The sequence below is a fragment of the Desulfitobacterium dehalogenans ATCC 51507 genome, from assembly GCF_000243155.2.
GTDB classification, from domain to species: Bacteria; Bacillota; Desulfitobacteriia; order Desulfitobacteriales; family Desulfitobacteriaceae; genus Desulfitobacterium; species Desulfitobacterium dehalogenans.
In genome coordinates this window covers 980,417-1,095,759 of sequence record NC_018017.1, presented here as the reverse complement: position 1 = coordinate 1,095,759, position 115,343 = coordinate 980,417, and the positions used below count along the sequence as shown (strand labels likewise).

At 44.8% G+C, this 115,343-nt stretch carries 124 protein-coding genes, 1 tRNA gene and 2 riboswitches (2 of these 127 running past the window's edge); of the genes, 22 read left to right on the top strand and 103 right to left on the bottom strand.

What is annotated here, in order from left to right; all coding sequences use genetic code 11:
* The 8 genes from DESDE_RS05270 to DESDE_RS05230 form a co-directional block, all read right to left on the bottom strand.
* Nucleotides 1-106 carry the 5' portion of a phage scaffolding protein gene (locus DESDE_RS05270; protein WP_014793005.1) on the bottom strand. It extends 533 nt beyond the left edge of the window, so the window shows 106 of its 639 coding nt (coding positions 1-106); its start codon is at nt 104-106; its stop codon lies beyond the left edge, outside the window.
* A gap of 449 nt (nt 107-555) precedes the next feature.
* On the bottom strand, nt 556-843 hold the full coding sequence (locus DESDE_RS05265) for a hypothetical protein (protein WP_014793004.1): 288 nt from the start codon (nt 841-843) through the stop codon (nt 556-558).
* Between the two features lie 2 nt (nt 844-845).
* A complete protein-coding gene (locus DESDE_RS05260) occupies nt 846-2,387 on the bottom strand; it encodes a minor capsid protein (protein ID WP_014793003.1) in 1,542 nt (513 codons plus the stop codon).
* Nucleotides 2,384-3,088 (bottom strand): AP2 domain-containing protein, encoded by a 705-nt coding sequence (locus DESDE_RS05250; RefSeq protein ID WP_014793002.1) that lies wholly within the window; start codon nt 3,086-3,088, stop codon nt 2,384-2,386. Before DESDE_RS05250 ends, DESDE_RS05260 begins: the two co-directional genes overlap by 4 nt.
* Nucleotides 3,072-4,556 (bottom strand): phage portal protein, encoded by a 1,485-nt coding sequence (locus tag DESDE_RS05245; RefSeq protein WP_014793001.1) that lies wholly within the window; start codon nt 4,554-4,556, stop codon nt 3,072-3,074. Before DESDE_RS05245 ends, DESDE_RS05250 begins: the two co-directional genes overlap by 17 nt.
* 17 nt (nt 4,557-4,573) lie before the next feature.
* A complete protein-coding gene (locus DESDE_RS05240) occupies nt 4,574-5,857 on the bottom strand; it encodes a PBSX family phage terminase large subunit (protein ID WP_014793000.1) in 1,284 nt (427 codons plus the stop codon).
* Entirely contained in the window at nt 5,841-6,767 is a 927-nt protein-coding gene (locus tag DESDE_RS05235) for a terminase small subunit (protein ID WP_014792999.1), read from the bottom strand. Before DESDE_RS05235 ends, DESDE_RS05240 begins: the two co-directional genes overlap by 17 nt.
* A gap of 72 nt (nt 6,768-6,839) precedes the next feature.
* Entirely contained in the window at nt 6,840-7,094 is a 255-nt protein-coding gene (locus tag DESDE_RS05230) for a hypothetical protein (protein ID WP_014792998.1), read from the bottom strand.
* A gap of 489 nt (nt 7,095-7,583) precedes the next feature.
* Between DESDE_RS05230 and DESDE_RS21995 the strand changes: the two genes are divergently transcribed.
* Nucleotides 7,584-7,745, top strand: a complete 162-nt coding sequence (locus DESDE_RS21995; RefSeq protein ID WP_014792995.1) for a hypothetical protein — start codon at nt 7,584-7,586, stop codon at nt 7,743-7,745.
* A gap of 374 nt (nt 7,746-8,119) precedes the next feature.
* On the opposite strand, the gene DESDE_RS05220 is transcribed toward DESDE_RS21995, so the two are convergent.
* The 24 genes from DESDE_RS05220 to DESDE_RS05105 all read right to left on the bottom strand — a co-directional run bounded on the left by DESDE_RS05220 (nt 8,120) and on the right by DESDE_RS05105 (nt 26,293).
* On the bottom strand, nt 8,120-8,548 hold the full coding sequence (locus tag DESDE_RS05220) for a transcriptional regulator (RefSeq protein ID WP_014792994.1): 429 nt from the start codon (nt 8,546-8,548) through the stop codon (nt 8,120-8,122).
* 240 nt (nt 8,549-8,788) lie between these two features.
* Nucleotides 8,789-9,388: a nucleoside triphosphate pyrophosphohydrolase family protein gene (locus DESDE_RS22230; protein WP_014792993.1), complete on the bottom strand. Its 600-nt coding sequence runs from the start codon at nt 9,386-9,388 to the stop codon at nt 8,789-8,791.
* Complete coding sequence (locus DESDE_RS05205; RefSeq protein WP_014792992.1) at nt 9,385-9,813, bottom strand: hypothetical protein; 429 nt, start codon at nt 9,811-9,813, stop codon at nt 9,385-9,387. Before DESDE_RS05205 ends, DESDE_RS22230 begins: the two co-directional genes overlap by 4 nt.
* Nucleotides 9,814-9,829: 16 nt before the next feature.
* Nucleotides 9,830-10,114, bottom strand: coding sequence for a hypothetical protein (locus DESDE_RS05200; RefSeq protein ID WP_014792991.1), 285 nt, complete (start codon nt 10,112-10,114; stop codon nt 9,830-9,832).
* Between the two features lie 6 nt (nt 10,115-10,120).
* Complete coding sequence (locus DESDE_RS05195; RefSeq protein WP_014792990.1) at nt 10,121-10,639, bottom strand: RuvC family protein; 519 nt, start codon at nt 10,637-10,639, stop codon at nt 10,121-10,123.
* A 1-nt stretch (nt 10,640) separates the two neighbouring features.
* A complete protein-coding gene (locus DESDE_RS05190) occupies nt 10,641-11,810 on the bottom strand; it encodes a hypothetical protein (protein ID WP_014792989.1) in 1,170 nt (389 codons plus the stop codon).
* Nucleotides 11,811-11,813: 3 nt separating this feature from the next.
* Nucleotides 11,814-12,311, bottom strand: coding sequence for a hypothetical protein (locus DESDE_RS05185; RefSeq protein WP_174270140.1), 498 nt, complete (start codon nt 12,309-12,311; stop codon nt 11,814-11,816).
* 58 nt (nt 12,312-12,369) lie between these two features.
* The gene (locus tag DESDE_RS05180; protein ID WP_148269905.1) at nt 12,370-12,648 is read right to left on the bottom strand and encodes a hypothetical protein; all 279 of its coding nucleotides are present in this window, start codon (nt 12,646-12,648) and stop codon (nt 12,370-12,372) included.
* 32 nt (nt 12,649-12,680) lie between these two features.
* The gene (locus DESDE_RS05175) at nt 12,681-15,659 is read right to left on the bottom strand and encodes a CHC2 zinc finger domain-containing protein (protein WP_014792987.1); all 2,979 of its coding nucleotides are present in this window, start codon (nt 15,657-15,659) and stop codon (nt 12,681-12,683) included.
* A gap of 66 nt (nt 15,660-15,725) precedes the next feature.
* A complete protein-coding gene (gene recD2 / locus DESDE_RS05170; protein WP_014792986.1) occupies nt 15,726-17,969 on the bottom strand; it encodes an SF1B family DNA helicase RecD2 in 2,244 nt (747 codons plus the stop codon).
* Nucleotides 17,942-18,385 carry a 3D domain-containing protein gene (locus tag DESDE_RS20765; protein ID WP_148269904.1) on the bottom strand — a complete coding sequence of 148 codons (444 nt, stop codon included), beginning with the start codon at nt 18,383-18,385 and terminating at the stop codon, nt 17,942-17,944. The genes recD2 and DESDE_RS20765 overlap by 28 nt, the downstream gene beginning before the upstream one ends.
* Nucleotides 18,386-18,483: 98 nt before the next feature.
* Nucleotides 18,484-19,536 (bottom strand): metallophosphoesterase, encoded by a 1,053-nt coding sequence (locus DESDE_RS05160; RefSeq protein WP_148269903.1) that lies wholly within the window; start codon nt 19,534-19,536, stop codon nt 18,484-18,486.
* Between the two features lie 2 nt (nt 19,537-19,538).
* Nucleotides 19,539-20,201 carry a P-loop NTPase family protein gene (locus tag DESDE_RS05155; RefSeq protein ID WP_014792983.1) on the bottom strand — a complete coding sequence of 221 codons (663 nt, stop codon included), beginning with the start codon at nt 20,199-20,201 and terminating at the stop codon, nt 19,539-19,541.
* 2 nt (nt 20,202-20,203) lie between these two features.
* Nucleotides 20,204-20,485 carry a hypothetical protein gene (locus DESDE_RS05150; protein WP_014792982.1) on the bottom strand — a complete coding sequence of 94 codons (282 nt, stop codon included), beginning with the start codon at nt 20,483-20,485 and terminating at the stop codon, nt 20,204-20,206.
* Between the two features lie 2 nt (nt 20,486-20,487).
* Nucleotides 20,488-21,942, bottom strand: a complete 1,455-nt coding sequence (locus DESDE_RS20760; RefSeq protein WP_014792981.1) for an AAA family ATPase — start codon at nt 21,940-21,942, stop codon at nt 20,488-20,490.
* On the bottom strand, nt 21,923-22,675 hold the full coding sequence (locus tag DESDE_RS05140; protein WP_014792980.1) for a hypothetical protein: 753 nt from the start codon (nt 22,673-22,675) through the stop codon (nt 21,923-21,925). The genes DESDE_RS20760 and DESDE_RS05140 overlap by 20 nt, the downstream gene beginning before the upstream one ends.
* Nucleotides 22,676-22,697: 22 nt before the next feature.
* A complete protein-coding gene (locus tag DESDE_RS05135; protein ID WP_014792979.1) occupies nt 22,698-22,991 on the bottom strand; it encodes a hypothetical protein in 294 nt (97 codons plus the stop codon).
* A 13-nt stretch (nt 22,992-23,004) separates the two neighbouring features.
* Nucleotides 23,005-23,283 (bottom strand): hypothetical protein, encoded by a 279-nt coding sequence (locus tag DESDE_RS05130; RefSeq protein ID WP_041917214.1) that lies wholly within the window; start codon nt 23,281-23,283, stop codon nt 23,005-23,007.
* A gap of 6 nt (nt 23,284-23,289) precedes the next feature.
* Nucleotides 23,290-23,811, bottom strand: coding sequence for a hypothetical protein (locus DESDE_RS05125; protein WP_014792977.1), 522 nt, complete (start codon nt 23,809-23,811; stop codon nt 23,290-23,292).
* A gap of 130 nt (nt 23,812-23,941) precedes the next feature.
* Entirely contained in the window at nt 23,942-24,661 is a 720-nt protein-coding gene (locus DESDE_RS05120; protein WP_014792976.1) for a hypothetical protein, read from the bottom strand.
* Between the two features lie 20 nt (nt 24,662-24,681).
* Nucleotides 24,682-25,047: a hypothetical protein gene (locus DESDE_RS05115; protein WP_014792975.1), complete on the bottom strand. Its 366-nt coding sequence runs from the start codon at nt 25,045-25,047 to the stop codon at nt 24,682-24,684.
* Nucleotides 25,048-25,143: 96 nt separating this feature from the next.
* Nucleotides 25,144-25,521, bottom strand: coding sequence for a hypothetical protein (locus tag DESDE_RS05110; RefSeq protein ID WP_014792974.1), 378 nt, complete (start codon nt 25,519-25,521; stop codon nt 25,144-25,146).
* Nucleotides 25,478-25,714, bottom strand: a complete 237-nt coding sequence (locus tag DESDE_RS22965; RefSeq protein WP_083838533.1) for a DUF6906 family protein — start codon at nt 25,712-25,714, stop codon at nt 25,478-25,480. Before DESDE_RS22965 ends, DESDE_RS05110 begins: the two co-directional genes overlap by 44 nt.
* A gap of 93 nt (nt 25,715-25,807) precedes the next feature.
* On the bottom strand, nt 25,808-26,293 hold the full coding sequence (locus DESDE_RS05105) for a hypothetical protein (RefSeq protein WP_014792973.1): 486 nt from the start codon (nt 26,291-26,293) through the stop codon (nt 25,808-25,810).
* 84 nt (nt 26,294-26,377) lie between these two features.
* Here DESDE_RS05105 and DESDE_RS05100 point away from each other — a divergent pair, with 84 nt between their 5' ends.
* Entirely contained in the window at nt 26,378-26,647 is a 270-nt protein-coding gene (locus DESDE_RS05100) for a hypothetical protein (protein ID WP_014792972.1), read from the top strand.
* Nucleotide 26,648: 1 nt separating this feature from the next.
* Here DESDE_RS05100 and DESDE_RS21785 read toward each other — a convergent pair whose 3' ends face one another.
* From DESDE_RS21785 to DESDE_RS05090, 4 genes are read right to left on the bottom strand one after another with little or no spacing between them, the layout of a single operon-like run.
* Nucleotides 26,649-26,801: a hypothetical protein gene (locus tag DESDE_RS21785; protein ID WP_014792971.1), complete on the bottom strand. Its 153-nt coding sequence runs from the start codon at nt 26,799-26,801 to the stop codon at nt 26,649-26,651.
* A 22-nt stretch (nt 26,802-26,823) separates the two neighbouring features.
* Nucleotides 26,824-26,982, bottom strand: coding sequence for a hypothetical protein (locus tag DESDE_RS21990; protein ID WP_014792970.1), 159 nt, complete (start codon nt 26,980-26,982; stop codon nt 26,824-26,826).
* Entirely contained in the window at nt 26,975-27,379 is a 405-nt protein-coding gene (locus DESDE_RS05095; RefSeq protein WP_014792969.1) for a hypothetical protein, read from the bottom strand. Before DESDE_RS05095 ends, DESDE_RS21990 begins: the two co-directional genes overlap by 8 nt.
* Nucleotides 27,376-27,612 carry a hypothetical protein gene (locus DESDE_RS05090; RefSeq protein WP_014792968.1) on the bottom strand — a complete coding sequence of 79 codons (237 nt, stop codon included), beginning with the start codon at nt 27,610-27,612 and terminating at the stop codon, nt 27,376-27,378. Before DESDE_RS05090 ends, DESDE_RS05095 begins: the two co-directional genes overlap by 4 nt.
* An 85-nt stretch (nt 27,613-27,697) precedes the next feature.
* Here DESDE_RS05090 and DESDE_RS05085 point away from each other — a divergent pair, with 85 nt between their 5' ends.
* A complete protein-coding gene (locus DESDE_RS05085; protein WP_014792967.1) occupies nt 27,698-28,300 on the top strand; it encodes a hypothetical protein in 603 nt (200 codons plus the stop codon).
* Between the two features lie 53 nt (nt 28,301-28,353).
* Here DESDE_RS05085 and DESDE_RS05080 read toward each other — a convergent pair whose 3' ends face one another.
* Nucleotides 28,354-28,569, bottom strand: coding sequence for a helix-turn-helix transcriptional regulator (locus DESDE_RS05080; RefSeq protein ID WP_014792966.1), 216 nt, complete (start codon nt 28,567-28,569; stop codon nt 28,354-28,356).
* Between the two features lie 170 nt (nt 28,570-28,739).
* On the opposite strand from DESDE_RS05080, the gene DESDE_RS05075 reads away from it, so the two are divergent.
* From DESDE_RS05075 to DESDE_RS05065, 3 genes are read left to right on the top strand one after another with little or no spacing between them, the layout of a single operon-like run.
* Nucleotides 28,740-29,147, top strand: coding sequence for a helix-turn-helix transcriptional regulator (locus DESDE_RS05075; protein WP_014792965.1), 408 nt, complete (start codon nt 28,740-28,742; stop codon nt 29,145-29,147).
* 21 nt (nt 29,148-29,168) lie between these two features.
* Nucleotides 29,169-29,636, top strand: coding sequence for an ImmA/IrrE family metallo-endopeptidase (locus tag DESDE_RS05070; RefSeq protein ID WP_014792964.1), 468 nt, complete (start codon nt 29,169-29,171; stop codon nt 29,634-29,636).
* Between the two features lie 31 nt (nt 29,637-29,667).
* A complete protein-coding gene (locus DESDE_RS05065) occupies nt 29,668-30,786 on the top strand; it encodes a tyrosine-type recombinase/integrase (protein ID WP_014792963.1) in 1,119 nt (372 codons plus the stop codon).
* Nucleotides 30,787-31,104: 318 nt separating this feature from the next.
* Here DESDE_RS05065 and cysK read toward each other — a convergent pair whose 3' ends face one another.
* On the bottom strand, nt 31,105-32,040 hold the full coding sequence (gene cysK, locus DESDE_RS05060; protein WP_014792962.1) for a cysteine synthase A: 936 nt from the start codon (nt 32,038-32,040) through the stop codon (nt 31,105-31,107).
* 170 nt (nt 32,041-32,210) lie between these two features.
* Nucleotides 32,211-33,122, bottom strand: a complete 912-nt coding sequence (locus DESDE_RS05055) for a LysR family transcriptional regulator (protein ID WP_014792960.1) — start codon at nt 33,120-33,122, stop codon at nt 32,211-32,213.
* 130 nt (nt 33,123-33,252) lie between these two features.
* On the opposite strand from DESDE_RS05055, the gene DESDE_RS05050 reads away from it, so the two are divergent.
* On the top strand, nt 33,253-34,290 hold the full coding sequence (locus DESDE_RS05050; RefSeq protein ID WP_014792959.1) for a YeiH family protein: 1,038 nt from the start codon (nt 33,253-33,255) through the stop codon (nt 34,288-34,290).
* 146 nt (nt 34,291-34,436) lie between these two features.
* Here DESDE_RS05050 and DESDE_RS05045 read toward each other — a convergent pair whose 3' ends face one another.
* The 7 genes from DESDE_RS05045 to DESDE_RS05015 form a co-directional block, all read right to left on the bottom strand.
* The gene (locus DESDE_RS05045; RefSeq protein ID WP_014792958.1) at nt 34,437-35,726 is read right to left on the bottom strand and encodes a homocysteine synthase; all 1,290 of its coding nucleotides are present in this window, start codon (nt 35,724-35,726) and stop codon (nt 34,437-34,439) included.
* Nucleotides 35,727-35,971: 245 nt separating this feature from the next.
* Nucleotides 35,972-36,415 (bottom strand): RrF2 family transcriptional regulator, encoded by a 444-nt coding sequence (locus DESDE_RS05040; protein WP_014792957.1) that lies wholly within the window; start codon nt 36,413-36,415, stop codon nt 35,972-35,974.
* A gap of 85 nt (nt 36,416-36,500) precedes the next feature.
* A complete protein-coding gene (locus DESDE_RS05035; RefSeq protein WP_014792956.1) occupies nt 36,501-38,111 on the bottom strand; it encodes a PstS family phosphate ABC transporter substrate-binding protein in 1,611 nt (536 codons plus the stop codon).
* 1 nt (nt 38,112) lies between these two features.
* The gene (locus tag DESDE_RS05030) at nt 38,113-38,508 is read right to left on the bottom strand and encodes a DUF2500 domain-containing protein (protein WP_014792955.1); all 396 of its coding nucleotides are present in this window, start codon (nt 38,506-38,508) and stop codon (nt 38,113-38,115) included.
* Between the two features lie 167 nt (nt 38,509-38,675).
* A complete protein-coding gene (locus DESDE_RS05025) occupies nt 38,676-39,341 on the bottom strand; it encodes a P-II family nitrogen regulator (RefSeq protein ID WP_014792954.1) in 666 nt (221 codons plus the stop codon).
* Nucleotides 39,331-40,824 carry a DUF1538 domain-containing protein gene (locus DESDE_RS05020; RefSeq protein ID WP_014792953.1) on the bottom strand — a complete coding sequence of 498 codons (1,494 nt, stop codon included), beginning with the start codon at nt 40,822-40,824 and terminating at the stop codon, nt 39,331-39,333. Before DESDE_RS05020 ends, DESDE_RS05025 begins: the two co-directional genes overlap by 11 nt.
* Nucleotides 40,825-40,842: 18 nt before the next feature.
* A complete protein-coding gene (locus DESDE_RS05015) occupies nt 40,843-41,190 on the bottom strand; it encodes a helix-turn-helix domain-containing protein (RefSeq protein ID WP_014792952.1) in 348 nt (115 codons plus the stop codon).
* A 305-nt stretch (nt 41,191-41,495) separates the two neighbouring features.
* Between DESDE_RS05015 and DESDE_RS20995 the strand changes: the two genes are divergently transcribed.
* Both DESDE_RS20995 and DESDE_RS05005 read left to right on the top strand, forming a co-directional pair.
* Nucleotides 41,496-41,795 carry a zinc-ribbon domain containing protein gene (locus tag DESDE_RS20995; protein WP_014792951.1) on the top strand — a complete coding sequence of 100 codons (300 nt, stop codon included), beginning with the start codon at nt 41,496-41,498 and terminating at the stop codon, nt 41,793-41,795.
* Nucleotides 41,796-42,096: 301 nt separating this feature from the next.
* On the top strand, nt 42,097-42,546 hold the full coding sequence (locus DESDE_RS05005; RefSeq protein ID WP_014792950.1) for a MarR family winged helix-turn-helix transcriptional regulator: 450 nt from the start codon (nt 42,097-42,099) through the stop codon (nt 42,544-42,546).
* A gap of 97 nt (nt 42,547-42,643) precedes the next feature.
* Here DESDE_RS05005 and DESDE_RS05000 read toward each other — a convergent pair whose 3' ends face one another.
* From DESDE_RS05000 to DESDE_RS04955, 10 genes are all read right to left on the bottom strand, one after another.
* Nucleotides 42,644-43,561: a uroporphyrinogen decarboxylase family protein gene (locus tag DESDE_RS05000; protein WP_014792949.1), complete on the bottom strand. Its 918-nt coding sequence runs from the start codon at nt 43,559-43,561 to the stop codon at nt 42,644-42,646.
* 28 nt (nt 43,562-43,589) lie between these two features.
* Nucleotides 43,590-44,996 carry a M23 family metallopeptidase gene (locus DESDE_RS04995; protein WP_014792948.1) on the bottom strand — a complete coding sequence of 469 codons (1,407 nt, stop codon included), beginning with the start codon at nt 44,994-44,996 and terminating at the stop codon, nt 43,590-43,592.
* Nucleotides 44,997-45,099: 103 nt separating this feature from the next.
* The gene (locus DESDE_RS04990; RefSeq protein ID WP_014792947.1) at nt 45,100-45,312 is read right to left on the bottom strand and encodes a DUF3006 domain-containing protein; all 213 of its coding nucleotides are present in this window, start codon (nt 45,310-45,312) and stop codon (nt 45,100-45,102) included.
* Nucleotides 45,313-45,379: 67 nt separating this feature from the next.
* Nucleotides 45,380-46,303, bottom strand: a complete 924-nt coding sequence (locus DESDE_RS04985) for a ComEC/Rec2 family competence protein (RefSeq protein ID WP_014792946.1) — start codon at nt 46,301-46,303, stop codon at nt 45,380-45,382.
* A 60-nt stretch (nt 46,304-46,363) separates the two neighbouring features.
* Nucleotides 46,364-47,905 carry a phosphoenolpyruvate carboxykinase (ATP) gene (gene pckA / locus DESDE_RS04980; protein ID WP_014792945.1) on the bottom strand — a complete coding sequence of 514 codons (1,542 nt, stop codon included), beginning with the start codon at nt 47,903-47,905 and terminating at the stop codon, nt 46,364-46,366.
* 949 nt (nt 47,906-48,854) lie between these two features.
* Nucleotides 48,855-51,206, bottom strand: a complete 2,352-nt coding sequence (locus tag DESDE_RS04975) for a hydratase (RefSeq protein WP_014792944.1) — start codon at nt 51,204-51,206, stop codon at nt 48,855-48,857.
* Between the two features lie 102 nt (nt 51,207-51,308).
* On the bottom strand, nt 51,309-51,929 hold the full coding sequence (locus tag DESDE_RS04970) for a fumarylacetoacetate hydrolase family protein (protein WP_014792943.1): 621 nt from the start codon (nt 51,927-51,929) through the stop codon (nt 51,309-51,311).
* Between the two features lie 193 nt (nt 51,930-52,122).
* On the bottom strand, nt 52,123-52,458 hold the full coding sequence (locus tag DESDE_RS04965) for a cupin domain-containing protein (RefSeq protein ID WP_014792942.1): 336 nt from the start codon (nt 52,456-52,458) through the stop codon (nt 52,123-52,125).
* Between the two features lie 114 nt (nt 52,459-52,572).
* Entirely contained in the window at nt 52,573-53,934 is a 1,362-nt protein-coding gene (locus DESDE_RS04960) for a PFL family protein (protein WP_041917340.1), read from the bottom strand.
* 17 nt (nt 53,935-53,951) lie between these two features.
* Nucleotides 53,952-54,254, bottom strand: coding sequence for an ACT domain-containing protein (locus tag DESDE_RS04955; protein ID WP_014792940.1), 303 nt, complete (start codon nt 54,252-54,254; stop codon nt 53,952-53,954).
* Between the two features lie 141 nt (nt 54,255-54,395).
* Nucleotides 54,396-54,486, bottom strand: a riboswitch (glycine riboswitch).
* Nucleotides 54,487-54,684: 198 nt separating this feature from the next.
* Between DESDE_RS04955 and DESDE_RS21570 the strand changes: the two genes are divergently transcribed.
* A complete protein-coding gene (locus DESDE_RS21570) occupies nt 54,685-54,969 on the top strand; it encodes a flavodoxin family protein (RefSeq protein WP_014792939.1) in 285 nt (94 codons plus the stop codon).
* A 188-nt stretch (nt 54,970-55,157) separates the two neighbouring features.
* On the opposite strand, the gene DESDE_RS04945 is transcribed toward DESDE_RS21570, so the two are convergent.
* The 13 genes from DESDE_RS04945 to sigV all read right to left on the bottom strand — a co-directional run bounded on the left by DESDE_RS04945 (nt 55,158) and on the right by sigV (nt 67,184).
* A complete protein-coding gene (locus DESDE_RS04945; RefSeq protein ID WP_014792938.1) occupies nt 55,158-55,796 on the bottom strand; it encodes a hypothetical protein in 639 nt (212 codons plus the stop codon).
* 268 nt (nt 55,797-56,064) lie between these two features.
* A complete protein-coding gene (locus DESDE_RS22960) occupies nt 56,065-56,568 on the bottom strand; it encodes a methyl-accepting chemotaxis protein (RefSeq protein WP_242831396.1) in 504 nt (167 codons plus the stop codon).
* Between the two features lie 863 nt (nt 56,569-57,431).
* Entirely contained in the window at nt 57,432-57,674 is a 243-nt protein-coding gene (locus tag DESDE_RS22400; protein WP_242831339.1) for a hypothetical protein, read from the bottom strand.
* A gap of 342 nt (nt 57,675-58,016) precedes the next feature.
* Nucleotides 58,017-58,679 (bottom strand): permease prefix domain 1-containing protein, encoded by a 663-nt coding sequence (locus tag DESDE_RS04930; protein ID WP_014792935.1) that lies wholly within the window; start codon nt 58,677-58,679, stop codon nt 58,017-58,019.
* A gap of 224 nt (nt 58,680-58,903) precedes the next feature.
* Complete coding sequence (gene selD, locus DESDE_RS04925; RefSeq protein ID WP_083838580.1) at nt 58,904-59,917, bottom strand: selenide, water dikinase SelD; 1,014 nt, start codon at nt 59,915-59,917, stop codon at nt 58,904-58,906.
* 78 nt (nt 59,918-59,995) lie between these two features.
* The gene (locus DESDE_RS04920) at nt 59,996-60,916 is read right to left on the bottom strand and encodes a selenium metabolism-associated LysR family transcriptional regulator (protein WP_014792933.1); all 921 of its coding nucleotides are present in this window, start codon (nt 60,914-60,916) and stop codon (nt 59,996-59,998) included.
* 68 nt (nt 60,917-60,984) lie between these two features.
* Nucleotides 60,985-62,241 (bottom strand): MFS transporter, encoded by a 1,257-nt coding sequence (locus tag DESDE_RS04915; RefSeq protein WP_014792932.1) that lies wholly within the window; start codon nt 62,239-62,241, stop codon nt 60,985-60,987.
* Nucleotides 62,242-62,429: 188 nt separating this feature from the next.
* Nucleotides 62,430-63,524: a DUF2275 domain-containing protein gene (locus DESDE_RS04910; RefSeq protein ID WP_014792931.1), complete on the bottom strand. Its 1,095-nt coding sequence runs from the start codon at nt 63,522-63,524 to the stop codon at nt 62,430-62,432.
* The gene (locus DESDE_RS04905; RefSeq protein ID WP_014792930.1) at nt 63,521-64,021 is read right to left on the bottom strand and encodes an RNA polymerase sigma factor; all 501 of its coding nucleotides are present in this window, start codon (nt 64,019-64,021) and stop codon (nt 63,521-63,523) included. Before DESDE_RS04905 ends, DESDE_RS04910 begins: the two co-directional genes overlap by 4 nt.
* 209 nt (nt 64,022-64,230) lie before the next feature.
* Entirely contained in the window at nt 64,231-64,896 is a 666-nt protein-coding gene (locus DESDE_RS04900) for a heme exporter protein CcmB (RefSeq protein WP_014792929.1), read from the bottom strand.
* Nucleotides 64,893-65,585, bottom strand: a complete 693-nt coding sequence (locus tag DESDE_RS04895; RefSeq protein ID WP_014792928.1) for an ABC transporter ATP-binding protein — start codon at nt 65,583-65,585, stop codon at nt 64,893-64,895. Before DESDE_RS04895 ends, DESDE_RS04900 begins: the two co-directional genes overlap by 4 nt.
* A 176-nt stretch (nt 65,586-65,761) precedes the next feature.
* Nucleotides 65,762-66,670, bottom strand: a complete 909-nt coding sequence (gene rsiV / locus DESDE_RS04890) for an anti-sigma-V factor RsiV (protein WP_014792927.1) — start codon at nt 66,668-66,670, stop codon at nt 65,762-65,764.
* Nucleotides 66,663-67,184, bottom strand: a complete 522-nt coding sequence (sigV, locus tag DESDE_RS04885; RefSeq protein WP_014792926.1) for an RNA polymerase sigma factor SigV — start codon at nt 67,182-67,184, stop codon at nt 66,663-66,665. Before sigV ends, rsiV begins: the two co-directional genes overlap by 8 nt.
* 247 nt (nt 67,185-67,431) lie before the next feature.
* Between sigV and DESDE_RS04880 the strand changes: the two genes are divergently transcribed.
* The 3 genes from DESDE_RS04880 to DESDE_RS04870 all read left to right on the top strand — a co-directional run bounded on the left by DESDE_RS04880 (nt 67,432) and on the right by DESDE_RS04870 (nt 71,187).
* Nucleotides 67,432-68,715: an IS110 family RNA-guided transposase gene (locus DESDE_RS04880; protein ID WP_014792925.1), complete on the top strand. Its 1,284-nt coding sequence runs from the start codon at nt 67,432-67,434 to the stop codon at nt 68,713-68,715.
* A 427-nt stretch (nt 68,716-69,142) separates the two neighbouring features.
* Nucleotides 69,143-69,652 (top strand): RNA polymerase sigma factor, encoded by a 510-nt coding sequence (locus DESDE_RS04875; RefSeq protein WP_014792924.1) that lies wholly within the window; start codon nt 69,143-69,145, stop codon nt 69,650-69,652.
* Complete coding sequence (locus tag DESDE_RS04870; protein ID WP_014792923.1) at nt 69,652-71,187, top strand: LolA family protein; 1,536 nt, start codon at nt 69,652-69,654, stop codon at nt 71,185-71,187. Before DESDE_RS04875 ends, DESDE_RS04870 begins: the two co-directional genes overlap by 1 nt.
* A gap of 93 nt (nt 71,188-71,280) precedes the next feature.
* On the opposite strand, the gene nagZ is transcribed toward DESDE_RS04870, so the two are convergent.
* The 5 genes from nagZ to abc-f all read right to left on the bottom strand — a co-directional run bounded on the left by nagZ (nt 71,281) and on the right by abc-f (nt 75,831).
* Nucleotides 71,281-72,552, bottom strand: coding sequence for a beta-N-acetylhexosaminidase (gene nagZ, locus DESDE_RS04865; RefSeq protein WP_014792922.1), 1,272 nt, complete (start codon nt 72,550-72,552; stop codon nt 71,281-71,283).
* 185 nt (nt 72,553-72,737) lie between these two features.
* Nucleotides 72,738-73,088 carry a GIY-YIG nuclease family protein gene (locus DESDE_RS04860; RefSeq protein WP_174270160.1) on the bottom strand — a complete coding sequence of 117 codons (351 nt, stop codon included), beginning with the start codon at nt 73,086-73,088 and terminating at the stop codon, nt 72,738-72,740.
* A 3-nt stretch (nt 73,089-73,091) separates the two neighbouring features.
* Complete coding sequence (locus DESDE_RS04855; RefSeq protein WP_014792920.1) at nt 73,092-73,571, bottom strand: DUF6530 family protein; 480 nt, start codon at nt 73,569-73,571, stop codon at nt 73,092-73,094.
* 170 nt (nt 73,572-73,741) lie between these two features.
* On the bottom strand, nt 73,742-74,017 hold the full coding sequence (locus DESDE_RS04850; protein ID WP_014792919.1) for a DUF2089 domain-containing protein: 276 nt from the start codon (nt 74,015-74,017) through the stop codon (nt 73,742-73,744).
* A 161-nt stretch (nt 74,018-74,178) separates the two neighbouring features.
* Nucleotides 74,179-75,831, bottom strand: coding sequence for a ribosomal protection-like ABC-F family protein (gene abc-f, locus DESDE_RS04845; protein WP_083838532.1), 1,653 nt, complete (start codon nt 75,829-75,831; stop codon nt 74,179-74,181).
* A 425-nt stretch (nt 75,832-76,256) separates the two neighbouring features.
* Between abc-f and DESDE_RS04840 the strand changes: the two genes are divergently transcribed.
* The gene (locus tag DESDE_RS04840; protein WP_014792917.1) at nt 76,257-76,931 is read left to right on the top strand and encodes a coiled-coil domain-containing protein; all 675 of its coding nucleotides are present in this window, start codon (nt 76,257-76,259) and stop codon (nt 76,929-76,931) included.
* Between the two features lie 43 nt (nt 76,932-76,974).
* Here DESDE_RS04840 and DESDE_RS04835 read toward each other — a convergent pair whose 3' ends face one another.
* The 7 genes from DESDE_RS04835 to pdxS all read right to left on the bottom strand — a co-directional run bounded on the left by DESDE_RS04835 (nt 76,975) and on the right by pdxS (nt 83,289).
* Nucleotides 76,975-77,739: a MerR family transcriptional regulator gene (locus DESDE_RS04835; protein WP_014792916.1), complete on the bottom strand. Its 765-nt coding sequence runs from the start codon at nt 77,737-77,739 to the stop codon at nt 76,975-76,977.
* A 97-nt stretch (nt 77,740-77,836) separates the two neighbouring features.
* Complete coding sequence (locus tag DESDE_RS04830) at nt 77,837-78,487, bottom strand: HAD family hydrolase (protein WP_014792915.1); 651 nt, start codon at nt 78,485-78,487, stop codon at nt 77,837-77,839.
* Between the two features lie 25 nt (nt 78,488-78,512).
* On the bottom strand, nt 78,513-79,544 hold the full coding sequence (locus DESDE_RS04825; protein ID WP_014792914.1) for a threonine aldolase family protein: 1,032 nt from the start codon (nt 79,542-79,544) through the stop codon (nt 78,513-78,515).
* A 67-nt stretch (nt 79,545-79,611) separates the two neighbouring features.
* Nucleotides 79,612-80,280 (bottom strand): SOS response-associated peptidase, encoded by a 669-nt coding sequence (locus DESDE_RS04820; RefSeq protein WP_014792913.1) that lies wholly within the window; start codon nt 80,278-80,280, stop codon nt 79,612-79,614.
* A 75-nt stretch (nt 80,281-80,355) separates the two neighbouring features.
* Complete coding sequence (gene ilvA / locus DESDE_RS04815) at nt 80,356-81,570, bottom strand: threonine ammonia-lyase (protein WP_014792912.1); 1,215 nt, start codon at nt 81,568-81,570, stop codon at nt 80,356-80,358.
* A 242-nt stretch (nt 81,571-81,812) separates the two neighbouring features.
* Nucleotides 81,813-82,412 carry a pyridoxal 5'-phosphate synthase glutaminase subunit PdxT gene (pdxT, locus tag DESDE_RS04810; protein ID WP_014792911.1) on the bottom strand — a complete coding sequence of 200 codons (600 nt, stop codon included), beginning with the start codon at nt 82,410-82,412 and terminating at the stop codon, nt 81,813-81,815.
* Nucleotide 82,413: 1 nt separating this feature from the next.
* On the bottom strand, nt 82,414-83,289 hold the full coding sequence (pdxS, locus tag DESDE_RS04805; protein WP_014792910.1) for a pyridoxal 5'-phosphate synthase lyase subunit PdxS: 876 nt from the start codon (nt 83,287-83,289) through the stop codon (nt 82,414-82,416).
* Between the two features lie 114 nt (nt 83,290-83,403).
* Here pdxS and pdxR point away from each other — a divergent pair, with 114 nt between their 5' ends.
* From pdxR to DESDE_RS04790, 3 genes are all read left to right on the top strand, one after another.
* Nucleotides 83,404-84,828 (top strand): MocR-like pyridoxine biosynthesis transcription factor PdxR, encoded by a 1,425-nt coding sequence (pdxR, locus tag DESDE_RS04800; protein WP_014792909.1) that lies wholly within the window; start codon nt 83,404-83,406, stop codon nt 84,826-84,828.
* 187 nt (nt 84,829-85,015) lie between these two features.
* Nucleotides 85,016-86,260 (top strand): KamA family radical SAM protein, encoded by a 1,245-nt coding sequence (locus DESDE_RS04795; protein ID WP_014792908.1) that lies wholly within the window; start codon nt 85,016-85,018, stop codon nt 86,258-86,260.
* Nucleotides 86,253-90,401 (top strand): YheC/YheD family endospore coat-associated protein, encoded by a 4,149-nt coding sequence (locus DESDE_RS04790; protein WP_014792907.1) that lies wholly within the window; start codon nt 86,253-86,255, stop codon nt 90,399-90,401. The genes DESDE_RS04795 and DESDE_RS04790 overlap by 8 nt, the downstream gene beginning before the upstream one ends.
* Nucleotides 90,402-90,634: 233 nt before the next feature.
* On the opposite strand, the gene speE is transcribed toward DESDE_RS04790, so the two are convergent.
* From speE to DESDE_RS04765, 5 genes are all read right to left on the bottom strand, one after another.
* Nucleotides 90,635-91,501, bottom strand: coding sequence for a polyamine aminopropyltransferase (gene speE / locus DESDE_RS04785; protein ID WP_014792906.1), 867 nt, complete (start codon nt 91,499-91,501; stop codon nt 90,635-90,637).
* A 93-nt stretch (nt 91,502-91,594) separates the two neighbouring features.
* Nucleotides 91,595-91,909, bottom strand: a complete 315-nt coding sequence (locus DESDE_RS04780) for a DMT family transporter (protein WP_014792905.1) — start codon at nt 91,907-91,909, stop codon at nt 91,595-91,597.
* Complete coding sequence (locus tag DESDE_RS04775; RefSeq protein WP_014792904.1) at nt 91,909-92,250, bottom strand: DMT family transporter; 342 nt, start codon at nt 92,248-92,250, stop codon at nt 91,909-91,911. The genes DESDE_RS04780 and DESDE_RS04775 overlap by 1 nt, the downstream gene beginning before the upstream one ends.
* A gap of 64 nt (nt 92,251-92,314) precedes the next feature.
* Nucleotides 92,315-92,412, bottom strand: a riboswitch (guanidine-I (ykkC/yxkD leader).
* A 36-nt stretch (nt 92,413-92,448) separates the two neighbouring features.
* A tRNA-Lys gene (locus tag DESDE_RS04770) sits at nt 92,449-92,524 on the bottom strand.
* 94 nt (nt 92,525-92,618) lie between these two features.
* Nucleotides 92,619-92,909 (bottom strand): hypothetical protein, encoded by a 291-nt coding sequence (locus DESDE_RS04765; protein ID WP_014792903.1) that lies wholly within the window; start codon nt 92,907-92,909, stop codon nt 92,619-92,621.
* Nucleotides 92,910-93,100: 191 nt separating this feature from the next.
* Between DESDE_RS04765 and DESDE_RS04760 the strand changes: the two genes are divergently transcribed.
* Together DESDE_RS04760 and DESDE_RS04755 are read left to right on the top strand one after the other, a co-directional pair.
* Nucleotides 93,101-93,298, top strand: a complete 198-nt coding sequence (locus DESDE_RS04760; protein WP_014792902.1) for a DUF1858 domain-containing protein — start codon at nt 93,101-93,103, stop codon at nt 93,296-93,298.
* A gap of 247 nt (nt 93,299-93,545) precedes the next feature.
* On the top strand, nt 93,546-94,721 hold the full coding sequence (locus DESDE_RS04755; protein ID WP_014792901.1) for a S1C family serine protease: 1,176 nt from the start codon (nt 93,546-93,548) through the stop codon (nt 94,719-94,721).
* Between the two features lie 54 nt (nt 94,722-94,775).
* Here DESDE_RS04755 and DESDE_RS04750 read toward each other — a convergent pair whose 3' ends face one another.
* The 13 genes from DESDE_RS04750 to DESDE_RS04690 form a co-directional block, all read right to left on the bottom strand.
* On the bottom strand, nt 94,776-95,114 hold the full coding sequence (locus tag DESDE_RS04750) for a P-II family nitrogen regulator (RefSeq protein WP_014792900.1): 339 nt from the start codon (nt 95,112-95,114) through the stop codon (nt 94,776-94,778).
* Between the two features lie 80 nt (nt 95,115-95,194).
* A complete protein-coding gene (locus DESDE_RS04745) occupies nt 95,195-96,520 on the bottom strand; it encodes an ammonium transporter (RefSeq protein ID WP_014792899.1) in 1,326 nt (441 codons plus the stop codon).
* Between the two features lie 314 nt (nt 96,521-96,834).
* A complete protein-coding gene (locus tag DESDE_RS04740) occupies nt 96,835-97,482 on the bottom strand; it encodes an amino acid ABC transporter permease (protein WP_014792898.1) in 648 nt (215 codons plus the stop codon).
* Nucleotides 97,482-98,153: an amino acid ABC transporter permease gene (locus tag DESDE_RS04735; RefSeq protein ID WP_019849658.1), complete on the bottom strand. Its 672-nt coding sequence runs from the start codon at nt 98,151-98,153 to the stop codon at nt 97,482-97,484. Before DESDE_RS04735 ends, DESDE_RS04740 begins: the two co-directional genes overlap by 1 nt.
* 2 nt (nt 98,154-98,155) lie before the next feature.
* The gene (locus DESDE_RS04730) at nt 98,156-98,965 is read right to left on the bottom strand and encodes a transporter substrate-binding domain-containing protein (RefSeq protein ID WP_014792896.1); all 810 of its coding nucleotides are present in this window, start codon (nt 98,963-98,965) and stop codon (nt 98,156-98,158) included.
* Nucleotides 98,966-99,005: 40 nt separating this feature from the next.
* A complete protein-coding gene (locus DESDE_RS04725) occupies nt 99,006-99,731 on the bottom strand; it encodes an amino acid ABC transporter ATP-binding protein (RefSeq protein ID WP_014792895.1) in 726 nt (241 codons plus the stop codon).
* Between the two features lie 351 nt (nt 99,732-100,082).
* Nucleotides 100,083-100,295 carry a hypothetical protein gene (locus tag DESDE_RS04720; protein ID WP_014792894.1) on the bottom strand — a complete coding sequence of 71 codons (213 nt, stop codon included), beginning with the start codon at nt 100,293-100,295 and terminating at the stop codon, nt 100,083-100,085.
* Nucleotides 100,271-100,546 (bottom strand): hypothetical protein, encoded by a 276-nt coding sequence (locus tag DESDE_RS04715; protein WP_014792893.1) that lies wholly within the window; start codon nt 100,544-100,546, stop codon nt 100,271-100,273. The genes DESDE_RS04720 and DESDE_RS04715 overlap by 25 nt, the downstream gene beginning before the upstream one ends.
* Nucleotides 100,547-100,549: 3 nt before the next feature.
* Entirely contained in the window at nt 100,550-100,828 is a 279-nt protein-coding gene (locus DESDE_RS04710; RefSeq protein ID WP_014792892.1) for a hypothetical protein, read from the bottom strand.
* A gap of 277 nt (nt 100,829-101,105) precedes the next feature.
* Nucleotides 101,106-102,254 carry an aminotransferase class V-fold PLP-dependent enzyme gene (locus tag DESDE_RS04705; protein WP_014792891.1) on the bottom strand — a complete coding sequence of 383 codons (1,149 nt, stop codon included), beginning with the start codon at nt 102,252-102,254 and terminating at the stop codon, nt 101,106-101,108.
* A gap of 181 nt (nt 102,255-102,435) precedes the next feature.
* Nucleotides 102,436-104,166: a CotH kinase family protein gene (locus DESDE_RS04700; RefSeq protein WP_014792890.1), complete on the bottom strand. Its 1,731-nt coding sequence runs from the start codon at nt 104,164-104,166 to the stop codon at nt 102,436-102,438.
* Between the two features lie 34 nt (nt 104,167-104,200).
* Complete coding sequence (locus DESDE_RS04695; RefSeq protein ID WP_014792889.1) at nt 104,201-104,896, bottom strand: DUF4956 domain-containing protein; 696 nt, start codon at nt 104,894-104,896, stop codon at nt 104,201-104,203.
* Between the two features lie 73 nt (nt 104,897-104,969).
* Nucleotides 104,970-105,647 carry a polyphosphate polymerase domain-containing protein gene (locus DESDE_RS04690; RefSeq protein WP_014792888.1) on the bottom strand — a complete coding sequence of 226 codons (678 nt, stop codon included), beginning with the start codon at nt 105,645-105,647 and terminating at the stop codon, nt 104,970-104,972.
* Between the two features lie 226 nt (nt 105,648-105,873).
* Between DESDE_RS04690 and DESDE_RS04685 the strand changes: the two genes are divergently transcribed.
* Nucleotides 105,874-107,043 (top strand): DegT/DnrJ/EryC1/StrS family aminotransferase, encoded by a 1,170-nt coding sequence (locus tag DESDE_RS04685; RefSeq protein WP_014792887.1) that lies wholly within the window; start codon nt 105,874-105,876, stop codon nt 107,041-107,043.
* 50 nt (nt 107,044-107,093) lie between these two features.
* Here DESDE_RS04685 and sfsA read toward each other — a convergent pair whose 3' ends face one another.
* Nucleotides 107,094-107,786 (bottom strand): DNA/RNA nuclease SfsA, encoded by a 693-nt coding sequence (gene sfsA, locus DESDE_RS04680; protein ID WP_014792886.1) that lies wholly within the window; start codon nt 107,784-107,786, stop codon nt 107,094-107,096.
* Nucleotides 107,787-107,936: 150 nt separating this feature from the next.
* Here sfsA and DESDE_RS04675 point away from each other — a divergent pair, with 150 nt between their 5' ends.
* Nucleotides 107,937-108,476 carry a helix-turn-helix domain-containing protein gene (locus tag DESDE_RS04675; protein WP_014792885.1) on the top strand — a complete coding sequence of 180 codons (540 nt, stop codon included), beginning with the start codon at nt 107,937-107,939 and terminating at the stop codon, nt 108,474-108,476.
* Between the two features lie 14 nt (nt 108,477-108,490).
* A complete protein-coding gene (locus DESDE_RS04670) occupies nt 108,491-109,036 on the top strand; it encodes a helix-turn-helix domain-containing protein (RefSeq protein ID WP_014792884.1) in 546 nt (181 codons plus the stop codon).
* 120 nt (nt 109,037-109,156) lie between these two features.
* On the opposite strand, the gene fdhD is transcribed toward DESDE_RS04670, so the two are convergent.
* From fdhD to DESDE_RS04655, 3 genes are all read right to left on the bottom strand, one after another.
* On the bottom strand, nt 109,157-109,957 hold the full coding sequence (fdhD, locus tag DESDE_RS04665) for a formate dehydrogenase accessory sulfurtransferase FdhD (RefSeq protein ID WP_014792883.1): 801 nt from the start codon (nt 109,955-109,957) through the stop codon (nt 109,157-109,159).
* Nucleotides 109,958-110,102: 145 nt separating this feature from the next.
* Nucleotides 110,103-111,026, bottom strand: a complete 924-nt coding sequence (amrB, locus tag DESDE_RS04660) for an AmmeMemoRadiSam system protein B (RefSeq protein WP_014792882.1) — start codon at nt 111,024-111,026, stop codon at nt 110,103-110,105.
* Between the two features lie 50 nt (nt 111,027-111,076).
* Nucleotides 111,077-115,343: the 3' portion of an Ig-like domain-containing alpha-2-macroglobulin family protein gene (locus DESDE_RS04655; RefSeq protein ID WP_014792881.1), read on the bottom strand. Its footprint extends 638 nt past the window's final position; the window shows 4,267 of its 4,905 coding nt (coding positions 639-4,905); the start codon falls outside the window, past its right edge — the gene reads right to left on this strand; the stop codon is at nt 111,077-111,079.

The following is a 115,343-nucleotide window of genomic DNA, read 5'->3' as shown; positions in this document are numbered from 1 at the left end:
GCACTGCATACTTGGGAAACTCCGTGTTCATCGCGGTCATAAGTGCCTCAGTATCCAGTTTCCCGTCTTTTGTATGAGCCTCAATAAGTTTTTTTAACCATTCCATTATCTAAAACCTCCAATAGCTTTTTATACTGGTCGCTCCCAGTTAGGAGTTACGTTCAGTTATGCCCCAAACCCTTAAAGAGGGCAAGCGAACAGTTTAACGCCATATTTAGGGCATAAGAAAAAGCACCCTTACGAGTGCTTTACATACATGATTCTGTTTTTCTCTTTGCAATAAGGACATTCCGTGTCAATCATCAAAGTATTTTCTTCTGTGTAAACATAATCTACGACATTATCCAGGACTTTTTGTTCGGACTGGCCAGAATGATATATCCTCATTCTTCCTTGGCCTTCCGCATAAGGAGCAACTGCCTCTTTTCGGAAGATGCGCCAATCATACGGTTTCCCACAAGCAAAACATTTGTGTTCGGCTGCTAAGTCAATGGCGATTCACCACACTTTCTTGGATAGACAAAAGCACTCTAGCCTTTTTGCTTGAGTGCTTACTTAGAGCAATCTTATAGCCTGATCATAAACCTCTTTAACCTTTTCTCGCACTTCCTCTTCGCTCAAATAATATCCAGGCATGGCTTTTCGCTCCGCCTCATTTGGTTCGAAGTTGGCGCATGTCTCCGGCATTTCCTCATTCAGAAGATCAGATAGCGGCTTATTCTCCTTTTCTAGTTCAGGAGTTACATATGCAAGCCGCGCAGGGAATTCAAATGAGAATTCTTCCGGGGCAACTTTTCTATCCAGGAAATCTTTCATCATGCCAGCCAGTTCATCGGATAACAATTCTATACCTCCTTCCAATTTGCTTTTGCTTTACTTCTCGTAACAATGGATAGAATCTCATTAGTGTCGTTTGCCTGAATAATGGCAATGCCATTTTCAAACCGAACAAGATGCCCGTCTTCTTGAATAAAGTTAGGCGGTTTTTTCATCATACCCATAATATCTTCTCTGGTAAATTGAACCTTTCCCTTGCTCTGTTTTTGTCCTACCGTCCGATTCAAGGCGTGGATTCTAAGTTCATGCCCATCTTGTCTGAAATATCGATAGGTGCCTTTAAGTTTAACCTTATACTCATCAGAATATGGTCCGTTCTTAATCTTTTCAAAGGTATCAAACTGCCTATTCATAGCAGCCCATTTCTCAGTTTCAGTATACTTCAATTCCTGGAAGTCATCAAAGGTTTTCGGCGCATCTTTGCCCAAAAGTTCCTTATAGCGTGTGTACTGTTTCTGGTCTGATCGCAGATTGACCTCCTGCTTTTTCATAAGCTCTGCCTGTTCTTTGCCGTACTTCTCCACAACATGCTTATCGTACCATTCTGGATAAGCCATATCCCCCGGCACGTTGTAGGTCTTTTTAGTCTTCGGGTCCCTGGCTATTCTCTCCCCAACGTCTTCCTCGTCATCAAAATAAGGAACTGTCGTGGTCCGGCAATGAACATGAAATGGAGGGGCATTGATGCCGACTTCTTGCTCAGACACCTTAAACACTTTGCCGTCCATCGCCTGGCATATATCACTCGTTCGGCTATCGAGTGTGGCCAAAATCTCAAATTTGCTTACAACACCGCTTTCTTCATAACTCTTGAAAGTTGCCTGTTCCACGAAGAAGGCTGTTTCTGTCTGGATAAGCCGGTATGCATTAGAGTAGGACACATCCATGCGCTTAACCAAGTCTTGGGTGGTTTTATCAAGGCTATCACCACGGATGAAAGACTGCGACAACTTCGTATATATTTCTTGCTTCAGCCTCGTTCGGTCATCCCAAACCCGCTGTGACCAATTGCGCCCGTCCAACTTTGTGCCAAGGATGGTTTCTAATCCTCGCTCATCCACCTTGGCGAAGCTTACTCCGATGCCTGTGCCTTTTTGAAGCTCGAACAGTGTCCGGTAGTAGGTATCTGTGTAAGCATCATCCAGAAGAGTTCTAACACCCTGCTGCTTGCTTCCAGCCAACATTTCGACCTGATGATTGATTTGCATTTGCAGAGCCTCCAGACGGCTCACACGCGTGCGAAAATAGGCATTATCAAGCTGTTGTGTCCATTTGCCATCGGCGTTATTTTTTGCCCTCTCGGTGAACTCCTCTAATGTCCAGTGAAATTCTTTTAACTCTTTAGAATTAAGCAACCTACGGGCCTCTGCCATGTCCACGATGCCGTTGTTATCGGCAAATCGTTGATAAAAGACTTCCATATCTTTTTGGATGGAGAGGATTGCTCGGTTATACTCTTTGCGGAGGGCTGCCGAATACTCATCGGCCTTATCGAATTGCCGCTTGGCGATCTGTGTGGACCGCTTGCCCCAATACTCTGCCGTCTTCATCCAGTATCACTCATTTCACCTAAGCAAATAACAAGGCTTTCTGTGGACTCATTATTAAAATGGTACTGCTTTTCCGCATCCCTTCTAACCTTAGTCGCTTCATCTAAGCCTTCAAAGAATCCTAGGCCAAATCGAACCCCTTTAATTGATATAAACGCCTCATATTTTCCAAGGTTCTTATCCCATCGCACACCCCTCACACCCGTTTTGTTATCTTTCCTGATCCTTTGGTTGATGTTTTGCGTTAATCGAGTGGCCCACCTACAATTGGACGGCTCATAACCTTTATCATTATCTATTCTGTCGATACTTAATTCATCTGAATATCCATTAGCTATTGCCCATTTATAAAAGCTCATGAAGTCATTACGCCACTCATTACAGAGCTCTATTCCCCTTGCTCCATAGTCCTTATAAGATTTGTTCCTTGGGTTATAGCATCGCTTCTTCATGTCTCGCCAAATAGAGTTTAATCTGTCATCAGTGTGCCCATGGATGTAGTTTTTTGCAGCCACATACTCTTTTCTGAGACAGCCACAGCTATTTGTTCTTCCACTGCCCAGATCTCCTGCTGCAATAATTTTTCTATTACCGCAATCGCATTCACAGAGCCACATTGTTTTTGTTCCCCTGTTTTCAGCTCTTTCGATTGCTGTCAACCTTCCAAATTTTTGCCCAGATAAATTAATAAATCTCCCCATCGCCGCCCTCCGTGCCTCTACCACCCAAACCTAAATAATCTTGCCCAGTGTCTTCTTTATCCTTTTTAATGCGCTCCAGTTCCTCCCGGATATCGATCACATATGGATGGTTGGAAACCAGTGTCTCATCGGAAATAATCCCGACGCTATTCTTGATGTCTGTAATGACATCCGATTCAGAAATGATGATGTCCCTATTAAAGATGAAATCCACCGATTCTTCCGAATAATCAGCTCCGGTGGTATTAGTGATATGCACGTCGATAAACCAGCGTAATTGTTCTAGACTGGCTTGAAATTCCGTTTCAATAATATTCGCGTCCATATCTAAATCAGCGTACATAAATTTAAGCGCAACCCCGGAAGGACTATTGCCAATCTTATCAGGCTCAAACAGTACTCCGCGACCAAACTCAAAAATATCTTTACGGTTATTCTCCATATGGGTTTTATAAGCTTCGGTATCGATCACCAGGTTGATTGTGTCAACGTCTCCATCATCACCGACGAATACCACCCGATACGTGGCTATGTTCTTTCTAAATTCGTCGCCTTTAGTCCCTTCGAAGTTTTTAACTTTATAAATGCTGTTTGGCAGATCCTCCAGGTTGTTGGCATTCTCACTCTTCCTGGCGTCATAGTCATCGATCAGTGATTTGATAAACTCCAGCAGCCCTTGCTCTTCTTCGTTGTACTTAAAGGCGATGAAAGGGACGTGTTCCCAGTTGACGCCGGTTTCTGTTGCAGCTTCACCCTCTCCGGGATTGATAACTTTAAAGTGGGATTCTTCGTCACCCGCTTCAACATCTGGCACCAGCCCATATTGCCCACCGGCTTGTAAGACATACCGCTTTACCCCGTTGGTATCCCACCACTCAACTTTGGTCACGGTTACTCGGCGAGTGCCCTCGTAGGTTTCCACCTCATATGTCCTGATTACCGCCTGGAGGTCTGTGTGAGCTGCATCTCTCCATAAAGGAATAATTTGCTCAGATGGTATCCGCATAAAGCATAATTGCCCAGCGTCATTGTAATAGACATGCAACCAAGCGATACCCTTTTTAACGGCTTCTTTCCCTATACTTTGAAACATACGGAGATTGCCTTTTCCAAAGTAGGATGACAAGAGCTTCTGGTACTCTGCCTTATTCGTCTGTATGCTCATGGGCTTGGACAGCAGATAGCCGACCTTCTGGTCTACTAGCTTCCTGAAAAAGCCGTTAACCAATCGATTGTCGGCCAGATTGCCGATAGGCTCCTTGGCTCCGCTTTCCCCAATGACCGTTCGCACTTTGGACAGAATGTCGGTCTTATTCCGGTAGTAGTCCTCTGCCTTAAGCATAGCCTGCCGGCATTTAGACGTTTTCCACTCGCTAATTTCCAGGGAGATAATCTGCTCAAGGCTCATCGCGGTCTTGGATCCTGCTTTGATAATGGTTGCTATGCGTTCGTTCTCTGTGATAGGCATTGTTTCACCTCTTTTCTCTAGTCAAAATAAACCCCTGACCTGCTGAACAATATCGTATTAACAAAATACCTGTCCGCATCCATACAGTGGTCATTCTGCTTAACCGGCTTATCTTCTCCACGGTCAGCCGCCTTTTCGTCCCAGATGTAGGAGAAGAACTCCCGGAATGTGTTGATGCAGCAGTCGTTATATAAAATCAGCCCATCACTAAGGGCTGTGGCCATATTCCTGATACCTTCCAGCACATCATTCTTGGCCTTTTTAACGCGAAACTTACCATGCTTCTTAATCGTGGCAATAAAAGAAGCAGCGCTCGGGTCGATGATCACTGCTTTGATTTTGATATCTCCTATAAACTTCTCAAGCTCCTGATAGAACTCTTCGTCAGTCTTCTGCCTCTCCTGGTCACGGCCTGAGTAATAATACTCTTTGATCTTGTACCATTTACCAGAGCTTTTTCCCCATAGTCCGAAGGTTGTTGGGTTCTGGGTGCCATAGTCACCTGAGACATAAAACTCAGTGTACTTACGATCCGCGACAGGAACCTTATGTCGCACCTCATCAAACATGTCATAGATTACGCCTTCGGCCATGACCCAAAGGCCAAGGATATAACGCTTAAAGAATACTCCGGAATACATCCTCCGGTATCTTTCTTTCACCGTTTCCGACAGACTCAAATTGTCGTCCATAGTGAAATGCAGATAGATTAAATTCTTTTCACGCTTCTTGTCAATCCATTCAGTCTTAAACCAGTGATAAGGCCCTTGCGGGTTGCAGTTGAACCAAAACTTTGAGCCTTCAACTGAGCAACGTCCGGTGCCTTGCTTAACAAAGGATTCTGGCATCAAGGCTACCTCGTCAAACAAGATGCCGGCCAGCGTAATCCCTTGGATCAGGTCCTGGCTTCGCTCGTCCTTGCCCCCGAAAATGTAGAAATGATTGACTTTGTCTCTCCAGTAAACAATAAGCAGGTTATCCGATCGCTTATCCTCGACCTGATAACCCCTGCACCGCAACATTATTTTGAGCCAGAAGACAACGTTTCTCCTAAATGAACCAATGGTTTTACCGCACATCCCGAAGTTCTGATCATCGAACCGATGCATAGCCCACATGATGAAAGACATAGCCATACTGATGGTTTTCCCGGAACGAATAGCCCCGTCTGCTATGATTCCGTCTTTATCTTTAACCGGGGAATCATCACACCACCAGGTCAGTATCTTTTTCTGCTTTAAGCTAAAGGGGTGGAACTTAAATACTGCCTGCTTGACTTTCTTCTTAATCTTCCCCAGCATCGCTCCACACCTCCCCGGCAACGGCGTTCAATGCATCAATAAATCCGTCATCGGCAGGTTCATCCTGTTCAAGGTCCCCGGCTTTACGTTGTTCGAGTCTGAATTTCTCTTCTTCCAGCTTGAGCTTCTCTTCCTCCATCCGACGCTTATGATTATCTGGGAGAAGGTCGAGGTATTTTTCCAGCTTCTCCAGGGCTTTCATTTTGTCATGGAGCTTAATTGATGTGCCGTTTCTACCCATCTTTACTTCCGAGATAAGGGAGCTATCGAGTTCTGCGCTTTCATTGAGGTCAATATAGTTGACGATTTCAGTTATGGGTTTTTTGTTCTTGCCTTTTCCCTCATACAACGGTCCGAATGGTCCCATAACCGGAACTTCACGCTGACCGAAGGTGACGTATTCTCCGATGTCAGCAAAGGCGATCTTCAGGTATTCGAGAAGGACTCTCTGCGAGGTAATGCCTAGATTATCGGTTACGATTGCCGTCTGACGCTGTATCTCAGCCTGAATTTCAGGTTTCCTAAGGTTTTCCCACCCTATGGCATGAGCGCTCTTCTTGCTATACCCAACTGCCATTGCCGCCCGGGTCGCGTTGAAGTCGGTCAAATATTCAGCAACAAAAAGAACCTGCTTTTCAGTCAGGTTCGAAAGTTCAGTATTACTTTTTGCTTCTATGCTGTTGGCATTCTTATTCCCAGATTCGTCTTGCTTACGCTTTGTAGTACTACGTTCAGTCTTTGAAGTACTACAACCAATTCTTTCTTTCCACTTATCGCGAAGCTTCCATACGCTGATGGTCTTTTCCGGAATATCTAAAAGCTTGGCGATTTCCCGATTCGCTATATCTCCTTGATGCTGCTGATAAATCTCAAAGGCTTTGTCTCTGTCTGGGCTGCGCTCTCTCGCCACATCACCTCACCTGCCGTCGTTTGTTTTGTTGTATAAGAAAAAGAGCCCGGAGGCTCTGCGCTTATATTATAATCAAATCACTTCCCATTGTGATTCTATTAAATCTATTCCAAGAGCAGTAACTTTGCAACTAAATTGTGCCCCGGCAGATTGTTTAATTGTAATAAGACCTTTCTCAGCAAGGTATTCGTAAGCAAGCTGTTTTTCTATTTCCTTTGCTAAATCTCGTTTATCTAACTGTTTTTGTGTCCCATTGCTCTTAAAATGATGGTTATAAAGCTCTTTGAGCAATTTTAATCTAAATGTTTTTCTTTCTTCAATATTCATTTATACTCCTCCTTCTTTTTTGTTTTCTTCTACAAAAAGGAAGGATATTCCTTGGATTTTTTTTCGTCAAATACCGACGATATCAGACATCAAACCACACTCCCCTATTCTCCCGCATCATCTTCTCAGCCCACCCATGCTCCCTCTGCTCCTCATATAACAGCTCCGCCTCATCCCTACACTTTTTGCCAGCCCATCGGTGGCAGTTGATACAATTCACCTTTGCCGCCTCATCTATTGGCTTATATAACCTACATCTGCACAACTGTTTCACCGCCTTGCATATTACCATATTGTGGCAATTCCTACTGACTAATCATAAACTGTAGTATCTTTGGATAAAGGAGGAATTCAAATGTTTTTTGGTGGAGCTGAAAGCGGAACTGGACGCTTAGGGGCAGGAATTGCAATCGTAGTTGTAATCATTCTTCTGCTCATTGCTATGGGTATCGTATTCTAAGCCAAATAAAAAAATATGGAGGTAATATCATGTACGGAATGGGTTACGGCGGATTTGGCGGATTTGGCGGAGCATGTTGCCCTCAACCTGTCGCTCCAGTTTGCGGCGGCGGATTCGGCAGGGGATTCGTTGGCGCAGGAATTATCGCTATTGCAATCTTGATTCTTATTGCTTTAGGCGTAATTTTCTAAATCTATAACAACAAAAGGCCAGGCGAATTGCCCTGGCCTTTTGTTGTTATAGGCGGCTAGTATATATTTAACCTAGCCGCTTTAAATAAAAGAGGGAACTGTAATACGTTTAGGTTTCTGGTTGCTAAGCGGACCTGATATAATCTATGCATTTCACGAGGACAAAGTGACATTTCCCATGAAGAAAGGCAATAGAAAAGGGCCCCGCGTCTAGCAGAACGCTGAGCCCCAAAGAGGAGGAGAAATATAAACGGACCCGGCATCGAGTTCCCATCTCTATGGGCACCTGCCGTGCAGTCCGCTTCTCAAATATTTCACACTATCATGTTATCACGGATATAGGGTCTAATACTGCCAAAATACTGCCACTTTATTTATAGTACCCTCATCCTCAAAGCAAACCGCCTGATTAGATCTCTTTTATGCCGATAATATGTTCTTTCGGTGAAACGAAGTTCACGTATAATCCCAAAATCAGTATAGTAACCCTTGAAGTACTTCATTTCAATTAACTGCTTATCCTGCTCTGACAATTCCTCTAAAACATCTTCGATACACATGATGACATCTTTAGCCCTGGCCACCCTACTCTCATTAGCCATGATTTTCACCACTTCGCTATGCACTGAATCACTGGTCAGGTTTTCCGGAAACCTCCCCGTAGGGTCCTTAGCTAATCCTGACTTAGCTCCCGTGTACAATAGCTCTTTATCGTAATCTGCAACAATCTTTTTGTAAGTCGGATAATTCCTAAGTTCTGCTTCGACATATTGGTATATATGCTTTTCAATTCTTTCTTCCATTGATGTCACTCCTTCTCAGTCCCTGCCCACTCCCAGCATTCCTTTCACCAGGCCGCGGGAAAACATACTTTTTTACGCTTTCCAACTTTCCGCAACAGGAACATAAACCTGCTGGAGCCATTTCTTGTCCTTCCTTAAACTCATAAACCTCAAGGTAGTGGGGAAAATGTCGCTCATGGCATTTTTCACACAGGGTTCTTATTTTTCGTTTATTGCTTATCCACATCTGCCTGAATCACCTCACCCCCAATGACCATGCCGCTTCATGATAGCCACTACTTCCGGGGCATAGGGTTCATCTGTATTGATCACGAGGTAATTGTTGTCTACCTTGCGCTTATCATGAATTCTACCCAATGCAAGTCTTGCAGTTATGCAGTCTAACACCATTTGATCATTTTTGGTTAGATATTCTTTGACATCATCGCATTTCAACACAATGAACTTATTGGCCATGCCGACCAGGAAACCCTCGGCAGGAAAATCTGTTTTCTCCATTTTCCCTGCCGCCAAATACCCCTTGTCCCTTAGCTTATTCTCATGAGCTTGCTCCCAAAGTAACGGATTATAGCCAATTTTTTCACACAGAGTAAAAATCATCGTCACTGCACTTTGGGCCACATCAAAGGCCTCGTCTATCATCCTGGACTCCAGGGTCTCCCATGCCTCAAGCTCCGGCTGCAGATTCATCTTTTCCCCGCTGCTTCCCTGGCCTTTGCCGATGAGCTGCAGCAGTTCACCCAGCTCCTCAATCAATTTCATGGTGCAAGATTCCACTGTAGGGGTAAGGCCGTTTAATTTATGGAATTGGAGAGTGTTTTTCTCTATAGATGTTGTCATAGGGCAATCTCCTCTCTCTTGTTTATCACTTTCACTCGATGCCCGGTTCCCACAGGATAGACATAAAGATAATCAGTTTTACAAATCGCCTTGACCAGTGTATTTCTATTTACCCAGTCGATAACAGCTTGCCGACTTAAAGCCATTTCACGATAAAAGGATGAAAAAGGAACATCTTCTTGCTCTCCAAATCGTTCGATAATTTCGGCCTTGTTTACCATCAACATCAAGGCACAATTAAGGACCATGCCTGATTCACGTTCTCTTTCTAATGCTTGAGAAATATGATTTTGCTGTTGATTATTTTTCTTAACCTCTTCCGTTAATAACTCCATCTTTTCCGCAATCTGCTGCAGAAAATAAACCTTAGCTCTGGTTTCTGTCCAATCTTCATTCTCCTTTGGTACGACATTAAGCTTGATCAAGGTGTTACACCTCCCTTTAATCCATCTCTGTAATTTTCACTTCGAGAAGACCTCCTAAGAACCTAAACCCTTCTTCAGAAAGGTAATAAAGCTGTGGGTTTTCTCCACTACCATTCTTAAAAGACTGTTTTCTTGCTAATCCCTTTGAAACTAAATCGTCCCAGCCTCTATTATCGTCGGAAGCTATATAGCGATTTCGATAGGCTTTATATTTTCCTCGTTTAACTCTTTGGATAGCGAATCCGATACAGTGTTTCATATCATCTATTTGCGTTGCAGTTACATTTAAAACGTCATTCATCACCACTCATACCCCCCTCAACTTCTCGATCACACCCTCCCGGAGCTTCGTCCGGTTCAGCCCATCCCAATGGTCATCCAAAGCCCGGCCAACCTGGACCAACCAAAAGGCATCACATTCATCATTGCAGACAAATTCGAGTCCGAATTCTTTGTACGCTTGGAGAATCATGGCGGGTTTATCGCAGTTCCCTTTTCCTGTAGCAAATTTTTTTAAAGTGGAAGGATTAACGAGAAAAAACTTACCCCATAAATTCATCCTGTAAATTGTGCTTTTAATTACCCCAACCAGCTCTGCTCGTTCAATCGTATAACTACCTTTAGAACCGGCTGGAAGCTCTTCCATAATGATCTTTATTGGGAAACCAGAAAGATAATTGACTACCTCATCATGAATATCAACTATTCGCTCAAACCCTGTTTTTTTACTTTTATAATTACTGGAACTGATATATGGCGAAATTCCCCCCGCCACACAGAAACCCGGCGATGTCAATGAAGCATCTATCCCAAGATAATAACTCACCCTAAATCACTTCTTTCTTTCTCTTTTCTCCATACAGCGCCATCCATTTCCGCTGATGTTGCTTTTTCCTAGCGACCTTGCATAGGTCACATATATCCTGCTTATTTCGCTTATAAAACTCAGCCCCACAACGCCGGCAATATTGGGGTTTTATTCTGATAAAGCTTTCGCAAAAATCACATGTAGACTTTCCAGCCAAACAGCGATCATCCCAGTTTTCGCAAAGTCCCCTCTGCCAGTACTCACTGCCCTCGTAATGTTTGCAGATCTGCTCCCTAAGAATGACTGCAATTTTAGTCAATCCGGACTTAACCTGCGCTCTTTCCTCTGAAGTCAGGCAATTATGAAGGGTGATCTTCCTGTCCGGCCTGTTATCCCCCCATTTTCCTTTGCCGATGATTGAAGCCACCTTATCCAGATTTTCGGAAAGATACATGGTGTAAACCTTGCCCCTGATGGCCTTTGCTGATTTTCCAAGTCGATCAGACATATCCTCATAGCTCAATCTTTGCTTGATCATTTCACCCAGCTGGATGTACTCATCTTCAGTCCATTTGATCTGATTGTCAGCCTTTATAGGCCGTTCTTTTAGAGCAAGATCATTGATTCGGCGTTGGATAGCTCCTTCAGAACGCTGAAGCTTTGTGGATAATTCTTTGTAGTTATACTTAAATTGCTTCAGGAGGTCATGGAGATGCTTATCCTCACCCTTGGTCCAGGGCGTAGTTTTTATTTTGACACAGGACTGAAAATCTGTTCTCCGCTGTGTCAGTACCCACGGAGGCTCTTCACCTAAAATGCCGATTTCAACTTTTGACCAATTGATCATAGATCGGTTCTTTTCGGCCCATTTCCAAAAGTCTTTAAGATAGACTACTTTAAACTTGTTTTTAAGGACTTTTTTATATTTGATAGGAAAGCCCCTGTTTTTAACCCAGGATGTCATAAGGTATCCAGATCCACCAGTAATCCCAAGTGCCTTTAGCAGCTGATTAAATGTCACGTATTCGCCGCTATCCAGAAACGCGCCCAAGCCCAATCTATCTTTCTTGATTTTTATGGCCTCAATGCTCCTGTTTAAGCGGGCAGCGATTGTTTCAACAGATACAGCTCCCCAGTTATCCTGAAGGTAATCCAGTTCTTCCTTGGTCCAATTTCTCTGCTTTCCCATAGCTCACCTAAACAGCCTCCCTTGTTCTTCTTTTATTGGCGCCGGCATCGCGCCCGTCCTATTATCTTGCTCCGTCCCCTGCCTTACCTGTTCAAACAACCCATCGGGCAGCTGTTCTTCCGTGACCTTGCCGGCACGGGTCAACTTCAAAATCGATACAAGCTTATCCCTCATCGGGTCAAGATACTTTTGCTTAATCTCATCCCATTCTTGCTCTGCCCATTCCCCCGGTAGTAGCCGGAAGCTATTTTTGGTTAACGTCAATCCACCGCCGCCGCACCTTATTCCATGCAAGATATAATAAAGCGGCTTCGTGAAATGCCAGGCATTCCATAGGATATCTTCCCAGTACTGGTGATCGACGGACATATCTTTTCTAGGGTCTATGGAACCATAGATCCTTTTTGCCTCTTCAAAGTCATCTTCCGGGGAAGTGAATGAAATCGAAGCTATCTTGGATGACTGTCCTTCGGATTCAATCATTTCCATATATTTACTCACACAGCACTTCCCCTTTCTAGGTGGACAGGGTGGACAGCAGGTGGACAGGTGGTAATTTTTAGGTGTCCACCTCACAAACCCTTGCGGCGTAACGCTTCGGCGATGGTAGTGGACAGGTGGACAGCAGTTTGGCGATTTTTAGTAATATCAATTTTTCCACACCCATAAACTTTGTCACGGTACTCAAGGCCAAATTTGCTGAGAGTTGGGTTTTAGCTGTCCACCTGTCCACCTCTGCCCTGAAATCCTTGGTATCACAGGGTTTGAGTAGTGGACACCTAATTTTTTCCTGCTGTCCACCCCCTGTCCACCCTGTCCACATTGCAACACCTTTCACAACTCTATACTCTTTTTTGGACTGACCCAAGCTTAATATTCTTCATCCCCTGAGTCATGGTTGTGCCCCAGTTCATCTAACGAGTCCGCGATTTCCTGAATAATTTCATTGGCCTGAGACAAGTCAATAACAGCAGCTCGTCTTCGGACTTTGCCGATAAAGCATCGGTAAGAGCTATCCAAGCAGTAGGGTTCTTCTCGGAGGTACTTCATGATCGACTGCAAGTCAAAAGGCTCTCGGCCTGTCCGCTTGCGATAGTAGACACTCCATTCGCTGTAAACCCCCTGCAGCCATACATAAAGCTTGTTGTCCTCCACTTTCATATGCTTTAGCCCTACCTCATGGGAACTAATCATGGTATTGGTATCCAACCAAAACTGATTGAGCATATGGTCTTCTTCACCGGTACGTTTTATTTCCTGACAGCTCTGCTCAACCCACTTAATAAACCCCGCATCCTCCATGACCACTGAATCAAAAGCAGCTGCGCAAATGGCCCAGTTCTCGGCAGTCCTGTCGGTAATTCCCCTGGAAACCAGGGTGCTCTTTAAATCAGCAATGTTGGCCATGATTCTATCCTTGTATAAGTCATAATCTCTGATGAGGCTAAATGTAAGGTAACTGAAATATTCACTTGATCGGTTAATCGATTCATAGAACTCCCGTTGTCGCTTATAGGAACTAATCTGCAGGGGAATGCATCGTGTAAACAGGCCATTGTCTTTGGGTAGCTCTTCCCCGGATATGGAGATTACGGAGTGGACAGAAAATCCCTTGCTTTGAAACGCTGTGGCTGTCCCTTTTCCGGACACTTGCCGGTTGTATGCTGAACGGAACAACCCATCCTTTTCTATAACGCCTGACTCATTACGGTACTCATCAAACCAAACTCCTAAGCTGCTCCAATAGGACAGAGCACGTGCAATGAAGTTGGCAGTCGTTGTTTTCCCGACGCTGATTCCTTCGGTCTCGATACCAAAGAAGCCCATTATCCAGCGCATAAATGTCGTCTTCCCTGACTCCCTCTTACCGTGAGGGAAGAGTATCGGCATACACTTATACTTAGCAAAAATGTCCCGGCTAAATATCGTGGCTATCACCCAGCCTATTGCAATGTACGCCTCGTACCCGCCGACAGAGTGTTTCATGCGCTCAGCCACATCACAAATATTGATTTCCTTTTCGCAAAGATGAGGGATTGCATTTTCAGACACGCGGGAATCAGACGCAACGCTAAAGCTCTGGGGCTTAAAACCTTTACCCTCTACCCAAATGATTCCGTCATTGTCCGGTCGATAAATCTTCCCATCCTTGATGGCCATGTTGCCAAAGAGCCATACCTTATGGGCATCAATCCAACCAATTTGCTCCGGCATATAGATCAGCTCACCATCATTATTGAGAAACTCATACTCCCAGATGTTAGTGAGGTCCGTACCGTTGCCCTTGAAGATATAATTTCCCTTACTTAACACGAATTTCTTAAAAGCGTCTGCTGCAGCCATGGCACTGGATTCAATCGGAAAGACATCCGACACTTCACCATAGGTATTCACTAACTGAACATTCCGGATCACACTATCCTGGGTAAAGAAGTTCGACTTGATATTGATAACAAAGTTGCTAATTTCCTTGTCATACTCTTGCCCATTGACCCCTGGAACGGTGACCATATATTTGTTGAACTCCCTTTTTACATTTTTCTTGGAAAAGTGTTTAGCAATCTTCCTTTTGATAACACGCTGGCCGTCTTCGTCCATGGTGGCAAGGAACTCCTTATATCCCTTCGCCTCCTTAATGACTTTCCTGATTTCCGCAGCCGTCCGGCCCTGGGCTAAAGCTCCGTCGAAATCAATCTTTCCGTCTATGCGCCACTCAGCTGGCAACCAGCCCACAGTGGTTTTAAACCCGGCTTGATGAAGCTTATAGGCCATGATGTAGGACCAGTATTGCGTGTCATAGCGCTTATTTAGCTGCTCTTTGAAATTAGGAAGTGATGGGTCCCCTTTCTCTTCGGAGTCATAGATAACGCAAACTTCCTTAACATCAAACTCCTGCAGGAGAAAAACCAAGCGGTCTAAATTCTTGTCACCGAAGGAGCTCGTTCCCGGACCACCAATGCCCGCGATCTCCCAGGCCGTAAGTGCAGCCGCCTTAAATTCGCCCTCGGTAAGGACAATCTTTTTGGGATGGTGTCTCAATAGGTACCTGCTGTAGGGCTGAGCTGGGATATTAGAAAACCCTAGCTTATGTGGCCTGAGGTGATACACATGACCCTCTTCATCAAGATAAGGAATCAGAATCCTGTCCTCAAGAAGTTGCTTCTCCGGAAGCAATGTTCCGTTCACGTTGCGAAGTATACCCACTTCAAGGAGCCTGTCCCCTGAATACTCCCCCTGGAGCTTCCCGACAATCTCCCTGAGATAACCACCGCCACTTCGGAACTTAAACTCCTCAATCATTTCATCCGTGAATCCACGCTTCTTCTTAAGACTCTCTCTGTCCGCAGGGGTGAGAGAGGCCAGCTCAATGAGCCGTTCATAAGGGTGTTTCTGCTCAACCTCATCGGGAGCCGCTTCCTTATGTGGATATTGCTCATTTATCTCTGATGGTCCGTCTATGTCTGGACGTCCATCCTCTGTGCTGCCAGCTGGGCTAATTCCCTGCCCGGCAGCCTCTTCACTCTGACCGGATTGAGCGCCGGACACGCCACTTCTACGCTTTTTCCTGGGTGGAAGGTCATCCTCCACGCCCAGATAGCGTTTAATGGCCTTAACGGCTTCTCTATTGCTTACATTGTTTTTTTGCGCATAAAAGGTGATTTGGTTTCCGCTTTTATGACATCCGAAACATTGCCACAGTCCTTTTTCTAAGTTCAAGTTAAACTTAGCCTCGCCACAAAAAGGACAGATTCCTTCGGCTCTACGACCGGTATTCTTTTTGGCTACAAAGCCGTGTTCCTTAAAAAATGCTGCATTATCCAGCCGACTAATGATGTTTTCTAAGCTCAAGCTATCACCGCCTTGTTTGTGGGGGCAGGGCCGGAGAGGAGGTAAACCGGCCCTGCTATATCGAAATTAAGCTGATTGGCTGGCGCCTGCATAGGCTATGATCCTATCCCGTAAGAGCGTGTGCCGTTCTTTTTTCTCGGCATTGTCCAGGCACCGCTTCACGGCACTCTCCTGGCACACCAGCACCAAGCGCTGCTTAGCCCGGGTAAAGCCAGTGTAAAATAGATTTTTCTGCAGCATGATGTAGTGACTCCGCATAATAATCATGATCACGAGAGGGAACTCTGACCCCTGGCTTTTGTGGATTGTGCTTGCATAGGCCAGGGTTAGGTCGTTGATGTTGTCCTCGCTAAACGTAACCATTTCCCCTTCAAAGTCGACAGCAATACTACTGGAATCAATTCCCTGAATCACCCCGATATCTCCGTTAAACACTCCCAGCTTGTAGTTATTGCGGATCACCATGATCTTGTCACCAAGACGGAAGAATTTATCTTTACCAGTCTTCTTTTCCGGCTTCAATACGTCGGGTGGATTCACAATTTCCCGAATCACTTCATTCAGGTTATCTACCCCAACAAGCCCCTTTTTCATGGGGGCCAGCACTTGAAAATCCATGATCCCCAACCCCTGGGCCAGAGCCGCCCTTACTTCGGCCTTGATTCTTGTGACAGCCTTTTCCGGCTCATCTTCAAGGATAGTCTTCCAATCCTTTTCATCCTGGTAAAGGCGGCATTCTCCGAACTCAACCACCCGGGATGCCTCAAGGGCAATGCGGCTACCGGAGGCTTGCCGGTAGTTGAACTTTAGCCGGGTTGTGATGACCTGACGGGATTCAATAATGTCCTCCAGTACTTTTCCCGGCCCGACGCTGGGGAGCTGATCCACGTCACCAACGATGACCATCAACATGTCACTTGGTACTGCCTCAAAGAGGCACTTAGCTAGGTGTAAGTCACTCATGGAGTATTCATCCACAATCAACAGACCGGCAGGAAGTTGGTTATCCGCATCGTGCTCAAACCCATTGATCATAGGGTTGAATTTGAGCAGTCGGTGGATGGTAGAGGCATCGCATCCGGTGGCCTCCGTCATCCTCTTCGCCGCCCGGCCCGTCGGTGCCGCTAGCATAATCAGGTTGCTTCTGGCTATTTTCCGATAAGCCTCAATGATGCCTTTAATGACAGTCGTCTTCCCGGTTCCCGGGCCACCTGTCACTACTGACAATGATTTATAAAAGCTCTTCTTGATGGCCTCTTTCTGCTCCGGGGCATAGATAACGCCGAATTCTGCCTGCATGGCTTCAGTGACTTCCTCCAGCTTTTGCTCGGTATCCGTGGACAAATATTTCCCGTCCATCTGAGCCAGCCGGACAATATCTCGGGCCAGCTGCTTTTCCTCGGCCAACATGGAGGCTACATAAATAGCGTCTCCTTCCCGGCAAACCAGCCCCCGCTGCTCAAGCTCAGCGTAAGCATCTTTGATGTTGCTCACTCCCACCATGGACTGTTTACCCAGCAACCCATCCAGGGCAACGATGGTATCCTTTGGGGTCAGATAGACATGGCCATCATTGCCGGCTTCCCGGAGAGCGTACATATAGGCCGATTCTACCCGATATGGCGAATCCGGAGCGATGCTCAACCCCATCCCGATCCTGTCGGCTACCTTGAAGCCGATGCCGTACACCTCATCAGCCAACACATAGGGATTTTCTTTAACGATAGACACACTGGCCTGGCCGTAGGTGTTGAAAATTCTTGTTGCCGTGCCAATGCCGACACCTTCTTTGCATATGAGGGCTGCCAGCTCCGCAAGCCTGGTGTTTTTAAGCAATCCTTCCTGAATCTCTTCCCGCTGCTGGGGAGAAAGAAAGTGGAACTGATCCAGTAAAGCCGGGGCCTCAATGATTCGGTTAAGGGCATCGTCCCCTAGCCTATCGACAATCCGTTTCGCCTTTGCAAACCCTACCCCATAAGCCAGGGTGGCCAGATAGGTGGCTGCCCCGGTCTTTTCCTTGGGCAGAACCACATCGGCCTTACAGAATGCGAACTGCCGCCCGTACTGCGGATGCTCTTTCCACTCGCCGGCGAATTCGTATTCATCCCCTACCCTGACCGCCGCCAGATTGCCGACGGCACTGCAGGAGACCATACCCGTTTCCACCATGTCTTTAGGCTCTATAGAGATTACGGAGTAACCGTTTTGAGGATTATGAAACCGCACAGATATGATTTTTCCGGCCAGAGTAGCGACAGGCTTAACCGTCTCTTTTCCTTTTTTCATTCGCGCTGCTGTTGCCGTGGCCATACTGCAATCACATCCTTTCTGCCAAATTGTATTGCTTCATCAAACGTCCACATTGGAATATCCAGTTTATAATTTTTGATGGCTCCTCCGGTATCTGTGGCTATACGCCAACCCATTCCCTTTATGAAAATCTTGCTTCCCAGCGGGACGATTCTTGAGTCAACGGAAATTCCGGTATCGATATATTCCAGCGTCGACGCGCCTGAACTCATTACAGTCCCGTCACCCCAGGAGTTCATCCCGTTTCTATCGTCCAGCGGAGAATAGGCTGTTGCTTCAAAGACTCCCATCTGCCAGGTATCCAGAAAGCTATTGACTGAATTTGTGATGTCTCTCTGTTTTTCTGTCAAATTGCTCTGATCGCTCTTGAGCATCTGGATTTCAGTCTGCAGCATTGATATTCGCTGCTTCAGCATGATGAAGCTTAAAGAGTTCAAGAGTATGGCGCAAGTTATGAACACTGAGGCTACTGTTTTCCAAAAACTTACCCTTTTCCAAAAGGGCCTCTTTCTCGTCACCCTGCACCCCTCCCAAGCTTCTCCCTGGCCTCGCCGATTCGTAGCAGAGCTTCCAGCTTCACTCCAGAAGGGACATTCTCTAATGTTGCGATTTTCTCAATGATCTCTCGGACCTCTAAAAACTTCTCTTCCCCCTCCTGCTGGAGACTATCGAAGAAGCTCTCCAACCAGTTTTCATGCTCCTTCTTCTCAACGATAGCTTCTCTGTCCAAAACCTCTTCTGCCGGCCGGGCAGACTGCAGGGGGATCAGCTCGGCATGGAAGTCTGTTTTGCTGTTGACCGTGAGCAGGGCAACCTGGACAGTACGGCTCATTTCGGCTTGGCTTGCCGATAATCGGCAGAGTGCTCCGGGGTTAATGAAGAGCTTGCCATCCTTGCGCCGGATGATGCCAAAGCCGTCATGATAGTGGCCGGAGATGATGATGTCTGCATTAGTCTCTACATCGTCAATCAAGGTGTGCCTCATTGGGAATGACGGCGCAGCCGCTAGGAGCATGGAGTGGACAACATGGATACGTGGATGATCTTCGGAAGATAAGGCATGGATGCGTGGATAACTTTCAGGAAAAGATGACTGAGTTACCATATATTGATCGGCTCCATCTGGCGTGTCGGTCTGATAATCGAATCCGCATCCAGTAACCGATGACTCAAACATATCGGTAGGTAGCAGCATCAGTCTGCTCGCATCTAATCTCTCAAGATCATGGATGTACTCAAGTTCTGTCAGCAAACCAAAGGGTGTCCGGGAAATAGCTCCCTTGTTTCCTGCCGGCAGATCGTGATTCCCCGAAATGACCAATACATCTATAGCAAACTTTGCTTTGCAATCATCCAAGAAGCTGGCAAGCTTGATAATGGTTGGCAAGCTAACATTAGATGAGTCAAAAATATCTCCGGGAATAATGATTGCTTTCGCTCTACGCTCTTGGGCTATCAGAAAAACCTCATACAGCTTAACCAGCAGCGCATCACGATAATTGTCTTTCCTACTCCGGGGATTCTCTGACCGGAAATGCAAATCGCCTGTTACGATAAATTTGTCCACCACTACACCTCACCCCCGATCCTCTCTGCCCGGCTGACACCCTTTTCCTGCGTCACATACCAAGCCACATCCGCCGCATCGGCCAACACCCCGTGATGAGTTACCATAATGATTTGCCGTCCGGTTTTCTCAGCATACCGCTTCAAAAACGCCGCCACATTGGGCAAAAACTCTCGAGAGATCATCTTTCCTGGTTCGTCCAAGATAACCGGTCCCTCATGCTTTGGCCTGGCCAATTCCAACAACGACAGCCTCAGGGCCAGGGACACAACGTCCGTCACCCCACCACCCCGGGCCGCCTCAGGATTGGCGGCGACAGTGTAATCCTGATAGGAAGAGATGACTTGCCACTCGGCAGTGGCGCTTCCCCCACTTTGGCCTAATTCAATGGCAAAGCTAATGCCGGGATCCTCGAAAATACTCCTGAGGGCGGCGGTCACCGTCTCCTCAATCTTTTGCTTCAGCTGCTCCCGGGCATATTGGCTGGAGTGGGAGAGCAGGAGTTGCACCTGCTCCCACGTGGCGATATTCTGGGTAACCTTGGACAGCTCGGCTTCTTTTTGGGTTTTCTGCTGGAGGAGTAGGTCACGCTTGCCTTTGGCTTGGTCCAGGGTGGCCTTGTGGCGGTTTGCCCTGGCTTCGGCCTCAAGAATACTTATGGTCATAATCACACCACCTGCTCAAGAACCTGCTCCGTCGTGAGTCCTTCCATTTCAGCCAGGATTTTTTCCGCCTGAGCCAGATTGACCTCAATATTCTTCTCCAATTCTTCGATTACAGCCGGAAGCTGCTCCGGCTCATACCCCAAGGCCTTAATTTTGTCCGTCACGGCCTGGAGCTGCTTTTCAGCGGTCTCCAGATTGGCTTCGGCTCGGGTACGCTCATTCTTCTTCTGCTCCAATTTGGTTTTCAGGCTGGAAATTCTATGTTCAACATTGTCTATGGACATGATTAAATGACCTCCTTCAATTTCTCGATATGAATATCTCCCCCGCAGGTTGGGCACTTGCCTAAATCACTCATGAGCTGGATGTATTCAGTCTCCAGGGACTCTGTGTCTTTTTGGGCAAGATTGGCCTGTTCGGCATAGTTCAGACTCACCCTCGAAAGCGAACCGATATTCGTAAGTTCCGACCGCAACGACTTGACTTTCTCCACCTTCTCGGGAAGAGCCGCGGCTAATTCCCAAGCCTCCTCCACCCGCGCCGTGCTTTGGACCTTGCGACGCAGGGACAAGGCTCCCTGGTAGGCGTGTTCATAGTTTATTAAAAAGCAGTCCAGCTTATCTACATTGAATGCCTCTGTCTCGGCAGCCAGAAGGTGTGGCATGACCGATTCATAGTTTTGGTCAAGAACCTTTAAACGAGATTGGGTTCCTGTTTTGAGTCCGACTGCATACAGATATTCTGCTTTAGCGGCGTTGAGCTTAGTGCCAAGCGTCAATCCTTCCTGGGTTGCGTCCACAACCGCTATGGCCGAATCAAGGTTAACCAGCTGGTGAAGTATTATATTGGCATCAGAAATCTTGGACCAAGCTTCGATATACGATTGGTTCATGAGACTTAGGCTCCCGTGTTCCGCAGAGTCACGTTCTATACGGCGCACATAAGCCAATCCCTCAGCGACGGGTCGTAGCCGACTAATCTCAGCCTTTACGCTCCGAACCTCCCCTGCTAACCTCATGAACTGCTCATGCAGTTCTTTCAGCTTCGCTATTCCCTCCTGGTCTCGCTTTACGTCTTCGATAATGCTATCCAGTTCGATCAAATGCGCTTCCCTTACCGGAATCCAAGCGTATCCGTCCAAGGCCTTCTCGGTTGATTCGATATAGCTCTCCAGGCCTTCCCGTTCCCTCTTAGCCCGGAATAGGTCTGTACCTACTTCTTTCCCGGCGTGATCCATCTCTTCCGTGCCGGCCAGTTTGCCCAGCACCTTTGCACGGGCCGGGGCCGGGGTGCTGTCGTTCCCCAAAAAGGGCCCGGCTAGCTGGTCGGAGAGGTTTAAAAGATATGTTTGGTCACCGATACGCAGTTCACGGATACCTGTTGCCTGCTGTACTTCCAGGGGAACGCCGGTCCCAAAGCCTTCATAAGTTTGATCACCGATTTGGTATCGGTTGATTCCGCCCCGGGACCGGGTCCTGGTTATTGCCGTTCCATTGTCATAAGTCCCTTGAACTGAGCATTCATTTTTCCCCACCGTGATGAAACCATCACCCCGGGGAGAGTTATACAGGAGCCATTTAAGTGCCCGGATAATGGCGGACTTGCCGCTGTCCGACGGTCCTGTGATGACCGTCAGGCAGCCTTGTCCGGCAAACTCAATATGGGTATTTCCGTGGGATTGGAAGTTCGTGAGCTTTAGGGCCTTTAACGACCGGTCCGGCTTAATATGGCTCTGGATCATCGCCCGTACCCTCCACTGCATCCTGCATGTAGTCCTCGTCATCAATGGCAATGTTTTTCCAGCTGTCTACAAACTTCTGCCGAAGCTTATTAACATCTAAGATCTGTTTTGGCGGCACATCATCCCCATTTTTGAGAACAGCAAGTGCAAACTTGTAACCATTATTAGTGGTTGGAACTAGCGAGAATTTTACTTGCCTAGCAATGTCCGAAATCCGATTAGTAAGCCTGGCACTAAAGAAGTTATCAATAGCACCGATGCTTGTTGGCGGGAAGGAGATCTGAATTGGCAGCGCATTATCGGGGGTCAGAAGAAACATCCGGCGCATCTCCTTACATGCCTTGCCTCTGCCCTCTTTCCCTGATCCCCAGGCGTTTTGGGGGCATTCAGCGCAGCGGCGAGAATTACCGTTCTCATCAGTGCCCATGATTCCATCGAAACTTGAGCAAAGCGGAGTTGTATTGCCTTCTTCCCAGAGTCCCCGGGTTTTCTGCTTAAAAAGCACAATGGCTTTCAATTCATCTATGGAGTTTCCAAACGGGTCGACGAACACTTGGGCATCCTTATTGATTTTGTATCGCTGAGGACGGAAGTTAATTCCGTCGCGGCTTTCTTCGAAGTTTTGCCCCATAACAATGGCCAATTCTTGGACCTCGGCCTCCGTCAGGCCGGTAGTATCAATGCCGGCGAGAATAAGTTGTTGGGCTTGGGTGGTTGTAACTGCTGTAGGCATAGCTTTTTCCTCCTCTTATTGATTATTTTTCAATGACCTCTTTCTCTCCGTCGACCCAGCCCTCTTCCCAATCGATAACAGGGTCGGGGAGAATGGCTTTTTCCGCATAGTCTTTAACTTCGTCCCAGTTCATGTTGTTTCCAGACCAATCCTTAAGTTCAAAATCGTTGCCCATAGTGAACTCAAATTCTTCTTCATAAGTGGTATCTGGATCAGCAGCGGCATAATATTTAGCCCGGTCCTCTGCGATCACCTTTGCGGGGACATCCCACTTGCAGCCGTCCGGCATGGTTACGCGCAAATACTTTTCCGGCATGGTCTTCGCCTCCTCAAAATATCGAGCGATATCGATAGTATTTTTGAACATGACAACAGACATCCCATTTCTTTTCAGGCTGAGCATATTTAGCCATAGCCCATAAAAGCTGATTGTTATTTGGATAGGCTGAGAATTCTTCCTCGCCGACTTTTTTCTCGCCGTTTTCGCCTTTGGCAAAAACCTCCACTAGAAAGTATTCTTCAACCCCTTCGACTTCGGACGGGAGTTCAACCATGTCTTCAGTAATGATTTGAGATTGCCCTGACATGCTGATCATCTTTTTTTCCACCTCTGCCTACACCTCCAACTTCATCAAGCTCAGTCTGGCTGCCAACATATTCCCCACGACCTGGTAGGCCTTAAACTCATTCTGATACTGTTCCAGCTTAAAACGGGCGTTGTCGAGTTCATCCAATGCTGCCTTATATGGCTCCCAGGCTTGCTGATATTCAAAATCCATCTTTTTACGAATTTCCAATTCTGCTTGACGGGCTTTATCGTTGGAGTATAAAGACTTACCGGCTCCATTGACCTCTGCTGTAATAATGGACATCAGCATGGACTCGGCATTGACAAGATTGCTTTTGACCACTTCAAAGGCATCGGAGGCTTCTTTCACTTTCTCTTGCTGGACGCGAATCTTCTCTGGCAGGGCCATGATATTGGTCTTAAAGCCGGTCACATCCAGCTGTTCATCAACTTTCTTCTGGGAGTAATCCAGGGCATCGCATAGTACCTCAAGAGTTCGATTCTGCTGCTCTACCATGGTATTTCTCATATTTTTATTGAGATCATAAGCAAAACTTCTCAAATCCATAATTTACAAACCTCGGCTTTCTCTATATAATGGAGGTGATTTGAAGTTCAATGTTTCTAGGTCGCTCCGGCCAGGGTTCCAGCCCTGACCGGAGCCTTTTTTATTTGTGGGATGCCGGAGCGCCGGCCCATTATTCCGTAATAATCAGCTTCTCAGCTTCGATCAGGTCTTCCAGCTCAAGCAGGAAGTATTGCTTGATATTTTTCCTAGCCTGAATGGACCATGCACCACCGTCAGCTTCGAAGAGTGCCGCAACTGGTCCCTGCCGTAACCTGAGCAAGAATTCACCTTCCGGCTGGGGAATCTCATTGAACGTTCTGAAAGGAGCCAGTTTCACGATGGGCGGAACGGTTACATTAGCCACGGTTGCAATGCCCGCTTTTGCCGTTACTGTTTGAGAGATTCCATCGTCTGTGCTGGTACGGACATTATCTTCCTTGATACCGCCCAAAAGAGCGATAAGAGCATCCCGGGACTCGGTGGGCACAAATGTACTTTTTAACATGATGTTCATTTGCTCCAGGTCAATGAAAGAGCCTAAGGTGATCCTGGGCAGCTCTGCCTCAGCAGTGTAAAGGTGGAACCGGTCCAGGTCATCGCGAAGTTCGGAATATACGTTGACCTTAGTAGGACTGACCACATGGATAATCAGTGGATTGAGCCGTGGGTGCTTGGATTCCCGGGATACCAGCTCTACAATGCTGGCCAGAGATTTAGTTGCAAAGGGCTTGGGGGCTACCTCCGGGATTCTCGATAGATCTCTGGAAGAATACTTGATTCCGTTATGTTCGATAATTTCAGTGGGGTTATTCAGGTCCTCAACGAGATATTGCAGTGCGCTTCTTTCCATGGATTTTATCCTCCTCATTTTTAGGCATTATGCCGCATTTTTACCACGTTGGTGGGTTCACTCTCACCGAATATTTGCATTTGGTTAGGGTCTTGCTTGGTCGGCTCAACAGCCACCGGCTTGCCGTCCCGGTCAATTCCAACCATCAAAGTGGTCGAAATCGGCTTAATCGGAGCCAGTGCGGCTTTGGCCTGGGCGGAGATGCTGATTGTTTCGCGGTTTTCATCAGGCTTCAGGGTGAGCGTGATGGTCAGCTTTCGCGCAGTTTTGGCATCGGTATTGGGGTCAACAATGTTCGCCATAGCTTTGGCAACCTCGATGTCAATTTGCTCGGCAATGGCTCCTTTAGCCAGCTCTAGGATGTTGACATTTTTCGTTGTGCTCATCGTTTTTTTCACCTCCTCTCAATGGGCTTGAGTTTGGGCTTATTGGGTTATTCATTGAGAACCAGGTTTAGATGGGATATAATGAATTTAAGATATTTAACTTGCGTCCTCGGCTTCTATGGCCGGGGCTTTTTCTTTTTCTGCCCGGGTCTCAAATTTGGCTTTGAGCTTTTCGTATCGCTCAAATTCTTCTTTTTCTCTATCTGCTTTTAAGGCCAAGTCGATTTCATCGACAGTGGTTGGCAATTTCACATAGATCCCCTTCCCCATATCGTGGAAATCAAGAACGGGACTACTTTCCCAGGCAAATATTTTAATATTGGGACGACGCTGATTAGAGTCTGAGTTAACAGGGATGGCGTTTAATTTGGACAAACAATCCCAGTTTAATTCGATCTTTACGGACCGTCTCTCCGATTTGCTCACCCATTCATAGACCGGACTTAGGTCGATATCGGGTAACGTTATTAGCACTGTACTTCCCTCCAATTTCTTTTATTTTCTGATCACCCGGACATTCCCGGACATTCCCGGACACTCGGTGTACAATCTCCATTTCGGTCGGCGTATTTTTGGTAACCAACCAACTGTCTGCATTGAGCCTGTGGGCCTCGATCAATTCTTTCTGCCGCCGCGTAGGGCTTTTGCCGTGCTTCAGATATACCACCTCTTTTTACGCAGTATGGACATACGTAGTGCTTATCAGGTTTGGCAAGAACGCTTACAGACCACTCTCTTTTGCAGAATCTGCACCGCCTAATCATTTGATTACGCTTCCAAGACTTTCTTGCAACTGCAGTGCCGCTAATCGTTCAGTGTGCCTTTCTTGCTCCAATCGTTCAAAGGCATTAAGCTTGGGCTGCTTTTCCTTTTTCTCACCATTCAGTTCATCAAGCTCCCTTTGCAGTTCAATCACTGTGCCTTTCCAGTTATCTCTAATTTCCTTCAGGTTCTTCCTATGCTTCTCAATGAGTGACATCTGCGATTCCCGGGCTTCCAACGCCGCTAAAAAGTCTCTGCCTTCGTCGTACTCATCTATGGTGATTTCTCCGTATCCGTAGGCGTTATGTAATTCCGCCTCGGTGGAGTAGCCCTTGTACTTTTCGGCCCTGATTTTATAAAGGCGGTCCTGTTGTGCTTGTAATGCTGCTTTTGCATATTTTTTATAGACTTTATCAATGTCTGCGGCCATCATTTTTGCAAGTTCAATTTCCTGTTCAAGTTCTTGCCTTAGGTTGTTGGTCATGGCGATCTCCTTTCTTGTAGGATTTCCCTCTTTTGCGTCGAATTGGTAAGTGTTCAGGCCATTTCGAAGAAAGGAGGGATTGCTTTGGCCATATACAATATTTCATATGACCTAACTGCACCGGGCAGAAATTACGATGATTTAATCGCGGAGATTAAAAATCTAGGAGACTGGGCCTATCCGCTGAAATCAACATGGCTAGTCGAATCAAACCTAACTTCTGTTCAAGTAAGAGACAAATTACTTGAAACAATGGACTCAAACGACAAATTATTAGTTATGATGTGTGCAGATGATGCGGCATGGTGCAATCTACCTGATGAAGTAAGTGATTGGATTAAAGAGAAACTTTAGTTTATTCAGTTTCGTCTAACATACCCTTTAGACTTGGTTCAACCAGGTCTTTTTCTTTTATGACAACTATTAGCACCGGTCCCTTTATTGTGAGCCCAATATTCCCGGTATCAATTTTGCATTTTCTTCCGGCTTCGATTTTTAAGGTTTCCATTCTCTCTTACCACTCCTCCCCTCTATAATCCAAATGCACTAACCACCGACCGCACCACACCATACCCTGCCACAACGACCACACAAACCGCCACAACCACTAAAGCAAGATGACAATACACCTCTACCGTTTTTGCCCTAGCATAGCCGGCTGCCGCCCGCTGTAACTCCCGGTCAAACATAGCTCTCCTGCCCCCTTCCGTTTTTGGTGTTATTGAGGAACACCCAGCCGCATTTTAAGCAGGTTACACTAATCAGGTCATCCTCTTGGTCAAAACGCTCTTTCTCCGTCCGGAAGTAGTCCAGGTCATCCCCGCTGGCTCCACAGCCCGGGCATTTATCGGAGAGCTTTGCGCCCTCGATGCTGATTATCGGGATTCGCTGTAGCCCAAAATACTGGACAATTCGAACTGAGTAGTTTTTAACCGGCATCCGCTGAATGTTAGGATACTTTTCGATGATGCCGGCAATGGCGTACATCATGGTGTTTCGGGTCATTTTGCCTTGGGCATAGGATCCAATGAGGTTGTGGACCTGATCGCGGTCCGCGTCGGTGGGGTAGTTGAGGACTTTTGTCATGCTGTAGCCTCCTCACTCAAATTAATAATTTCCAATGCCTTTTCTGGCTCGATACCCACATATTCACAAAATGGTAAAAATGGGATATGATAGGTCCATTTCGAACTAAGCTTAACCGCGCTGCCAAAGGGAAAAAGTTCCCGCTGCATACCAACGCGGATAAACTGTGCACCCATTTTGGAAATCGCCGCAGCCTGCTTGACAGTTAGTCTGGTTGGTATTGGGTTTTGCAAGGTGTCGCCTCCTTTCTAATAGGATTTTCCTCCTTAGCGTCGAAGTGGTAAGGGCTAACCAAGCAGCGGAAGGAAGTTGATTTTTATGGGACTAAATCATTTCTTTAAAAAATTATTTATTTCGCCCAAAGACGGTCTCAGCCATTCTGGCGAAAAACCTATTACCGATGAAGAAATACCTAACCTAGTACAATCGAGCTTAGAAAAAACATTAAGGCTTGAAGATGAACATAAAGCGGGCTTAAGGGACATATTTAAGGATCATGATTTGTCTGAAATAGAGAAAGAATTCTTTTCTGCTTTACTCCTGGCGCTTGAAGAAAATAAACTAAATCCCTCCCTTTTGCGTTTAGAACGTATTGGAGGCGGCACTATCAACGTGAGTTATGTCCCTTTATGTTTTGTTGGTAAAATAAATCTCACAATTACCCCAGATAAATACGCTGTAATGAAAGAAGATCATAAGCGAGCTCTCCGTGTATTTGGTACAATTGAGGAAGCAAATACCTATATGTCAGAAAAAGGCGGTGATCGAGTTGAAGTTAGACCAGGTGAAAACAGACATTACATGCAATATTCAAGGGGGCTTCAATCAATCAAGCACTTGAACAATCCAACTCTACAAGAATGCATTGACACAATCCCCCGGTGGATTGCTTTTATTAAGTATTGCAAACGCACACCTTAATTCACTCACCTTTAACCGATGTGGACTTAGCCTCTCTTAATTCAAAAATATTTCTATGCACGCTTCAGTTCGTTGCCATTATCCTCAAAAAAAAGAGTCCATTTGAAACCCAGAACTTCCGCTATTTTTTGGGCCACCTTAACACTTGGATTCCTTTCCCCATTCTCTATCATGCTATAATACTGTCTTTTTATCCCAACCACCTCAGCCACTTCTTCATGTGTTTTCTCTGCTTCAAGGCGTATTTTAGCCAACCAATATCGAGTCACTATCACCACCTCCATATGTTTTTTGCGTAACTCTCTGTTGCTATGACTTTATTATATAGCAACATTTTGTTTCTGTAAATAAAATATGCAACAATTTGTTGCGTACTCTTTACGCAACATTTAGTTGCTATTATAATGGAATAAAGTAGAAACAAGGGAGGCTCTTAAATATGTTTCCTGAAAGACTTATTGAACTAAGGACTTCAAAGGATTTAACTCATCAGCAAATGGCTGATATGCTTGGAATTACTCGGCAAGCATATGGGAATTATGAGGCAGGAAAAAGAGAGCCAGACCATGATACAATGAAAAGATTAGCTGAGTTCTTTAATGTCTCAACAGATTTTCTTCTGGGCCTAAATTTCTCGGACAAGCTACTCACACCAAAAGAAGAAAAAGACATTGCCAAGGACCTCGAAAAAATGCTTTCTAATTTAGAAAGTGATGAAGGCTTGGCCTTTATGGGTGAACCTATGGATGACGAAACCAAAGAACTTATGCGCATATCCCTTGAAAACTCCATGCGCCTGGCCAAGCAGTTAGCAAAACAGAAGTTCACCCCTAAAAAGCATAAATAAAGCTCTGACGGAGGCTTGAATATGGACATAAAGGAAAAAGTAGACAAGCTTATACACATGTACCGCACCAATGAACCCTTTGAAATTGCCGACCGCAAAAATATCCCGATCATTATCGAGCCATTAGGAGATATCTGGGGTTACTGCCACAGCTACAAACGTATTCAGGTTATTCATCTTAATAGTGACTTAGATTATATTGATCAACGATTTAGCCTCGCTCATGAATTAGCGCACGTTATCCTTCATCCCAAGATCAATACCGGCTTCCTCAGAATGCATACTTTCTTTTCAGCTGAGCGAATTGAACGGGAGGCGAATTCCTTCGCAGTAGAGCTACTTATGCCGGACTCTGTTCTGTATACATGTGAACTTAGATCAATTTTTGAAATAGCGACCGTCTGCGGAGTTCCGGAGGAACTGGCTGAGTTAAAGAAGTCAAGTGCTAAATTTTTTTATCCCAATTCAGAACATGCGTTTCTTTATTAGAACATTTATTCGAAAGGAGGTGAGAATCGAAATGAAAAATCCGAACGGTTATGGCGGGATAATCAAGCTCGAAGGTAAGCGCAGAAAACCATTTTATGCAAGAGTGACTGAGGGCTGGGAGATTGTGCATAAAGAAACGGGGGAAGCTATAATGTTTATCGCAAACGGCGCAGAACTCCCAAAGATCTTACCCGAAAACACAAAGCTAAAGCAGATCTATACGGGAATTGGGTCATTTAAAACCCAGGCTGAGGCAAACATAGCTTTAGCCGATTACAATAAAAAACACAGCCCACTCGATGCTGCAACTCTTACATTTGCCGAACTCTATAAAAAATGGTATGCATGGAAATTCAACCCTAGGCGAAGGAAGCAACTATCTCAGCAGAGCAAGGGTTCTTACGCTGCAGCCTATAAAAACTCTCATGAACTGCACAATATGCGTTGGCTTGATATCAGGTATGATCACATGCAAAATATTATCTGGGAAAGTGACAAAGGCCGTGAAACTCTCAACAACATGAAGAATTTGTATTCTCAGATGTATGACTATGCCATGATGAATGACATCGGAGAGCGCAATTATGCGCAGTATCTCGAAATTGATGTGGCTATCGAGGGAAAAGAAGACATCCACGCACCTTTTGATGACTCTGAGCGCAAACTGCTATGGGAAAGACTTGATGAGTTTGGAGTGGATACTGTATTGATCATGATCTATTCCGGGCTGCGTCCTACTGAGCTATGCTTGATTGAGACAGCCAAGATCGACATAGCACAGCGAGTCATGCGCGGAGGGGTAAAAACAAGTGCCGGAAAAGACCGGATCATCCCCATCCACAAACGGATACTTCCCCTGATCCAGAAACGCATGGAGGAAGGTAACAAATATTTGATCTGCATTGATGGGGAGAAAATCTCCTATTATTACTATCGCTCAAAGATTTGGGACCCGCTCATGAAACAATTGAACCTTGATCATCTCCCACACGACGGTCGGCACACTTTTGGAACCATGGCCGACGATGTCGGAATGAACCCAAAAGCGTTAAAAATGATCATCGGACACTCCACGAAAAAGGATGTAACGATGCGTTACACCCATAAAGATATCGAACAATTAAAAAAAGCTATCGACTTAATTCCTTAATTGTTTGTATATTACCTGTATCTTACCATTGAAAAACCAGGGCTTTTTACAGGCAACAAGAAAGCCTGCGACCCTTGAAATAAGCGTATTTGCTACGTTCTTTGATCTTAAGCTTTTAAAAAAAGATTAATAAAAAAAGAAAAAACCGCCTTAAAGAGACGGTTGAACTTTTGACAAGAGTTTCCTCTTGTCTATTTAAAAGGTAGGAGAAGAATGTCGTTACTTGTATAGTATCACAACACCTTAAACTACAGGTGAAGAAACTGTAAATAAAATGTTAATATTGTGTGAAAGAATTGACTAACTTCAATGATCCTCTTAGCCTTCTTGGAATAAGACGGTAGAGAGATATCTCTCTCCGGTATCCGGAAGCAGGACGACGATATTCTTCCCTTTATTCTCCGGTCTCTTGGCGATTTGGGTAGCCGCATAAGCTGCCGCACCTGAGGAGATTCCTACAAGCAGGCCTTCCGTCTTAGAGAGTTTACGGGAGGTTTCAAAAGCGTCGTCATTCTTGACCTGAAAGATCTCATCGATGACTTCTGAGTTATAGACACCAGGAACAAATCCGGCGCCAATTCCCTGAATCTTATGGGCTCCGGGGTTTCCTCCTGATAGCACCGGAGAATCTGCAGGCTCTACAGCGATGATCTTTACCCCTGGCTTCTTCTTCTTCAGGACTTCACCCACACCGGTTACCGTTCCGCCGGTCCCTACTCCGGCAACGAAGATGTCCACTTCCCCATCCGTATCTCTCCAGATTTCTTCAGCGGTGGTTTTTTTATGCATCTCTGGGTTAGCCGGATTGTTGAACTGTTGCGGAATAAAGGAATTCTTATATTCGGCAGCTAATTCCTCCGCTTTTTGAATAGCTCCTTTCATGCCGGCAGGTCCCGGAGTGAGTACCAACTCTGCACCCAGAGCTTTGAGCAGGTTCCTTCTTTCCACACTCATGGTTTCAGGCATGGTTAAAATCAAGCGGTATCCACGGGCAGCAGCTACAAAAGCCAGGGCAACTCCTGTATTACCGCTGGTGGGTTCAATAATGACCGTATCCTTGTTAATCAGGCCCTTCTCTTCAGCGTCTTTAATCATAGCATAACCAATTCTGTCTTTGACACTGGAAAGAGGGTTAAAATACTCAAGCTTCGCTATGACCTTGGCCTCTAATTCATTGGCTTTATTATAATTGGACAGTTCTAATAATGGGGTATTTCCAATGAGGTCAGTTAAACTCTTGGCAATTTTCGACATGTTGGCAGCCTCCTTAATGATAACGTTAAGCCTTCTTCAGCTTAAGGTTCAATAAAATATGCAGCGATTTATTCCTAGTATTCATATCTGTTTTGTTTAGTTTATTGTAATACCTTACTTGTTCTGCTGTCAATACCAAATTAATCAAATTCCAAAAAAACTCCTCTATTCTAAACACTATGCTCATGAGTATCCTGGCTGTAATGACTTAATTCCATCAGAAATACCTCTGAAGCCTTAGTAAAATAGGTTTCCTGGCCTCTCGCAATGATAAATTCCCGGGACAGTCGGGGCAAGTTTTGCTCAAGGGGTATGATCGCTAATTCCCCTGCCTTGATCTCTTTTTGGATAATAAGCTTTGACACTAAAGCAATTCCCAGGCCGTTTAGAACCGCTGCCTTAACCCCTGTGTTGCTGCTGAACACATAAGAATGTTTCACGGGAATCTTCAAGGTTTCTATAAAGCAATCACTCGATTCACGGGTTCCAGAACCTCCCTCCCGTAAAATCCATACTTGATCTTCAAGATCCTGAGCGCCCACACTCTTCATTTTAGCCAGGGGATGACTTGGCAAAGCAATCAAAACCATTTCATCCACCATGAAAGGCTCCAGAATAAACTCCTTGCCGGTAATTCTTCCTTCGACTAAGGCCACATCCAAACGGTTATGCCTTAACCCTTGAGCAATCTCTTCCGTGTTCCCGATGGTGACATTAATATTAAGATTAGGGTACCTTGTAGCCGTTTGACTGACCAATTCCGGAAGAATATATTCCCCTATGGTAAAGCTCGCTCCAATGCGAAGATTACCGGAAACAACACTTTGAATTTGATTGATCTTTTCTTTGGCCTCCTGATACTGATTGATGATTTTACAGGACTGTTCATAAAGAATTTCTCCGGCCGGGGTTAAATTCACATGTTTTGATGAACGATAAATGAGCTTTGTTCCAAACTCGTTCTCCAAGTTGCGAATATGTGAGCTCACTGCCGGTTGAGAAAGAAAGAGATCCTCGGCAGCTTTAGAAAAGCTTTTTTCTTCCGCTACTTTCTTGAAAATTTCCAAGGTGTCTGTAATCAATGGACTACCTCCTACTTTATAAGCATTCGCTATGTATAGTATAACAAATCCGGATTGCGTTTAGTTCCTTACCAAGGGTAAAGTAGAGATACGTTTTAATTCATTTTAATCTTTACCTTAGGAGGATACCATGGCAATCATAAATAATCTAACCCAAAAAAGAGAAAAACAGTTTCCTTTAGTTAAATTCCAGGTTGCACCCCTCATTCCAGGCGTACTCTTCACCACGGGAATTGCTGCAGTCGCTACAGGGATAGCTAACCTACCCGGTATCAACAAAATTGGCGCAATGCTTTGTGCGATTCTTATCGCTGTTCTTTATCGCAATACCTTGGGTTATCCGGAAAAATGCCGCACCGGAGTCCAGTTTACCGCCCAGAAAATCCTGCGCTTTGCTATTATTCTTTATGGCTTTCGCCTGAATATCCATTTGGTCTTTCAAGAAGGCCCCTCCCTTTTGTTTCAGGGACTATTCACCATTATCATCGCCGTCTTTACGACCCTTCTGGTGTCTAAATGGATTAAGGGGGACATGCAATTGTCCCTTCTGCTGGGAGTTGGTACCGGTATCTGCGGGGCTGCCGCCATTGCTGCAGTTGCTCCTATTCTAAAAGCCAAGGACGAGGATACTGCTGTCAGTGTGGGGATCATTGCTTTGATCGGTACATTTTTCACCCTTGCCTATACCCTGCTTTATCCCTATTTAGGCCTAACCGCCCTCCAATACGGAACCTGGAGCGGAATCACCTTACACGAAATCGCTCATGCAGCGGCGGCGGCTAATTCTGTGGGGGCCGATGCCCTGGCTGCATCCTTACTGGCTAAATTAGCAAGAGTCTTTCTCCTCATTCCCGTAAGCTTCATCCTTCTCTGGTGGGTACGCCGTCGGGACAAGGACACAGAGAAATCAACCCAAGGGGCCTCCTTTCCCTGGTTTCTATTAGGTTTCATCTTGACTAGCCTCATCGGAACCTATCTCCCTATTTCAAAAGAAGTCTTGAATGCTATTGCCTTTCTCTCATCCTTTTTAATGGCTGCGGCAATGGTGGGACTGGGACTCAATGTTCACTTAGCCAGCCTACGCTCGAGAGCCCTGCGCCCTCTCCTCGCTATGCTCGTCGCTTCTGTCTTCGTTTCCGCCTTCTCTTATTTCACCCTCATCCTTTAATCGTATAAGGCCATTCATAAGGAACGCCCCTGTGTCTTTCCGAAAGGGTAATGTCTCCCTTTACGGACTTGCACAGGGGCAATTCTCTATTATTATTCAAAACATCATTTCCGCAAGAGCACCTTTGGAAAATACATTTCCCATTCTCAGCCGACGGCTTTCTTAAGGGCTTGATCAAGATCGTCGATGAGATCATCTGCATCTTCTATACCAATAGAAAGTCTGACCATATCCGGGGTAACTCCTGCCGCAATGAGGCCCTCTTCCGACAATTGAGCGTGAGTGGTACTGGCCGGGTGAATGACCAGGGACTTAGCATCGGCTACGTTAGCCAGCAAGGAGAAGATCTCCAGGCTATCGATGAATTTCTTGCCGGCTTCTACTCCGCCTTTAATGCCAAAGGTAAAGATGGATCCCGCACCCTTCGGAAGATATCTTTGAGCAAGTTCATAATATTGATTGTCTTTAAGGCTGGGGTAATTGACCCAAGCTACATGGGGATGACTGCTTAAGAAATCGACGATTTTTTTCGTATTGGCCACATGCTTTTCCACACGAAGAGAAAGGGTCTCCAGTCCCTGAAGGAACAAGAAGGCATTAAATGGGCTCAGTGCAGCTCCCGTATCCCGTAAAAGCTGTACTCTGGCTTTGGTGATATAGGCAACAGGGCCCAGGGCCTCCGCATAGTTCAGTCCATGATAGCTTTCATCCGGCTCAGTTAAACCCGGAAATCTTCCACTGCCGGCCCAGTCAAATTTTCCTGAATCCACAATGACACCGCCAATGGATGTTCCATGTCCTCCGATGAATTTGGTGGCTGAATGGACGACAATATCCGCCCCAAATTCAATAGGGCGAATCAGATAAGGTGTGCCGAAGGTATTGTCAACGATTAAGGGCACCCCGTTTTCATGAGCGATCTGAGCTACAGCCTCAATATCTATCAGATTGATGCCCGGATTCCCTATGGTTTCAATATAAAGGGCCTTCGTCTTTTCTGTAATCACTTTTCTAAAATTCTCCGGATCATCGGGATTGACGAATACGGCTTTGAGCCCGAACTTGGGGAAGGTCGCCGAGAAAAGATTATAGGTTCCTCCATAAAGGGTACTGGCTGTGACAATCTCATCCCCTACCCCGGCAATATTCAAAATAGCATAGGTAATAGCAGCCGAACCAGAAGCGACGGCCAATGCCCCGACCCCACCCTCCAACGCGGCGATCCGCTGCTCGAAAACATCGGTGGTGGGATTCATGATCCGCGTATAAATATTGCCGCTTTCTTTTAAGCCAAATAAATTCGCCGCATGCTCCGCATTATCAAAGACATAGGATGTGGTCTGATAAATGGGTACAGCCCTTGAACCTGTGGTTGGATCAGCCGTTTGCCCTGCATGGACCTGTAGAGTATCAAATTTCAACTTTCTTCCGCTCATCATATCGCTCCTTTACCCTCAATCTAATTTAACTTGGATAACAACTGGCAGTTCATAGTAATTTAATATGTTTACTATATTTTGAATAAAGTTTAAGTTCATTCCACCTTTTTGTCAATAGAAACAGCTCATGTATTATATATTTCTTCAACTCAATTTCCATCTATAGTCTAACAGATTTAAAAAAGCTAAACAATCTCCAGTATAAAGCAGCCCTCTGAAAAAAATCAGAAGGCTGTTTCACTTTAGATATAGTACATTATACCGCCATGCCCGCTCATGACATTATATTCCTGAACAAGATCCTCCAAGGTTATGGAATCCACGAACTCGTTAATCCGATCAGTCATCTGATCCCATACCTTAATTTGAATGCACTCCTGGATGCTCACACCGCCTTCACGGTCCAATTCCTCATTAGCAACGGATAAATCCCCTTCCAGGACTCTGAGAATTGTTCCGACTTTAATCTCAGCCGCTTTGTCCGCCAAGACATAACCACCTTGAGCACCTTTTACACTGTTGATAATCCCCGCCTTGCGTAATGCGGAAAAAACCTGCTCCAGATAGTTCTCAGAGATATTTTGGCGATCAGCAATATTGGAAAGAGGAACATGTTCTCCACGGGAATGAACGGCCAAATCCAGTAATGCCCGCAGTCCGTATCTTCCTTTTGTTGATATTTTCATTCCTTTAACACTCCAAGCTTAAGAAGTCATATTGGTTTAGTTTTAATGGTAATATGGATTCCATACTTTGTCAAACCCATGACCATTACGGTTCCAGAGGGATGTATCCAGTTTTCTCTATAAGGCTCTGCCCCTCTTCCGAGAGGACCCACTGAATAAACCGCCCCACATTTTCTTGAGTATTGGACTTTAGGGTCACTGCGTAAACCGGAACGGTAAAGGGATAGGTTGCGTTGCGAACGGTTTCCGGGGTCGGTAGAACTCCATCCACTGCAAGATACTTGATCTGATTGTTTTTCACCATTTCCGAAGAATAATATAGGAAAGAATAACCTAAGGAATTCTTGGCATTTTTATAGTCCGCCACCCGACTGATGATCTCTCCCATTCCTCCCGCATAGGATTCCCGTGTGGGTTCAACCATAGTTTGACCTTGCATCACCCGATTTTGCATCACAGTCTGACTGCCAGAGTTCTCCGGCCGTTGAAAGGCCAGAATCTTCCGATTGGCTCCCCCCACTTCCTTCCAGTTCTTGATTTCCCCTGCATAAATCCCTTGAATCTGCTGGAGGGTAAGGCTTTCTACAGGATTTTCGGCATTGGTAAAGAAGACGAAGGCTTCACTGGCTATAGGGGTTAGCACAAACTCATCCCCCTGTGCCTTGATCTGCTCCCGGTGGGCTTGTGATGGCTCCGCCACAAAGATAATGTCCGTTTCTCCAGCCATAAGCCGTTCATAGGCCCGGTTCGTCTTGGAGCATTGTACAATATTAAGAGGGAATTCCTCACTTTGAACAAAAGCCAGCTCGAAGTCCTTCTCCCATTTTAGGTCGTTCTCACGGGCACTTTCACGATAATATTCACCAAGACCTTTATATACTGCCTCAACAAAAGCTCCATAGACAGGATAGACAGCAGTGGCGCCATCCAGACGTGGCATGGTCTCCAATTCTGTAAACTGGAGGCTGGTTGCTTGATCCAGGTGTGCCAGGCCGTTATTCTCTTTAAACGGGGCGATGCTTATGAGGTCAAATTCCGTAAGCTCGCTTCCCAGGGTGGATTCCCCATAGCGAATCTCTATCCAGCCATTGGCCAGAACATCCTTTGCCAAACCTCCGGAAAACAAAACCCCGCTTAAGCACAGCACAGCCAGTCCGATGTTGATTCCTTTTCGTTGCGGGACCGCTTCTGCCTTTCGGGACTTTTTAGAGAAGATCTCCTCTAAAAGAAACCCTGCCGCAAAGCCTATATATCCCATCAAATCGCCGACGATGAAGGCAGCCTGATTCCCCCACATAAATAGAACAAAGCCTAAAGGGAAATACAAAGGATTCTTCACAACCGTCCAAGACCACCATGAGGAGTGGATATTCCCTTGGGTAATCATTAAGAGCATCATTATAAATATAAGGGTATATAGGATAGGAAAGACTGCAGAGAAGTACCTAGCTTTCGGCGATTCGGGCTTGTTTTGAGCGAATCGGGAGTGAAGGAAACCGACGATTCCCCCGATGAGAAACGAACCGATAAAAGCAAGCAGTACATAGATGAGGTATACCGTATCATCCCCCCGACCCTCTGAAATAAAATTCAAACCGGAAAAGAATAATAACAGATAAAATGTTGTAAACAGAATAGGCACCGTCATCATCTGATTGAGTAATGTTTTAAAGATATAACGTTTACTCGATGCCATATTAACCTCTTTCCGGCTCTCTCAAGCGCTCAAACCCCAAATACCGGGTCCCTTGGAATGTAAGCTTTCCCAAATCCCCTTCAGCCAACATTCCATACTCCTTACCATTTACTGAAAATTCCATTCGATCCCCGCTTTCCACTTCAAAGGTTATATAATAGCTGGTGCTGCGATGGTTATGGTGTATCCCGTTGCCATGATTATGATGGTGCGTGGTGACATGGTCTCTTTTGGCCACAATAAGGGAAGGCACGGTTAAAACAGGTTGGGAATTATTATAGTTCCATGTCCGTATCCCTTGGATGATATTGACTAAAATCAATCCAAAAACCACCACAAAACCTATGCTTATAATGACCGGCACAATCGTAAACATAATATCCGATGAAAAAAACAAACTGCGCCCCCTCCTTTTCAAGTCCTCAGCTTTCAAAATATATCCTCACAAAGTTTCTTATAGAGGTTCTCTTTTTTTAAGGAAAGTCCTGCTATTTCAACTAAAAGAGCTTTCACCCAAAGCTTGATGCTTTAGATGAAAGCCCTTGTCGATACCGTATATGGCAGTTACTGCCTTAATCCATAAGTCTGAGTCACATCGAGAACAAAAATGATCCCGTTCCCCGGTTCATTAATATGAAGTTCATTGCGTATAGCAGTGACAATAGCTTCTGTGGTTTGACTCTCTGCTAAGATCATCACAATTTCCTTTTCCGGTTCGATAGCCATGGAGAACAAGGTGTGGGTCTCGTGAATTCCTGAGCCACGGGCATTGATGATGGTTCCTCCTCTTGAGCCGGCCTTCGTCGCTGCTTCCATGACCTCTTCAGCCTTACCCCTGTCCACTACAGTATAAATGGCATGATACATAGCAGTTTCTACACCTCGACTTTCTTGTTCACTGCGAAAGGAAAAATGACGGCCTACAAAACCTCTCACAGGACTTGTAAAGGCAATTCCGTGATTAGCCTTATGCAGCGCCAATTTTTCATCGATTACTTCTAAAGCGTGCTCAGCTACCTTTTTTTCTCCGAGCATCAGCACAATTTCCTTGCGGATATCCGTCAAATCCAAAAACTTTAGAATAGGATTATTAACCGTACCTCGTCCTAAGAAAATCGTTCCCCCGGATATTCCACACTGTTTGGCAAGTTTGATTACTTTGCTTCCTACGCCAAAATTAACGACGAAACAAATTAATTCAAATTCCTTTCCATCAGAGCTAAGCTTCATTTTCCTTTAATCCTTCCTTCACCGATTTTATCTTAAAAATAAAACCTAAAGTCTGTAAAGCAATAATTGGAGTCATGGCCACCATGGCAATTATTCCGAAACCATCCACCATGACATTGGCCCCTTCGACAGCTTCAGCGGCACCCTGAGCAAAAGCCAGGATAAATGTTGCCGTCATGGGTCCGGAGGCGACCCCCCCTGCATCAAAGGCCATTCCCACAAATAATTTCGGAACAAAGTACATCATGAGAATGGAGACTACATAACCCGGTAAAAGGAAATGCCACAACTGAAGTCCTGGGATCAAGATTCGAATCATCGATAATGAAACTGCAAATGCAACTCCAATGGAAAGAGCTATCAAAACAACAGGTCTCTTTACATATCCACTTGTAACATCTTCTATTTGATGTGTCAAGACATAAACTGCAGGCTCCGCCAAAATGACCACCAGGCCGAGAATGAAGCCGATGGAGATAATAATAAATTTATTATCCATAACTGCTACATTATAGCCAATCTTGCTGCCGACCTCCATAAAGCCTGCATTAACTCCTGTCAGAAACAGAACTAAGCCAATAAAGGTATACACCAACCCTTTTAACACTTTACGAAAAGCCTTTGGCGATATTTTGAAAGATACTTTTTGAAAAACAAAAAACATCAGGATAACGGGCAGCAAGGCTATGAAGATTTCAAAAGCTATGGTGGGAAGCTTGTCGATAAAAGGCGCCAAAAAGGAGGCCGAGACCTGAGTGGACTCTTGAAGACTCCCCGTTATCTTATCCTGTTCAGATAAGATACTCATCATCATGACCGCAATGATTGCACCAGTTGAAGTAACGGCTACGAGACCGAAACTGTCCTTTTCTGAAGCCTTGCCATCCTTCTTTAAGGATGAAACCCCCAAGGCCAAAGCCAGCATGAAGGGTACAGTCAACGCGCCGGTAGTTGCCCCGGAAGCATCGAAGGAAATGGCAAGAAACTCCGAGGACGTAAAAAAGCTCAGACCAAGGATGATTAAATAGAGAACCGTGAGCAATTTATAGAGAGGAATATTATATATTATTCGGACTAAGCCGCTTGTGAGCATGACAGCAATACCTATGGAAACCACGACAACAATACTTAACTTTGATATGACACCTGAAGTAACCATACCCACTTGTCCTGCAAGAATATGAAGGTCAGGTTCAGCAATGGATATGAAAAACCCTAATAACAAACCAGCCACTACAATGATCCATAATCTGTTACTCTTTGCTAAGGCTCCACCCATCAGGGTGCCTATTTTGCTAATCCCTATATCCACCCCAAAAAGGAAGATGGATAACCCCAAAACAATAAATAACGCTCCTAAAAGAAACCGGAAGACCAATAAAGGTTCCATGGGAACAATTGTGAAATTTAGAGCCAATACAAGGATGACGATAGGTCCAACGGAGATTAATACTTCTTTTAATTTCTCTAAAAGTACACTCAAATAAACTTCACTACCCTTCTATACTATGTCTTGTTGCGCCTTGGTACGCTTATAACGCAGGTATTCAATAAACCTCTCCACCTCCTCAATTTCATCTTTCGAAAGATCCCCACAATCGATATGCTGTGAAAACTCAGCATTGGGTGAGCTATCCTCTAAGTACCCTGCTACTTTCATTAGTTCGTTGTAGCTTAAATCCAGGGCGAGAGCAATAGCTTTTAGTACGCAAGGCGAGGGATGCTTTCGTTCTCCATTTTCTAAGCGATAAATTTCTGTATGGCTCAGCCGTGCAAGCTCTGCAAGTTTGCGCATAGAGATTTTGCGCGCAATACGTTGAGCCGAAATATAATGGCCAATATCGACCAATTCAAGCACCTTCTTTTGGGTAAATAAGGTAAATATTTTTTTATAATAACTAAACAATTATATCACTTTAGTATCCTATTGTCACCAAAACACACAAAAATGGTGACAATAGGATACTAAACAAATCTCATTGTTCATATATTGAAACTATTCCATACAATTGTTGACTACCTGGCAAAGATTAGGTATAATGGAGAAAACTCGTTAGTTCTTGTGGATGAAAACCTTCTCGATTGCCTGTGGCTTTGGGGAGCAGGACTCTTCCCATACAACGGGTGGAATTTAAATCTGGAGGTTTTTTTTAGATGTTTGCAGACAAAGTTTTATCCTGTAAAGACTGTGGTGCAGAATTTGTATTCTCTGCTTCAGAGCAAGAATTCTACGCAGAAAAAGGTTTTACAAACGAGCCTGGTCGTTGCCCTTCCTGTCGCGCTGCCAGAAAAGCTCAAAACCGCAACGGCGGATACTCTTCCCGCCCACAGCGGGAAATGTTCCCCGCTGTTTGTTCATCCTGCGGAAAAGAAACTACAGTTCCTTTCCAACCCACAGGTGACAAACCTGTATATTGCCGTGATTGCTACACCCCTCGTAAAAGCAACTGGTAATCTATAGCGCTCTATCGCCAGTGAAGAACTTTGAGTCATGACTCAGAGTTCTTTTTATATGTCATCTCTTTACCTCTCCTTCAGTAGTCATTTTTTATCCTATCTTGTTCTTTAATTCGCAAAGGATATTTATTCTAATTATAATAATTAATATATTATTTTTAGGTATATTAAATATTATTATTTACTATATTTAAAAAATAAATGTTAACTTTCTATGAATTTATTCACTAATTACTTGCTTATGCAACAAAAAATAGGTATGATAGAGCCAAAAGGAACAATATTGTGAGGTCTTATTATGCCAACATTTCAAGAATATACCGCAAAATCGTTCGGATTTCATCTGAATAAGGCGGCACGTCTTATTTCAGGTCGACTGAGTCATAACTTCAAGTCAAATAATTTCGACGTAACAATAGAACAATGGAGATTACTCCTCTATTTATGGCGCGAAGACGGTCAGACCCAAAACAGTTTGGCTCTGAGTAGCAATAAAGATGAACCCAGCGTTTCCAGAATCATCAACACCATGGAAAAGCATAATCTTGTGGTCAGAACACGACACCCTCATGATCGTCGAACAAATCTCATCTATCTTACTGAAACCGGAAGAAACCTTAAAGATGGTCTCATGGCTATGGGCGACAAAACAAACAAAGAAACTACCCAAGGGGTTGATCCCGAGGATTTGGTCATTTGTATTAAGGTCTTACAGAAGGTCATCGATAATCTTTCTGCTCCCAATTAAGTGAAATTAATCATTTTTCCAAAAGAAGGTTAACGAAAGGGTTGACGAAAAGATTGTCAATCCTTTTGTCAACCCTCTTTTTTTGTGTCTCTAATGTTCAAGACATCCCTTCACAGCACTTTATCTTATCAATATAACGATAGACCTCTAAGACGGCCTGGGGAGAAAGGCCCGCATCAAGGATTCCGGCACTGCTGCCAAAAATATAGCGTCCAGGCATAGCCGCCTTGAATAATTCATCCACCTTAGAAGTTCCTCCGGTCTCAAACCAGCCCAGCTCATACCCGCCCATAAGGCACATATCTCCGCCTACAGCTTCTCTTACCTGAGCAAGATCCATGACAGACTCCAAGGAGTGAATTCCGTTAAAGCCTATTTCCTTTAAATCCTGGAGAATGAGCCAGATATCCCCATCCGAATGAAAGAATATCGGTATCTCTCTCCCTGTGACTTCCCGGGCTGTACGACTTAAGCCCTGAAGGAGTTCCTTAAGATACGGAAAAAACATCTCCCTCATAATCCGGGGAGAAATATACAGTCCATGGTTATAGGCGATATCGTCGGCTATGAAAAGGCCATGGGCACCGGAAGTGATCGCAGCTCTCCCCAGGTTCAGGCTCCTTTGGATCGATTCCTTGACAAGCTCCTCGATTTTTTCTTTATCCCTCATGGTATCCATTAAGAAATCTGTAAAGTCAGGATAAGTATATCCCACTCCCTGAAAGGGACCGTCAAGCAAAGAAAAGAGGAAAAAGTCACTTTCCTCTTGCCATTGCTGCAGTTCTGCCCATGGTCTACCCGGCTTTTTTTGATCGGCCATAAAAACAAGGGCATCAAGACCTAATAATTCACAGGCCTTCATCCTGGCCTCAAGGTCAACCGATTGTGGGCTTGGGGATGGAGACAACTGAAGAAGCCTGGAGACCAGGGCATCCTCAATAAAAAACTCCCCTTTGGGAAGCTTATCCACCGCCTCCCCACTTATCATTGCTAAGACCCTTTCAATCTTCGTCATATTCCCTCCGAACAACTAACAATCCGTATTATCTTACGTAATTTGCGGGATTTACGGTATCTCCATTGACGATGATTTCAAAATGAAGGTGAGATCCTGTGGAACGACCTGTGGAACCGACCAAGCCAATGGTTTCACCTTGAGAAACAGATTGTCCGACATTAACCAGTAATTTGGAAGCATGAGCATAACGGGTTTGAATCCCATTGCCATGGTCAACCAAAATGCTGTTTCCATAGTTCCCTTGCCTTCCTGCGAAAATGACCGTCCCGGCAGCTGCCGCCACAAAGGGGTCACCGGTGGATCCCGCATAATCTATTCCTGTATGAAATTCGCTGCCACGATATCCATAATAGGAACTGACATATCCTCCGTAGGGTCTTACTAAGCCCGGCACTAAACCGCTACCCCGGGAAGCGCTGGCCACCTGCACTCGCTGGGGTCCCTTAGTCACCACTTGATTCACCGCTTCTTTAGTCACCTTCTCGTCCACAACGGCCTTGGTGACCACTTTATCGTTTTTCTGCACATACGAATATGTAACAACCTTTTCCCCGTCGGAGCCGGCTTTCGTAACTTTTGATGTACCACTGGCTAATTTACTGTCAATCTTAGTCTCTACATCGAAAGGTATGGTTTCTGTGACAATACTGGTTCCCTCAAAAACAACAGTAAGATAAGGGCTAACCTTCTCAATATTGATCTTTTCTCCGGGTTTAATAATGGTATCGAGGGTCGCTCCCGGGTTAGCAGCAAGAACCTCCACTGTTTTCAGGTCATTCTTACGGGCAATCAGCCACCAGGAATCGTTCTCTTCCACCACATATTCTTCTTTTTGCACATTACCCTGTTTCAGCACTTCCAAGGCCTTTTCCACAGTGGTGATCTCCTCGGGCAAGGCTTCCACATCTTGAGTTTTGATCTCTTCCTCAAAAGCCACCGAACTCAGTTTATTGTTCTCATCTTCTTTGACGTACATTTCCTGGTAGGCTTTTAAAAGCTCATCTGCTTCCTTTTGGTTTGCTAAGGTAAACATGGAATGGCCTGCGATTTGCAATTCCACCGCTTCAATAAAGAAGGACAGCTTACCTTTAAGCTCTTCTTTGGTTAAAGGAGTGTACCCATTATCAATTCGTGCCGTGTTAAATTCGATGTGATCATGAATCTGGGCGGCTTCTCCGAAAGCCTCTCCTTCTTCTTCAAGGATCTGTTCCAGCAGCTCTTCCCCGCTGCCGACGCTTTCCACAATACCTACCGTTTCACCATTTACGACCACATAGGCCGCAGGAGCTGTGGTATTAAGATAATACCCACCGCCTCCCAGCACCAGCAGTGCCGCTAAGGCTCCCCCAATCATTTTGGGAGACTTCCATGGTAATTTATTTAAGGTTTTAACCCAAGATTTTGGATCTACGTTGATTTTCACAGGCTGCATTATTTACCCCCCACCACTAACAACTCACAACCATTATACAGGATGGTTGTGAAGATTTTGTGAAAATCTTTAAATTTTTTTCTATTTAACTTTCAAAACCGTTCTATTCCCACAATTCTCGACTTAATTCTTCAATTCTTTTTCTCCGCTTCACCGTTTCAGAACGGTCAATCTGATACTCCCCATTGACCAGAACAAGAGCGTCTCCTTCTTTCGCTTCTCTAGGGAGAGCATGACGCGGAATAGTGATTGTCACCCGATCTTCTTGTTCAATCACTGCAAACTCACCTTCAAAACGATCAATAATTCCTTTCATTTTCAAGCAGCTCCTTTCTTAGATTTAAGAGGATTCTTCAGTTAATCTTCTCTTAGCTTAATCGACCTCATGGACTTGTTAAGGCAAATGTAAGTGTCGAGCCATCGGATGTTACCGTTATGGTCCCCGCTTGGTCCGTTCTGTAAATCACAGCTCCCTTCTCCCTTAACCGCTTAAGAACCTTTTCTGTCGGGTGGCCGTAGCTATTATCCTTCCCCACAGAGATAATAGCATGCTTGGGATCTACAGCAGTGAGAAAATCTTTCGTAGTCGATGAGTTACTTCCGTGATGGCCAACTTTTAAGACATCAGCCTTAAGGTTTACACCCGAGGCCAGCATTTCTTTTTCCGAGACATCTTCCGCATCTCCTGTAAAAAGAAAGGCATTGGCTCCATAGACTAAGCGCAGGACGATACTGTAGTTATTCAGATCCTCATATTTACCGGACATGGGGGCCAGGATTTCAGCTGATACGGGAGGCAGGCCTTCCGCAGGCAGCCCTAAATCCAACTGGACTCCGGCCTTCCCTTCCTTGATCTTCAAGCCTTTCTCTTGGACAGCCAACAGAACGTCCTCAAAGGTCCTGGTATTATGGGTCACCTTGGGCATAATCACCTGCCCGATCTTAAAATTCTCGATAACCTTGTCCATACCGCCAATGTGATCTTCATGAGGATGGGTTCCAATAAGTATATGGATTTCCTTGATGCCCTGATCCTCAAGATACTTGATTAAGAACTCCCCATCGTTATTTTTTCCGGCATCGATCACTATGTTTTTGCCGTTAGGAATCTGAATCAGGGCCGCATCAGCCTGACCGACATCAATAAAACTTACCTTCAAAGGACTTCCTATATTCTGCTCTTCTTTAAGGTTATTTTTTTTATCCTGGGAATCCTGAGGGTTGGGATTCGTGAGGCCTGCGCAGCCTACCAGCGCTATCGCCAGCAGAATAACCAAAAGAAAGCTCCCTATTTTATAGCCTTTCACGGCATCTCTCTCCTTCCCAAAGGAAGATCCTGAATGCTCTACAGCATCCAGGATCTCTTATTAGACTTTTGGTCCTGCTTGGCGAATTTCTGCAGCAGCCTGAGCAAATTGCTCGAAGTTTTTTCTAAAGCGCTGAGCCAGCTCCTTAGCATTAACGTCATAAGCTTCTTTATTCTGCCAAGTCATTCTTGGATTTAAGACTTCACGGGGTACTCCTTCCACCTGATCAGGAACCAATATTCCAAAATTCGGATCGGCGGTGAATTCAGCCTGTTCTAAGGTACCGTTGAGGGCGGCTGTAATCATCGCCCGGGTGTAGCGTAAATTGATACGTTTACCCACCCCGTAAGTACCGCCGGACCAACCGGTATTGACCAGATAGACCCGGGTACCATAGGTATCAATTCTCTCTCCCAGCATTTCCGCATACACTTGAGGGGCCAAAGGCAGGAAGGGCGCACCAAAGCAAGTGGAAAACGTTACCTGAGGCTCTGTAATCCCCCGCTCAGTTCCAGCCAGCTTGGAGGTATATCCCGACAAAAAATGATACATGGCTTGTTCCTTTGTGAGTTTGGAGATGGGAGGGAGTACCCCAAAGGCATCCGCTGTGAGGAAAACAATAACCTTAGGCTGTCCCCCTACACCTGGGATTACCGCTCCTTCGATATAATCAATGGGATAGGCAGCCCGTGTATTTTCCGTCAATGTGGAATCATCATAATCGGCAACCTGAGTATCCGGACTAAGAACGACATTCTCCAGGACCGTTCCGAAGCGAATAGCATTCCAAATCTGAGGCTCCTTTTCTTCGGAAAGGCTGATGCATTTTGCATAGCAGCCCCCTTCAAAATTAAAGATACCGTTCTTCGACCAACCATGCTCATCATCGCCGATTAAGCAGCGCTCCGGATCAGCGGAAAGAGTGGTCTTTCCCGTTCCGGACAAACCAAAGAACAGGGCGACATCCCCATCCTTACCGACATTGGCTGAGCAATGCATGGGCATGACTTCTCTTAATGGCAAATAGTAATTCATGACACTAAAGATGGACTTCTTCATCTCACCGGCGTAATGAGTTCCCCCAATCAATACCACTCTTTTTTCAAAGGAACACATGATAAAGGCCTCGGAATGAGTTCCATGGATTTCCGGATTGGCTTTAAAGCTGGGGACTGCGATAATGGTAAACTGGGCCTGATGGTTTGCCAGTTCCTCTTGAGTGGGACGAATAAAGAGTTGATGTACAAAGAGATTTTGCCAGGCGAACTCATTGATGACCCGGATGGGAAGGCGGTATTCTTCATCTGCTCCGGCAAATCCATCGAAAACAAACAATTCTTTTTTAGTTTCTGTATAGGTTTTAACCTCATCATAAAGCTTTTCAAAGTATTCCTGGGAAATGGGGCGATTCACAGAGCCCCAGTCAATCCGATCATGAACTGAGGGCTCGTCGACGATAAATTTATCGAGAGGGGAACGTCCCGTATATTTCCCCGTACTTACACGAAATGCTCCACTGGAAGCAAGAGTACCTTCTCCACGCTTAAGGGCCATATCAACTAATTCTGATACCTCTAAGTTATGATGAATAATTTGATCCATGATAACGCTACTCCTTTTTCCGTGATTAAAATATACAAAATACATTGGACATACAACACACATTCACCATTATAGCAGTAGAGAGCTGGATTTGGCACCCATTTTTTCATTTTTTCCACGATAAAGGACTTATTATTGTTATTTCAGTGTAGACCCCCATGCCGCAAGTGGAACCAGCGAAAGATAAAAAGTATTGTTCTGGTCGTGTAGCTTTACGCACAACGAACCTTCGGGCGTGAGCTCCTGAAACCCTCCACCGGAGGCTTTCTTCATCGGAGCTCACGTACTCCATAGCTCCAGGGTTGGTCAACTCGCTTTCTTAACAGCTCCGCCAAACCCCGCTGCTTTCTGCATGTAAACCGTGGCTGCGCTACGTTAAGAACGCCTCGTTGACCTGACCGCCCCTCCGCTAAATACGTTCGCTTTTGTGCGTAAAGCTACGCTTGCGGGTCTCCTTTCAGCATTGCTTTAGGGTACTTATCGTATTTTTGAGGGTCATTCGGAGCCCTTCCCGGAGTAGTCGACCATGCCGCTCAAGCGGCGTCGGTAAAGACGGAAAAAGCGGCTTGGGTTAGGGGCACTTACCCCGCATTTTCCACAACGCCCCCGCTCGCACAGGCCCCGAAAAGCAGCCCAAGGATTTTGCTTTACAAAAGAGAGCGAATTTAAGCGAGCGGAAACAAAACTTCGCGAAAAGCACGCAGCGGAGAAAGGTTGGAAACAGGACGTTTCCAACCCGCCACTGAGCAGGAGCGATTTGGCGGGGCACCTTTCGGAGCGGAGGGCTTGAGCGTTAGTTTTGTCCGCGTAGCTTATTGAGCGAACGGTGTAAAGCAAAATCCTGGAGACTTAGCTTTCAGAACTTTTTCCTGGTAGCCACCCATGCCGCAAGGCAGCACCAGCAAAAATAAGCGAACGCCAGACCTATGGCCCGGCGTTCGCTCATTCTTTAGTTGGTCGCGTAGTAGTTAATCAAGCTTCCCTTCAGGATAATCTCTCTTTCGTCCTGGGTCAAAGGATTAAGCTGAAGCTTGACCTCTTTAACCCCCTGAGCAGTATACAATTGCCCCGTAACGGTGCCTGCTTCATTGATAATGCTCTGCCGAATTCCCGGGACAAAAAGAACATCATCCACGTGGAAGGTGATCTCAGGGTCATTATCCCAGGTAAAGGGCAGCATTCCCCAGTTGATCAGGTTGCTCCGATAACGCTTGGTGGCGTACTCTTGGGCGATATTGGCCCATCCTCCCAGGACCTTCTGACAGGATGCAGCCTGCTCCCGCGCGGAGCCATCCCCAGGTTTCACGGCGTAGATTACAGTCCCTATCCCGGTGCTGGCCAGAGCCTCCTCCAGATTGGTATAAGAAGGTGCTGCCTGGAGGATTTGTTCTCCCAATCCACGCAAGCCATCGCTCAGGTTCGGTAAGTCCTTTTCACCGGCTACCAGGCTTTGGCGTTCTTTCTCTAAGGCTTGAACCCCTTTGGCACGTTCTACATACTGAGGTTCTTTTCGGGAAAGGGTAAATTCCGCAAGTCTCAGAGGGTTGGACCGGTAAGAGGAGGTTTCTCCCGAAGGAATCAACTCATCTGTGGTGGTGACAGGATCGTGAATAACGGCCGCAAATTTTAAGAGAATATTCTCGGGCAAGGCAATCATTTCCGGCCAGTCGGCAATATTGGGACCGAACTTCAATTCGGACTCAGGTCTAGGGTCGCCGAATCCTTGATACACTCTCTTGGCATAGATATCAGCATTAAATTCATAATCAGTTTCTGCTGGTGTAAAGTCAATCTCAGTAGCCGGAGTCAGTTGTCCACCACGGATTACTGTGGCGGCAATAGAACGAGCGTCCATCAGGGCCACTGAAGATATTTGCAGTTCACCGGGCTTAGAGCCTTCCCGGTTGGGGAAGTTCCTTGTGGTATGACGAATGCTGAATTGGCCATTGGCAGGTACATCCCCGGCCCCAAAGCAGGGACCGCAGAAGGCTGTCTTAATCAGTGTTCCTGCCTGCATCAGCTTACCGATAGCACCGCGCTTAATGAGTTCGTAATAAATGGGCTGGCTGGAAGGGTACACACTAAAGGATAGGTAGTCGTTCCCTACAGATTGGCTGTCAAGAATAGCGGCTACATCCATGATATTTTCAAAACTTCCGCCGGCACAGCCTGCCACGATGGCTTGATCCACATGGAGGCGGCCATTGACGATCCGATCCGTCAGATTGAAATTAATCTGTGGATTATCCAGCTGCCTTCTTTCCTCTTCTTCCACATGTTTGAGGATATCGTAAGGGTTCTGATTGAGCTCTGCAATAGTAAAGGTATTGCTGGGATGGAAAGGCATTGCAATCATGGGGACAATTTTGCTTAAGTCCACCACCACCATGCCGTCATAATAGGCCACTTCTCCCGGCTCCAGCTTAGCATAAGCTTCACTGCGGCCATGGATATCAAAATACTTCTTCACTTTATCATCGGTGACCCAAATAGAGCTTAAGCAAGTGGTTTCTGTGGTCATCACATCAATTCCGCTGCGGAAATCCACGGATAGATTCTCAATGCCGGGTCCCACAAATTCCATGACCTTATTTTTAACAAAGCCATTCTTAAAGACTGCTCCAATAATCGCCAAGGCCACGTCTTGGGGGCCTACGCCGGGGTGAGGCTTGCCTTCCAGGTAGATAGCCACAACTCCGGGATATTTCACATCATAGGTTTTGCTCAGAAGCTGCTTTACCAGCTCCGGCCCACCTTCACCTACTCCCATGGTGCCAAAAGCGCCGTAACGGGTATGACTGTCCGATCCCAGAATCATGCTGCCGCAGCCCGTCATCATCTCCCTCATATATTGATGGATAACCGCTTGATGGGCTGGAACAAAGATACCGCCATACTTTTGAGCCGCAGACAAACCGAAGACATGATCATCTTCATTGATGGTTCCCCCTACTGCCGACAAACTGTTATGGCAGTTGGTCAGCACATAGGGAATCGGAAACTCCTTTAAGCCGCTGGCCCGTGCTGTTTGCACAATCCCCACATAGGTGATGTCATGGGAGGTTAAGGCATCAAAGCGAATCTTCAAATTATCCATCGTCTCGGAAGTATTATGCCGGGAGAGAATTTGATAGGCCATGGTATTTTTGCGGGCGCTCTCACGATCCGGCAATGTCTCGCCAGGAAGCTGTTCCGGCTGAACCGGCTCCCCATTGAGATCCCACAGGACATTTGTATCTTTTACCTCTAAGGCTCTTTTTCCTTGAATAAGGTATATTCCATTTTCAATTAGACGTAGCATGTGCATCCTCCATACTCTAGGTTTTTCCTCTTACTGAGGCATGGTTTAAATTTACCTACATTTCTTGTAACTATCAACCTTTTTAGACCAAGTATACAATATTTAACTCCCGATGAAGCATTCGCCCACTTTATTTTCTTTCCAGTTCATCACGAGATGATCCCCTTCTTGAACTGCCCCCACACCCGCTGGAGTTCCGGTGAAGATGATATCTCCGGCACCCAGTCCAAATTCCTTGCCAATGAATTCAATCAGGATCGGGATAGGAAAAATCATATCCTTAATATTTCCCCGTTGGACCTCGCGACCGTTCCGTTCCAGAGTGAAGTCATGATTCCCGATGGCTTCAATACCCGCAAAAGGAATCCAGGGAGAAACTAAGGCTGAATGGGGGAAACCCTTTGCCGGCAACCAAGGATACCCTTTCTTCTTCAGTTCATCTTGTACCTCCCGCAAAGTAAAATCCACACCAATAGCCATTTGATCGATGATCTCATCCACCTTCAGACTCGGTTCATAGTCTTTTGCAAGGTGAATGACAAGCTCCGCTTCATAATGAACTGAGCCCTTACCTGTCGGCATTTTTAAAATCTGCCCTTTCGCTTCTGTAAAAGCATGAGAAGGTTTCGTAAAGATCATAGGCGATGTGGGAACTGCATTATTAAGCTCTTGAGCATGTAAAAAGTAATTACGCCCCACACAATAGATATTCTTAATCGACATAATAGCTCTCCTTAAAACACCGTTTTACAAAAGTCATCTCTATTATATTAGATATTCACTATATTTTCATCCTTTCCGCAGGGGATTGAACATATAGCAAGAAAACCAGCAATAATAGTTGCCTATATCATTGCTGGTTTTCGTTATTTTTATGGTTTTTGATAGTTTGCACCTTAAAAAGAAAGCCGTTGACTTAATACTTAATTACCGTTAAAAGCATTTTGAAGCGTTTCCTGGCTTCTAAGCCGTGGGGAACATCGGAGGGCATGATGAGGGTCTCTCCTTCTTTTACGGTCAATACCTTATCCCCTATAGTGATCTCTGCTTCTCCATCCAGTATTTGCACCATGGCATCTCCTGAAGTGGTATGAGTACTGATTCCTTCTCCCTCGTCCAGAGAAAATAGGGTAATGCTGACGATAGGCGTCTGAGCAAGAGTGCGGCTTACCACTTGTCCTTGTTGGTAGGTAATCAACTCTTTCAGGTCAAGAACTTGGGAAAACTCAATATTTTTCATGATTTGTGTCATAGTAAAATCCCCCTTTATGCAGGTCATTTGCTTATGACTTATTCTAACCTGAATTACCCTAAAAAAATGCGATTGGAATCACTTTCCAGTTTTCTTTTTCAAGAAAGGACAGTTTTAATTAGACAGACTGGTAATAGGTGCCGGAATTCTACCACCCCGACGGATAAATTCACGGGAGGAGAAGGGGTTCACTTTGATTACCGGAGCGCTTCCCAGCAGTCCGCCAAACTCTACACGATCCCCGACTTTTTTACCGATGGCCGGTATCACCCGTACAGCGGTTGTCTTCTTATTAATCATACCGATAGCTGCTTCGTCGGCAATAATTCCGGCGATGGTTTCCGCCTCCACATCTCCGGGGATGGCTATCATATCCAATCCCACGGAGCAAACACAGGTCATGGCCTCCAGCTTTTCGATGCTTAAAGCACCGACTTCCACAGCTTCAATCATGCCCGCATCCTCGGAGACAGGAATAAAGGCTCCACTCAACCCTCCCACATGGGAGGATGCCATGGCTCCGCCTTTTTTCACCGCGTCATTCAGCAAGGCTAAGGCCGCCGTGGTGCCATGAGCGCCGCAGCGCTCCAGTCCCATATTCTCAAGGATTTCCGCCACACTGTCCCCAATCGCTGGCGTAGGGGCTAAGGAAAGATCCACAATGCCAAAGGGAACATTCAAGGCTTGGGAGGCTTCTCGACCGATCAATTCACCCATACGGGTAATCTTGAAGGCCGTGCGCTTAATAAGGTTGGCCAGTTCTCCCAAATCTGCCTGGGGGCTTTTCTTAACAGCATGGGCAACGACACCGGGGCCGCTGACCCCCACATTGATGACCGCCTCCGGTTCTCCCACCCCGTGAAAGGCTCCGGCCATAAAGGGATTATCTTCAGGCGCATTGCAGAAAACAACGAGTTTGGCGGCAGCGATGCCATCCTGATCCGCTGTCCGGCGGGCACTGTCCAGGACGACTTCTCCCATCTTCAACACAGCATCCATATTGATTCCGGATTTGGTGGAACCGATATTTACCGAGGAGCAAACAAATTCTGTCTCCGCCAAAGCTTGGGGAATCGCTTCGATCAAGGAGCGGTCTCCCTTGGTTAAGCCTTTTTGAACGAGGGCAGAAAAACCTCCCAAGAAGTTAATCCCCACCGTCTTGGCTGCTCTGTCTAAGGCTTTGGCCAAACGGACCATTTCTTCGGGATTAAAGTTGGAGCCTAAGAGAGCCACCGGAGTTACTGAGACTCTTTTATTGACAATAGGAATGCCATAACGAGCGGCTAAGCTTTCCCCTACACCGACTAAATGCTCAGCTTGGCGGGTAATTTTATCATAGATTTTTTGTTCCACCTGTTGAATATCGTCTCCGGCACAGTTCAACAGACTTATGCCCATGGTGATGGTACGGATATCTAAATTCTCATTTTCCACCATTTCAATGGTTTGAAGTATTTCATGAGGAGCCAGATGCATTTTCACAATAATCCCCCCTATACTCGATGCATGAATTCGAAAATATCTTCATGCTGGACATTGACCTTTAAGCCTCGGGCTTCTCCCTCGCTTTGCAATTGCTTGGTGAGATCGGCTAAGGAGGAGGCTGTGGATTGAGTAACATCCACGATCATAATCATCGTGAAAAAGCCCTGGAGAATGGTTTGACTGAGATCCAGGACATTGATGGATTTTTCAGCCAATCGCCCTGTCAGCCAGGCAATAATTCCTATTTGATCCTTGCCTAAGATGGAAATAATCACGCGGTTGGACGTTTCACGGGTTGGTTCTAAGCTCATTTTCTTTACCCCTTTTCTTTTTCTTCTCTTTCATTTTCACCAATAAAAAAGAGCCAAATCCTAAGTTTGACTCTGGTACACAAGAGCAATTTGCGAACCCGCTTATTGGCAGTCATAGCATGACTTAAGCATCGTTCACAAATTATGCGCTCTGTCCTTTTGCCTGAGAGATTGAACAGCTTTGCTGTCTTGCCCCTTCGGCGTCCTTGCGGAACTCTCCAGAGTTCTGTCCGTTTTCAGTTCATCATGGTGTGCATACCCTGTTCTCCTGAAAACCTCATCCAGTTATTCACTTCTTTTCAGTATTATAAACATCCTTGCTCATAATTGCAAACCTTTGTTTTTAAGATTCCCCCTAATATAATAGAAGTGAAGGCAAATTGCTGCTCTATAAGCAAACACATTAACATAAGGAGTTGAAGTATTTACTATGAAGGTTATTGCTGTCAATGGAGGCCCCCGCAAGCAATGGAATACAGCTACATTATTGCATAAAGCTCTTGAGGGAGCGCAATCTGTAGGTGCCGAAACAGAAATGTTTCATCTTTATGAGCTGAATTATAAAGGATTGGATCTTCCGAATATCTCCTTGCCACAGATACCTATCAGTTTGACAACTACTCCGACTATGAAGCCTCCCGATTTAATGAGCAACATAAAGCGCAGGTGCGCAAAGAGCGATTCCCTCAGGATTGCCGGAAAGCCTTTGAACTAGGGGCCAGGCTGTCTGGGTGTATAGGCTGAATAGAGCATAAAACTCTTTCCCTCACCTATTTTTTAATATATTATGGTTTGTCGGGATTGGTTTCTAGCTTTTTCCTAACCTTTATGAAGTTTATACTTTGTGATAGTGAAACAAAAACGCACCCACATTGCGGATGCGTTTTTGCCTATTTATCGCTTTTAGTCCAGATATTGAGATTGGGTCAGCCTTATCATCTCCACCTTAGAATCCGGCTTCACATTCGTATTGACCAGTTGGTTATCTTCCCTATTATAATCAAAGATCATAATCTGGCCATCATCCAGCAGATAGAATCCTTCCAAAGGTCCATCCCCGTGTCTACTTTCAAAGGGCTTGTATTTGACAGCATACAAATCCTTAATTTTCTCAGCAGTATCTCCTACCTTGGCACCGAGATTGGTGGCAAATTCCCTAGTTACGGCATCGATCTCCAGCACTTTGCCCGAATCTTTTCCGACAATGAATTTAATGCCTTTGTCGTACTCTCTGCTGTACCAGGCTTCAGGGAAATGCCCGGGTTCATCATGGAGGGTTTCTTTGTAGCCCTTGCCTAAAGCCTTTTCCACCTCGCCAAAGGAATCCCCTAGATGTATATTTCCCAGACTGGCACTTCCTTCTCTCTCCGTACCCTGCCCCTCTCCCCCGGGTTTCGTCTGCCCCTGGTCCGTACCGGGCAAATCCATCTCTACTTGCTGCCCAGGTTTATCTAGATTGGCGTTTTTATCCTGGGGGGCATTAGCTGCACACCCCGATACTAAAAACACTGAAGTCAAAATGACAAGGAGTCTCTTGATCACTGTTCATCACCTCGGTAAATCTTCTTAAAAGAGAGTATCTCCATCTCCACTTCTTTTACTCTTTATATACTATTTTTTGCACCGCAGGAGCATACCCTTTGCTCCGGAATCTTCCCCGCTGGGATCGCCATACCCTCTGATCCATAATAGCGAATCCCCTCCCATTTCAATACCTTGAAGCACCATGGAATGCTGCAACCGGTATATAAGACGGGAGGGGATATCTGTTTCTGACGATTTACCTCATCTATTTCCTGTAATTTAGTAATTAGAAACTAAAGGCTATAAACTCATTGGTCAGCTGTTCACTGATCTTCGTAACGCGACTCAAGGCTTCGGATATGGATTTTGCCTCAGTTTGATTGATTGTGGAGCTATTGAGTATCTTGTTAATAATCTCATCCATGTCCTTAATTTCTCCGGCTAAGAAATGGAGCAGCGGGACGGTACGATGATTGGTTTGTTTTATATTGGCAACCAGCTGCTGGATGAATTGGATGGATTGTTTGCTTCTCTCCGCCAATTTCCTTACTTCATCGGCAACGACGGCGAAGCCTCTCCCCGCTTCTCCTGCACGGGCTGCTTCAATGGCCGCGTTGAGCGCCAGTAGATTGGTCTGGTCCGATATTTGTTTAATCGTATTAATCAGTTCATCAATTTTTTGGGTATTGGTATTAAGATCATTGGTAACCTCAATAGTTTCGTCGATACGCTCTACTTGCCTCTGGATTCGGCCATGAGCTTCATGGATACTTGTGTTTGTATCTTCCATGAAATTCACAATCCCTTCCATAGAACTCATAACTTCTTGAATATGAGCATTTAAGTCGAAGCTAATACCTTGGGTATTGGAAAGGATCTGATTAAAGTTAAATTCCACCACCTTTTCCGTCAGATGCAGTATATCCTCAGGTTTAATGGTCCTATGAAATCCAATCACGGGAACTCTTTGTTTATCAAAGTACTGCCCGTAATGAGTCCAGAGAATTCCCTTAGCCCCTACAAAGCCCTCCATTCCAACGATGTAGTCTGCAGATTGCAATACTTCCTTAATCTGAGAATTCTCCATCTCATTAAATGGGAGAATTCTATAGTGTACATGATTCACTTCATGCTCGTGGAGGTATCTCTCAATGGCTTTGGCCTGGGAGCCGTTATTATTAAAGATCACAACATTGGATTCTGCGGGGATCCGAGCAACCCTTATGTAAAAAAGGTCTTCGGGAATGAGTTCAAGAGGGAATATTCGTTGTCTGTCTATATACTTAGAGGCTTCCTCAACTCTTGTCGGAAGTACGATATAGAGGTCGTCATTTAAATTAGGAGGGATCTCCTTGATATAGTACCTGTTTCTCATTTGGACTTTATGACCAAAATAGAGGGATGTAACCCGGTGCAATTCATCAGCCACAGCCTGGGAACTCCCGATGGTAGATATATTCATTAAACGGTTATTCATTCTCTCATCCCCCAGTCTATGTGAAAGTTGCTACAATTATTAATACACAATTTCACAATTTGACATTTCTCCGCAAAACTCCTTTATTCCATCAATATGATTTTTTAATGCTAATGATTAAAATAAATGAGGTTAAACATCCAATAAAAAAAAGGTGGGCTGCTCAATGAAATGGTTCATTTAGCAACACACCCCCGATTAGTGTTCCCTAAAGATGATGTTCCATATTGCCAGGTAAATCCCTTATAAATCTCTTCTTTACCTTCAATGTGATACAAATCCATGGGCTTAATCAGTTCTGGAGGAAATGAGTTCTGCAGCAAATTGATCTTAATAAGGAGTTCAGAAACAAATTGAGAGCAGAAGTAGTAATTTTCTCTTCGCATAGGGATATTCATCGCAGCGGTAAATAACCCCAAAAAATTGTATCTAAAGGATCGGTCAGACGCTATAAACCGAGATATCTCATTAATCAACATCGCATGTTGAATTTCATTAATTTTTATCCGGTAAACAATGCATTCGCAATTGCTCTGTTTTAGAAAAACACCCTTATTAAAATTTTCTCTAATAAAGCCGGCGGAAAACGGATTGTTGGGCCTGACCCGTCCAAAGGAATACATGGTCTTCAAATCCTGGTCGAGGCTAATGGAAGTATGAACGTATTTTTCCCCAGTTACGAAGGTCAGTACTCTGGAGAGCCATGTTCCTGTTTTCGAGAACACAAGATAAACATACAAGGTATGAAAACACCTCCGTAGTCAATGTCCTTTACGGCGATCCGATCCGGTCAAAATCAAAAACAAGAACACTCCAAAGCCTAGGAGAAAAAACACAATCAATGAAGTTATGGCAATAAATAGTTTACCCGTAGCCAATCCGGTAACCACGGCTGAAAACATACCAAAGAGCATAAGCCCGACAGACAAAGCATAAAGCCCCGCTCTTACCTTATTCATCCCGTACCTGCTGCGAGTTTCCATGGTCAGCAGGCTATAAGCTAATAGAGCTCCCCCTGCAACGATGAATATTCCTGACCCTGATACACTAACAGCATCCAGCTTCATGAAGTATAACATAGCAATATTAAAAAATCCAAACAAAATTATTAATGAGCCTGCTATGATTCCGGCGAGGGAAATTCTTGCCGCCATAGTGGAATAAACGGCTTGCTTCGCTTCATCCTGACCAATCTGCCGCATCTCCGCCACCAAACCGCTCAAATCCCCTAAGGACACGATAGCTTCCTTAAAGGCTTGCTCTTCACTTATTCCCCGGTTTTTGTAGTCCAAGGTTTTCTCTTTAAGACTGGTAGCTATTTCTTCTTTCAAATCAAAGAGCTGCTGGCTTGCTCCAACTCCTGCGAATAAAGCATCAATATAGGCTGAGACTTTGTTTTCCAAATCATCTTCATTCTTTCTCATGGCTGCAAATTCCTCCCTGCTCTATTCCACTAAGAACATCCACTATCTTTTGAGCTAAGCGCCAGTCCTTGATGTTTTGCCCGTAAATCTCCAAACTTTATTTGCAACCTGGTTTTTCACCTCATGATATACAATGTATCACATAGTACTATGCCCGACAAAGCATTTTGGCACAAAATATAAACACCCCGTGCGTCACACGGGGCAGGGATTCGAGGAACATTTTACATTACTTCCAAGAGAAAATCCGTTCTCTCCTTAACTCTTCCTATAACAGCATAAGCCGTCTGATTTACTTTTTTTAATTCCTCCAGCAGTAAGTTTGCTTTGGATTCCGGTACCCCTATGAGCAATCCCCCTGAAGTTTGTGGATCATAGAGGATATCCTCAATAGGTTGAGGTATTTTCTTTAGGAAATGAACCTGATCCTTAAGGAAATCTCGATTGCGATAGGCTCCCCCAGGAATAATTCCCAACTTGGCAAATTCCTTACTTTCCTCAATAAGCGGCAAGAAATCCGTCCAGATTTCCAGGGTTACCTTGCTGGCCTCTGCCATCTCCCGGGCATGGCCTAAAAAACCGAAACCTGTAATATCCGTGCAGCCGGACACCCCGACTTTGTACATTGCCTGACCGGCATCTTTGTTAAGATAAGACATGATGTCCACTGCTTTTTGATAGGTGGCTTTATCCACGAGATCCCCTTTTATGGCTGTAGCCAGAATGCCAATTCCTAAAGGTTTGGTCAAAATCAACAAGTCCCCCGGACGTACTCCCGCATTGGTTAAAATTCGCTGGGGATGAACCAGGCCAGTAACAGATAAGCCATACTTCGGTTCATCATCTTCCACCGTATGTCCGCCGGCAATGATGGCGCCTGCCTCTCTGACCTTTTCCGCTCCTCCTTTGAGGATCTCTGCCAGAATTTCACTTGGCAAACACCCCGGAAAACAAGCAATATTTAACGCAGTAATCGGCGTTCCGCCCATAGCATAAATATCGCTTAAGGCATTGGCTGCTGCGATTTGACCAAAGCTAAAGGGATCATCGACCACAGGGGTAAAGAAGTCTAAGGTGAGAATCATCGCCTGCTCGTCATTCAGCTTATACACCGCTGCATCATCACTTGTATCCAGACCGACGATTAAGTTCTCGTCTTCAAATTTCGGTAAACGGCACAGTACCTGTGCCAGAGCCTGAGGGCTCAATTTGGCAGCTCAGCCTGAACTCTTAGTCATTTGGGTTAATCTAGCTTCCACGGACTTTATCACTCCTCACGGAATTCATCATGAATAGTTTAATTCCTGAACCTGCAATTATTCATCACAATAAATGAGCTGATCAAGGTAATAATTAAGGATAAATTCTCGGAAAGCAGCTGCGCTGGGAGAGAGAGGCCGGTTCCGATAAGTCACTAAATAAAACGACCGTTCGAGATCAAGTCCATCGATTATAAAGGCTTGAATTGTTTTGGCTTTCAGCTCCTCTTCTACACAGAGGGACGAAACCACCGCTACTCCTAAACCTTCACTCACGGCACGCTTTATCGCCTCCATATTATTCATTTCCGCAACAACATTCAGCCTATCAGGGTCGATTCCCTTTTTCCTAAGTGCTATTTCAAATTCCTCTCTTGTTCCTGAGCCCTTTTCGCGAAGGATAAATTTTTTCTTCAGCAAACTTTCTATGGCTATACATGAGCTATCTGTTGGTTCTATACACTCCTTAGAAGCAATAAGTACAAGCCGGTCGTTGGTAAGAATTTCATAGTCCAGTTTGTCTTCATCTATACGGGCACCAACAATCCCCACTTGATATTTCTTCTCTTGGATCTCCCTTATGACTTCCCGCGTATCCCCTTGATGAATTAAAAACATGATGTTAGGGTTCATTTTTTGAAAACCTGTCATAACCTTAGGCAGCAAATACTGACTGGGAATAGACGATGCCGCGATTTCCAACCTCCCCTCAATCTGCATGTTATGCTGATTGAGGCAAGAAATGGCACAATCTCTGGTTTCCAACAAATTAACGGCATACTGATAAAAAATATCCCCTGCGTCAGTAGGAATGACATCCCGACTGGAACGGTCAAACAACTTTACACCTAATTCATTCTCCAGGTCGTTGATGTGACTGCTGATGGTCGGTTGGGTTAGAAACAGGGCTTTGCCTGCTCTTGAAAAGTTTCGTAAACGGTATACTGAAACAAATGCCTCTATTTGACGAAAATCCATGCCATTCTCCTAATTTCAATTTCTCTACTTTACGCCAAAACTCTAAGCGCGATCAATTTCGCCCAAATCTAATCCAATGGTTCTATCGACTTAACCGCCGGCTTGCCGGCCTCGAGGAGTACTTTGCTCCCGAAAAGGAAAAAGCTCTCTATGAACATGATTACCCCGGTTCCTATAAGCAGTACTTCTATGTTCATAATATCCGCCAGAGGGCCGAAAATGAGCATCCCCAAGGGCATCATGGTGCTGGAGATCATAGAAAGAACCCCGAAAACCCGGCCCAGAAAATCCGACTCCACCTTCTCCTGAAGCATTACCGTCGCGGGAGTATTAAAGATCGGCATAGCTACTCCTACGAACGCCATGAAAACGAGGTACAACCAGAAAATTGGAATAACCCCCAGCGCAACAGTGCAGGCTCCGAAGAGAAGGGTTCCCAAAGCCATGGAATGAATCCTATTCTTGAAGCCTCCCCAGGTTGCCATTAAGATTCCACCGATCATCATGCCAATGGAGAAGGTCATTTCGATGGCTGTAAGACGCCACACATCATCCCCAAAGGTTCGCGCAACCTGAAGTGGGGTCAAGAAAGCCGCCGGTGCAGCCATAACCATGAACAAAGCACAGAATACGAAAAATCTTTTTAAGAAAGCATGTTGTTCAATATAACGAAGACCTTCACGCAGATCTGCAAAATAGCTGACAGGCTCCTTGGCCTGGGCTTTGCGATGGGCCGGCACATGCAAAAAGAAGAGTAAAACTGAAACTCCCAAAGCTGCTGTAACCACATCAATGAAGAATATAGCTTCAATAGTGGTGATGGTAAGCAAAGCTCCGCTCAGCATGGGGGATACCAGCATTACGGCTGATTGGATACTTCCGTTGATGCCATTGACCTTGATTAACTTATCCCCCGGCACCAGCTGAGGGATAAAAGCTCCCACCGCCGGCATTTGCACTGCTGCTCCAAGAGCACGGATGGCGGACATCACAAAAAGCAGCCACATCATTTTGTATCCGGCGAAAAACAACAGGGCCAGAATCAACGTGGAAATGGCTATCATGGAATCAGCCAATATAATCAGCGTTTTTCTATTATAGCGGTCTGCCCACACCCCAGCAAAAGGAGAAAGAAAAAACGTCGGCAGAAAACCGCAGATAATGGAGATGGTCATCATGATCCCTGATTGGGTCTCTAAAGTGATATACCACATGATGGCATATTGAACTAAGGAGGAACCGAAGAGGGATATGGTTTGACTGGTTAAAAAGAGTATAATATTCTTCTTCCACTCTTGCTTGTTATTCAGAAATATCTGCTCCAATCGTTTCTTTGGTATTTTGTCTATGCCTGGTGTCTATTATACTGCATGATATTCACCAGGTATAGACTCACCGTCTCACCATGGAGTAATTTGTACAGCTTATCCAAAATCCCAAGCGCTTGGGATTTTCGACAAGCATAGCTGCTGTTAAATATAAATAAGAGGCTGTTCACACAGCCCCTATCTTTTTACGGTTCTTGTAAGGTCAATTCAAAGCTCTCTTCTTCGCCGCTCCATTGAACGGAGAATTTTCCTGTTTCGTTTTTATCAATTGTATGTGTTGTACCGCCATAGATTCCCCAGTACAAGGGTGAGCCATTATAGAAACCCGTTTGTTCTTCATCGAAGTTGCCTTGATGATACTCTTCCCCGGCCATGGTTGATTTTCCAGTAAGATATTCAAAGCTGTAATTGATATCTTTTATCTCCTCCGGATTACCTTTGTATTTTACCAAAGGAGTTTTGGTCATATAAAATTTAAACTTCTTATAGCCATCTTCACCTGTCCACCACTCTTCATAAGCAGATACCACAAGCTTGGCTTCCCAATGCTTTCCATCACCGTAAAGAACCCATTTTTCCCCTTGGTTCAAATCGTGAAAGATAGTTTTACCCAAGGTCTGAGTAATTGGGGCAATCTTACCATAATCACTTTGCCAATTTTCTTCAGAGATATTTAAGACCACAATTATGACCATATTCTTTGCTGCATAAGCAACACTCGGAATTTGTGATCTTGCGAATGGATCATCTTCCATATTTTTAATACCTTCGAGTACGTTTCTCCTTCCCAAAGTCGAATCAAACTCATAAATATATAACTGGCCAAGGCCTTCCTCATCTAAGCCATAAACTTTTGGCTGCACATCACCCAATATACATTCACTTGGGTCTACGACTGGAGATTGGCTGGCTTTCAAGCTAAGTCCTGCCTTTTTCAATACCTTAACCACATCCCTGGTGCTGATTGTTTCCTTTTCTGCCACAGTCCCAGCTTTATACCCAACCACACCGATTCCAACAGCCGCTAATATCAAGGCGATCAGCCCCACGACAGCTCCTATCCTAAGGCGTTTAAGCCATTTTTTAAAGGTATCCGGTTCCGGCAGGTTTTCCGGAATATTATCTAATACAGGCTCTTCATTTTTTAATTCCCTTAGAAAGTCCTGGCAAGAGCCGCATTCTTCTAAATGCTTTTCCACCAAGTCCCTCGTCTTGGGATTGACATCCTCCTCCACATACAAAGGGAGAATATCCTGAACCAATTCACAAGGGAGCCTCATTCCTTTCCCTCCTTTTCTGCATAGGTTTTACGGAACTGCAGCCTTGCCCGATGCAAAGTAACTTTTACCCAAGGCACAGACTTCCCCATAATCACTGCAATCTGTTCGTAAGCCAACTCATGCCATTCCCGCAGCCAGAATACTTCACGATAGTTTTCAGGGAGTTCCTGAAGTACACTCCAGGTCAGAATCAGCTTTTCTTTGAGTTCCAGGACCATGTCCGGTTCATGAGAGACCGGGCCCTTTAACATCTCTGACTCGGGCAGCGGGTAGCTCACCTTCTGCTTTCTTTTCCACATGCTGTACACATTGCGCGCTACCTTGTACAGCCAAGTGGTCACTTGGGCTTCCCCTCGAAATCTGGAAAAGGTCCTCAAGACTTGGAAAAAGGTTTCCTGAGTCAATTCCTCAGCAAGATGGGTATTTCCCGTTAAGCCATAGAAATAGTGGAAGATAGGCTTTTCGTAGGTTTTATAGATGTCTTCTATTGTTTTCACTCTATCTTCCCTCCTCTACCCTATTAGTGCTGATCAACCCAGAAAAGTTACATTTTAAACAAACTTATTTGGCTAAGAATACTGCAATCACCTACTGCTTTTATTGATCTACAGGGATAAGAAAATGGTGAACGAGAAACCACTCTTGTTCACCATGTTTTACACGCCCTATGGCCTTCTTATATTGATGCCACGACCTCCCGATAAGTCTACTCCATATAGTTTTCATCGAAGCCTATGTAGGAAGCAACCAAAAAGAAGACATCATATAGGAAAAGAAAAAGAACTTGCCTCCAAACGTCGGGCAGGCCCGCTCCCTTGGCTATATCGACCGTCATACTGAGACCTATGAACAGGGCCGGTAGGAATAAGGGGAGTGAGACAACATTGGCTAATAACTCCCGTCCTTGACTTTTAAGTGAAAATAAGGAGACCAATAAACCAACTGCTACAAAGCCCACTGATGCCAAAAGTGCAGGAACCAGGATCTGGATCATAGCTATGGGGAGATTGAAAAACAGAATAATAAAAGGGAAGGTAATGAGCTCCACTATCATGACTAAAAGCAAATTGTAAATAAATTTACCTAAAAATATAACTCTCGGTGAAACCGGACATAAAAATAAAGCATCCCAGCATCCTGCTTCATCCTCCATGGCAAGGGATCTGTTGAGAGTCTGAAAGAGCAAATAGACAAGAATCAGCCAAAGAGTCAGGGCAGCCATCTCGGGTTTAGAGCTGGGGATCTTCGCCGAAACAAGACTTGAAAGAAAAATCAAAGTGAAGGATAAAAAAACAAGGGAAGTAAACAATTTCTTTTTCCCAGCTTCAATCTGGAAATCTTTATAGGCTAATGCTAAAGCTTGTCTGATCATTGCCCCACCTTCCACCGATAGAAGTCTTTAAAGGTCGCTATATTGTCTTGCCATAGTTCGTCAAATACTATAGCACCCTGATTAAAAATGATAATTCTTTGTCCTTCCTTAATCTCAGTATTAAAATCATGGGTAGCGGTCACCACCGTCTTATCCTCCACTGAATCGATAAATCGGTGTAGATATTCGGAGGATTCCAAGTCAAGCCCTGAGTAGGGTTCATCAAGGAGCAGGAGCTGTGGTTTATGGAGCAAAGCCTTGATGATGAGAAGCCGCTGTCTCATCCCTTTCGATAACTGTGAGATTTTACTGTCCAGCTTCATGGTCAAGTTAAACTGAGCCAGCAACCAATTTATTCTCTCATCAAGCTCGGGCTTATCAATACCGTACATTTTCCCGTAAAATTCGAGATTCTGTTTTATGGTCAAGGATTCATATAAATGACCTGACTGGGGAGCAAAACCTATACTTCCCAATAGTTTCGTTCTCATGGATGGCGGGTATCCCATTATTTTCAGGGTTCCTGAGGATGGAGTGATCAGGCAGGACAGGATTTTGAGGAAAGTCGTCTTCCCTGCTCCGTTAGGGCCAAAGACAAGAACTTTTTCACCATGATTAATGTTAAGTGTTATATTCTTCAATGTGAAGCCTGTATCAAATTCCTTACATACATTCTCTAGAAGTATCATGTCAATCCTCCACATACTGGTCCCTTAAAATGCATTTAAGGCTCAGTGCGTATTCCTTATAAATTATACTATAAATAACACCGCCTAAACAAAGAGAAACTCAGCAGGATTTACTTGCTGAGTTTCTCATTTTCTCTACTATTCATTTCGCTAATGCCAGTCTGAACTGCCCCTTTTTAGGGTTTAATATACTCGTTGCTGACCAGTAAATCAGCTATGACCTCAGTGGGAATGACGAACTCCTGAATTCCCATAAACCCAGGACCCACTTCGTACTTGTCGAAAGAAATCACCAGTTTGTAATCGGAGTTAATATAGAAGCTTTGCTCCGGGTTAATCTGGGTATAGGGCTCAAAATAGTTTTCTTCGCCCTTATTCTCATCCGTAACAACCCAGTACATTAAATTAGAGTCAGCTTTCATCTTCGCTTTCATCTCATTCACGATATAATCACTGATCACTTTAACATAACTGTCATCTTTAAATAAGCTGGGCAGGGTAATCAGGACCTGATCCACCTTGTCAATGGTGTCATACTTAAAAACGGTAGAGGAGGACCCTACAGTGTTGACCACATAACGCCCAATGGCTAATAGACGCTCATTATCCGTCTTGATTTCATAACCGCTGTCAACCCCCAGATGTCCATCGCCCAGAGCTTTCATTTCTTCTACATCAGCCATAAAGTCCTCATAGAGTTTTTTGTTTTCCTCTAAATACTTCTGGTTTAAAGCCTGGCCCAGTCCGCTTTCCTCCAGTCCGCTAATGACGGGGACTTCGATATTAGCTTGGTGCCACCCATCATCAAACTGATAATCCCTAAAAGTAAGAACTTGGACTATAGTTTTCATTCCAGGCACATCGGCTATGACACTGGCCATGGTGGGACTTACGTTAATTCCTCCTATCAAAACCATAACGGCGGCGGCGGCCGTTGCGACAATCTTACGACCCATAATCAATCGACTCCTTTGCTGTTTTTTCTTACCGTCCTCTATCGCTTTCTGAACGACCTGTTCCAACTCCTTGGGGACCGGTGTATTGTGATACTCATCCTTTAATTGGGATAGCTGCTTATCATCCATGTTTGATCTCCTCCATAGGTTCTTCCATTTGCACGCGAAGTTTTTTGAGGGTAGCATAAAGACGGGACTTTGTGGTGTTCACATTTTCCTTTAACACTAAAGCTACTTCCTCAATTTTGAGATCTTCATAATACCGAAGAATGATGCGGCCGCGCTCAGCTGGAGATAATTTCTCCAGGGCGGAGGCTAAATCCAGATCAGAACCTTCCTCACATCCGGCAGCAGGTTCATCGATATATGTACTGATGGTTTCGGAATCCACTACAACCAAGCGCTTCTGCTTACGCAGGAAATCGAGAGCTGTATTGACGACAATGCGATACACCCAGGACTTCATACTATGAGAATCCTTTAAGGTGTTCACTGAGGAAATAGCTTTTATGATTGATTCCTGGACTACATCCAAAGCGTCCTCCGGATGTTTAACATAACTGTAGGCAAGCCTATAAATAGATTCTTGATTCGCTATTAGATAGCTCTCAATTTCCCTTGTTAGCTCTTTCTTATCAAACATACCTGACTCCTTTTGAAGTGCACTTCATCCATGAGAAGGTCCTTTTCTCTTTCTACTATAAAGACGCTGATGAAGTAATAAAAGTTTTAATAGAACGTGACGTTTTCCTCTCTATTCTCGTTTAAGTTATTGAGGAGCATTCCTGTAGTAGTCAAAAATGAGCTTTGTCAAAAAGAAGACCTCACGTTACAATTTGAAAGGACTGTTGGCCAACAGAATCCAATCAAAATAACGGAGGTCATCCCCAATGAATTTTACACAAAACGAGAAACTAAAGCAACTATCCGAAAGAAGTATTGTGATCGGAGTGGACATCGCCAGCGAGCTTCATTACGCCAGGGCTTTCGACTGGCGAGGAGTCGAGCTAGGCAAGGTATTCAAGTTTGAAAACAGTGCTGAAGGATTCAAGGATTTCTACGCATGGATTGAACATTTAAAAAGGCAAGCACAAAAGGACTGTACAGTGGTAGGCGCAGAGCCAACCGGTCATTACTGGTTTGGCCTGGCATCCTACCTAAAAGAGCAAAGCATTAAGCTGGTCCTCGTCAACCCATTCCATGTAAAGCGTAGTAAGGAGCTTGATGACAACCACCCCAGCAAAACGGATGCAAAGGACCCCAAAACCATCGCTAAGCTGGTCATCGAGGGGAGATACAATGAGTCCTATATCCCGGAGGGGATCTATGCAGAACTGCGAATAGCAATGGCCTGCAGGATGCGCATCCAAAAGGAAATGAACAGTATAAAAAATCGTGTTCAACGGTGGCTGAAAATCTACTTTCCCGAGCATGAAACGGTGTTTGGAAAGTTTGATGCCACGAGTAGCATGCTGGTATTGCAAGTTGCCCCGCTACCTAGGGATGTTGAAAGACTTGGAGCAGAAGGAATCAACCGAATTTGGAGAGACAACAAATTGAGAGCAGTGGGAATGAAAAGGGCTAAGAGCCTGTATGAAGCTGCTCAGAAGAGCATTGGTTGCACCGAAGGAGAGTCTTGTTCCCGAATGGAAATCCAGCTATTACTGCAAGACTATCATACTAAAACAGCACAATATGAGGCAGTCACTGAAACCATCGATGGGTTGTGCCGTCAGATACCCGAAGTAGCCAAGTTGCTTGAAATTAAAGGTGTTGGCCTCGTTACCGTGGCAGGTTTTCTCTCCGAAGTTGGAGATATTAGACGCTTTAATTCTCCAAAGCAAATTCAAAAGCTAGCGGGCCTAGCCTTGCGAGAAAGTAGCTCGGGCAAGCACAAGGGACAGACCACCATCAGTAAGCGAGGTCGAGCGCGGTTGAGGGCGATTCTATTTCAAGCAGTGATGCCGCTCGTCGCCAAAAACGCAGAGTTTGCAGAGATACACACCTACTATACGACAAGGCCCAAGAATCCACTGAAGAAGAAGCAATCGTTAATAGCCTTAAGCTGTAAACTGATTCGGGTGTTCTATGCCCTATTAACAAAGGGTATAGACTATGACCCGAAAAAGCTGATTCAAGATATTCATCGTCCAGTTGAGTATTTAGCAGCGTAACAGAATAGCAGAGAAACCATAAAAAGTAAACGGTCTGTGGGTAAAGCGTCACCACAGAAGCGAGTCATCCAGGTAACCTAACAAGACACAAGAGCTGGTAGTCAGTCGAATAAATCACCATTAGAGCAATGACTCGGTTGAGGAGCATAACTGACACCCAATCATGGATAGGTGGAACGAAGGAATTTAGGGCAGGTTTTAACCTTGACCCTGTTAGACATGGGAGGTTTACCACCGTGAGAATAATGGGTTTACAACGGCCAACATATGCTAAAAAAGCAGACGTTTGCTTTGCTATACCCAAATTCTCTGAATTAGGCATTCTATGCGAATTCTATCCGTGGTGAGCTAGTTTGTTTGGTAAGGAATTCTATGAAAAAGCGAGATATTCAAAGAAAATCAAAAAATATTATAGGGAGGTGAACCTGTGGAATCCAAAACCGGCCCCCCGCCCTCCACTATGGAGAGCTGGTATCGAGAAACTGTAACAAAGCTATATCGTTTTATTTACTCCCAACTCCAAAGTAAAGAGGAAACTGAAGACATTACCCAAGAAACCTATCTACGCTGTCTTAAGCAAGATTCAGGCAACCTCCCGCCTTATGCCTATCTCAAGCAAATTGCCCGGAATCTTATGACCGATCGTTATCGTCATAAATTAGTAGCCCAAAACCATCTTGAACATCTCCCGGAGCCCGAGTATCCCTCTCCCGAAGAAGAATGGCTGAACCGTTCCACCCTACATGAACTGATGAATCAGCTTCCCTCTGATTATCGTCAGATTTTGGAGTACCGCATTATTCAGGGCTATTCCCGCAAAGAAACCGCCACACTTATGGGACGCAGTGAAAGCTCCATCCGCGGGCTGCAGTATAGAGCCTTGCAGACCCTACGCTCTTACATCCATAGTTATCAACAGAAAGGAGGAGACTTGTGATGAGTAGCGATCATCCTAAGGACCATCCCTCACCTGAAGAGCTCCTTGATCACTATATTGACGCTTTAAATGGAAATAGCTCTCCTGAGGATTATGATATCACAGAAGAGGATAAGGAGCTCCAATCACTCGCCAAAAGGGTTAAGGCTTTTGATTCAGAACCCAGTCAAGAATTCATGGCAAGCCTCTGGCAAAAGCTTGAGCCCATGGCCAGTGACTCAAAAAGCATTTCAAAATCTAACTACCGTACTCTGAGATTCATCCCTTGGGCAGGCCTTGTAGCAAGCATCCTTGTCTTCCTGATCCTCTTCTCTCCCTGGTCCGGTTCCAATCAAACTATCGTCATGGCTATGGAAGAATCTGTGAAGCAGCTGCAAAATTATCATGGCGTCCTTGAAAAGGTCAGTACCAATGAAGCCGGTGAGCGCCAAGTCCTAACCCGCACGGAGATCTGGTCCGACGGTGAAAAATACGCCACAAAAACTCAGAATGGGCTTTTTACTGTGAACAATGGAGAAATCCGTTGGAGCACAAACCCCGCAGCCAAAGAAATCTCCCTCCTCCCCATTTACCTGGATCCTCACGACTTTGATCTCCAAAAAGAAGCCGCCAAAGCTTTACGCTATCCTCACCAAATCATTGGGGAAGACACCATCACAGGACATGCTGCCACCCATATTGAAATCCAACCTCCCGGCGGTCTTCCTTACTCCCTATGGATTGACCAGGAAACCCATCTACCCATACAGCTTCAAACAGCAATGCAAAAGTCCCTGCAAACCACCTACACCTATGTCAGCCTTGAAACTAACACTACCCTAACAGATGACATCTTTGCCTATAATCCTCCCCAGGATTATAAGGTCATTGACAAGAACCCGGATAAAGCTGTGGCATCCTTAGAGGAAGCCCTCAAAGTCAGCGGAATGACCTCTGCCCAGCTTTCGGAGACTCCCCAACGAATTTTTGCTTCAGCAAACCGTGTGGTTTTTGATTTTGGCGATACCATAGTAGTTCAAGCCAAAGCCACTACACCCTTCGTTCCCAATCTCCTCGCTATCCTGGGGAAAGCAGAGGGCGGGCCTCTCGAAATCTTACCCAATAGCCTGCGCTGGCAGCATGATGGTCGGGAAATCTTTGTTCAAGGAGAACGTGTGGAAGAATTGGCGAAGCAACTCTCCACCAACCTTAACTTTACCCCACAAGTCAGAGCAACGCCCCCACAGAATATGATTCCCGTAGAGGTTAATATGGAAGTGGTAAAAAACAGTCAACAGCAAGTGGATGCCGGGAGTAGTCCTTGGCAGCTCGATCCCACCCAAGTAGCTTTTACCTTCGTCGCTCTGAAGATCTCCCCGGAAGGGATTACCGGCGAGCCGCCCTTAAACACCAATGCTCTCCAGCTGACTGATAATGATGGCAAAAAAGCCGTCATTCAAGTATCCGATAGTCCGGTGAAAACCGTATATCTGGAACGCTTAATACGTCAGGATGAGACAGGTATCTGGACCGTCACAGGCTATGTCCCGCGCTGATTGGGCGCTGGAGCTGCAGTCTATAAAAACGCTTAAAGGGAGCAAGCTTTTTGCATACAGGCAAGGCTTGCTCCCTTTTTGAATTGTTATAATCTACCCTTTTAAAGCCGGATAATTTTTATAAAGCTGCTCAATTTCGGCGTTGATACCTTGTACATCCACTGAGTCTATTTGTCGGTCAGCTAAAGCATACTTCTCTTTCAACTTTAAGACACGGTAAACACTTTCATCTATCCGGTCCGATGGAATTTTACCCGTCTCCGCAGCATTAAGGATCTCCTTAAGTACAGCCTCTTCCTTAGCGAAATCATGGCAGACCAGTACAATATCGCTGCCTGCCAGGATGGATTTCACCGCGGCCTCACCGATACTATAATTCTCCACAATAGCCCCCATGGTCATATCATCCGTAATGACGACCCCGTCATAGCTCATCTCTTTACGAAGGATATCACTGATGAGAGCTTCCGAAAAGGATGCCGGGTAATCCGGATCAATCTTCGGCAGCAAGATGTGGGCCAGCATGATGGCATCCACATCATTGGCAATGGCTTCTGCGAAAGGAACAAGTTCAAAGTTCCTTAATCGTTCCAAATCGTAATCAACTCTGGGTAATCCCACATGGGAATCCACTGAAGTATCCCCATGACCCGGAAAATGTTTAACTACAGAGATAATACCTTGATCCTGAATTCCTCCCATGGCTTGTATTCCCACTTTACTGACAAGCTCGGGGGTATTCCCAAATGCACGATCACCGATAACCGTGTTCTTTGGATTACTGAAAATATCGAGAACTGGGGCGAAATTCATATTCATCCCAAATTCTTTGACTTCCCTGCCCAGGATTTCTCCCATTCTTTTCCCTAAAGCCCCATTATTCTGTGCTCCAACCCGCAGACTGGAAGGCATCTTTTTAAATTCTGAAGGCATCCTGGATACCCTGCCTCCTTCTTCATCAAGAGCTAAGAATAAGGGAATCTTATTGACTCCATTCGTGTCTTTTAATGCATTGAGTAACTTTAACATCTGCTGAGTATCGTTCACATTTTTCTTTAAAAGTACAAAACCACCCACATGGTAATTCTGAATTAACTGCTGAGCATTGGCATTGATCTCATACCCGTCCACTCCCACCATTACCAGTTGTCCGACCTTCTCCTCTAAGGTCATCGCTTGGATCCGTTCCTTAAGGGGGTCAATCACAGGAGTCTCTTCTGAGGGAGCGGTCGGATTATTGCCCCCTTGTTGACCTGACATGGGAGTGTTAAAATCCTGAAGGTTTATCCTTTGGGATAAAAAGACAAATCCTAAAACCAAGACTAAACTAACTATTCCGAGTATTGCTATCGTTTTTTTGCGCATTTTACCTCTTACCTTTTCACATTATTTACGAGACCCTTAGACTCTAATCTGATCGCTGTCTCAATATATTCAAGATATTCTTAATCTTATTGTAAACCTATTCCCCTTATTCATGTAAAGTTTTTCGGTTCTTGAAAAAATAATGCCCATCACCCTGCGCTGGGATGTTGGGCATTAAGAAGGATCTACCGTTTGACTACTGTGAACCCCTGACCCTCTAATTTCTCTTCCCACTCCATCAGTAAGAGGGCAAGGTCATCGGTGTAATCGGTCTTGGTCTCATCCTTATCATATTCAAGCTGTTCAAGAACTTCAAAGGTAAAGTGTTCTTCCCCTTGCTCCTTCCATTTCTTCAGCAGCTCCCGGCAGGGAAAGAACCCGGTCTCCAGCTTAAACCGTATGCCATTGAGGGTCGCCCTCAGATTTTGAGTTCCCTCAATATAATACCAGGCCTCTTTCTTTGAGCGAATCCCTACGATCCCCATATCAGACCTCGTCTGCTTATATTGCTCTTTGAGTTCCTTTTTCCTATCCATCATTTAGTACCCCATCTCCTTAAGAATCGCTGAGAGAGCTCGCAGGCGCTCTCCTAAAAGCTCATCATCATTGCATAGAGCCTGATTAAACAGCTTTATATCTTCATTGATTTTCTCATTATCAGTGCAGACAGCCACCGTCATAGCATCACCTTGTAGACCAATTCTGTCAATTACCGGTTTTTCCAAGTCATAGAGATTATCATAACGATAGGCTTCCCGAAAGTGAAGCTTAGCCCGGCATACCAAAATTGCTAAATCAAGAATTCGATGAAGTGGAAGTTCTTCCGATTGTCTGGACCACTTTTCTCCAGTATATCTCCATACTTTAGCAGAAATATCCACTTTACCCCGATCATTCCACTGAGCTAACCCTAAGGAAAGGCCCTTGGCATCAGACTTATAGGCATAACGGCCATCCACGTTTTCATAGTTTTCGGATACGATCACCGGCTTATGCTTTAAGCTGGTTGGTATTTTCATGATTAAAACCTCCATCACCAAAATAATTTCATCATCTTCTCTACCCAAGATAGATATACTTATTTAGTAACTTAGTAATTTACTAAACTACTAAATAAGTATAGCTATCTCATTACCTTTTGTCAACAAACAAACAGACCCCGATAACTCTCAGGGTCTGCAAATGGCATTCATTCTCTTTTATGGTCACCCAACGACTCTATCACACAATCGAGACGACTTCGCACAGTTGGGTATGAGATTCCCAATTCCTTTTCAACCTCTTTTATATTTCCTCGGCATTTAAGAAAGGTTTCTACAAAAAGGAGCTGATCATCGGGCAACTTGCAAAATTTACAAGTGCGAAATTCTCCTTCGACCATTGTAGGACAATGGGTACAGGCCAGTTTGGTCACACGCATCTCATGCTTACAAATCGGACATTGATGAGGAATCTTATAATCCACCTTTGTCACCTCAATTTTTTATCACAGCTACTTTTCCGAACCTCCTCTCTCAGTTGCTGCCTACCAATATTTTAAATAATTTTATCAAAATTGTTAAGGAAAATTATCACGAAATATAAAAAAGTTAGGACAAAACCGCTTTGTCCTAACTTAGACGATTGCTAAAGCTTCAGCATAGCCTTGAGCCTCTTTACTTCAGTTAAAATAGCATAATACTCCTTATCAAGATCTTCAACCTTATCTTTTTTAGTAGGCATGGAAATTCTGCCTACCACTTCCGTCAAGCGGTTCTGCAAGACAAAAATTTCTTTCTCAATCTCTTCTTTTGCCCTGTCAACCCCTTTGTTTTTCTGTGCCAAATACTCTTCATAACTCCCCTTGAAGGTTTTGATACTATGATTCTCGATGGTCATGATATGATTCGCCACTGAGCTGATAAAGCGACGATCATGGGAAACAAAAAGCAATGAGCGCTCATAGTTTTGCAGGACATCCTCAATAACCTCCATGGAATTGATGTCAAGATAATTGGTCGGTTCGTCGAGGATTAATAGATTAAAGTCTTGACAGAGAATCTTGGCAAAGGAAGCTTTTACTCGCTCACCCCCGCTCAACACATTTACTTTCTTATACACTGCATCTCCTTTAAAAAGCAGCCGGGCCAATAACCTTCTTACAAAACTCTCCTCATGGATGCTTTCTTCCATCACATTGCCCAGGATACTGGCATCTTCATCCAATATACTTAAGTCCTGACTAAAGTAGCCGATTCGGGCACTGGGAGCAACTCTTATGGAATCATCCCGGTTGATGATCATTTTAAGCAAGGTGCTCTTTCCGCATCCATTAGGCCCAATCAAAGCTACCCTTGCCTCGTTTTCAATACGGAACTCCGCATTTTGAAAGATTATTTTACCTGCAAAGGCTTTGTTGAGCTTCTTACCTTCGATAATCACTTTACTATGAAGTTTCTGAGCATCAGCAATATCCAGCTTGATCTTCTCGATTTGCTTAGGTTTTTCCTTAACCTCCAGTTGCTCGATTCTTGTCTCCACACTTTTTTGTGCCCGGTCAAGATTAGCTTTAGCTTTTTGATTCCCCATCTTATGAAGCCTGGCCTCAGAATTCCCCATCCTACGGGGTGTCTTCCGAATCGACTTTGATTTTTCGCTGGTCTCGATCACAACCCTCTCCAGCCGCTTTTTTTCTGAAACGTATTGCTCATATTCAAACTGGGCCCTTTCTCTTTCCCGAGCCTTCTGCTCACTATAGCTGCTGTAATTGCCCGGATAAACTTTAATCCGGCCATCCTCCAATTCCAGAATCTTATTGCATAAACCATCAAGGAGGGTACGGTCATGAGAAATGAGGAATAATCCGCCGGAATACTCTGCAAAATAATGCTCAATCAGCTCGATTCCCTCCATATCCATATTGCTGGTGGGCTCATCGGCAAAGATCATCGCACTGTTTTGGCTTAAGCAATCCGCCAGCTTAAAGCGGGTCTTTTCGCCACCGCTCATACTCTCGCTATAGGTCATGGGAATTTTGAATTTCGACGCCATTTCTTGACTGATCATTTCATGCTCAGGTGGTTCCATCTGGGAAACCGTTGAGGATTGACCATTGACTTTCACCCACCCCTCATCAGGTGGAAGTTTTTGACTGAGAAGGTTTAGCAAGGTGGTTTTACCCACTCCATTAATACCAACGATTCCGATTCTATCTTCAGAATAAAGGCTTAATTTTTTGATATCAATAATCAAACGGTCTCCGAAATATTTTTTTACATTGCTGCATTCAACTAATAAAATAAAAAACCCCTCCTATTCTTACCGGAGAGGATAGTGTCATTTCGATTACAACGCAATAGACTATAATTCTACCTATGTCTCAAAACCCTTTTTCGGTCATAGGACACTTTAGAATGTACAGTAAGGCGCAGTTGTATGAAAAGCTATCCACAGAGAATAATCACTATCCACTCACAGGCAAAAATGCATACATTTCAAAGCCGTTACCACGACTTTTCTCAAAAGCATATTTTCCTTGCAAAGTGAATTAGTTGCGCATTTTCTGCAGATACCTTACCTTTCATTAAAATAAGCCAAGAGCAGGCTTTTCTACCTCATTATATAAGTCTTTATCTCCCGCTGTCAACCGGGCACATTCCCAGTGGGAAATCAAACTATTGAATATCATCCAAAATATGTTATATTAATAGCAAGGTGGTGATCGAGTGGATCAGGAGATACGCGAAATTCTCAATAAGCTACTGCACGGTCAAACAACAATGAGTGAAAATATCGATTCGCTTCAGAGGGATGTCAGTTCTATGAAGGGTGATATCTCGGCCCTACAGAAGGATGTCGGTTCCATGAAAGGCGATATCTCGGCCCTGCAAAAAGATGTCGGTTCCGTGAAGGGCGATATCTCGTCCCTTCAAAAAGATGTCAGTTCCGTGAAGGGCGATATCTCGGCCCTTCAAAAAGATGTCAGTTCCGTGAAGGGCGATATCTCGGCCCTGCAAAAAGACGTCGGTTCCGTGAAGGGCGATATCTCGGCCCTGCAAAAAGACGTCGGTTCCATGAAGAGCGATATCCCTTCCCTGCAAAAAGATGTCGGTAACTTACAATCTCTGGTGGCGAAAAATACGCTTTTATTGGAAAGCACTCGGAAAGATATCCAAATCATTGCTGATGTTCAAAAAAGCCATTATGAGCAAAATCAACGAGAGCATCAGGAAATGCTCACAATCATAAATAGTAAAACAAATATCATTGAATTAGCGGTTAAATCCATGTCCACCACTCTAGGTGAAATTCAGGAAGATAGTCAATCCTTAGACGAAATAATCGGACGACATGCCCGATCCATAGAAACCATGAAAAGGAAATTAGCAAAGACACTCTAAGCGAGTGTCTTTTGCATTTCTTAACGTAGTTATTCGATCATCTTTACTTCTTCATCCCGGTATAAATAAAGACTGCATCTCTAAGGAATTCCGCGGCTCCCGGTTGTTTCTCATCATAATAGGCTGTAAATCTCGGATCATCCACATACATCTGAGCCAGCCCCGCATGAGCCTCCTTAGTGTAGCTGGGCCAGGAGTAAGTGAGCCACTGACGATGAAGATCAGCTGTTTTTTGAGCCAGCTCCCCGGCAGGATCCCCGGTCTTGAAGGCCTCATAAAGAGTTGCCAGCACATCTTCACCAAGCTTGGTCAGCTCATCATATTGCTCCTTGGTCATGTTCATAAGCTTCCGGTTGGATTTCTCAACGGTCTCTTCACCGTACTTTTCCCGAATTTCCTCACCATATTTGGCTTCATTCTCTTCAATCAACTTACGTTTAAATCCTTCAAATTTTTCTTTGTCGGACATAGTGATTCTCCCTTCTTTTTGAGCAATGGTCTTCTCGACATTTTCAATGAGTTGCTCCAATTGCTCTCTTTTTTCCAGAAGCTTCTCACGATGTTCCCACAGTGCCTTTGTCCCATCAAAATCAGGAGAGGTAATTATATCTTTAATTCCTTCCAAGCTCATCCCCAACTCCCTATAAAATAAAATCTGTTGCAGGCGGTCTACTTCCTGTTGCCCATAGATTCGATACCCTGAAGAAGAGATTCTAGCCGGCTTAAGAATCCCGATCTCATCATAGTATCTGAGGGTTCGCGGGCTGACTCCTGCCAAATGAGCCAATCTTTGCACTGTGTATTCCATGTGATCACCTCCTGACGAGATTAAGAATACACCTTAACGCAACGTCAATGTAAAGGGGGAAAATGAAAAAGTTTTTTAGAAATTTTAATGATAATGATTAGGTTAACATTCCAAGCAATTGCTCAAAGCTATCAATAACTTCAGTATAATTTTCCACACGACCAAAGCCATAACTTGCATAAATAAACGGAATCCCAGCCACTTGAGCCGCCTTGGCATCTCCTAGAGTATCCCCTACATAGACTGTATTCTTCAGCTTATTACGCCTCATAATAAGCTGAATGTTCTCGCCCTTGGTCAGACCCGTTCTGCCTGGATTTTCATAATCCACAAAATACTTCTCCAGCCGATGGGCGAAATAGAAGGCCTCGATATAACCCACCTGACAATTGCTTACGATAAAAAGCTTATACTTTTGGGCAAGAGTCTCCAACGTCTTCTCCACATGAGGATACAAAATTCCCCCATGCTTTTTTAAATACTCGCATTCGATCTCACCGCCCCGATCCATGATTCTATTCCGAACCTCCTCTGAAAAGGAAGGAAAAAGCTTTTTTCCAATCTCGGGAATCTGAAGTCCCATAACACTTTTGATTTGGTCTATCGATATTTCATCTGTTTGCAGTCCCTGTTCCTGGTCAAATTCCTTTAAGGCTTTATTCCAGGACACCCGTACCGGTTCTGTGGCATCCCATAAAGTCCCATCCAGATCAAAAATTATACCCTCAATATCCCGCAATTTATCCATAATAAACACTCTTCCTTGCCAATCATTAGGCGCTAAGCACCTGACGGATATCTTTCATAAAAGAAGCCACCGCCTCCTCCCGTGTCGCCCAGGATGTCACCAAGCGGATCGCCGTGTGTCCCTCATCGACTTTGCCCCAAATTTCAAAACGGTATCTGCTCTTCAGCTCTTCCACCACTTCGTTGGCGAAAATGGGAAAGATCTGATTGGAATGGGATTCCGAAAGAAAAGGAACCCCTGCTTCTTTTAATCCATCCCGCAGCTTATAGGCCATGGTATTGGCGTGGATTGCCAAATCAAAAAAGAGATTATCCCGAAAAAGCTCCAAAAACTGAATTCCCAGAACCCTCCCTTTAGCTAAAAGGGCCCCCTTTTGCTTCATATGGTAGCGAAAATCCTGCTTTAATTCCTCATTGCACAGCACCAAAGCTTCGCCCAGTAGTGCCCCGTTTTTTGTCCCGCCGATATAAAAGGCATCCAGTAGATCGGGCAATTCAGATAAAGTCAAATCATTTCCTTCCGAACACAAAGCGGAACCGAGTCTTGCCCCATCCATAAAGAGATAGAGTTTTTTCTCCCGGCAAAATTCACTGAGCAGTCGCAGTTCTTCTTTACTGTAGGCCGTTCCTACTTCCGTCGCATTGGAGATATAGACCAGCCGGGGCTTCACCATATGTTCATCGGTATGAGCATTCAGAATTTCTTCGACGTGAGCAGGGGTTAACTTGCCATCCTTCACCTCGGCTGTCAGAACCTTATGACCGGTGGCCTCGATGGCTCCCGTCTCATGGACAAAAATATGGCCGGTATGGGCTGCGATAGCAGCCTCATGAGGTCTTAAAAAAGCAGAAATAGCGATCAGGTTGGTTTGAGTACCTCCAGCCAGAAAGTGAATATCTACGGAATCATTTTCAAGTTTTTTATGGAGAACCTCTGCTGCCGCTTGGGAATAGCTGTCTTCACCATACCCATTCTCCTGAACATAGTTCGATTTCAGCAAAGCCTCCAGAATTTGCGGATGAGCGCCTTCGCTATAGTCGTTTTTAAAACTGATCATGACTTTTCCTCCATTGCTTTCCTAAATAATTGCACTTCTTAAACTAATTAGCCCTGCTATTTATTACCTAGAACAATCCGGGTACAGCTGCAACCAAACACTCCGGATTATCGAATTTTGGGGAGTTGACGCGGCTTGTCACCTCATAAACAGACATCTGTTCAGCCGGATAAGGGGTAAGAAGGCTTTTTAAGAGCTGGCTGTCCGTGACATTAGGATCTAACCAGATGGATTCAGCTTCTCTGGATAAAATCACAGGCATCCGATCATGTAAAGGCAGTATCAGCTCATTAGCCACGGTGGTGATAATGGTACAGGAGTGAATCACTTCCCCAGCCGGGGATGTCCAGGTGTCCCATAAGCCGGCCAAGCCAAAGAGTTCATTATTCTTTAAGGTAATCCGATAAGGATACTTACGGCCTCCCTCTTTCCTCCACTCATAAAATCCATCCGCCACAACCAGACAACGCCTCCGTGGCAGACTGTATTTAAAGCTTGGCTTCTCATCCACCGTCTCTCCCCGGGCATTGATCAATTGATTGCCTATACTTATATCCTTTGCCCAGTAGGGGATAAGACCCCACCTGTACATAGCCAAACGATTCGAGCCATCATTAATGATGACCGGAATGTCTTGTGACGGTGCCATATTATAGCGTGGTGTTAGGTCGACTTCAGAAACTTGAAAGCGTACTAGAATATCCATAGGATTAGAGAGAATCAGACGTCCGCACATGGTTCCGTCCTCCTTTAACTCATTCCTACAACTATTCTACTGGATAATAGTCATGAGTAAAAGGAGCAATTTGCTTCAGTTAATGACCAGGGGATACCCGGCACCCTCTAATCGCTGGATAATGCGCTTTTGGTGTTCAATACTTTGGGTTTCGAGAAGCATATGGACACGAGCTGAGCGCAGGGGAACGGATAAATCATAGCGAGAATGTTCGATGTTAATGATATTGGCCCGCTCTTGGGATATAAGATCGATAACCTTTTCTAAGTTGCCGGGTTGATCCGGCAGAAGAAGCTGACAAGCCATGGTACGTCCGGAGCGCCTAAGCCCCCGCTCGATAATCTGAGCAAGGAAATTCACATCAATATTCCCCCCGCTGAGGATGAGGACAGTTTTCTGACTTTTAAGGTTGATCTTGCCTTGAAGTGCAGCTGCTACCGCAACTGCGCCTGCCCCTTCAGCAAGGGTCTTGGTCCGTTCCATTAACAATAAAATAGCTTGACTAATCTCTTCTTCCTCAACGGTCACCATCTCATCCACATAATCTCGGACCGTTGCGAAGGTTAGATCCCCTGCCCTTTTCACAGCAATTCCATCAGCCAAGGTATTGGCTTGTGCTAAGGGCTCGGGCTTACCAATGTTCAGAGCATAAGCCATGCTTGCCGCTCCGGCCGCTTGAACACCGATAATGCGTACAGAAGGCTTAAGCGATTTCAAAGCTACAGCAATCCCCGCGATCAGCCCTCCTCCCCCGATGGGAACAAGGACTGTATCCACCTCAGGCAGTTCTTCAAAAACTTCCAAGCCGATGGTACCTTGCCCGGCCATAACTTCTAGGTCGTCAAAGGCATGGATGAACGTTGCCCCTGTTTCCTTTTGGATTTCCACAGCCTTCTGATAAGCATCATCGAAAACCGCCCCAGAGAGAATGACCTGGGCTCCGTATCCTTCCGTAGCGGATACTTTAGCCAAGGGTGCATTTTCCGGCATGACAATCGTCGAGGGAATCCCGATACGGGCAGCCGCCATGGCTACCCCTTGGGCATGATTACCGGCGGAAGCGGCTAGGACTCCTTTTTTCTTCTCCTCTTCCGAAAGCTTAAGCGCCTTATTCATAGCACCTCGAACCTTGAAGGAACCGGTCTTTTGCAGATTCTCCAGCTTAAGGTATATCTCCGTTCCTGCAAGGGCGCTTAAATTACTTGAATGATCCAGAAGTGTCCGATGAATATAGGGGTGGATTGCTTTTTGAGCTTCTTGAATCTGTTTTAAAGTCAGTAGTGTCGACATGATCAACGCTCCTTAGTTCATACAGTATGTAAAAAACTTTCAGGCTAATTATGGCATAAAAAGTATGGCTTATAAAGTTCCCAGAACAAGTCTTCATTACCTTCCTTTAAAACTTAGTATATACAGAAAAAGCCTGCCTCACCCGTTATGAAATGACGTTCAGTACCCAAATCGATACGCCTTACAAATAAAAACGACACTCCCCTAAGGGAGTGCCAAAATTTAGAGGTATTAAGAAACTTTCAGACAGCTTTTTTCTTACATGGAGAACTCTTCCCTCCGTTGATACTGCCTAGAAACATCTGATGAATTCTTCTGTCCTCGTCCAATTCCGGATGAAAAGAAAGGCCGATTTGATTCCTATAGCGGACACCAACGATATCTCCATGGACCTTGGCAAGGATCTCAACACCCTCTCCAGCGGATTCAATGTAGGGGGCACGAATAAAGGTCATCGGGACCTCGCCCAAATCTCCGAATTGCTCCTCAGTGTAAAAACTGCCCAATTGTCTGCCGTAAGCATTGCGCTTCACCGTGACCGGTAATGTTGCAAAGTAACGGGCAGAATCATTGGCAAGCTGCCCCGCAAGGAGAATAAGACCCGCACAGGTAGCTAAAACAGGGAGACCCGCGGCGATTTTTTCCCGCAGAGGTTCAAACATGTCCAGTTCTCTGAGCAGCTTGCCTTGGGTCGTGCTCTCCCCGCCGGGGAGAATCAGCCCATCAACATCCTGGCGGACATCTTTGCCATTGCGAAGCTCAAGGCACTCTACCCCAAAGTCCTGAAGAATCTTCTCATGCTCGATGAAGGCTCCTTGTACAGCCAGTACCCCCACCCTCATCTTACTTGCCCCGTTCTGCCATAAGCAGCTCGATTTCCTGTTCGTTAATCCCCACCATGGCTTCACCCAGATCTTCAGAGAGCTCTGCCAAGACCTTGGGGTCCTGGTAATTGGTCACGGCCTTGACGATGGCTTGAGCCCTTCTTTCCGGATCTCCGGATTTAAAGATACCTGAGCCTACAAATACTCCTTCAGCCCCCAGCTGCATCATCAGGGCCGCATCCCCAGGGGTTGCCACACCACCGGCGGCGAAGTTGACCACCGGCAAGCGTTTATGCTCATGAACATAAAGTACTAAATCATAGGGCACCTGCAGCTCTTTGGCCTCTTGAAACAGCTCATCTTCCCTCATGCCGACAATGCGATTAATTTGGCGATTGATCATCCGCATATGGCGCACCGCCTGAACAATATCCCCGGTACCCGGTTCCCCCTTGGTGCGAATCATGGAAGCCCCTTCGTTGATGCGGCGCAAAGCCTCCCCTAAATCCTTCGCTCCACAGACGAAAGGCACCTTGAATCTGGTCTTATCAATGTGGTATACATCATCTGCCGGGGAAAGAACTTCACTCTCATCAATATAATCGATTTCAATAGCCTCCAGAATCTGGGCCTCCACAAAATGACCAATACGGCATTTAGCCATCACGGGAATCGAGACAGCCTCCATGATTCCTTTAATCATTTTGGGATCGCTCATGCGGGAAACTCCGCCGACGGCCCGTATATCCGCCGGAATCCTCTCCAAGGCCATCACCGCACAGGCACCGGCAGCCTCCGCAATTTTAGCTTGCTCCGGGGTGGTCACATCCATAATCACGCCGCCCTTTAACATCTGAGCCAATTCTTTGTTCAATTCATATCGTTTATGATCCATTGAAAACCCTCGCTTTACAACTAAGATATCTTTGAGTATACTCAAAACTGGATATATTAAAATGTCCAATTTGAAAATAATTTATATAACCAATTCTATAGGGAGGGGCCAATTATGCTTACCTATTCCTTTGAAACGATAGGGTCAGAAAGCATGTATGAATATCTCTATCACTGTATCAAAACCGATATTCTGCAGAAGAAATTAAAGCCTGATGAAAAACTTCCCTCGAAACGTGTTTTTGCTAAGAATCTGGGGGTAAGTGTGATCACCGTGGAAAATGCCTACGCCCAGCTTGCAGCCGAGGGCTATATTTATACCCAGCCCAAACGGGGCTATTTCGTCGCTAATCTGGAAAAACAAACCCTCCAACCTACTCTGGAAAAATCACGGGACGGCCTCCAACCCAAAAAAGAGCCGGCCTATTATGCCGACTTCGTCAAAAATTCCGTAGCCCCGGACTCTTTCCCCTTTTCTGTCTGGGCGAAGCTGCTGCGGGATGTGATGGATACGGAGAACCAGACTTCCCTGCTTTCCGATACTTCTGTGGGCGGGGTCATGGAACTTAGGCAAGCCCTTGCCGAGCATCTTTACCAATTCCGAGGTCTATCGGTGGAGCCGGAGCAGATTATCGTCGGCGCCGGAACCCAGTATCTTTACAGCGTCATTATTCAACTCCTGGGCAGAAACCGTACCTACGGCGTGGAGGATCCCGGCTATACCCGGCTCTCTAAAATCTATGAAAGCAATGATGTGAAATGCTGTCATATCCTCATGGATGACTTCGGGGTCATCCCGGAATCCTTAAAAAGCTGCGGAACCGATATTCTTCACATTACTCCCTCTCATCACTTCCCCACCGGAATCGTCATGCCTGTCAGCCGGCGCTATGAGCTCTTAAGCTGGGCAGCCCAGGAAAAAGAACGCTATATCATTGAAGATGACTATGACTGTGAGTTTCGCCTCTTTGGCAAGCCCATCCCTACCCTGCAAAGTATCGACGTCATGGAAAAGGTCATCTACATCAACACCTTTTCCAAGAGCCTTGCCCCTACCTTCCGGATTAGCTACATGGTTCTCCCCAAACATCTGGTGAACCTTTTTTATCGTCAGTTAGGCTTTTATTCCTGTACCGTCTCCACCTTTGAGCAGTTCACCCTGGCAAGATTTATTTCGGAAGGCTATTTTGAAAAGCATATTAACCGCATGCGAACCTATTATCGCAAGCAGCGGGATGCCATCTTGAAAACCCTCCGTCAAAGTGAGCTAAACCCTTATATCACCATTCAGGAAGAGGACTCAGGACTGCACTTTTTGATGGAAGTCAATACCGATGTAGAAGATGCCAAACTAATTGCCGCAGCCAAAGATGTCGGAATCCGCATTTCCTGTGTCTCTCAGTATTATCATGGCAAGCCTGGTGATCAGACTCATAAAATCATCATCAATTACTCCGGATTGGAAACAGAAAAAATTGAAACAGCGATTGAACGGCTAAGTGAAAGCATTGTGAATGTAGTTCAACAGGATAAAAGCTAAGCATTTTTTGCTTAGCTTTTTTAATGAAAATTTTTCTCCCGTTTCACATGCCCAAAGGTGCTATGAGCTTTTTCAGGGACTTAATGGATTTTAAAAATTCTCTAGTGGGTTAACTAACCTCTCCATCATTCCTTTCATAACATATGTATTAAGCTAGCACGCCAAATCAGGGAAAAGGAGATTAAAGATGAATGAACAAAAGAATGATCAAGGGGCCGAACACGTTCAGAGATTGACGGAGTATATTAAACCTTATATCGAAAAAAAGAAACAATGGCAACCTGACCTCTCTCACTTGGATTTAAAAGCTACACTCTTAAAAAATCTAGGAGGGACTGAAAAGGATTGGACTTCGTGGCAATGGCAGATGGCTCATCGACTGACCACTATAGATCTTATCGCCGATCTTTTTAATCTTACAGAAGTCGAGAAACAGGAAATAGAATCCGTTACTCTCCATCATCGCATGGCCCTTTCTCCCTTTCTTGCTGCCCATTTAGCATCAATGGAATCACCCTTAGCCAAACAGTTTCTCCCTTCTGTTCTTGAGCTTAAGCATTTTTGCGACGGAGAGCCGGATCCTATGAATGAAGGACACATGTCTCCTGTTCCCCATATCACACGACGTTATCCTGACAGAGTTATCCTAAAAGTTACTAATGTTTGCGGTTCCTACTGTAGATTTTGCCAAAGAAGGCGCGACCATGGCTCCACAGATCATCATATTCCCAAAAAAGAACTTGAGCCTGCCTTTGAATATATCGCCCAACATGAGGAGATTCGGGATGTCTTAATAACAGGCGGTGACCCTTTAACTTTAACCAATGAACATCTTGAATTTATATTTGAGAAATTGCGTCAGATATCTCACGTGGAGCTCATTCGTATTGGAACCCGTATGCCTGTCGTTATCCCTCAACGGGTAGATTCCGGATTGACTGAGCTAATTAAAAAATATGCACCCATTTATATTAACCTTCATGTTAACCACTACATGGAAATTAGTCCGGAAATGAAGAGTGCCTGCCATGAACTTCTAATGTCTGGAGCTGTACTGGGAAGTCAAAGCGTTTTGCTCCGAGGAATCAATGACTCTGATGATGTTCTAAGGTATCTTTTCCAATCCCTATTGGCTATAGGAATTAGGCCATATTATCTATTTCATGCCAAAGACATTTCAGGGACGGCCCACTTTCGAACCTCTGTTGCTAAAGGAGTGCAGCATATCAAGTCCCTTCGCGGATTTACCTCCGGACTGGCTATTCCGAGTTATGTGGTCAATATGCCCGGAGGTTTAGGAAAAGTTCCGTTATTACCTCAAACGTATCTTAGTAGCCTGGAGGATGATCCTATTCTTTTTCAAACCTGGGAAAATAAAACTGTGTCCTACCCTAATAAAACACTAAGTTCGGAGGTAATCACTGATGACTGACACTTCAGAAACTATCCTTATGTCAAAGGACTCGAGTGGGCGTTGGACTTTTACTGCCTCCCTAAAAAGTGAGCCAATGCTTACAATTCATCATGGTGTGAAATCCTGTAAAATGAAAATAAAAACCATAGGTCAAACCCATCACACCTATATCCTTGACCAGAAAATGTTCGAAGAGCTTAACGTACCAATAACGTTAATGGAGTATCGTATTAAACAAGTCCATCCTGGAGAATGGATCCTGGGACCGTTTGTGGGGATTTTTACAAGCGAAAACCTACTGCAAAAACTTTTGTCCCAAGAGGATATCACTGTTTATGATGATTACTCGAAAATCCTGGAACGCAATCAGGGTTTGGCCGTTTTTTTCAGTCTGGAACGTATACTCTGGGATAAAGGTGAAGTCATGGGGGTTGTAAGAGATTCGTCCAAGTCTGCGCACGTCTGGAAAGAGCAAGTATTGCCCATTCCTAAAGTCATTTATGATCGTTGTTATGGTCCCGGATCCAGAAAGGAGGGTATGAAGTTAAGAAGTCAATGCGCCTCTTTCAACCAGGGCATAACAGTAATCAATGCCCTGCCTAGATTAGGGAAGATGGAAATATACCAGCTCTGTTCCCAAGATGACACTTTACGCCAACATCTTCCGCAATGGGCAATCTTCCAACCTGAAACCGCTGAATCACTTCTCAGTAAGTTCCCAGTTGCTTATATAAAGCCTAATAATTTGTCCAAGGGAGTGGGGGTTACAAAAGTAACTCATAATTCCAATGGCTTTCTCGCCGAACAACGACGGGGTTCCGAAAATTATCAGCACCAATGTGTGGATGCAGGAGAGCTTCTAAATGTTCTCAGTGACTACCTTAATGCACCTATGGTTATTCAAGAGGCTATTCCCCTTCGTCAATATGAAGGAAATCCTTTTGATTTTCGCCTGCTTCTACAAAAAAATGATACTGGACAATGGCAACAAACCGGGATAGTTGCTCGAGTATTTGGAAAAGAGAGTGTCATTTCGAGTCCGCGAAGCGGTGGAAGAGTAGCCACATATGATGAGGCGATGCAGGATCTGCCGAAGAGTGAGCGGAAAAGAATTGCCACTTCACTTTTAAATTTAGCCTTGAAAATAGCCCAAATGCTTGAGAAAGAGTTTGGCCTGTTTGCTGAATTAGGATTCGACCTGGGAGTTGACTTGAACGGTGATGTCTGGTTAATCGAGGTCAATGGCAAGCCCCTTAAAGTGAGCATCGAGAGATTGAACGATAAAGCGATGACGGCTGCAGCCTATGAACGTCCCCTTGAATATGCAAGGTATTTGGCTGGGTTTGATCGGGTAAGCCAATTTAAAGGGATGGCAAAAATAGATATCGAAAATGACGATACGTCAAAAATTATCAGGTCTGTGGAAATACGGAAAACCTCAACCCATGCAAATGCTTTAAAATTAGCCAAGAATTTACTCGATATCGACCTTAAAAGCAATAACTATCTCTTAAAAGCCGGGCTCCGACAGACCACTGCAGAGGTTCTCGTTCTTCCGAATGATGAAAATGTCAGTACTCTTTTCTTAACTGAAGAGGTTCTGATCGCCTTAGGTCTCCCTGACAGAACCAGACTTAACTTGAAGTGTGACGGTTCTAATCTTATTCTCGGTCCATTCGTGGGTGTATTTATAAGTCAGAACAAAGTTGAGCGCCTTAATTGTGGGAACTGGGACAGTGTTTATTGGCGGCTTCAAAACTGGGGAGCTGAAAATGGAGGGCTGGTTTATTTCTTTACTTTCTCCGATATTGACTGGGAACAGAGAAAAATTAAAGGCTATTACTGGGATAAAGACAAAGTCTGGACCCCGTGCACTTATCCTATGCCGGAAGTTATTTATGACCGCTGCTTCGGGACAAATAGCCGTGAGATTTCCCGGACATTGAGAGAGATGATCGTTAACAAGGGCTTATCAATAAGGGTATTCAATCAGGCTGTGAAAATAGCGAAAAGAGAAACTTACGAGCACTTAGTTAAGTATCCTGGTATAAAAAAACACATCCCACCCTTTATGCCCTATACTCCAGAGAATCTTACCCAAATGATTCATCAAGCAAAATCAATCTATATTAAGCCCGTTGATCTGTATAAAGGTAAAGGCATCGTTAAGGTAACAAAAAAGAATAGCAATTTTGTTATTGAATTTCAAGGGGAAGAATCAAACGAAAAAATAGTGTGCCCAAATTGGGAAAATCTCCTCAAAAAGCTAACTCAAATACTCTTACCCGATTATGAGTATGTACTACAGGAGAGTATCCAACTGGCCACTTTTCTGGGTAATCGTTTTGATGTACGGGTAATGTTACAAAAAAAGGATTCAGCTTGGATGGTCAGTGCTTTAAACGCTCGTATTGCTCCAGTGGAAAGTATCATCACCAGCCCTCGCAGCGGCGGCAAAGTTTTTAGGCTTAGGGACGTACTAGCCCTATCTTTTCCGCTAAAAGAGGATCAGATCCTTCAAGATATCAAGCGCCTTTCTGAGAGTATTGGCTACAAAATGGAGGATAAATACGGCTATCTTGGAGAATTAGGCATTGACCTGGGAATTGATGTTAATGGTAAGGTATGGGTTATTGAGGTTAATGGAAGACCTCTTAAGGTAAGCTTTAATTATATGAAAGACAAAGCAATTTCAAAAGTTATTCATAAAAACCCCATCTTGCTTGGCTTTTCCTTAAGTGGATTTAATATTATTCCTGAATCCAAGCCTTTGCCCTCTCATCTTCTCGGTAGCCTCTATGCCTTTCGGTTAGCTCCCCAGAACTGGTCGTCACTGATTCAGAACCCGTCCCCAAGAATCCTTTTTCTTAATCCACAGCAAATCCACGGGTTCAAGTTTAAGTCAGGACAGAGAATCCTCCTACAGGTAGGCTGTTCCTCTGTGGAAGTAGAAATCAAAGTCCAAAAAATGGACTTAAACCCAAATGCCATGTTCTTATCCGATAAAGCTTTAGCTGACCTTCCCTATTACCACGGTGAAAATATCAGTCTTATTTCGGTCTCAGATCGTCAGTTAATTTTACAGCCAACTGTCGGTATGACTCTTTCTCGTGAACCGAGCGCGTTTTACGATGAAAGTTATGAGATGCAGAAATCTCCTTTGCTGGCATTAGAAAAAGGAATTTTCTTTTACTATTTTTGCCTTGATCAAATTGACTGGGACAAAAAATTGGTTCTTGCCTACTATCTGGACCCTCTTAAAAAAGATTGGAATCAAAAATATCTTCCCTTCCCCCAAGTTCTTTATGATATGGCAACATTTCCGCTTGATTTAGATAAGCTGTTAGATGCAAAAGAGAGCAATCGAAGGTTACGTGCAGATCATGATCTGCAAGTTATTAATACTGCTCGTTATTTCGACAAGTGGCTAACCTGTGAAGCAGTATCCTTTTTCAAGGAAACAAGGGAGTATATTCCTGAAACAACTTTACTCTCACTTACGGATTTAGAAAAGTTTTTGAATAAATTTGAGTTTATCTTTGTTAAAAGTAATTATGGAAGCTATGGTTCACAAGTACTAAGGGTTGAACGTCAAGAAGATCACTATTTATGCCGCACAGGCGGATCCAGGCTAGACGAATGGCGATTCAATCGTATTACAGATCTCTATGAGTTTTTAGAGGATCAATTAGGCACCTATGCAATTTTACAAAATGGAATACGTTTAGCTAAAATCAACCAGAGAATTTTTGATATGCGGGTATTATGCCAGAAAAACAGTGTGGGGCAATGGACTATTACGGCAGTTAATTACCGGATTGCACCTTTAGGAGGTATTGTTACGAATTATTCAGCCGGAGCCGACGAAGTTCTGGTCGTCCCGGAAAGTGTAATGCCCTATCCCAGCTTGTCCTGGGGACAGTTAACTAAGTTTACTAAGAAGGTATTATTTGCTCTCGAATCCTCCTTCGGACTTATGGGAGAAATAGGGCTGGATGTAGGCTTAGATGTATATGGGAAACTTTGGCTAATTGAAGCCAATAGTAAGCCTGATACCCATGGCTATCAGGAGTTAACTACAGAGGAAGTCTGCTCTCAAGTCTATGGCTACCCTTTAGATTATGCAAAGTTCCTCATACGACAAATTTCTCAAACATGAGAACAGGCAATAAAGCGGAGGTATCATTCCAGCAGCAATCGGCTTTATTTAACTCGAGACACTAAATCCAGACGTTCATTAAGCAGAGAGAAAACGAACGCTCGTAAAAGCCCTTAGAGGCCCTTTTACGAGCGTTTTATCAATCGTCATAATGTCCTTTGCATTGGATAATTTCTATCTGCCTGCTCCATGCTTTCATCAAATGCACGCATATTTTTTCAGAATAAAACGGGTCAACGAAAACTCAGCTGTTTAATCATGAATTCAGGGAGAGCAAAACAGCTCTCAAGGAGTTGCTCATTGATGTACAGAGTATCAAGTTCTCTAATCCTGACAGAATTCGGAGCAGTATATTTTTTTGACCCTAAGGTAAAGCTCCATAAACCGCCGGGATATGTAGGCACAACGGCCGTAAACATCTTTGTTTTTGGAAAAATATCATCAATCCGTGCAAAGATCTGTTCCATCGCTTCCCCATGGAAAATCGGCGATTGACTTTGACAGACCATCAGTCCATCCTCTTTCAGAGCATTGAATAGACTCCGATAAAAGTTCTTTTCAATTAATACTTCGGCGGGTCCAATGGGATCCGATGAATCCACGATGATTACATCATATATGGCCGGCGAATTCTGTGCATAGTTTACTCCATCTTCAAAAATGAACCGAACCCGCGGATCAGACAACCCTCCAGAAACTTCCGGCAGATACTTTCGACAGGCCTCCACGACCACCTGATCGATTTCCACCACATCAATTTGCTGGACACTGGAGTATTGGCAGACTTCTTTGGCAACGCCGCAATCTCCACCGCCAATAATCAATACTTTCTTCGGGTTGGGATGAATGTTTAACGGTACATGGGAAATGGTTTCGTTATAAATATGACCATCTATGGAAGTGGTTTGGACGATTCCGTCCAATACCAACATGCGTCCAAAGCTATAAGAGTCAAGAATCATCACATGCTGAATCGGCGATTTTTCTTCAAAAATAATCTCTTTAATCCGATAATCAATCTTCAAATTTTCCCGTTCATCTTCCGTCATCCATAACCCATTCTCGTTTTCAGATAAAAACGTTGGCAATTTTCTAGTCATTTTTTCCTCCATTCAAAAGAAAATCTTATAACAGTCGCCTGTTATTTCATTTATTATACCATGAGACGGGGAAAAACTCGCCCTTTGGGCCATTTATGAGATAAGCTTTAAGCCGATGACCGAGCCTAAAATCATGGTTATAAACACTACTCTTCTCCAATCCTTTGATTCATGATAACGGATCATGCCAATGAGAGTACCGCCTACCACACCGATACCCGTCCAAATGGCATAAGCTGTCCCCATAGGGAGAAATCGTAATGAATAACCCAGTAGAACAAGGCTTGCTCCAAATCCCATAATTAGTAGACCGACAGTTTTCCAATTACGGCTTATCTGCAATTGATTAATCATAGCCACACCAAATGCTTCAAACAAACCTGCGAAAAATAAAGTAAACCAAGCCATCAGGAATCAACTCCTTCTTTGCTCTTATCCGCTGTAACTGCTTTTAAGCCAAACACTCCTGTTAATAGGAGTAAAATCAACAGGAGTTTTTCCCATTTGAACGATTCCCCAAAAAAGAAAATCTCGGAAATGACGGTGCCCGCCGTCCCTAATCCTACAAAAACAGAGTAGACCGTCCCTGCAGGGAGCACTTGCCCTGCCGTAATCATCAAATAATTGCTCACAATAAGTGCAATCACCGTTCCGATCCATGTCCACACATCGTAGGAATGAGCTAATCCAATCACCCAAAGCACTTCCAGGAAAGCAGCAATAAATACTCTATTCCAATGGTTATTCATTGAAGATCCTCCTCCACTATAGTTTTTCCCAAATTAAAAAGCCTGAGAGATACTGCTAATCAGTCTCTCCCAGGCTTTTATCCTTCCGTGACACAGCCAGGCTGTGAGTTTTCTCTCGGACCAGCCAACAAAGATTGCTGCGGAACCCTAGAAAACATTTAACTTTTATTTTGCGACGTCAATCGTGTTAATACTTATTGGTGCGCCACCGGGGATTCGAACCCAGGACCTGCCGATTAAGAGTCGGATGCTCTACCAGCTGAGCTAGTGGCGCAAGTACTTTATCATAATATACCCATCGGTATAGTTTTGCAAGAGAAAATCCATAAAAAAGTCGCGAAAAACTATTCCCCAGGCTCCCATTCCTATCATCTGCTTCCTTTACTGCGGCCCCGATATTCCATGATTAAAGCGGTTATTATGCCGAAAAAAGCAGCTGCAAAAAAGAAGATGGCCAGTATGAAATTCCCCAAATCTTCAAATCCTTCACCGGCTCGAACAACGCTAGCCAAATAATAATAGTACATGGATAAAAACAGGCATAAAACCCCCGGCAAATATTTCAGAAACTTAATTCTTGATACCCCTATTCCCAGAAGAACGGTTATCCCTATTGAAACCAAACCAAAAGCCAACACCATAAGTATTAATTGATCCATAGCAGAACCCTCTCTTTCGTTGTCCCTAGTTTATCCGCACTGATTTAAAAAAATAAGCCATCTCATGCTATCACGAATATATTAAAAAGACCGACCTTATTAAAAAATATTGAAAAATATTTGGGTTATATTTCATTAATAAGGTACAATATTAAAGGTAAACCCAATACGCGTTAAAAGGAGAGAAAACTATGCTTACTGGTGCTGAAAAAATTACCGATGTCGTAGAAAAATACCCGCAAACGGTAGAAGTCTTTCAAAAATACGGCATGCATTGCTTTGGCTGTATGGCGGCTCGTTTTGAAAATGTTGAACAAGGTGCCACAGCCCATGGAATTGATGTCCCCAGCCTTATTAAGGATTTAAATAAGGTTGTCGAAAACCAATAACATTTTAAAGCAGGGAAGCAACGGCTGACATGGTCTATCAGAACATGTTCAGCCGTTTTTTTAATTAATCATGGAAATGTTATACTATTAGTGGATGACTCTTTTATTGCAGTATGTTCATAAAATCATCATAAAATTTTCAGCTTTTTTTCAGTTTCTAATCAGGTATGACTCAGAGTCATGTCCTATACTTAGGTCATTAAGAAGAGTTTTACACAGCGACTCTATACACAAGGAGGTTCAATCTATGAGTGAGAAAAAAAATCGGCTGCTCCCTTTAGCTGCTTTATGTATTATCAGCGCTCTTCTTGGTGGAGTCTCATCCGTATCGATTCTCCAATATGTCTACCCGGAGACCCTCAGTGCCATCGAAGCGCAAGCCAGTCTAAATTCCGCGGACACCAATCGTCCCGTGACCCTTCTCGCCAATACCCAGACTGATGAGTCCAATTCCCCTGTAGTTCAAGTGGCCAAGGAAGTAGGCCCCGCCGTGGTGGGAATCTCGAATTACCAAACTGTTTCCAATCTCCAAAGGTATGGATTTGGCTTAGGCTCCAGAAACAATACCCAGAGCTCCGAGTTAGTGGAAGCAGGAACCGGTTCCGGATTTATCATTGATGCTCAGAACGGCTATATCGTAACCAACAATCATGTTATTGAGGATGCCAAAAAAATCACAGTCAGCCTTAGTGATGGCCGAAACCTTGAAGCAAAGCTTATCGGCTCAGACTCTCGCACGGATTTAGCAGTCCTGCAGATCTCCGATACCAGCAATCTCACTGAAGTAAAACTCGGAGACTCTTCCAAAATCGAAGTGGGAGAATTTGTCGTTGCCATCGGGAATCCCGGAGGAAATGAGTTTGCCCGTTCTGTAACAGCAGGTGTTATCTCCGCCACCAATCGTACTCTTCAGATGTCCGGCGAATCCACCCTCTATAATATGCTGCAAACAGATGCCGCCATCAATCCTGGAAACAGCGGTGGCCCTCTGGTCAATTACTACGGAGAAATCATCGGCATTAACTCAGCCAAATACGCTGAGAATGGATTTGAAGGTATGGGCTTTGCCATTCCTATAAGTGAAGCCACTTCCATAATCACCCAACTTGTTGAAAATGGAGTAGCCAAACATCCGGCTCTTTTAGTCTCGGTCAGTGATCAATATCTTCTTTATGCAAAAGAGAAAAATCTGCCTCTTGGGGCCTATATCTATGAAGTCAATCCTGAAGGACCCGCCGGAAAAGCAGGAATCCAAGAGGGAGATGTGATTACACATATCAATGATGTCACAGTAGAAAACTCCACCGAACTGATTGGGGAAATTTATAAGCACAATGTAGGCGACAAAGTGACACTGACCTTTATTCGCAATGGACAGACGAAAGCGGTACAAGTCACCCTTGGAGAAATAGCCTCACAATAATAAGAAAAGGTTGTCTTAATACGACAACCCCTTATGTCCGACCTTGCGTTCGAGCTATAGTACATCGTTGCCTTTCTCACCTGTGCGGATCCGAATCGCTTCCTCCACCGGGTAGATGAAGATTTTCCCATCCCCAATCTCACCTGTGCGGGCAGCTCCTATAATGATGGAAACCACTTGATCGACATCCTGATCCATGACAACCACTTCGATTTTTACCTTGGGAAGCAGATAAACCTTATACTCTACCCCTCGATAGACCTGAGTATGACCCTTTTGATTACCGCACCCTAGAACTTGGGTTACGGTCAAGCCACTGACACCAAAGTCATCCAGTGCCGATTGAACATCATCCAGCTTACCCGGGCGAACTATCGCTTCAATTTTCTTCACTAGGATTCCCTCCTTTTATGAATAAGGTATTCACTCCGTAAGCGCTAAAATCCTTCCCCAGCGCCCTTAAATGAGAATTTTTACAATAAATAACCGCTGCCAATAAAGTCGGGGTAAGCTTCTTCTCCATGCAGGGAGAGATCCAGTCCTATTTCTTCTTCCTCAGCAGTAACACGCAAAGGCGTAAATACACTTACCAGCTTCATAATTACGAATGTTGCAAGGACTGCCAGAACAATGGTTACTACAACACTGATGGCTTGAATCCCTACTTGAGCCCCATTCCCATACAAAAGGCCGTCAGTTCCTCCCACGGAGGCTGATGCAAAGATACCGGTTGCTAAAGCTCCCCAGATTCCACCGAGTCCATGGCAGCCGAAGGCATCAAGTGAATCATCATAGCCAAGTTTTGCTTTCAGTACACTAACACCGAAGTAACAAATCGCACCACCAATGAGGCCAATAACTATAGCGGACATGGGAGTAACGAAACCTGCTCCTGGAGTGATCGCTACAAGTCCTGCGATAGCGCCACTGGCAGCACCCAGGATGGTTGGCTTGCCACGATGAATCCATTCAGTAGCCATCCAGGCTAATGCACCGGCGGCAGCGGAGGTATTGGTTGTAACCAGAGCCATGGCTGCTACCCCATTCGCACCCAAGGCACTACCGGCATTAAATCCAAACCAGCCAAACCAGAGAAGACCTGCACCTAAAACAGTCATAGGCAATTGGTGGGGAGCCATAGGCTCTTTTCCATGTCCTTTACGTTTGCCTAAGATTAAAGCGGCTGTTAAACCAGTAACCCCTGAGCTAATATGCACAACAGTTCCACCTGCAAAGTCCAGTGCTCCCATTTCACGCAAGAAACCACCGACACCCCATACCGAATGAGCCAGGGGATAATAAACAATAAGCAGCCAAAGAACCATAAAGCCCAGGAAAGCTGGGAACCGCATTCGTTCAGCAACGGAGCCCGAGATGATTGCCGGAGTAATGATTGTAAACATCATTTGGAAGGCCATAAACAATAGGAAGGGAATTGTTGACGAGTAATCTCCATTAGGCTCCATACCGACACCACTAAGACCGATCCACTCTAAACTTCCGATAATGCCACCATGATCTGTACCAAAAGCCAAACTAAAGCCGACTAACACCCAAAGCACTGAAGACACACCCAAGAGAATAAAACTATGCATCACCGTACTTAGAACATTCTTTTTACGAACCATGCCACCGTAAAACAAACCCAAACCAGGAGTCATAAGAAAGACAAGTGCTGCCGATAAAATAATAAAGCTCGTGTCCCCTGAATTCACCACAGTACCATCTGCCCCAAGAACTGCAACGGGGAGAACCAACATGCATATAATCGCTAACAATAATACCCATACTTTTTTCATTTGATATTCCTCCTTGATTCAATCCAGGTTTTCTTTCTTGCTCTCACACACTTATCCAATCCTAAACATGGCACCCTGCCCCCGCCAATAAGGCTTCTTGATAAGCAAACAGAAAAAGGCGCCGCTCCAAGTATCTATTACAGATTCTTGTCACGGCGCCATTGCCTTATGGATTTGATGTTTATAATTTATAGGAATCCAAAAGAAATAACAAGAGGTTTTTTCGAAGAACACTGTATACTTCTTCAGAAAATAATCAAGGCAATTCAGATGTTAATTAAGACAATTTATAATGGCACTATATACCTGAAAGCTTAATAACTCTGCATTGCCGACTTAGCCTGTTGATTACGGGCTATTACAGATAATGCATAGTTCAAGACAAAATAGGTCAAGGCAATCATCCCAAAGAGGGTAAAGACTTGGGGCGTAGATCCAAATTGACCCATGATGATCAAGCCTTTTCCGGTCAGTTCCTCAATCCCCACTGCCCAGACATAGGAGGTGTCTTTGACGACCGTAATGAACTGGGAGACCAGCGGCGGAATCATTTTCCGCAAAGCCTGGGGAAGAATAATATGGCGAAGAATCTGTACATAGGAGAGTCCCTGGGATTTGGCTGCTTCCCACTGACCTTTATCAATGGAGTTCAGGCCGCCCCGGACCACCTCGGCGATAATCGCTGAAGTGAATACCGTCATAGCCAGAATACCCGCATTGACAGGTTCCAGTCTTGTCATAAACCGGAACATGAGAATAAACAGCAGCAAAGGAATATTACGGACAACTTCAATATAGATTGCGGCAACAGGCGCCAGGATAGGATTCTTCGAATAACGGGCGATTCCAAAAATCGTGCCGATGACGAAGCTAAGCACAATCGTCATGCCCGCAATATACAGAGTTGTCATTAACCCTTCAGCCAGGAAACGAAAGACGTAAGGTTGGAAAATTTCTGCCATTATGCCGACACCTCCATCTTACGCTCCAGGTACTGTGCCAATTGAGCTAAGGGGAAGCACAGCAACAGGTAAAGTAATCCGGCGGTAACATAGGCGGGACCATAATAAATATTTCCTGCCGACCAGGAGTCAGCACGATACATCAGATCCCCACCGGCAATCATGGCCAATACGGAGGTGTTTTTGATCAGGCTCACCGCCTGATTGGTGAGAGGGGGCAATACGACCCGAGCGGCTTGGGGTAAAATGACATGCCGCATAGCACCCCAGTATGAAAACCCTTGGGATAGTGCCGCCTCCATCTGCCCTCGATGAATCGCTTGAATACCGGCCCGCACAACCTCAGCGATATAAGCACCGTGGTATATGCCCACACCCAATACCCCCACGCTAAAGACAGGAAGCATGAGCCCAATATGAGGCAATCCATTATACACAAAGAAGACCTGGATTACCAAAGGGGTATTTTGAATGAATTCCACATATACACGATTAATGGCTCGAAAAAGCTTCAGATGGGTACTCCCCAGGACCCCGAAAACTACTCCCAGAGCTAAAGCCAGGCATAATCCCAGGACAGAAACCATGACTGTAGTCAGGAATCCCTCGGCAAATATTGTCCAATCGCTGAATAGTGCTTGCCACTTAAACCAGGCAAATGGTCCCGTCACTGCTACAGACCCCACTTCTCAATTAGTTTCTGAAGTTCCCCGTTACCTTGCATTTTATGAATCGTATCATTAACCAATTGGGCTAAGCCGTCATTTCCCAGCTTGCTGGCCACGCCATACTCCTGAGGACTGAATTTGTCGTCCAAGAGCACAGTCGAGTCATCGATATAACCCAGGAGAATAGAACGGTCAACGGAGAAAGCGTCCACCCGGCCGGAATCAAGAGCTGCTTTAATCTCCGGATAGGTAGCAAACTCCTGGAACTTCACTTTGACGCCCAGCTTGTCGGCCTCATCTTGAAGGGCTGTTTTGCTGGTGGCACTTTGAGCGACGCCAATGTTCTTGCCATCCAGGTCTTTTAAGCTCTTATATCCGGGAGCTTTCTTGACCAACAGGCCTACGCTGTCTATATAATAGGGGTCGGAGAAATTATAGCTTTTTTTCCGATCTTCAGTGATGGTAAAGGTCGCAACGACCATATCCACATCCCCGCTGTCCAAAAGGGGCCCACGGGTTTTCGCCGTCACGGCTTGCAGCTTAATTTTATCGGGATCACCAAAAATTTCTTTGGCTAAAGCTTTTACGAGATCAATTTCAAATCCTTCAATGACATTGGTCTTGGGATCTTTGTACCCAAATTTGGGAACATCCACCTTAACCCCTGCGCTTAAGGCTCCACGATCTTTAATGGCCCGAATATCGGCCGGCAGATTGGGATCACTTCCTCCGGATTGAGCCGGACCGGAGCCGCAGCCTGCGAGTAAGCTTCCGACAAGGAAAAAACTCACCAAAAAGATACCTAATTTTTTCACAAAATTCCCTCCTACTTTTTTTATTTATTTTTGGGGAAAATTAACGTAAAATACGGCTGAGGAAAAGCTTCGTCCTCTCGTGAGTCGGGTCAGTAAAGAAATGTTCAGCAGTACCTGTCTCCAGAACTTCTCCTTCATCCATAAACAAGACCCGATCTGCCACCTGGCGTGCAAAGCCCATCTCGTGAGTTACAACGACCATGGTAATTCCTTCATGAGCTAAGTCCACCATGACGTCGAGAACCTCCTGAATCATTTCAGGATCCAAAGCCGACGTAGGTTCATCAAACAACATAATCTTCGGCTTCATATTCAAAGCTCTGGCGATAGCAACCCGTTGCTGCTGTCCCCCCGACAATTGAGCTGGATAAGCATTTGCCTTGGCCTTTAACCCTACACGTTCAAGAATAACCATTCCCGACGCTTCCGCCTCTTCTTTAGAGACTCCTTTAATCAAGGTTGGGGCAAGGGTTAAATTCTCCAGAACTGTCTTATGGGGATATAAATTAAACTGCTGGAACACCATGGCCACAGATTGCCGAACCTTCGCTACAGGCGCTTTATGGGCGGTGATCTCAACCCCGTCCACAATGACTTTACCTGAAGAAGGTTTCTCGAGAAGATTCATGCAACGAATCAAGGTGCTCTTACCCGATCCACTGGGCCCAATAACAACCAACTTCTCTCCAGTTTTAACTTGTAGATCAATCCCCTTTAGAACATGCAAATGCCCAAAGTGCTTATGTAGTCCTTCCAGTAGAATCACTTTATGTCCCCCTATATTTTTAATAACCTTCAAAGAGGAAATATTTATCTTGAAGATGGTTATACCATTAATTATAATATTTATAATAGTATCATTTAATTCAGAATAATGGCAATACTCGAAATATAATGTATTCTGTATACATACATTTCGGAAAACGCATAAAATCTTTTTTCGACTACTATTTATTACATAATCTTAAATAGCTGCTCATCCTCGTTCTTGTTTAATTGATACTCATTCATCCTAAGAATGAGAAGAAAGGACCACAAAGAGCCCTTAGGCTTCTTTGTGGTCCTCTTATGTCACTTACTATCTTTAGCATATCTTTTAAATATGATTAAGAGACTATTACAAAGCTTTTTTAATTACCGTGACAGCAAGATTAACCAGGCTCTCTCTCGATTTCCTGGAGTCGGCAGAAACCATTCCTGCCACAAAGCTGATGAGTGTACATTGTAAAAGATTATTGGTTATGATCTGTTTAGGTTGAAACTTTGCCACGGATTCTTTAAATTGTTGCTTTGCTTCGGCAACAGTTAAGCCATTGTTTTCTTTGCGCAAAGAACCAACCCCCCTCCCAGGATAATCGCCAACAAGGCCACTGTAAATGCAGCGAGGAAAGGTTTCATAAGCAAAGATAAACCAAGGAAAACACCGTACACGAACATGACGAAAGCGGTGATCGCCAATACCAAAGCGACGACGATTAATCCAATCGCAATCAGTATCTTAAACAATTTCCCTCGGAAATCTGCAAACTGTGCTTCAAGTAAGTCCAGGAATTTTACTACAATATCTGCTAGTGCTTCCATAGACTATTTCCTCTTCAGCAGTTTTACAACGAGGAAACCCAATCCAAAGGCAATCAGAAGGGTCGCTAACGGATGTTCCTTTGCTACTCCTGCCCCTTTTTCGACAACTTTTTTACCTTCTTCACAAGCCTTTTTAGCAACGTCCTCACCGGCTTCGATAGGCTTTTGGGCTACTTCCTTAATGACTTCGTATCCGAGGTCAACAGCCATCAGAAGCGCTGCTTTAACATCGGATAAATCAATTGGATTTGCTTGAGTAGTCGTCGTTTCATTGGATTGCATCTTTTTCTACCTCCTCTATTTTGCTTACCTAGGGCACTTTTTGAGTCAATCAGGATGGTTGTCCAAGTTTGAAAGGACTTAATACCTCTCAAGCCAACTAACTGTCAGACCGCTTATCCATCTGATTCATTCAAAAATCTTGCCCGTTTTAGCGAATGGGATCTCATAAAACGATATCTTCCTTGTCCGATACCTTCGCATAACATTATTTTAGCAAAAATTCATATTATTTTCTACACTATCTATAAATTCTATTTAGAATATATTGACAAAACTTTTATTTCTTGTTCGAGGAGCTAAGCCTGGCAACAGCGTCAAGACACTCCTCCACCTCTTGGCTTGTATTAAAGTATCCTAAGCTTAAGCGAACTGTTCCTTGTTTGAAGGTACCAAGGGTTTTGTGAGCATCGGGGGCACAGTGCAAGCCCGGTCTTGAAGCGATTCCATAAAGCTTATCCAAGAGGTAGGAAACCTCTGAAGGTTCTCTTCCCTCCAAGTTAATCGATATGACAGGTGCCCTTTCTACAGAAGGGTTAGGGCCATAAAGAATTACGCCGGGAATTTCACTTAAGCCCAGCATCAACTGCCGGGTGAGGCTTCTTTCCTTTTCCCGAATCTTCTCTATTCCCTCCTGCTTGATGAATTCTATCCCCGCCCCTAGACCAGCAATTCCCGGTGTATTGAGCGTTCCGCTCTCATAGCGTTCCGGACTCTCTTCCGGCTGGAAAGGTTCCTCTGAATTCGCTCCTGTTCCCCCTTCCTTAAGAGTGTCGAGCTGCAAATCCTCTCGAAGATATAAGCCACCTGTTCCTTGAGGACCCAATAATCCCTTATGTCCGGCAAAGACCAAAAGGTCGATGCCCATTGCTTGGACATCGATGGGAATGGAGCCTGCCGTCTGAGCTGAATCCACCATAAAAAGGACGCTCTTTTCCCTGGCAATCCTGCCGATCTCACCAATGGGGTGAATTAACCCCATCACATTGGAAGCATGGCTGAGTACAATGAGCTTTGTATTGTTTTGAATCGCTGCTTCCACTTGTTCAGGATGCAATCCTTCTTGCACAGAGGTCTGCAGCTTGGTTACTTCTACACCCTGACTGCGGAGCATTTCCAACGGACGAGTTAAGGCATTATGTTCAAGTGAGCTGGTAATAACATGATCCCCCGGCTTCAATAACCCTTTCAGACCTAAATTAAGAGCTTCCGTGGCATTGGAGGTAAAAACCACTTGCAAAGGATCAGAGATATTAAAAAACTCGGCGATTTGCCCCCGGGCATTGAGGACAATCTGCCCGGCAAGCAAGGCCATAAAATGACCGGAGCGACTGGGGTTCGCCCCTTTGTTGCGCAGGCATTGATCCACTGCCTCATAAACACATTCCGGCTTTGGCCAGGTTGTGGCCGCATTATCAAAATAAATCATACTATCTTCTACCACCTTTTCGGGTTCATTACATAACTTCAAACAGATATACTTTATTATATATAATAATACTTTTTCTTATAGAATGCACAGTTGATAATAAAACTCCAGGCAGCTTAATTAGAGGCCGCCTAGAGCTCTTTAATCCTATCTCATTGGGTAGTTTAATTTAACAAGTAATTCAAGAAGTATATTTAGTCTTTTTCTTAAGAATCAAAATCGTGAGAAGTGACAGGAGTCCCAGAAACGCCCCTATCACAGTAAGCTGTTCTGTACTCATAACACCTCTATCCACAGGCTTATTCTCCCCATTCCTGAAGGGTCCGCCTTGTACCCCTCCCTCAGGAAACTGCCCTTTGCCTTCACCCATAGCCATTCCCGGTTGAGGTCTTTCCCCGCCGGCTCCGCCATTAGGGGGCTGAAGGCCGTTGGGAAACTCCATTCCTCCTTCCCTTGGGAAAGCTGAATCAGATTCGGAACCTATACTGGGTATTTCTCCATTCAGTTGTTGAGCTACATTGAGGATACGCTCCCGGACAAACTTTTGAAGGCCGATGGTATTCTCTCCCATCATCATGTTCCCCCCGCGATTGTCCCCTGGCATACCGCCACGGTCTCCCCCAGGCAGCCTCTTATCGCCCTGATTCTCTCCGGGAATTCCACTCTCAATAATACTTCCTTCTTCTTGAGAACTCTCCAATAAAGAAGTCTCTTGAGCAGCCCCTTCTCCAATAGCTTCTTCAAATTGTTCCATGGTGTAAAACTTGGTAGGATCTTCTGCCAAGTGAGGACGAATCAGGTCGGCTACCCGCTTAATCTCCTTAGTCATGGTTTCAACTGAGAAAGAACCTTGAATAAAATCCCGGATATACTGGTGGTACAACTCCTTGTACTCTTCGACCTCCAAAAGCTTCCCAATCAAAGGCCGTTCCTCAAGGGTGGTTCCTGATACAGGCTCATCGATCGTCAGGGTTGTGGGTGAAGAATTCCCTCCCCGGCCCATACTGAAACCACCAAAGGACATATTATAATCCCAGGGCAAAATAGTGAATACTCCATCCTCTTCATAAAGATAATAGTTATGCTTCATGTTTCCCTGGTAGCTGTCCATGCTGACCAAGACGGTGTTCACCGCAAAGTACTTCAGGGTTTCCTCTACATTAATGACTTTTTCCAACTCCTGGCCTTCATTGAGGGTTTTGATCATCTTCAAAAGGGCGGCATCGGCACCTGATTTCTTGTGGACGGCAGCCTTAATACCGCTATAAGATTTGATGTTGTCATCAATGTATACCAAGTCGCTGCCCGTACCGTCCGGCTTATACAGATTCCCGTATCCGCTTCCATAATAGCGTTCGAGAAAGGGTTCCTCAATGCCCTCCACCGCCAGATAGAGTCCAACCTTTTCCTCATTCACATAGATGTTGGCATAAGCAAAACCGGGTGTGGCAACACCCATCTCCTTAAAAAGGGAGTAGGATAAGTATTCCCGCATATAAGAGGGATCGCTTATGGAATTATTCAAGTTTAGCTTGGTCAAACCCTTATATTTTTGTCCATCAATATATTGATCAAAATCAAGCTTAAAACTATAACGATCCGAGTCGCTATTGGCCACCATAGTCAAGCTTGAGTTTCCCTTGACCCGAAAACCCACATTGTCTACCATTTCGCCGTCAATCTCCACTCTAGCTATTTTATACTCTTCTGCCATAGGGTTATTCAGCATATCCCTATAATCTTCTTCATCCAAAGTAACATGAATCTCCATGACACGATCCTTATCCAATACCGAATCCAAAACAGCCTCCGAACCCCTTGGTTCATTATAGTTCAGAGCTGTAAACCCTATAAAGATGAGCAGAGAGACCCCCAGCATTACCATAATTATCCCGACTAGATTTTTATTCATCGGTTCACCCCTCTTTTCCTATGGACGGGCTTCTCTAAACTGCGAGCTCACCGTTATAACTGACGAGGACCACATCCCCTATCCCTTCTAAAATTGCTAATTGATTGACAAAATCAGTGTCATCTTCTTTCAACCGCACCTCGACGGTCAGTTCAATTCCCTGACCGCTGCGGACAGCCTTGGAACGAATATTGTGCCGTTTAACATGGCGGCTTAACGTTTCCAGGAATCGTTTTTCCGCAGAATTATCCTGGCAATGGGCCACCACCATATAGGGGATCTCCGTACTGGATTTATAAGTGAAGAGAATCAGCATGACTCCCACAACGATCGAACCCAAAATACCTAAGAGATATTGCCCTGCTCCCGTGACAATTCCTGCTGCAATAGCCCAAAACAAATATACGATATCGATGGGATCTTTTACTGCTGTCCGAAAGCGAACAATACTTAAAGCACCCACCATCCCCAGAGATATGACAATGTTTGATGTAACTCCCATGATAATCAGCGTAGTGATCATAGCCATCGCCACCAGGGATATGTTGAAGTTCTTGGAATACATTACCCCGTTAAAAGTTTTTTTATAGACGGCATAGATGAACAAACCTATGAGGAATGAAATCAAAAGACTCAAAGATACATCAACCGCGGAAAATTGACTGACTGCACTCTCCAGGACATTATTTTTAAAGAGATCGGGAAAGTTAAACGTATTCCCATTATTCATGATTTACCCCCTATACTTTCTATGATTTAACTTAAGACGAATAACCACGGCGAAGATGACCCGGTCAAGACCCTTAATCATAACACCTGCAAAGCACATACTTGGAGATGGCCGACTTATGCCGGCTGTCTAATTGAAGCAGTTGGCTAATGTGGCGGGGCAGGTATTCATCATATTTAATTTCCAGAATGACGGTGTTTCCATACCCCGCCGGCACCAGAGGTAAACTGGTATTGAAAAAATCCACGGAACCAAGCCCTGTACGCACATTACTATCAAAGGTAATGCGAATCCGCCCCGGCTCCCATATATAGGCTTCCCGGTCATATTCCACGATGGTCTTCGGTAAAAACAGACCCGTTCTTAATTTGATATAAAGCTGCCGGCATACCCGCTCAGACCGTTCCCGCAGAAAATGATACTCACCCTCCAAGAGGCGTTCACATTCGTCACGGGTCAACCTGGCGGTTTCTTTATAGCCAAGCTGATTGTCCTTGACCTTTTTCTCCAGGCGAATCAAGGAGGAGTCCCCATAGGTCCGGATTCTGAACTTTTCCCGATACTTCACACCCATAAGCTTATTGTGAAAAGCTGTATCACTTAGATCATCGAAATACAGACTGCGCACTTTATAAGAACCATCCTCTTCTCCATGTTTATCCCTTTGCATAATGCACGAAAGCCGGCTGGCCAAAACTCTCTTATCAAACTCATTAATTCCCATTTTAATTTCCTGCCGGTATTTGCTCACTCATGATCACCTTCTCTTCTTTCTAGCCTTGGCTCTTTCTTAACTATACCCTTTCATACTGAAAGGCCCCTTAAGAAAAGCTGAAAATGACATGTGCATTTGCTGAATGTCTACTGAACATTACGTTATAGACTGACTAAACTTCAAATCTCTAAACAAAAAACATTCATGGACGCTTGCTGAGGGAAAATTGTGTGGTATAGTAATTCTTGGAGGTTGATTTACAATGAATAATCGAGTGATTCCTTTTTCACCACCTGATATAACCGACCAAGAAATCAATGCTGTGGTCGAAGTCCTCAAATCCGGTTGGATTACCAGCGGCCCCAAGGTTCGTTTACTGGAGGAGAAGCTCCAGGAGTATTGCCGGGCAGATCATGCTGTTGCCCTTGCCAGCAATTCTCAAGGGCTGGATCTTATACTTAAAGTACTCAATATTTCGGGAGATGCCGAAATTTTAACAACCCCCTATACTTATGTGGCCACATCCAATGCCGCCCTTCATCAGGGAATTAAACCTACCTTTATCGATCTCAAGAAAGACAGCTTCTTTATGGATGAGGAAAAGCTCTATGATGCCATCACCGATAAGACCAAGGCTATACTCACCGTGGATATTGGCGGTGTTCCCATGGATTATGATGTGGTCAAGTCTATCTTAAAGGAAAAAAACCGGGAGGATATCCTGCTGATTTCCGATTCCGCCCACTCCATTGGTTCTACCTATAAAGGAGACCCGGTAGGAACTCAATTTGATTTCCATGTCTTCTCCTTCCACGCTGTTAAGAACTTGACCACTGCTGAAGGGGGAGCCATTACCTTCAATGGTGATCGGGACAACTTAGCTCAGGTCTTCAAGTACAGTTCCTTGAATGGGCAAACAAAAGATGCCCTATCCAAGATGAAGGCGGGTGCATGGCGTTACGATATCTTAATTGATGGAATGAAGTGCAATATGACTGATATCGGGGCTGCCATTGGCCTGGTTCAATTGGAACGCTATGATAAAATTCTTGGTCAACGAAAGAAACTCTCCCATATTTATCATTCCATACTCTCGGAAAAAGAGTGGGCACTCTTACCGTTATTGGAAAATGATATTATGGAAAGCTCTTACCATCTCTATCCTTTGCGGATCAAAGGATTCACTGAGGAGCAAAGAGATCAGGTGATTCAAGAGCTGGCAGACATGGGCATAGCTACCAATGTTCACTATATTCCCATCCCCATGTTTACTTATTATAAAGAGTTGGGCTACGATATTCAGGATTACCCCAATGCCTATGCCCAATATGCCAATGAAATCACCCTTCCCCTCTATTCCATCCTGACCTCCGGCGACTGTGAATACGTAGCCGAAAACGTCATAAAAACTGTTGAGAAGCATATAAAATAATAGTAAAGCCAGCAAATCTTTAATCGATCTGCTGGCTTTACTATTTTTGACTAACCATTAAGCTCAACTAATTTGACCTTTACAAAATCCCTGGCCTCTATAGAATCCTCCGTTACCTCGCAGTCCAAAGCGAGGATTTTTACTCCCCGCTTTTCAGCTTGAATCAATGCTTCCCCAAAGGCTTTATGGGTTTTGACATTAGGGGTGAAATAGTGGACATTTTTCATTTGAATGATGAACACCACATAGGCCTCATACCCTGCGTCCACAGCCTGACTCAATTCGTTAAGGTGCTTAACGCCCCGTTCTGTGGGAGCATCGGGAAAGAGCGCTACACCCTCTTCCTCTAAAGTTACTCCTTTCACTTCAACCAGGATTTTCCTCTCCCCTGCTTCCAGGTAAAAATCAAAGCGTGAATTTTGAAAGGTGTGTTCCTGCTTAATACGCTGAAGCTCCTGAAAATACTCTTTTTCTAACCATTCACGAAACACCTTGTTCGGCACCTGACTGTCCATGTTGATGAGCCTATTCCCTTTACGAACTCCGATAAGGTCGTATTTTGTTTTCCTATGTTCAAAATCCGCTTCTTGAAGGAAAACCGTCACTCCCGGTATTAACAATTCTTTACAGCGTCCTGTATTCTTAACATGACAAATTTCTTCTTTTCCGTTGGTTTCTACCTTAGCAATGAACCGATTGGGTCGAGAAAGAAATTTTCCTTCCCTAATATTTGTGTACTTCATACTACTCCCATTCCATATTATTTATGAATTTTTGAACTTTTTGTGAATATTCTTTATCTTTCTTCTATTCTATTACTTGTCTACTACAATATTTTCTCTAAATCAGTTATAATGTCCCTAATAATTTATATATCGGGGGAGGAATCTTTTTTGGCTGATTTAGGTTCGGCAATCCGTTTTATGCGCAAAAACCAGAAACTAAGTTTAAAAGATGTTGCTGAGAAGACAGAGCTAACAATAAGTCATTTGAGTCAAATTGAAAGAAACCTGGCTAGTCCCTCCCTAATCACTTTAGAGAAAATAGCCTCTGCCTTAGGATACCCCATTTCTTCTTTTTTCGTAAACCCTCAATTCACCTCAACTCATATCCCTGCCGAAACTCAGAGAACTATTCAAATCAATCCGGGAACGACCCTTCGTTTTTTAATCAATAATGTTGGCCAAAGGAATCAGCTTGGTGCCTATATCGCTGAGATCACGGATCCCGCTGGAGAAATTATGATTCACCATGGAGCAAAATTAATCTACATTTTAGAAGGAGAAATGCATTTCAATGTAGCTCAAAAAGACTTTCATCTTACTGAAGGAGATTCTCTCTTATTTAACGGCAATGTTCCGCACTGGATCAGCCACAAATCCAAGTCAAGACTTAAACTTTTCGTGGCCACAACTCCACCTGAAATTTTCTAAGGGGGCGGTAATTCTTGATTGAGGTCGGTGAATTTATTCGTGCCATACGAAAAAGGCGCAATCTTACAACCACCCAATTGGCGGATCAATTGGATTTGAGCAATGGCTACATCAGCTTAATTGAGAGGAACATCGTCAGCCCTTCCTTAGCTACTCTCAAGAGAATCGCCCAAGCACTTAATATCCCTCTCGAGTCCTTCTTTTTAGATCCTGATACTGAAATAATTTATAGTTATCTTAAGAGAGATGAGCAGTCACACCTTCCTGTTGAAGACAGGAATTGGCGTTTGCTTATCAATAATTCGAAGACCAATCTTATGGGGGCCTTCATTGTTGATTCAACAGCCGCGGATAAACACGTTTATTCCCACCAAGGGGTTGAATTAATCTATGTTCTGGAAGGCGAAACCTCGATCAGTATAAGCAAAGAGGACTATCACTTAAGGGCCGGAGATTCTTTATATTACGACGCCTCCATTATGCACTGGGATAACAAAGAACCCGAGGTTCCACTGAAGCTTATTGTAGTGGCCATCCCACCGGAAGACTTTCATTTTTAGCTCTCAACATTCGAAGCTATAAAAACATGAAGGCTCTAAAAGCATCACTGCGCTTTTAGAGCTTTTTTTACCTTTACATGTCAAGAATATAAGTTCAACATGAACATGTGGGAAGGATCTTCAGCATACTATAATTCGCTCAGGATGAGTGTAGATATTCATACGGTTTTCCCGGGCAAATCCGAGAACAGTAATACCCAGTTCCTCCGCAAGCTCAAGGGCCAGATCTGTGGGGGCTGATACCCCGATGAGAATGGGGCAGCCCATCTTGGCCGCTTTAATGAGGATTTCCGAGGAAATCCGACCGCTAAACACAATCACCTTTTGGGAGATGTCGGTTCCATTGAGAAAAGCATGTCCATACAATTTATCCAGGACATTGTGTCTGCCAATATCCATAGCACTATAATCCAAGGAACCTCCAGAAGCCAAGGCTCCCCCATGGACTCCTCCGGTAAGATGAAACAGTTCCGAGTTGTCTTCCAAGAGATTGATGTAATGACTGACTTCTTGCGAGGTAATGGTATGCTGGCTCTCTACTTTTTGGGCCAATCGGGCATCATTAGCAAAATAGAAAGTACTCTTCCCTTTACCACAGCAGGAAGTGAGATAACGTTTCAGAAAAAGGTCTTCACTGAGGGTTCGTTCCTCAGTGGTCTCCACCCACACAAGTCCTTCCCTTTTATCCTGGGTAATCTTCTTTATCTGATTAGGATCATTGATGATCCCTTCTGAACAGAGGAAGCCTATGACTAATTCCTTCTCCTGAGTAGGCGTACAGACCATAGTCGCAAATTCTTTACCATTGATAAAGACTGTGAGAGCCTTTTCGATGACAACCAGTTCCTTGACAGCTTCTTTATCTGTTCCTGTAATTTTGATGACCTGAGTCTCAATTGTATTGGCTGAAAGGCTGCTCATGTCATTCTCCCCCCTGCAAAAATCTTTCCATCCTCACTTAGGCCATCTTTATTTATATTATACGACCCGACGGACAACTTTACCTTTTTGCACCTTTATTCTTTTGATATAATTTTTTTACTACTCTGAAAAAGAGGAATGCTCATCATTTTTGAGTGAACATTAAGGTGAAATAGCTGGTCGTTTCTATAGTATCGTTTTGCATGATAATGCCCGAATTGGTGTTATCAAGGATGGTAAACGTTCTGATACCCTCTTTTTCTGCTAAGCGAAAAGCCGTGGCCAAAGAAATAGGCGAATCCACATAATCGTTGTTCAGACGAAGAAGGGTGGCATAATCAAAATTTCTCATAACCTCCAGGGTCTCGAGATCCTTGGCCTGAGCCTCACTTCGAGTAAGATAATGAGAGAAATCCACTGAGGCAATTAGAACAGCCTTTTCATCCATAAAGGGAGCTAAACCGCTCAAAAGAGCATCTACTTCCCGGATACTAACATCATGATGAAGTATTACGGGAAGAATTTTGCTTTCCGGCAAAAAGTGCTTTATGAAAGGTACCAGAGCACCAATGGAATGCTCCTGAGCCAGAACTTCCTCATCTGCAACCGCCAGCCCCTTCTCTATAAGATGCTTGACCAGATTTTCTTCTGAAGGGAGGATGCCTGCGGGGGTCTGCCAACCGGAAGCCCCAGTAATGACCTTTCCACCTTTATTAAAATGATTAGGACCAACGACAATCACCAAGCGGGGCTCCTGCCGGGCTAAGGCTGCCATAGCGTTGACAATGAGGCGATCGGCCACTAAATGATGAGGTATTACTACACTGATAATTCTCCCATCAATGAAGGTCGGATCTGTCGAGCCCTTAGCTAACGCTGTACTCAATTCGTGTTGAGTAACAAAGCTGGGGTGGACAGATACGCCTGGATTCTGGGTTCCCTGGTTCCGCACTGCCTCGGCCCAATTCTTCTCTGTCCGGAACTCTCCCCCTACCCCTGAACCCAGAAGCAGGAGGAAAGCTGCACAGACAATAACTAATAGGGATGCAGCACCTTTTCCCTTTTCCATAAAACCTTCCTTTAATCTTATCTCAGCTAATCCATACTCTGATTTTCCTTTTATTCTATAAGGACTTTAGCTTCTTTCCCACTGGTGTAGATCCCGCTGTTTGTAATATGGCTTAAGACAGGGGCTTCAGCGGTAAACTCCCCGGGCGAAATCACCCGCGCTAAATAGGTTATCTGCTTTTGCTCTTTATCACATTGGAACACAAGCCTTTGTCCATTCACTTCTACCGGATAACTCCAACGGATACTCAAGTTGGAGGAATCCCCCCGATAATTATAGGGTCGGGGAATATAGGTGAGCCCCGCCGGCAAGACATCAATCATCTCATAGAGTCCGGCAGGCGCCTTTTCTCCTATATGATAAGTAATGACAACCTGAACCAGGTCGGAACGCTTGATGGTGATGGTTTCCTGACCGTCAACCAAAAACTTATGGCTAATGGACAAATCCTCCCCCTTTCCTGTCTCTCCGGCCTTTATGGGTTGGCTGTAGGTGGAGACTATCCCCACTTGCCCTTCAATCTCACTGAATTGGATGGTTTTCAATTCTTCCGGTTGAAGGGTGAGTTTAAATACCTCCTTGCCTTGCAGAGTTTTCTTCTCTTTTTTCCCATACAGCTCATAAGTGAAGCTCACCGGAGCTGATTGCATAAATTTCAAATTGTACTTAAGGATTTGAATCTGTTCCACCAGATTAAGAATATCCTTCCCTTGGTTCTCCAGCAGGTACTGGTAGAGCTTATTTTTTTCCGGTTGATTCAGTCGAGAGGCAAGGAGCGCCATCTGGGTCGTGGCCTGAATAATTTCATCCTGGTCCTGCCCTCCCTTGATCCTCATGGTGGCACCCAGGTCTTCTCCGTAGGGTTTGATCAAATCCTGGTATACTTGCTCAGCATAGGCTCCATCCCCAATCTCCAACAGAGCTGAAGCCAGGTTGATCTTTACCTCAGGTGCTAAATCTTTCTTTTGATATTCCTCATTGATGAGCAGCAAAACAGGTTCCTTAAGTGCAGCTAAACCTAAGAGGGCCAGGCTTCGGTCTTTGCCTTCCTCCTGAACTGCCAGGATGCTATAGAAATAGCCCGCCAAAGCCCTTTCATCAACTATTCCCGAGGTTGTGGAGGCTACCTGAGCTGACAAAGCCAGTTCGCTTGCCCCATAGGGGAGAATGCTGATTCCTCCGTCCATTTGTTGATAGTTGAGGAGGGATTCCTGTTCTTCTCCCTCAGCAAAGAACTCTTCCTCAGGAAAGTACTCCTTGAGAAGTTTTCGCGCTTCCAGCCTGGCCAGCTTTTGCTCCAATCGACTGCCATGGGACCAAGCCATCCGGTATAGACCTTCGAGGTTCTGACTCTTCTCTGCATCGCTAAAAACCACTGTAGTAGGTTCCTTTACAGAACCTTTGATCTCAACCCCTTCGCTCAGGAGATTCTGGGATGTGACGGTTCTCGCTTGGAAGGAATCTTCGATTACAAACTCCTTCGTAAGAACATCCTTCAATCCACCGCTTTCAGCGGCAACTGTCAGAGTATACCTCCCCGCATCTAAAGCTGGCAGCTTCCAGTCCAAAGCTTGGAAGGACTGGGTCCTTTCCGTCCAGCTCTTTTCTTCTCCCCGGCCTGAGATCAGGTTTATTTTGTAGTCTACTTTCTGATTGGCCTTGAGTTTCTCCCCGAAAGAACGGAGAATCACTACAGGAGAGTCTCCTGACAAAAAGAAGCTATTGACATTCATTTCGATAAAGAAGGGCAAACGAACCGGAATCTGGGTGGTACCGCTGCCGGCCTGAAGATGTTGGGTAAAAGCATGATAAGTTACCCGCCAAGACGTTAGATTATCCGGCAATTGGAACTGTGCCTTGGCCTTGCCCTGTTCATCCGTCACCACCGTGGTGAAAAGCACTGTATCACGGAAATCTTTCCGCTCCGAACCCCCTTCTCCTCCCTGCTCGGCCCCCCCTGGTAATTCAGGATGGTTGTGGGACTTCCGGGTAAGGAGGGAAAGATGGATTGTATCTCCATAAAGGGCATCGCGGAAATACACGTTTTGCTCACGTAGGCTAAAGAGAGCTTCGTCCACTAAATTTAGGTTAACCTGTGCTCCAGGAACGGGTTGATTCTTCGGATCAAGAACCTGAAGCTCAAGCATCACCGTATCTCCCGGCCGATACTCTTTCTGATCCGCCCCGATTTTCACCTCTAAAGCTTTGATCTCTCTGGCAAAGGGAACCGTAAGCCAGGAGGCCTCGTGGTATCTGTATCCATCAAAGTGAACCCCATATACCGTGAGATTGGGATTATGCCCCTGTTCAAAGGTGAAGCCGTATAAAGGGTGGGCACTGACCTGATAATCCTCGATAAACTTTTGTCCTCTGAAGAAAAGGAGATTCTTCTCCCCAGTCGTAAATTCCTGGTCATTCATCATAAAGGTCACTTCGACTTCTTCTCCAGGCTCATACCCTTCTGCACCTCTATCCCCTTGGAGGTAATAATAGGGATGCTCCGGATTAAAGCTGCCACTGTTCCCTATATAGATCCTTTTCTTGAAAGGGTGACCTTCACTATCCTCAGCAACAAGCTCCAGGTAATAGGAATTCCGGGGTTCCGGCAAATCACCGGTATAGCTTACCATTCCTTGGGCATCCGTTACCAAGTCGAAGTCTCCCTGATGCTTGACGGAATAGTCATAATAATAGTTTTTCACGACCTCTTTGTTGATAAAATCGTAGCGCTGACCGGCTTCTACCTTTGTCCATACCTCCTGATAGAGGTGGCCCTTAACAGGCTGATTTGGGATGGACTCTTTGAGAAAATGCTCCTCACTAAAGTCTTTTCCCGCGTTGATACCCGTCAAATCCACAGCGGACAGCTGGGCTTTAAGAGTATATCCACTCTCATGACGCTTGGCTTCTCCTGTCAAATAGACCTTGCTTTTAAAGACATAAAGCCCACCGGATGAATAAATCTCCCCTACTTCAGGCAAGATGGCGTTCATCCCTAAGTAAAGATAGCGATAAGGGCTATAATCCTCTTCATTAAGTGCCGGGCTGAAAGATAGTGCAGCCTCTCCTTGGTCATCGGTTATGACTGACCCCTTCTTATCTTGGATCGTGTAAGCACATTGCAAGCCCGGAACGGGGGTTCCTTCAAAAAAGGCGCTTTTCACCTGGAAATTCATAGCCTCCCCCACAAAAACGGCCCTCTTATCCTGACTTAAAGACAGCTTATAGGCAGGCTTTTGGTAGGTAGCCACTTCAAAACCCCTGGTGAGCAGTACATTCCCTTCTGATTTAAGCTGCAGGTAATAATACCCCGGCTTGAGCACGGGCAGCTTGAGCTGTCCCTGATAGGTCATCTCCTGGATGGGAAGGGTCTGAGTCAAAATCGGCCCCCCATCATCCCCTTCATAATAAAAGGCATTGCTGGCAATCAGTTCTATACTTGCCTCTTTGACTACCGGTACCTTTTGCCCCTGAAGACTGTCCTTGCCTCTGGGAGCAAGAACTCCCCAAAAATGGACCGTATCTTCAGGCTGGTAAATCTCCCTGTCCAAATAGAGATATTTCCAATAATGAATCGCTCTCTGCCTATCTTGGGTATACCACTGAGGCCAAGGTTCCAGGGGTATGAGAGTCTCTTTATTCCCACTTTTCACCAAGGCATAATCCTGCTCTGTCCCTACCAGACTTTCCTGTATCAAAACCGCTCCTGATTCATCTGCGGCTGTGGAAAGATTCCTGCTGTCAATTGTAACCTGAGCATGAGCTGCCGGGGCCTTCCTGTTTAGATCATTGGCCCAAAACAGAGTGTTCTCTTCCCCCCGAGCTAGGTATACCGCTAAATCGCTGACTTGAAACCATATTTGCCGGATGCTTTCTCCCGCTTTCAATTCAGCGACATAATAACCGGCTTCCAGCTCTTCGGGGAAAAGGACATAATGATTATAGTCGTCGATTCTAAGGAATTCCGTCTCGTATTCAGCCACTTTATACTGAGGGTTCATATCTCCTCGATACCGGTTCCAGGCAAAATAGGACCAACGAGGATTCCGATCCCTCTGACCTAAGGCTCCTTGGAAGACTTTATAATCCGGATAGCGATACAGGTCTATATGAAGGGGAGGAATGAACGAGTTAGAGAAATAAGCTGGAAAAGCAGGAACATCTGCTGTACTAAACTCAGTAAGTTCGGAGTTCACATCAAAGGCAAATTGATCGGTGTTTTCACTTCCCGAACCCGTTTCGAAACTAAAGACATAGTCTTCCGCCAAGGTCTGATGGGTTTCCATTAAGGGGAAACCCTTTTTCAAGGCTACGGTA

Coding starts and splice junctions, on each gene's coding strand:
- DESDE_RS05260 (WP_014793003.1), bottom strand. CDS start 2,387: ATGAAGACGGCAGAGTATTGGGGCAAGCGGTCCACACAGATCGCCAAG.
- DESDE_RS05250 (WP_014793002.1), bottom strand. CDS start 3,088: ATGGGGAGATTTATTAATTTATCTGGGCAAAAATTTGGAAGGTTGACA.
- DESDE_RS05245 (WP_014793001.1), bottom strand. CDS start 4,556: ATGCCTATCACAGAGAACGAACGCATAGCAACCATTATCAAAGCAGGA.
- DESDE_RS05240 (WP_014793000.1), bottom strand. CDS start 5,857: ATGCTGGGGAAGATTAAGAAGAAAGTCAAGCAGGCAGTATTTAAGTTC.
- DESDE_RS05230 (WP_014792998.1), bottom strand. CDS start 7,094: ATGAATATTGAAGAAAGAAAAACATTTAGATTAAAATTGCTCAAAGAG.
- DESDE_RS21995 (WP_014792995.1), top strand. CDS start 7,584: ATGTACGGAATGGGTTACGGCGGATTTGGCGGATTTGGCGGAGCATGT.
- DESDE_RS05220 (WP_014792994.1), bottom strand. CDS start 8,548: ATGGAAGAAAGAATTGAAAAGCATATATACCAATATGTCGAAGCAGAA.
- DESDE_RS22230 (WP_014792993.1), bottom strand. CDS start 9,388: ATGACAACATCTATAGAGAAAAACACTCTCCAATTCCATAAATTAAAC.
- DESDE_RS05200 (WP_014792991.1), bottom strand. CDS start 10,114: ATGAATGACGTTTTAAATGTAACTGCAACGCAAATAGATGATATGAAA.
- DESDE_RS05190 (WP_014792989.1), bottom strand. CDS start 11,810: ATGGGAAAGCAGAGAAATTGGACCAAGGAAGAACTGGATTACCTTCAG.
- recD2 (WP_014792986.1), bottom strand. CDS start 17,969: ATGGCCACGGCAACAGCAGCGCGAATGAAAAAAGGAAAAGAGACGGTT.
- DESDE_RS20765 (WP_148269904.1), bottom strand. CDS start 18,385: ATGCTGAAGCAGCGAATATCAATGCTGCAGACTGAAATCCAGATGCTC.
- DESDE_RS05155 (WP_014792983.1), bottom strand. CDS start 20,201: ATGACCATAAGTATTCTTGAGGCCGAAGCCAGGGCAAACCGCCACAAG.
- DESDE_RS05150 (WP_014792982.1), bottom strand. CDS start 20,485: ATGTCCATAGACAATGTTGAACATAGAATTTCCAGCCTGAAAACCAAA.
- DESDE_RS20760 (WP_014792981.1), bottom strand. CDS start 21,942: ATGATCCAGAGCCATATTAAGCCGGACCGGTCGTTAAAGGCCCTAAAG.
- DESDE_RS05140 (WP_014792980.1), bottom strand. CDS start 22,675: ATGCCTACAGCAGTTACAACCACCCAAGCCCAACAACTTATTCTCGCC.
- DESDE_RS05135 (WP_014792979.1), bottom strand. CDS start 22,991: ATGCCGGAAAAGTATTTGCGCGTAACCATGCCGGACGGCTGCAAGTGG.
- DESDE_RS05125 (WP_014792977.1), bottom strand. CDS start 23,811: ATGGATTTGAGAAGTTTTGCTTATGATCTCAATAAAAATATGAGAAAT.
- DESDE_RS05120 (WP_014792976.1), bottom strand. CDS start 24,661: ATGGAAAGAAGCGCACTGCAATATCTCGTTGAGGACCTGAATAACCCC.
- DESDE_RS05115 (WP_014792975.1), bottom strand. CDS start 25,047: ATGAGCACAACGAAAAATGTCAACATCCTAGAGCTGGCTAAAGGAGCC.
- DESDE_RS05105 (WP_014792973.1), bottom strand. CDS start 26,293: ATGACCAACAACCTAAGGCAAGAACTTGAACAGGAAATTGAACTTGCA.
- DESDE_RS21785 (WP_014792971.1), bottom strand. CDS start 26,801: ATGGAAACCTTAAAAATCGAAGCCGGAAGAAAATGCAAAATTGATACC.
- DESDE_RS21990 (WP_014792970.1), bottom strand. CDS start 26,982: ATGTTTGACCGGGAGTTACAGCGGGCGGCAGCCGGCTATGCTAGGGCA.
- DESDE_RS05095 (WP_014792969.1), bottom strand. CDS start 27,379: ATGACAAAAGTCCTCAACTACCCCACCGACGCGGACCGCGATCAGGTC.
- DESDE_RS05085 (WP_014792967.1), top strand. CDS start 27,698: ATGGGACTAAATCATTTCTTTAAAAAATTATTTATTTCGCCCAAAGAC.
- DESDE_RS05075 (WP_014792965.1), top strand. CDS start 28,740: ATGTTTCCTGAAAGACTTATTGAACTAAGGACTTCAAAGGATTTAACT.
- DESDE_RS05070 (WP_014792964.1), top strand. CDS start 29,169: ATGGACATAAAGGAAAAAGTAGACAAGCTTATACACATGTACCGCACC.
- DESDE_RS05065 (WP_014792963.1), top strand. CDS start 29,668: ATGAAAAATCCGAACGGTTATGGCGGGATAATCAAGCTCGAAGGTAAG.
- cysK (WP_014792962.1), bottom strand. CDS start 32,040: ATGTCGAAAATTGCCAAGAGTTTAACTGACCTCATTGGAAATACCCCA.
- DESDE_RS05050 (WP_014792959.1), top strand. CDS start 33,253: ATGGCAATCATAAATAATCTAACCCAAAAAAGAGAAAAACAGTTTCCT.
- DESDE_RS05045 (WP_014792958.1), bottom strand. CDS start 35,726: ATGAGCGGAAGAAAGTTGAAATTTGATACTCTACAGGTCCATGCAGGG.
- DESDE_RS05040 (WP_014792957.1), bottom strand. CDS start 36,415: ATGAAAATATCAACAAAAGGAAGATACGGACTGCGGGCATTACTGGAT.
- DESDE_RS05035 (WP_014792956.1), bottom strand. CDS start 38,111: ATGGCATCGAGTAAACGTTATATCTTTAAAACATTACTCAATCAGATG.
- DESDE_RS05025 (WP_014792954.1), bottom strand. CDS start 39,341: ATGAAGCTTAGCTCTGATGGAAAGGAATTTGAATTAATTTGTTTCGTC.
- DESDE_RS20995 (WP_014792951.1), top strand. CDS start 41,496: ATGTTTGCAGACAAAGTTTTATCCTGTAAAGACTGTGGTGCAGAATTT.
- DESDE_RS05005 (WP_014792950.1), top strand. CDS start 42,097: ATGCCAACATTTCAAGAATATACCGCAAAATCGTTCGGATTTCATCTG.
- DESDE_RS05000 (WP_014792949.1), bottom strand. CDS start 43,561: ATGACGAAGATTGAAAGGGTCTTAGCAATGATAAGTGGGGAGGCGGTG.
- DESDE_RS04995 (WP_014792948.1), bottom strand. CDS start 44,996: ATGCAGCCTGTGAAAATCAACGTAGATCCAAAATCTTGGGTTAAAACC.
- DESDE_RS04990 (WP_014792947.1), bottom strand. CDS start 45,312: ATGAAAGGAATTATTGATCGTTTTGAAGGTGAGTTTGCAGTGATTGAA.
- pckA (WP_014792945.1), bottom strand. CDS start 47,905: ATGGATCAAATTATTCATCATAACTTAGAGGTATCAGAATTAGTTGAT.
- DESDE_RS04975 (WP_014792944.1), bottom strand. CDS start 51,206: ATGCTACGTCTAATTGAAAATGGAATATACCTTATTCAAGGAAAAAGA.
- DESDE_RS04970 (WP_014792943.1), bottom strand. CDS start 51,929: ATGTCGATTAAGAATATCTATTGTGTGGGGCGTAATTACTTTTTACAT.
- DESDE_RS04965 (WP_014792942.1), bottom strand. CDS start 52,458: ATGACACAAATCATGAAAAATATTGAGTTTTCCCAAGTTCTTGACCTG.
- DESDE_RS04960 (WP_041917340.1), bottom strand. CDS start 53,934: ATGCATCTGGCTCCTCATGAAATACTTCAAACCATTGAAATGGTGGAA.
- DESDE_RS04955 (WP_014792940.1), bottom strand. CDS start 54,254: ATGAGCTTAGAACCAACCCGTGAAACGTCCAACCGCGTGATTATTTCC.
- DESDE_RS21570 (WP_014792939.1), top strand. CDS start 54,685: ATGAAGGTTATTGCTGTCAATGGAGGCCCCCGCAAGCAATGGAATACA.
- DESDE_RS22960 (WP_242831396.1), bottom strand. CDS start 56,568: ATGGAAGATACAAACACAAGTATCCATGAAGCTCATGGCCGAATCCAG.
- DESDE_RS04930 (WP_014792935.1), bottom strand. CDS start 58,679: ATGAGAAAGAATGAAGATGATTTGGAAAACAAAGTCTCAGCCTATATT.
- DESDE_RS04920 (WP_014792933.1), bottom strand. CDS start 60,916: ATGGATTTTCGTCAAATAGAGGCATTTGTTTCAGTATACCGTTTACGA.
- DESDE_RS04910 (WP_014792931.1), bottom strand. CDS start 63,524: ATGAGGCTCCCTTGTGAATTGGTTCAGGATATTCTCCCTTTGTATGTG.
- DESDE_RS04900 (WP_014792929.1), bottom strand. CDS start 64,896: ATGATCAGACAAGCTTTAGCATTAGCCTATAAAGATTTCCAGATTGAA.
- DESDE_RS04895 (WP_014792928.1), bottom strand. CDS start 65,585: ATGATACTTCTAGAGAATGTATGTAAGGAATTTGATACAGGCTTCACA.
- rsiV (WP_014792927.1), bottom strand. CDS start 66,670: ATGGATGATAAGCAGCTATCCCAATTAAAGGATGAGTATCACAATACA.
- sigV (WP_014792926.1), bottom strand. CDS start 67,184: ATGTTTGATAAGAAAGAGCTAACAAGGGAAATTGAGAGCTATCTAATA.
- DESDE_RS04880 (WP_014792925.1), top strand. CDS start 67,432: ATGAATTTTACACAAAACGAGAAACTAAAGCAACTATCCGAAAGAAGT.
- DESDE_RS04870 (WP_014792923.1), top strand. CDS start 69,652: ATGAGTAGCGATCATCCTAAGGACCATCCCTCACCTGAAGAGCTCCTT.
- nagZ (WP_014792922.1), bottom strand. CDS start 72,552: ATGCGCAAAAAAACGATAGCAATACTCGGAATAGTTAGTTTAGTCTTG.
- DESDE_RS04860 (WP_174270160.1), bottom strand. CDS start 73,088: ATGGATAGGAAAAAGGAACTCAAAGAGCAATATAAGCAGACGAGGTCT.
- DESDE_RS04855 (WP_014792920.1), bottom strand. CDS start 73,571: ATGAAAATACCAACCAGCTTAAAGCATAAGCCGGTGATCGTATCCGAA.
- DESDE_RS04835 (WP_014792916.1), bottom strand. CDS start 77,739: ATGGAATACACAGTGCAAAGATTGGCTCATTTGGCAGGAGTCAGCCCG.
- DESDE_RS04830 (WP_014792915.1), bottom strand. CDS start 78,487: ATGGATAAATTGCGGGATATTGAGGGTATAATTTTTGATCTGGATGGG.
- DESDE_RS04825 (WP_014792914.1), bottom strand. CDS start 79,544: ATGATCAGTTTTAAAAACGACTATAGCGAAGGCGCTCATCCGCAAATT.
- DESDE_RS04820 (WP_014792913.1), bottom strand. CDS start 80,280: ATGTGCGGACGTCTGATTCTCTCTAATCCTATGGATATTCTAGTACGC.
- ilvA (WP_014792912.1), bottom strand. CDS start 81,570: ATGTCGACACTACTGACTTTAAAACAGATTCAAGAAGCTCAAAAAGCA.
- pdxT (WP_014792911.1), bottom strand. CDS start 82,412: ATGAGGGTGGGGGTACTGGCTGTACAAGGAGCCTTCATCGAGCATGAG.
- pdxS (WP_014792910.1), bottom strand. CDS start 83,289: ATGGATCATAAACGATATGAATTGAACAAAGAATTGGCTCAGATGTTA.
- pdxR (WP_014792909.1), top strand. CDS start 83,404: ATGCTTACCTATTCCTTTGAAACGATAGGGTCAGAAAGCATGTATGAA.
- DESDE_RS04795 (WP_014792908.1), top strand. CDS start 85,016: ATGAATGAACAAAAGAATGATCAAGGGGCCGAACACGTTCAGAGATTG.
- DESDE_RS04790 (WP_014792907.1), top strand. CDS start 86,253: ATGACTGACACTTCAGAAACTATCCTTATGTCAAAGGACTCGAGTGGG.
- speE (WP_014792906.1), bottom strand. CDS start 91,501: ATGACTAGAAAATTGCCAACGTTTTTATCTGAAAACGAGAATGGGTTA.
- DESDE_RS04780 (WP_014792905.1), bottom strand. CDS start 91,909: ATGGCTTGGTTTACTTTATTTTTCGCAGGTTTGTTTGAAGCATTTGGT.
- DESDE_RS04775 (WP_014792904.1), bottom strand. CDS start 92,250: ATGAATAACCATTGGAATAGAGTATTTATTGCTGCTTTCCTGGAAGTG.
- DESDE_RS04765 (WP_014792903.1), bottom strand. CDS start 92,909: ATGGATCAATTAATACTTATGGTGTTGGCTTTTGGTTTGGTTTCAATA.
- DESDE_RS04760 (WP_014792902.1), top strand. CDS start 93,101: ATGCTTACTGGTGCTGAAAAAATTACCGATGTCGTAGAAAAATACCCG.
- DESDE_RS04755 (WP_014792901.1), top strand. CDS start 93,546: ATGAGTGAGAAAAAAAATCGGCTGCTCCCTTTAGCTGCTTTATGTATT.
- DESDE_RS04745 (WP_014792899.1), bottom strand. CDS start 96,520: ATGAAAAAAGTATGGGTATTATTGTTAGCGATTATATGCATGTTGGTT.
- DESDE_RS04740 (WP_014792898.1), bottom strand. CDS start 97,482: ATGGCAGAAATTTTCCAACCTTACGTCTTTCGTTTCCTGGCTGAAGGG.
- DESDE_RS04715 (WP_014792893.1), bottom strand. CDS start 100,546: ATGGAAGCACTAGCAGATATTGTAGTAAAATTCCTGGACTTACTTGAA.
- DESDE_RS04710 (WP_014792892.1), bottom strand. CDS start 100,828: ATGCAATCCAATGAAACGACGACTACTCAAGCAAATCCAATTGATTTA.
- DESDE_RS04705 (WP_014792891.1), bottom strand. CDS start 102,254: ATGATTTATTTTGATAATGCGGCCACAACCTGGCCAAAGCCGGAATGT.
- DESDE_RS04700 (WP_014792890.1), bottom strand. CDS start 104,166: ATGAATAAAAATCTAGTCGGGATAATTATGGTAATGCTGGGGGTCTCT.
- DESDE_RS04695 (WP_014792889.1), bottom strand. CDS start 104,896: ATGAATAATGGGAATACGTTTAACTTTCCCGATCTCTTTAAAAATAAT.
- DESDE_RS04685 (WP_014792887.1), top strand. CDS start 105,874: ATGAATAATCGAGTGATTCCTTTTTCACCACCTGATATAACCGACCAA.
- sfsA (WP_014792886.1), bottom strand. CDS start 107,786: ATGAAGTACACAAATATTAGGGAAGGAAAATTTCTTTCTCGACCCAAT.
- fdhD (WP_014792883.1), bottom strand. CDS start 109,957: ATGAGCAGCCTTTCAGCCAATACAATTGAGACTCAGGTCATCAAAATT.
- amrB (WP_014792882.1), bottom strand. CDS start 111,026: ATGGAAAAGGGAAAAGGTGCTGCATCCCTATTAGTTATTGTCTGTGCA.